The sequence below is a fragment of the Bradyrhizobium sp. 147 genome, assembly GCF_023073935.1.
GTDB lineage: Bacteria > Pseudomonadota > Alphaproteobacteria > Rhizobiales > Xanthobacteraceae > Bradyrhizobium.
In genome coordinates this window covers 1-111,171 of record NZ_JADPKL010000075.1, presented here as the reverse complement: position 1 = coordinate 111,171, position 111,171 = coordinate 1, and the positions used below count along the sequence as shown (strand labels likewise).

The 111,171-nt window shown below is 63.8% G+C and carries 110 protein-coding genes, 1 tRNA gene and 1 pseudogene (1 of these 112 only partly in view); 48 read left to right on the top strand and 64 right to left on the bottom strand.

The genetic code is table 11. The annotated features are described in order from the left end of the window. On the top strand, positions 1–2,504 hold the 3' portion of the coding sequence (locus tag IVA87_RS16585; RefSeq protein WP_247334251.1) for a CHAT domain-containing protein. Its footprint begins 928 nt before the window's first position; 2,504 of the gene's 3,432 nt are visible here — the last part of the coding sequence; its start codon lies off the left edge, out of view; the stop codon is at positions 2,502–2,504. A gap of 458 nt (positions 2,505–2,962) precedes the next feature. Here IVA87_RS16585 and IVA87_RS16580 read toward each other — a convergent pair whose 3' ends face one another. Beyond that, entirely contained in the window at positions 2,963–3,214 is a 252-nt protein-coding gene (locus IVA87_RS16580) for a hypothetical protein (protein WP_247300767.1), read from the bottom strand. A 1,320-nt stretch (positions 3,215–4,534) separates the two neighbouring features. Between IVA87_RS16580 and IVA87_RS16575 the strand changes: the two genes are divergently transcribed. From IVA87_RS16575 to IVA87_RS16555, 5 genes are all read left to right on the top strand, one after another. Continuing rightward, a complete protein-coding gene (locus IVA87_RS16575; RefSeq protein WP_247300766.1) occupies positions 4,535–6,256 on the top strand; it encodes a PQQ-binding-like beta-propeller repeat protein in 1,722 nt (573 codons plus the stop codon). Between the two features lie 79 nt (positions 6,257–6,335). After that, a complete protein-coding gene (locus IVA87_RS16570; RefSeq protein ID WP_247300765.1) occupies positions 6,336–6,704 on the top strand; it encodes a cytochrome c in 369 nt (122 codons plus the stop codon). A 32-nt stretch (positions 6,705–6,736) separates the two neighbouring features. Beyond that, entirely contained in the window at positions 6,737–7,504 is a 768-nt protein-coding gene (locus tag IVA87_RS16565; RefSeq protein WP_247300764.1) for a transporter substrate-binding domain-containing protein, read from the top strand. An 87-nt stretch (positions 7,505–7,591) separates the two neighbouring features. Continuing rightward, positions 7,592–8,467, top strand: a complete 876-nt coding sequence (locus tag IVA87_RS16560; protein ID WP_247334250.1) for a sugar phosphate isomerase/epimerase — start codon at positions 7,592–7,594, stop codon at positions 8,465–8,467. A 207-nt stretch (positions 8,468–8,674) separates the two neighbouring features. Next, positions 8,675–9,571: an alpha/beta hydrolase gene (locus IVA87_RS16555; protein ID WP_247334249.1), complete on the top strand. Its 897-nt coding sequence runs from the start codon at positions 8,675–8,677 to the stop codon at positions 9,569–9,571. A 172-nt stretch (positions 9,572–9,743) separates the two neighbouring features. Here the strand turns inward: IVA87_RS16555 and IVA87_RS16550 are convergent, their stop codons facing one another. The 4 genes from IVA87_RS16550 to IVA87_RS16535 all read right to left on the bottom strand — a co-directional run bounded on the left by IVA87_RS16550 (position 9,744) and on the right by IVA87_RS16535 (position 13,719). Beyond that, positions 9,744–10,472: a thioredoxin family protein gene (locus IVA87_RS16550; RefSeq protein ID WP_247334248.1), complete on the bottom strand. Its 729-nt coding sequence runs from the start codon at positions 10,470–10,472 to the stop codon at positions 9,744–9,746. 114 nt (positions 10,473–10,586) lie between these two features. Then, positions 10,587–11,549, bottom strand: a complete 963-nt coding sequence (locus tag IVA87_RS16545; protein WP_247334247.1) for an SDR family NAD(P)-dependent oxidoreductase — start codon at positions 11,547–11,549, stop codon at positions 10,587–10,589. Between the two features lie 6 nt (positions 11,550–11,555). Then, the gene (locus IVA87_RS16540) at positions 11,556–12,065 is read right to left on the bottom strand and encodes a DUF2231 domain-containing protein (RefSeq protein WP_247334246.1); all 510 of its coding nucleotides are present in this window, start codon (positions 12,063–12,065) and stop codon (positions 11,556–11,558) included. A 421-nt stretch (positions 12,066–12,486) separates the two neighbouring features. Continuing rightward, positions 12,487–13,719: an MFS transporter gene (locus IVA87_RS16535; RefSeq protein WP_247334245.1), complete on the bottom strand. Its 1,233-nt coding sequence runs from the start codon at positions 13,717–13,719 to the stop codon at positions 12,487–12,489. A gap of 127 nt (positions 13,720–13,846) precedes the next feature. On the opposite strand from IVA87_RS16535, the gene IVA87_RS16530 reads away from it, so the two are divergent. After that, entirely contained in the window at positions 13,847–14,455 is a 609-nt protein-coding gene (locus tag IVA87_RS16530; protein WP_249816959.1) for a TetR/AcrR family transcriptional regulator, read from the top strand. A 333-nt stretch (positions 14,456–14,788) separates the two neighbouring features. On the opposite strand, the gene IVA87_RS16525 is transcribed toward IVA87_RS16530, so the two are convergent. Further along, the gene (locus IVA87_RS16525; protein ID WP_247334243.1) at positions 14,789–16,162 is read right to left on the bottom strand and encodes a PleD family two-component system response regulator; all 1,374 of its coding nucleotides are present in this window, start codon (positions 16,160–16,162) and stop codon (positions 14,789–14,791) included. A gap of 14 nt (positions 16,163–16,176) precedes the next feature. Beyond that, positions 16,177–16,542, bottom strand: coding sequence for a response regulator (locus IVA87_RS16520; RefSeq protein WP_027547216.1), 366 nt, complete (start codon positions 16,540–16,542; stop codon positions 16,177–16,179). A gap of 241 nt (positions 16,543–16,783) precedes the next feature. Between IVA87_RS16520 and IVA87_RS16515 the strand changes: the two genes are divergently transcribed. Together IVA87_RS16515 and IVA87_RS16510 are read left to right on the top strand one after the other, a co-directional pair. Next, positions 16,784–17,095: a DUF3572 domain-containing protein gene (locus IVA87_RS16515; protein ID WP_247334242.1), complete on the top strand. Its 312-nt coding sequence runs from the start codon at positions 16,784–16,786 to the stop codon at positions 17,093–17,095. Further along, positions 17,092–18,381, top strand: coding sequence for a DNA polymerase IV (locus IVA87_RS16510; RefSeq protein WP_247300753.1), 1,290 nt, complete (start codon positions 17,092–17,094; stop codon positions 18,379–18,381). The genes IVA87_RS16515 and IVA87_RS16510 overlap by 4 nt, the downstream gene beginning before the upstream one ends. Positions 18,382–18,397: 16 nt before the next feature. Here the strand turns inward: IVA87_RS16510 and IVA87_RS16505 are convergent, their stop codons facing one another. Next, a complete protein-coding gene (locus IVA87_RS16505; RefSeq protein ID WP_247275775.1) occupies positions 18,398–18,553 on the bottom strand; it encodes a hypothetical protein in 156 nt (51 codons plus the stop codon). Between the two features lie 153 nt (positions 18,554–18,706). Between IVA87_RS16505 and IVA87_RS16500 the strand changes: the two are divergent. After that, positions 18,707–18,849: pseudogene (locus IVA87_RS16500) on the top strand (ACT domain-containing protein); the annotation flags it as partial. Positions 18,850–18,940: 91 nt separating this feature from the next. On the opposite strand, the gene IVA87_RS16495 reads toward IVA87_RS16500, so the two are convergent. Together IVA87_RS16495 and IVA87_RS16490 are read right to left on the bottom strand one after the other, a co-directional pair. Beyond that, positions 18,941–19,342 carry a RidA family protein gene (locus IVA87_RS16495; protein WP_247300752.1) on the bottom strand — a complete coding sequence of 134 codons (402 nt, stop codon included), beginning with the start codon at positions 19,340–19,342 and terminating at the stop codon, positions 18,941–18,943. A gap of 169 nt (positions 19,343–19,511) precedes the next feature. Further along, positions 19,512–20,357: a cell envelope integrity EipB family protein gene (locus IVA87_RS16490; protein ID WP_247300751.1), complete on the bottom strand. Its 846-nt coding sequence runs from the start codon at positions 20,355–20,357 to the stop codon at positions 19,512–19,514. Positions 20,358–20,606: 249 nt separating this feature from the next. Between IVA87_RS16490 and IVA87_RS16485 the strand changes: the two genes are divergently transcribed. From IVA87_RS16485 to IVA87_RS16470, 4 genes are all read left to right on the top strand, one after another. Beyond that, positions 20,607–21,074, top strand: coding sequence for a RidA family protein (locus tag IVA87_RS16485; RefSeq protein ID WP_018321130.1), 468 nt, complete (start codon positions 20,607–20,609; stop codon positions 21,072–21,074). Positions 21,075–21,079: 5 nt separating this feature from the next. After that, a complete protein-coding gene (locus tag IVA87_RS16480; protein ID WP_247334240.1) occupies positions 21,080–21,826 on the top strand; it encodes a glycerophosphodiester phosphodiesterase in 747 nt (248 codons plus the stop codon). 201 nt (positions 21,827–22,027) lie between these two features. After that, positions 22,028–23,269 carry a GNAT family N-acetyltransferase gene (locus tag IVA87_RS16475; protein WP_247334263.1) on the top strand — a complete coding sequence of 414 codons (1,242 nt, stop codon included), beginning with the start codon at positions 22,028–22,030 and terminating at the stop codon, positions 23,267–23,269. A gap of 50 nt (positions 23,270–23,319) precedes the next feature. Then, on the top strand, positions 23,320–23,748 hold the full coding sequence (locus tag IVA87_RS16470) for an HIT domain-containing protein (RefSeq protein WP_247300749.1): 429 nt from the start codon (positions 23,320–23,322) through the stop codon (positions 23,746–23,748). 122 nt (positions 23,749–23,870) lie between these two features. Here IVA87_RS16470 and tsaA read toward each other — a convergent pair whose 3' ends face one another. Both tsaA and IVA87_RS16460 read right to left on the bottom strand, forming a co-directional pair. Next, entirely contained in the window at positions 23,871–24,362 is a 492-nt protein-coding gene (tsaA, locus tag IVA87_RS16465) for a tRNA (N6-threonylcarbamoyladenosine(37)-N6)-methyltransferase TrmO (RefSeq protein WP_247334238.1), read from the bottom strand. Positions 24,363–24,537: 175 nt separating this feature from the next. Next, a complete protein-coding gene (locus IVA87_RS16460) occupies positions 24,538–25,491 on the bottom strand; it encodes a lytic transglycosylase domain-containing protein (protein ID WP_247300747.1) in 954 nt (317 codons plus the stop codon). Between the two features lie 89 nt (positions 25,492–25,580). Between IVA87_RS16460 and IVA87_RS16455 the strand changes: the two genes are divergently transcribed. Then, complete coding sequence (locus tag IVA87_RS16455; protein ID WP_247300746.1) at positions 25,581–26,219, top strand: HAD family hydrolase; 639 nt, start codon at positions 25,581–25,583, stop codon at positions 26,217–26,219. Between the two features lie 4 nt (positions 26,220–26,223). Here IVA87_RS16455 and IVA87_RS16450 read toward each other — a convergent pair whose 3' ends face one another. Together IVA87_RS16450 and IVA87_RS16445 are read right to left on the bottom strand one after the other, a co-directional pair. Next, positions 26,224–27,261: a phenylacetaldoxime dehydratase family protein gene (locus IVA87_RS16450; protein ID WP_247334236.1), complete on the bottom strand. Its 1,038-nt coding sequence runs from the start codon at positions 27,259–27,261 to the stop codon at positions 26,224–26,226. A 27-nt stretch (positions 27,262–27,288) separates the two neighbouring features. Further along, the gene (locus IVA87_RS16445; RefSeq protein WP_247300744.1) at positions 27,289–28,305 is read right to left on the bottom strand and encodes a carbon-nitrogen hydrolase family protein; all 1,017 of its coding nucleotides are present in this window, start codon (positions 28,303–28,305) and stop codon (positions 27,289–27,291) included. Between the two features lie 195 nt (positions 28,306–28,500). On the opposite strand from IVA87_RS16445, the gene IVA87_RS16440 reads away from it, so the two are divergent. The 3 genes from IVA87_RS16440 to IVA87_RS16430 all read left to right on the top strand — a co-directional run bounded on the left by IVA87_RS16440 (position 28,501) and on the right by IVA87_RS16430 (position 31,435). Continuing rightward, complete coding sequence (locus IVA87_RS16440; protein ID WP_247300743.1) at positions 28,501–29,457, top strand: helix-turn-helix domain-containing protein; 957 nt, start codon at positions 28,501–28,503, stop codon at positions 29,455–29,457. A 145-nt stretch (positions 29,458–29,602) separates the two neighbouring features. Further along, a complete protein-coding gene (locus IVA87_RS16435; protein WP_247300742.1) occupies positions 29,603–29,794 on the top strand; it encodes a hypothetical protein in 192 nt (63 codons plus the stop codon). A 219-nt stretch (positions 29,795–30,013) separates the two neighbouring features. Continuing rightward, positions 30,014–31,435, top strand: coding sequence for an MFS transporter (locus IVA87_RS16430; protein WP_247300741.1), 1,422 nt, complete (start codon positions 30,014–30,016; stop codon positions 31,433–31,435). A 71-nt stretch (positions 31,436–31,506) separates the two neighbouring features. On the opposite strand, the gene clpA is transcribed toward IVA87_RS16430, so the two are convergent. Next, complete coding sequence (gene clpA, locus IVA87_RS16425; protein WP_247275761.1) at positions 31,507–33,915, bottom strand: ATP-dependent Clp protease ATP-binding subunit ClpA; 2,409 nt, start codon at positions 33,913–33,915, stop codon at positions 31,507–31,509. Between the two features lie 293 nt (positions 33,916–34,208). After that, positions 34,209–34,541, bottom strand: coding sequence for an ATP-dependent Clp protease adapter ClpS (gene clpS, locus IVA87_RS16420; protein ID WP_164934959.1), 333 nt, complete (start codon positions 34,539–34,541; stop codon positions 34,209–34,211). A 482-nt stretch (positions 34,542–35,023) separates the two neighbouring features. Here clpS and IVA87_RS16415 point away from each other — a divergent pair, with 482 nt between their 5' ends. Beyond that, positions 35,024–36,955 carry a pilus assembly protein gene (locus IVA87_RS16415; RefSeq protein WP_247334234.1) on the top strand — a complete coding sequence of 644 codons (1,932 nt, stop codon included), beginning with the start codon at positions 35,024–35,026 and terminating at the stop codon, positions 36,953–36,955. A 74-nt stretch (positions 36,956–37,029) separates the two neighbouring features. Here IVA87_RS16415 and IVA87_RS16410 read toward each other — a convergent pair whose 3' ends face one another. Continuing rightward, a complete protein-coding gene (locus IVA87_RS16410; protein WP_247334232.1) occupies positions 37,030–37,368 on the bottom strand; it encodes a phasin family protein in 339 nt (112 codons plus the stop codon). 387 nt (positions 37,369–37,755) lie between these two features. Here IVA87_RS16410 and IVA87_RS16405 point away from each other — a divergent pair, with 387 nt between their 5' ends. After that, positions 37,756–39,588: a D-alanyl-D-alanine carboxypeptidase gene (locus IVA87_RS16405; RefSeq protein ID WP_247300739.1), complete on the top strand. Its 1,833-nt coding sequence runs from the start codon at positions 37,756–37,758 to the stop codon at positions 39,586–39,588. A 213-nt stretch (positions 39,589–39,801) separates the two neighbouring features. Here IVA87_RS16405 and IVA87_RS16400 read toward each other — a convergent pair whose 3' ends face one another. The 4 genes from IVA87_RS16400 to IVA87_RS16385 all read right to left on the bottom strand — a co-directional run bounded on the left by IVA87_RS16400 (position 39,802) and on the right by IVA87_RS16385 (position 43,592). Further along, complete coding sequence (locus IVA87_RS16400) at positions 39,802–40,527, bottom strand: DnaJ domain-containing protein (protein WP_247300738.1); 726 nt, start codon at positions 40,525–40,527, stop codon at positions 39,802–39,804. Positions 40,528–40,599: 72 nt separating this feature from the next. Further along, complete coding sequence (locus IVA87_RS16395) at positions 40,600–41,346, bottom strand: VWA domain-containing protein (protein WP_247300737.1); 747 nt, start codon at positions 41,344–41,346, stop codon at positions 40,600–40,602. Positions 41,347–41,465: 119 nt separating this feature from the next. Further along, positions 41,466–42,326, bottom strand: a complete 861-nt coding sequence (locus IVA87_RS16390; protein WP_247300736.1) for an alpha/beta fold hydrolase — start codon at positions 42,324–42,326, stop codon at positions 41,466–41,468. 342 nt (positions 42,327–42,668) lie between these two features. Beyond that, entirely contained in the window at positions 42,669–43,592 is a 924-nt protein-coding gene (locus IVA87_RS16385; RefSeq protein ID WP_247300735.1) for a division plane positioning ATPase MipZ, read from the bottom strand. A gap of 282 nt (positions 43,593–43,874) precedes the next feature. Between IVA87_RS16385 and panC the strand changes: the two genes are divergently transcribed. Continuing rightward, positions 43,875–44,726: a pantoate--beta-alanine ligase gene (gene panC / locus IVA87_RS16380; RefSeq protein ID WP_247334231.1), complete on the top strand. Its 852-nt coding sequence runs from the start codon at positions 43,875–43,877 to the stop codon at positions 44,724–44,726. Here panC and IVA87_RS16375 read toward each other — a convergent pair. From IVA87_RS16375 to IVA87_RS16360, 4 genes are all read right to left on the bottom strand, one after another. Beyond that, on the bottom strand, positions 44,723–45,163 hold the full coding sequence (locus tag IVA87_RS16375) for a DUF1489 domain-containing protein (protein ID WP_247275751.1): 441 nt from the start codon (positions 45,161–45,163) through the stop codon (positions 44,723–44,725). The genes panC and IVA87_RS16375 overlap by 4 nt on opposite strands. Before the next feature lie 42 nt (positions 45,164–45,205). Beyond that, the gene (locus IVA87_RS16370; protein ID WP_247334230.1) at positions 45,206–46,192 is read right to left on the bottom strand and encodes a hypothetical protein; all 987 of its coding nucleotides are present in this window, start codon (positions 46,190–46,192) and stop codon (positions 45,206–45,208) included. Between the two features lie 158 nt (positions 46,193–46,350). Continuing rightward, positions 46,351–46,554 (bottom strand): hypothetical protein, encoded by a 204-nt coding sequence (locus IVA87_RS16365; protein ID WP_247275749.1) that lies wholly within the window; start codon positions 46,552–46,554, stop codon positions 46,351–46,353. Between the two features lie 292 nt (positions 46,555–46,846). Next, positions 46,847–47,509 carry a glutathione S-transferase family protein gene (locus tag IVA87_RS16360; protein WP_247300732.1) on the bottom strand — a complete coding sequence of 221 codons (663 nt, stop codon included), beginning with the start codon at positions 47,507–47,509 and terminating at the stop codon, positions 46,847–46,849. Positions 47,510–47,631: 122 nt separating this feature from the next. Here IVA87_RS16360 and IVA87_RS16355 point away from each other — a divergent pair, with 122 nt between their 5' ends. Further along, the gene (locus IVA87_RS16355; protein ID WP_247334229.1) at positions 47,632–48,348 is read left to right on the top strand and encodes a DUF599 domain-containing protein; all 717 of its coding nucleotides are present in this window, start codon (positions 47,632–47,634) and stop codon (positions 48,346–48,348) included. A gap of 1,012 nt (positions 48,349–49,360) precedes the next feature. On the opposite strand, the gene IVA87_RS16350 is transcribed toward IVA87_RS16355, so the two are convergent. The 4 genes from IVA87_RS16350 to mgtE all read right to left on the bottom strand — a co-directional run bounded on the left by IVA87_RS16350 (position 49,361) and on the right by mgtE (position 53,266). Further along, a complete protein-coding gene (locus IVA87_RS16350; RefSeq protein WP_247334228.1) occupies positions 49,361–50,293 on the bottom strand; it encodes a hypothetical protein in 933 nt (310 codons plus the stop codon). A 49-nt stretch (positions 50,294–50,342) separates the two neighbouring features. Next, positions 50,343–51,161, bottom strand: coding sequence for an aldo/keto reductase (locus IVA87_RS16345; protein WP_247334227.1), 819 nt, complete (start codon positions 51,159–51,161; stop codon positions 50,343–50,345). 156 nt (positions 51,162–51,317) lie between these two features. Next, positions 51,318–51,620, bottom strand: a complete 303-nt coding sequence (locus IVA87_RS16340; RefSeq protein WP_247300728.1) for a helix-turn-helix domain-containing protein — start codon at positions 51,618–51,620, stop codon at positions 51,318–51,320. A 224-nt stretch (positions 51,621–51,844) separates the two neighbouring features. Further along, positions 51,845–53,266, bottom strand: coding sequence for a magnesium transporter (gene mgtE / locus IVA87_RS16335; protein ID WP_247300727.1), 1,422 nt, complete (start codon positions 53,264–53,266; stop codon positions 51,845–51,847). A gap of 116 nt (positions 53,267–53,382) precedes the next feature. On the opposite strand from mgtE, the gene IVA87_RS16330 reads away from it, so the two are divergent. Both IVA87_RS16330 and IVA87_RS16325 read left to right on the top strand, forming a co-directional pair. Next, positions 53,383–54,156 (top strand): polysaccharide deacetylase family protein, encoded by a 774-nt coding sequence (locus tag IVA87_RS16330; RefSeq protein ID WP_247300798.1) that lies wholly within the window; start codon positions 53,383–53,385, stop codon positions 54,154–54,156. A 157-nt stretch (positions 54,157–54,313) separates the two neighbouring features. Beyond that, positions 54,314–55,582, top strand: a complete 1,269-nt coding sequence (locus IVA87_RS16325) for a polysaccharide deacetylase family protein (protein WP_247300726.1) — start codon at positions 54,314–54,316, stop codon at positions 55,580–55,582. Positions 55,583–55,586: 4 nt separating this feature from the next. Here the strand turns inward: IVA87_RS16325 and IVA87_RS16320 are convergent, their stop codons facing one another. Further along, positions 55,587–55,961: a hypothetical protein gene (locus IVA87_RS16320; protein ID WP_247275741.1), complete on the bottom strand. Its 375-nt coding sequence runs from the start codon at positions 55,959–55,961 to the stop codon at positions 55,587–55,589. Positions 55,962–56,245: 284 nt separating this feature from the next. On the opposite strand from IVA87_RS16320, the gene IVA87_RS16315 reads away from it, so the two are divergent. Then, positions 56,246–56,503, top strand: a complete 258-nt coding sequence (locus IVA87_RS16315; protein ID WP_164940018.1) for a hypothetical protein — start codon at positions 56,246–56,248, stop codon at positions 56,501–56,503. A gap of 20 nt (positions 56,504–56,523) precedes the next feature. Here IVA87_RS16315 and IVA87_RS16310 read toward each other — a convergent pair whose 3' ends face one another. The 6 genes from IVA87_RS16310 to IVA87_RS16285 all read right to left on the bottom strand — a co-directional run bounded on the left by IVA87_RS16310 (position 56,524) and on the right by IVA87_RS16285 (position 59,606). After that, positions 56,524–56,712, bottom strand: coding sequence for a hypothetical protein (locus tag IVA87_RS16310; protein WP_247300725.1), 189 nt, complete (start codon positions 56,710–56,712; stop codon positions 56,524–56,526). A gap of 13 nt (positions 56,713–56,725) precedes the next feature. Then, positions 56,726–57,055 carry a four-helix bundle copper-binding protein gene (locus IVA87_RS16305; protein ID WP_247300724.1) on the bottom strand — a complete coding sequence of 110 codons (330 nt, stop codon included), beginning with the start codon at positions 57,053–57,055 and terminating at the stop codon, positions 56,726–56,728. A gap of 103 nt (positions 57,056–57,158) precedes the next feature. Then, positions 57,159–58,058, bottom strand: coding sequence for an NAD(P)/FAD-dependent oxidoreductase (locus IVA87_RS16300; protein ID WP_247334225.1), 900 nt, complete (start codon positions 58,056–58,058; stop codon positions 57,159–57,161). Further along, positions 58,055–59,131, bottom strand: a complete 1,077-nt coding sequence (locus tag IVA87_RS16295; protein ID WP_247300722.1) for a flavodoxin family protein — start codon at positions 59,129–59,131, stop codon at positions 58,055–58,057. The genes IVA87_RS16300 and IVA87_RS16295 overlap by 4 nt, the downstream gene beginning before the upstream one ends. 65 nt (positions 59,132–59,196) lie before the next feature. Beyond that, the gene (locus tag IVA87_RS16290) at positions 59,197–59,403 is read right to left on the bottom strand and encodes a hypothetical protein (protein WP_247300721.1); all 207 of its coding nucleotides are present in this window, start codon (positions 59,401–59,403) and stop codon (positions 59,197–59,199) included. Then, entirely contained in the window at positions 59,400–59,606 is a 207-nt protein-coding gene (locus IVA87_RS16285) for a hypothetical protein (protein WP_247334222.1), read from the bottom strand. The genes IVA87_RS16290 and IVA87_RS16285 overlap by 4 nt, the downstream gene beginning before the upstream one ends. A 269-nt stretch (positions 59,607–59,875) precedes the next feature. Here IVA87_RS16285 and IVA87_RS16280 point away from each other — a divergent pair, with 269 nt between their 5' ends. After that, complete coding sequence (locus IVA87_RS16280; protein ID WP_247300720.1) at positions 59,876–60,160, top strand: hypothetical protein; 285 nt, start codon at positions 59,876–59,878, stop codon at positions 60,158–60,160. 198 nt (positions 60,161–60,358) lie between these two features. On the opposite strand, the gene IVA87_RS16275 is transcribed toward IVA87_RS16280, so the two are convergent. After that, a complete protein-coding gene (locus IVA87_RS16275; RefSeq protein ID WP_247334220.1) occupies positions 60,359–60,559 on the bottom strand; it encodes a hypothetical protein in 201 nt (66 codons plus the stop codon). 15 nt (positions 60,560–60,574) lie between these two features. Here IVA87_RS16275 and IVA87_RS16270 point away from each other — a divergent pair, with 15 nt between their 5' ends. Next, positions 60,575–60,967, top strand: coding sequence for a hypothetical protein (locus IVA87_RS16270; protein WP_247334217.1), 393 nt, complete (start codon positions 60,575–60,577; stop codon positions 60,965–60,967). A 558-nt stretch (positions 60,968–61,525) separates the two neighbouring features. Here the strand turns inward: IVA87_RS16270 and IVA87_RS16265 are convergent. The 4 genes from IVA87_RS16265 to IVA87_RS16250 form a co-directional block, all read right to left on the bottom strand. Beyond that, the gene (locus tag IVA87_RS16265) at positions 61,526–62,272 is read right to left on the bottom strand and encodes a Crp/Fnr family transcriptional regulator (protein ID WP_247300716.1); all 747 of its coding nucleotides are present in this window, start codon (positions 62,270–62,272) and stop codon (positions 61,526–61,528) included. Beyond that, positions 62,272–65,439, bottom strand: a complete 3,168-nt coding sequence (locus IVA87_RS16260; protein ID WP_247334215.1) for a CheR family methyltransferase — start codon at positions 65,437–65,439, stop codon at positions 62,272–62,274. Before IVA87_RS16260 ends, IVA87_RS16265 begins: the two co-directional genes overlap by 1 nt. A 270-nt stretch (positions 65,440–65,709) precedes the next feature. Further along, positions 65,710–65,967 (bottom strand): hypothetical protein, encoded by a 258-nt coding sequence (locus tag IVA87_RS16255; RefSeq protein WP_247334213.1) that lies wholly within the window; start codon positions 65,965–65,967, stop codon positions 65,710–65,712. Positions 65,968–65,977: 10 nt separating this feature from the next. Next, a complete protein-coding gene (locus IVA87_RS16250; protein ID WP_247334211.1) occupies positions 65,978–66,985 on the bottom strand; it encodes a chemotaxis protein CheB in 1,008 nt (335 codons plus the stop codon). Positions 66,986–67,071: 86 nt separating this feature from the next. On the opposite strand from IVA87_RS16250, the gene IVA87_RS16245 reads away from it, so the two are divergent. Beyond that, a complete protein-coding gene (locus IVA87_RS16245) occupies positions 67,072–67,476 on the top strand; it encodes a response regulator (RefSeq protein WP_247300712.1) in 405 nt (134 codons plus the stop codon). Positions 67,477–67,784: 308 nt separating this feature from the next. Here IVA87_RS16245 and IVA87_RS16240 read toward each other — a convergent pair whose 3' ends face one another. The 8 genes from IVA87_RS16240 to IVA87_RS16205 form a co-directional block, all read right to left on the bottom strand. Further along, on the bottom strand, positions 67,785–68,393 hold the full coding sequence (locus IVA87_RS16240) for an isochorismatase family cysteine hydrolase (RefSeq protein ID WP_247300711.1): 609 nt from the start codon (positions 68,391–68,393) through the stop codon (positions 67,785–67,787). A gap of 162 nt (positions 68,394–68,555) precedes the next feature. Then, positions 68,556–68,765, bottom strand: coding sequence for a hypothetical protein (locus tag IVA87_RS16235; RefSeq protein WP_247300710.1), 210 nt, complete (start codon positions 68,763–68,765; stop codon positions 68,556–68,558). Positions 68,766–68,924: 159 nt separating this feature from the next. Then, entirely contained in the window at positions 68,925–70,805 is a 1,881-nt protein-coding gene (locus IVA87_RS16230; protein ID WP_247334209.1) for a response regulator, read from the bottom strand. A gap of 39 nt (positions 70,806–70,844) precedes the next feature. After that, positions 70,845–72,335 (bottom strand): circadian clock protein KaiC, encoded by a 1,491-nt coding sequence (gene kaiC, locus IVA87_RS16225; RefSeq protein WP_247300708.1) that lies wholly within the window; start codon positions 72,333–72,335, stop codon positions 70,845–70,847. Next, positions 72,332–72,616 carry a circadian clock KaiB family protein gene (locus IVA87_RS16220; RefSeq protein WP_247300707.1) on the bottom strand — a complete coding sequence of 95 codons (285 nt, stop codon included), beginning with the start codon at positions 72,614–72,616 and terminating at the stop codon, positions 72,332–72,334. Before IVA87_RS16220 ends, kaiC begins: the two co-directional genes overlap by 4 nt. A 164-nt stretch (positions 72,617–72,780) precedes the next feature. Then, a complete protein-coding gene (locus IVA87_RS16215) occupies positions 72,781–73,428 on the bottom strand; it encodes a response regulator transcription factor (protein WP_247334207.1) in 648 nt (215 codons plus the stop codon). A gap of 269 nt (positions 73,429–73,697) precedes the next feature. Beyond that, positions 73,698–73,782 (bottom strand) — tRNA-Leu (locus tag IVA87_RS16210). 176 nt (positions 73,783–73,958) lie between these two features. After that, entirely contained in the window at positions 73,959–74,201 is a 243-nt protein-coding gene (locus IVA87_RS16205; protein ID WP_011088012.1) for a FliM/FliN family flagellar motor switch protein, read from the bottom strand. Positions 74,202–74,298: 97 nt separating this feature from the next. Between IVA87_RS16205 and lipB the strand changes: the two genes are divergently transcribed. Both lipB and IVA87_RS16195 read left to right on the top strand, forming a co-directional pair. Then, positions 74,299–75,048 (top strand): lipoyl(octanoyl) transferase LipB, encoded by a 750-nt coding sequence (gene lipB, locus IVA87_RS16200; RefSeq protein ID WP_247334205.1) that lies wholly within the window; start codon positions 74,299–74,301, stop codon positions 75,046–75,048. A gap of 169 nt (positions 75,049–75,217) precedes the next feature. Continuing rightward, positions 75,218–75,931, top strand: a complete 714-nt coding sequence (locus IVA87_RS16195; protein ID WP_247334201.1) for a DNA helicase — start codon at positions 75,218–75,220, stop codon at positions 75,929–75,931. A gap of 57 nt (positions 75,932–75,988) precedes the next feature. Here the strand turns inward: IVA87_RS16195 and IVA87_RS16190 are convergent, their stop codons facing one another. Beyond that, on the bottom strand, positions 75,989–76,411 hold the full coding sequence (locus IVA87_RS16190; RefSeq protein WP_247300703.1) for a 4-oxalocrotonate tautomerase family protein: 423 nt from the start codon (positions 76,409–76,411) through the stop codon (positions 75,989–75,991). Positions 76,412–76,521: 110 nt separating this feature from the next. Between IVA87_RS16190 and IVA87_RS16185 the strand changes: the two genes are divergently transcribed. Next, complete coding sequence (locus IVA87_RS16185; protein WP_247300702.1) at positions 76,522–77,376, top strand: LysR substrate-binding domain-containing protein; 855 nt, start codon at positions 76,522–76,524, stop codon at positions 77,374–77,376. A 157-nt stretch (positions 77,377–77,533) separates the two neighbouring features. Then, positions 77,534–79,054: a PAS domain-containing sensor histidine kinase gene (locus IVA87_RS16180; protein ID WP_247334199.1), complete on the top strand. Its 1,521-nt coding sequence runs from the start codon at positions 77,534–77,536 to the stop codon at positions 79,052–79,054. 259 nt (positions 79,055–79,313) lie between these two features. Here IVA87_RS16180 and IVA87_RS16175 read toward each other — a convergent pair whose 3' ends face one another. From IVA87_RS16175 to IVA87_RS16160, 4 genes are all read right to left on the bottom strand, one after another. Next, positions 79,314–79,613: an acylphosphatase gene (locus tag IVA87_RS16175; protein ID WP_247300700.1), complete on the bottom strand. Its 300-nt coding sequence runs from the start codon at positions 79,611–79,613 to the stop codon at positions 79,314–79,316. Continuing rightward, positions 79,610–80,476: an isocitrate lyase/PEP mutase family protein gene (locus IVA87_RS16170; protein ID WP_247300699.1), complete on the bottom strand. Its 867-nt coding sequence runs from the start codon at positions 80,474–80,476 to the stop codon at positions 79,610–79,612. The genes IVA87_RS16175 and IVA87_RS16170 overlap by 4 nt, the downstream gene beginning before the upstream one ends. A 60-nt stretch (positions 80,477–80,536) precedes the next feature. Beyond that, complete coding sequence (locus IVA87_RS16165; RefSeq protein WP_247334197.1) at positions 80,537–82,552, bottom strand: acetyl/propionyl/methylcrotonyl-CoA carboxylase subunit alpha; 2,016 nt, start codon at positions 82,550–82,552, stop codon at positions 80,537–80,539. A gap of 187 nt (positions 82,553–82,739) precedes the next feature. Beyond that, on the bottom strand, positions 82,740–83,810 hold the full coding sequence (locus IVA87_RS16160) for a putative zinc-binding peptidase (RefSeq protein ID WP_247300697.1): 1,071 nt from the start codon (positions 83,808–83,810) through the stop codon (positions 82,740–82,742). Positions 83,811–84,018: 208 nt separating this feature from the next. On the opposite strand from IVA87_RS16160, the gene IVA87_RS16155 reads away from it, so the two are divergent. The 4 genes from IVA87_RS16155 to IVA87_RS16140 all read left to right on the top strand — a co-directional run bounded on the left by IVA87_RS16155 (position 84,019) and on the right by IVA87_RS16140 (position 89,769). Next, positions 84,019–86,496, top strand: a complete 2,478-nt coding sequence (locus tag IVA87_RS16155) for a PAS domain S-box protein (RefSeq protein WP_247334194.1) — start codon at positions 84,019–84,021, stop codon at positions 86,494–86,496. Between the two features lie 188 nt (positions 86,497–86,684). Then, a complete protein-coding gene (locus tag IVA87_RS16150; protein ID WP_247300695.1) occupies positions 86,685–87,125 on the top strand; it encodes an EamA family transporter in 441 nt (146 codons plus the stop codon). 83 nt (positions 87,126–87,208) lie between these two features. Then, positions 87,209–88,492 carry an MFS transporter gene (locus IVA87_RS16145; RefSeq protein ID WP_247300694.1) on the top strand — a complete coding sequence of 428 codons (1,284 nt, stop codon included), beginning with the start codon at positions 87,209–87,211 and terminating at the stop codon, positions 88,490–88,492. 26 nt (positions 88,493–88,518) lie between these two features. Further along, positions 88,519–89,769 carry an arsenic transporter gene (locus IVA87_RS16140; protein WP_247300693.1) on the top strand — a complete coding sequence of 417 codons (1,251 nt, stop codon included), beginning with the start codon at positions 88,519–88,521 and terminating at the stop codon, positions 89,767–89,769. A gap of 181 nt (positions 89,770–89,950) precedes the next feature. On the opposite strand, the gene IVA87_RS16135 is transcribed toward IVA87_RS16140, so the two are convergent. Next, positions 89,951–91,315: an MFS transporter gene (locus tag IVA87_RS16135; RefSeq protein WP_247300692.1), complete on the bottom strand. Its 1,365-nt coding sequence runs from the start codon at positions 91,313–91,315 to the stop codon at positions 89,951–89,953. 24 nt (positions 91,316–91,339) lie between these two features. Further along, positions 91,340–92,107 (bottom strand): GntR family transcriptional regulator, encoded by a 768-nt coding sequence (locus IVA87_RS16130; protein WP_247300797.1) that lies wholly within the window; start codon positions 92,105–92,107, stop codon positions 91,340–91,342. Between the two features lie 172 nt (positions 92,108–92,279). Here IVA87_RS16130 and IVA87_RS16125 point away from each other — a divergent pair, with 172 nt between their 5' ends. From IVA87_RS16125 to IVA87_RS16115, 3 genes are read left to right on the top strand one after another with little or no spacing between them, the layout of a single operon-like run. Further along, the gene (locus tag IVA87_RS16125; protein WP_247334192.1) at positions 92,280–93,479 is read left to right on the top strand and encodes a mandelate racemase/muconate lactonizing enzyme family protein; all 1,200 of its coding nucleotides are present in this window, start codon (positions 92,280–92,282) and stop codon (positions 93,477–93,479) included. An 11-nt stretch (positions 93,480–93,490) separates the two neighbouring features. Further along, on the top strand, positions 93,491–94,258 hold the full coding sequence (locus tag IVA87_RS16120) for an SDR family oxidoreductase (protein ID WP_247300690.1): 768 nt from the start codon (positions 93,491–93,493) through the stop codon (positions 94,256–94,258). Between the two features lie 26 nt (positions 94,259–94,284). Then, entirely contained in the window at positions 94,285–95,316 is a 1,032-nt protein-coding gene (locus IVA87_RS16115; RefSeq protein ID WP_247334191.1) for an L-idonate 5-dehydrogenase, read from the top strand. Here IVA87_RS16115 and IVA87_RS16110 read toward each other — a convergent pair. Further along, complete coding sequence (locus IVA87_RS16110; RefSeq protein ID WP_247300688.1) at positions 95,306–96,190, bottom strand: DUF3280 domain-containing protein; 885 nt, start codon at positions 96,188–96,190, stop codon at positions 95,306–95,308. The genes IVA87_RS16115 and IVA87_RS16110 overlap by 11 nt on opposite strands. 195 nt (positions 96,191–96,385) lie before the next feature. Here IVA87_RS16110 and IVA87_RS16105 point away from each other — a divergent pair, with 195 nt between their 5' ends. After that, entirely contained in the window at positions 96,386–97,768 is a 1,383-nt protein-coding gene (locus IVA87_RS16105; protein WP_247300687.1) for a histidine kinase, read from the top strand. After that, a complete protein-coding gene (locus tag IVA87_RS16100; protein ID WP_247300686.1) occupies positions 97,765–98,427 on the top strand; it encodes a response regulator transcription factor in 663 nt (220 codons plus the stop codon). Before IVA87_RS16105 ends, IVA87_RS16100 begins: the two co-directional genes overlap by 4 nt. 4 nt (positions 98,428–98,431) lie before the next feature. Here IVA87_RS16100 and IVA87_RS16095 read toward each other — a convergent pair whose 3' ends face one another. After that, complete coding sequence (locus IVA87_RS16095) at positions 98,432–99,274, bottom strand: hypothetical protein (RefSeq protein WP_247334189.1); 843 nt, start codon at positions 99,272–99,274, stop codon at positions 98,432–98,434. A 210-nt stretch (positions 99,275–99,484) separates the two neighbouring features. On the opposite strand from IVA87_RS16095, the gene IVA87_RS16090 reads away from it, so the two are divergent. Beyond that, the gene (locus IVA87_RS16090) at positions 99,485–100,366 is read left to right on the top strand and encodes an IclR family transcriptional regulator (RefSeq protein WP_247300684.1); all 882 of its coding nucleotides are present in this window, start codon (positions 99,485–99,487) and stop codon (positions 100,364–100,366) included. Between the two features lie 37 nt (positions 100,367–100,403). Beyond that, on the top strand, positions 100,404–101,378 hold the full coding sequence (locus IVA87_RS16085) for a tripartite tricarboxylate transporter substrate binding protein (RefSeq protein WP_247334187.1): 975 nt from the start codon (positions 100,404–100,406) through the stop codon (positions 101,376–101,378). A gap of 3 nt (positions 101,379–101,381) precedes the next feature. Here IVA87_RS16085 and IVA87_RS16080 read toward each other — a convergent pair whose 3' ends face one another. Both IVA87_RS16080 and IVA87_RS16075 read right to left on the bottom strand, forming a co-directional pair. Further along, on the bottom strand, positions 101,382–101,651 hold the full coding sequence (locus tag IVA87_RS16080; RefSeq protein WP_247300682.1) for a hypothetical protein: 270 nt from the start codon (positions 101,649–101,651) through the stop codon (positions 101,382–101,384). A 123-nt stretch (positions 101,652–101,774) separates the two neighbouring features. Continuing rightward, positions 101,775–102,272 carry a ferritin-like domain-containing protein gene (locus IVA87_RS16075; RefSeq protein ID WP_247300681.1) on the bottom strand — a complete coding sequence of 166 codons (498 nt, stop codon included), beginning with the start codon at positions 102,270–102,272 and terminating at the stop codon, positions 101,775–101,777. Positions 102,273–102,480: 208 nt separating this feature from the next. Here IVA87_RS16075 and IVA87_RS16070 point away from each other — a divergent pair, with 208 nt between their 5' ends. Then, complete coding sequence (locus IVA87_RS16070) at positions 102,481–102,816, top strand: hypothetical protein (RefSeq protein WP_247300680.1); 336 nt, start codon at positions 102,481–102,483, stop codon at positions 102,814–102,816. Between the two features lie 195 nt (positions 102,817–103,011). On the opposite strand, the gene IVA87_RS16065 is transcribed toward IVA87_RS16070, so the two are convergent. Further along, positions 103,012–103,503: an SRPBCC family protein gene (locus tag IVA87_RS16065; RefSeq protein ID WP_247300679.1), complete on the bottom strand. Its 492-nt coding sequence runs from the start codon at positions 103,501–103,503 to the stop codon at positions 103,012–103,014. Continuing rightward, on the bottom strand, positions 103,503–103,892 hold the full coding sequence (locus IVA87_RS16060) for a metalloregulator ArsR/SmtB family transcription factor (RefSeq protein ID WP_247300678.1): 390 nt from the start codon (positions 103,890–103,892) through the stop codon (positions 103,503–103,505). The genes IVA87_RS16065 and IVA87_RS16060 overlap by 1 nt, the downstream gene beginning before the upstream one ends. 284 nt (positions 103,893–104,176) lie before the next feature. Here IVA87_RS16060 and IVA87_RS16055 point away from each other — a divergent pair, with 284 nt between their 5' ends. Further along, positions 104,177–105,232 carry a serine hydrolase gene (locus IVA87_RS16055; protein ID WP_247334185.1) on the top strand — a complete coding sequence of 352 codons (1,056 nt, stop codon included), beginning with the start codon at positions 104,177–104,179 and terminating at the stop codon, positions 105,230–105,232. An 8-nt stretch (positions 105,233–105,240) separates the two neighbouring features. On the opposite strand, the gene IVA87_RS16050 is transcribed toward IVA87_RS16055, so the two are convergent. Beyond that, positions 105,241–105,942 (bottom strand): SDR family oxidoreductase, encoded by a 702-nt coding sequence (locus IVA87_RS16050; RefSeq protein ID WP_247300675.1) that lies wholly within the window; start codon positions 105,940–105,942, stop codon positions 105,241–105,243. 108 nt (positions 105,943–106,050) lie between these two features. Between IVA87_RS16050 and IVA87_RS16045 the strand changes: the two genes are divergently transcribed. Continuing rightward, positions 106,051–106,893, top strand: coding sequence for a GNAT family N-acetyltransferase (locus tag IVA87_RS16045; RefSeq protein ID WP_247334182.1), 843 nt, complete (start codon positions 106,051–106,053; stop codon positions 106,891–106,893). Between the two features lie 554 nt (positions 106,894–107,447). Then, complete coding sequence (locus IVA87_RS16040; RefSeq protein WP_247300671.1) at positions 107,448–108,956, top strand: amidohydrolase family protein; 1,509 nt, start codon at positions 107,448–107,450, stop codon at positions 108,954–108,956. Positions 108,957–109,142: 186 nt separating this feature from the next. Here the strand turns inward: IVA87_RS16040 and IVA87_RS16035 are convergent, their stop codons facing one another. Further along, positions 109,143–109,589: a hypothetical protein gene (locus IVA87_RS16035; RefSeq protein ID WP_247300796.1), complete on the bottom strand. Its 447-nt coding sequence runs from the start codon at positions 109,587–109,589 to the stop codon at positions 109,143–109,145. 287 nt (positions 109,590–109,876) lie between these two features. Here IVA87_RS16035 and IVA87_RS16030 point away from each other — a divergent pair, with 287 nt between their 5' ends. Then, on the top strand, positions 109,877–110,161 hold the full coding sequence (locus IVA87_RS16030; RefSeq protein ID WP_247334181.1) for a hypothetical protein: 285 nt from the start codon (positions 109,877–109,879) through the stop codon (positions 110,159–110,161). Positions 110,162–111,171 lie beyond the last annotated feature (1,010 nt).

The following is a 111,171-nucleotide window of genomic DNA, read 5'->3' as shown; positions in this document are numbered from 1 at the left end:
GGCAATTCAGCGAGGCCGAAGCTTCTTATCGCACGACAGAGCAGCGCAAGCGCGCCAGCATCAAGGAGATTCTAGCCTCTCCCAACCCGCCATCGGCATCAACGCTGCTGTGGTCGATCGATACCACCGTGCTGAACCTGGCTCGAATGGAGGCGCGCCAGGGAAAGCTGGCGGAAGCGGAAATCGACGCCCGCCGCGCGCTACTTTCCCGCTTGAAGGATGTCGGCAAGTACAACCCGGCTACGCCGCGCTTCATTGTGGGTCTCGCCGGAATGCTCGTTGAGCAAGGCCGCTATCAAGAGGCTACGCAACTGGTGCGGGCCGCGTTGGAAGTCAATGAAGCCTTGGGACTTGCGGAGGACTCACAGCCAACGGTCCAGTTCCTCGCGCAACTCGCGGGAATCCTGACGCTCCAGCGCAAGGGCGTGGAGGCAAATGAGATCTATACACGGATCGACAAGGCCATCGTCAATTGGGAGCCGCAGCGCCGCCAGGTGTTCGAGCTCAATCCTTCGCGTATCCTTTCGCTTTATGCGTCCGGCCAGGTCGACGCGGGCATCAGCGCCGCCGAGCAGTTGCTGAAGAAGCAGATCAGCCGTGTCGGCGAAAGCCATTTTGACGTGGCGTCAGCGCGTGGCACGCTGGCGGTCGGACTGATGCGCGCCCATCGCGATGCGGAGGCGATCCGCGAATTCAGGGCCGCGATCCCCGTCATGATGGCGAACACACGCGAGAACGCCGATGAGGAAAACACGACTGTGACGGCTGCTCGCATCCAGAGGCTGCAAATGACCGTCGAGAGCTATTTTGCTCTGCTCGCTCGCGCGCCGCGAACGGCGGACGAAGTTGGCGAGGAGACATTCAGCCTTGCCGATGCGATCAGGGCTCGCTCGGTCCAGCAGGCCCTGGCGGCGTCCAGCGCCCGCGCGGCCGCAAAAGACTCAGTCCTCGCTGAGCTTGTGCGCAGGGAGCAGGACCTCACCAAGCAGGTCAATGCCCAGCTCGGGCTCCTGAACAATGTGCTCGCAATCCCGACGTCGGAGCGCGATGAAAAAGGCATGCAGCAGATCCAGGCGGCGATTGCGACGTTGCGCGTCGAGCGCGACAAGGCGCGGCTGGAGATCAAGCAGAAGTTCCCGGCCTATGCTGATCTCGTCTCACCCAGGCCACCGACCGTGGCGGAGATTCGGTCGACGCTTGCTGAAGGTGAAGCCGTACTGTCCTTCTACTTCGGTCAAAATGGCAGTTTTGTCTGGGCCGTTCCGAAATCGGGCCCCCTCGCCTTTGCCGCGGTGAAAGCCGGCATTGGCGATATTGAAAGGAAGATCCGCAAGCTGCGCGAGGCGCTTGAGCCGCAGGCAGCGATGATTTCCGACATCCCGCCGTTCGACCTGAAGCTTGCTTATGAACTCTACGAGCTTCTGCTCAAGCCTGTGGAGAGCGGCTGGAAGCCCGCCAAGAATCTGATTGTCATCACCAACGGTGCGCTCGGCCTGCTGCCGTTGTCACTGTTGCCGACCGCGCCAGCCGAAATTGCACCTGATGACGATCCTTTGTTTGTGGGATACCGACACGTGGCGTGGCTGGCCCGCACTCACGCCGTCTCGGCTGTTCCGTCTGCAGCAGCCTTGCGCACGCTGCGCCAATTGCCACCCGGCAAGGCAGGTCGGAGCGAGTTTGTGGCGTTCGGCGACCCATATTTCAACAGGGATCAGCTTGCGGAGGCAGCAGCCGGGCAGGACAAAGTTCAGGTGGCTGATGCTGCTACAGCGGGTCTCACCCGCGGCGTGCCGCTGAAGCGACGCAACAGCCCGGACCTCGATGGCGTCGACAGTGCAGAGTTGGCTCTGCTCCCTCGCCTGCCAGATACCGCTGAGGAGCTGAAGTCGATCGCGCTGGCGCTGCAGGCTGATCCATCGAAGGCGCTGTTTCTGGGCAAGGATGCGGCCGAAAGCGTGGTCAAGAAGTTGAATCTGTCCGGATTCAAGATCCTGGCCTTCGCGACACACGGACTTGTTCCGGGGGAGCTCAATGGTCTGACTCAGCCCGCACTCGCGCTCTCGTCCCCGGCGGTTACCGGCGAGGCCGGTGATGGGCTGCTGACTATGGAAGAGATCCTGGGTCTCAAGCTCGATGCAGATTGGGTTATCTTGTCCGCCTGCAATACCGGTGCCGGCGCAGGAGCCGGCGCAGAAGCCGCCTCGGGGCTCGGTCGCGCCTTCTTCTATGCTGGGACCCGTGCTCTGCTCGTCACGAACTGGTCGGTACATTCGCAATCCGCACGGCAGCTGATCACCGACCTGTTCAAGCGCCAGGCTGACGATCCAACGCTCGGGCGTAGCGAAGCTCTGCGCCAGGCCATGATGGCTCTGGTGGATGGGCCCGGTTATCTCGGCAGCGAAGGCAAAGCGGAATTCGCCTATGCGCATCCGCTGTTTTGGGCCCCGTACACGATCATTGGCGACGGTGGCGTGCGGCAATCGGGTACTGAAGGGAAGGACTGAGCGGCCAGGCAACACAAGGCAGGTCATGAGCAAGATGTGGGTAGGCGCTTTCGCGGTCGGCCTTCTGATCCCGGTGACCCACGCGATGCAACTCATCGTACCCCGAATGTCGATCTCACTCCGCGGGCCAAGCCCTTCATCCGACGTGACGGCATCAATATCCTAGATGCCGAACTGCCGGCGGGCGAATACACACTGAGAGTGGACGTGAAGGACACCGACGGTCGGTCGGCCAGCAAGATCTTCACCCTAAAGGTGGAGCCGTAGTATGCCAATGAGCTGTTTCTATTGCCGATCTGAAAATGCTGAGGGAGCGCTTCTTTGCGCAGCCTGTGCGCGCGACATCGGCGCACAGTCTCGTCACGATCGTCTTCAACATCTCGCCACTCCCACTGCGGCTCGCTTCCGTTGCGATCCCGCTGCTGTTTGGCTTTGCCGCCTATCGCGTCCACAAGGTGTCAGCGAATGGCGCCTTTGTATTGGCGTTCTGCACGACCGCTTTGAGCGTGCAAGCGATGCTCACCGTGACAGGTATTCACGACAAAGTTCCGATCCTTCGAGGGCCTTGGATCGAGTGGCGCGAGGTGATCGAGTATGGCGCAAGTATCCTGCTCGCCTTCGTGTCGGGCAACATTCTCGCGGTCCTGATCTTCCAGGTATTGCCGCGGGTGCTGGCGCAAGGAGGCAAGCCCAACGCGTTTGCGTTTCATGTTGCACGGCTTCTCGGTCAACACGTCGGTGAGGAGCAGCTACGGCTTCGGGCGCGCCTCATCCAGGACCTGATGCACACGGCAGGCCCGCTGGCCGGTGTCGCGATTACTGCCATTGGATCCATCTATGCGGGGCTGAAGGGGATCTTACATAAGGACTTGTTGCTCTGGACTACGCCGCCCTCAACACCGGCGGCTGCGACGGCCGGATCAGCGCGAACGCGACCTGCACCATGCCGCCGGCGAGGCCGAGCGCGACGCCGATGCGTCAAGCCATGGTGTAGGAGCCGAGCGCGTCGCAAGCGACCGGGGTTCTGTGGCGGTGCAATACGATGCGAAGGGCCAGGTGTGGACGGCTCCGGGTCGGCAAGAAGAAGCTGCACTTTGCAGCGGTGGTCGGAGCAGCCATGTGTTCGGCCGCCCTGTGAGGAACGTTGGTGGCGCGTCAGCATTGAGAGGCGTCGGCATTCCAGCCGACTCTCAAGGAGGAGATTCGTCCATGAGGAAGATTCTTATGTCAACGGCGATCAGCGCCGCATTGTTAGCTGTCGGTACATTCGCAAACGCACAAGGAACTTCGACGGCTGGGTCGAGCGGTCATGATACCAAGCAATGCTGGGACGTAGCCAATAAGGTCGTTCGCGACATGAGTGGCACCACTGCAACTGGACCATCTGGAAACACCACGGTCGGTTCAACAACCTCGCCCGGCGCAAGCACTGGCTCTCCTTCCACACCTTCTTCCGCGACCAGCGCCAACGCCAATGCCTCAGCGCGCCCACCTGGAATACCGGACTGCTAGCCTTCCGCTCACGGCGAGTAGACCGTCGCTCGGGTTGTGGCGAGCCCGCCGCCCGCTTTACGGGGGTCTTGCCCATATCGAAAATTGACGCCACCGAGCCGCGCCGCTCATGAACATGTGGCGGCCGGCTTGGATCCGGAATCTTGGCTCCTGCAGAGCGGCGGATCGCTCTTCGCGGGATGCCGCTTTCTGCGTAGCTCTAGGCGACATCCAGACGACGCAGCTATTCGAACGAAAACGTTTATCAAAAGGTAAGCCGGTCTGTCATTTTGCGGCAGGCGCATTTCCGACATTGCACTCCGCGTGATCCGGCGTACTCTATGATCGCAAGCAGAAGTGCAACGACAACCCAACGACGTAGACTTGTAGCTTCTTTGGCGATTTCCGCCGGAGAGACCGAAGCTTGCTGGGAACGCGCGATTAGGGACGAAATCGATAAGGCACTGAGCTGCAAATGCAACCTCACGGTCAGCTCTTGAAAAATGCAGGTCAATAAACAAAAGCGGGAGGACGTATACATGAAGAGGCGGTGGCGCAAATCTGGTTTACCTCTTGTTGCCATTGGCGCGACACTGATTGTGTCGTCAGCATTGGCTCAATCCGTGGATACAGCTCGGATCGAGGCCGCTGGTCAGAATGATTGGCTGACCTATCACGGCTCGTACAAATCCTATCACTACAGCCCGCTGGCGCAGATCAACGCAAGCAACGTCGGCAATCTGGGTGTTGCCTGGATCCATATTCCCGGACGCTCGACGCGCGGCCTGCAATCAATGCCGCTCGCGGCCGACGGCGTGCTTTATTACACGGGCTCCTACAGCCGGGTTTTTGCGCTTAACGGCGCGACCGGCGAGGTGATCTGGTCCTATTTCCCTGAGCTCGACGAGGCGCTGATCGCGCGCCAGACCCATTCCCCCTACAATCGCGGCTTGGCGCTCGGCGAAGGCAAGGCCTTTGTCGGCACGATGGACGGCCGTCTGATCGCACTCGATATGAAGTCAGGGAAGGTTCTCTGGGATACCAAGCTGATCGATTCGCAAAAACTTACAGTCGGTTTCACCGGTGCGCCGCTTTACGCCAAGGGTACCGTGATCATCGGCTCGCAAGGCGGAGAGTGGCCGGGCCGCGGTCCGATATTTGCTGTCGATGCCGCCACCGGCAAAAAGAAGTGGGAGTTCCTGACGGTCGCCGGCACCGATGAAGCGATGAAGTCCTGGGGAAACGATTCCTGGCGCACGGGTGGAGGTGGCGGCTGGATGCCGGGCACCTACGATTCCGAGACCAACACGATTCTGTGGGGCACCGCCAACCCGGCGCCGCTCTACGATTGGTCGGGCGCCGACTACAAGACGCAAGGCGCGCGGCCCGGCGACAATCTCTACACGACGTCGGTGATCGGTCTCGATCTCGATACCGGCAAGCTGAAGTTCTACCATCAGGAGCTGCCGCATGATGCCTGGGATTTCGACAGCGCCGTCGGCGAGTTCTTGATGCTCGATCGTGACGGTCAGAAGCTCGTCGTCCATCCGAACAAGAGCGGTTTCATCTTCGTCTATGACCGCAATCTCGCCGTGAAGAACGTTTGGCGGCTCGTAGAGAACATCAATTTCGTCAAGGATATCGACCCCAAGACCGGCGCGCTGATCGGCCGGCGCGACTTCTCCGCCGGGAAAGTGACCGAACCGCCGCTGTGTCCATTTATCGGAGGTGGCATCAGCTGGAATTCCGGCTCGTACAGTCCCAAGACCGGGCTCTATTATAAAATCGGCCAGGAATGGTGCATGACGCTCGATATCCAGAAGACGACGCCTGTCACCACGCCACAGGTCCAGCTCAACATCGGCGCCGATTTCAAGATGGCGCCTCCTCCGGGCGGTGAGATCTATGGTCACCTCGATGCGCGCGATCCCGTCACCGGGGCGAAGAAATGGGAGGTTCGCTATCCCGAGCCGCCGCTTGGGAGTGTGCTCTCGACCGCGGGCAATCTCGTGTTCGTGCCTGACTCCCGCGGCACACTTCATGCTTACGATGCCGAAACCGGGGGTGAACTGTGGACTCACTCCGACGGCACCGGCCATCAAGGCGGCATCATCAGCTACTCCGCCGGAGGCAAGCAATATATCGCCGTGGTCGCCGGCTTTGGCGGCATGTTGTCCGACGAATATGCGCCAAATTTCGGCGGCGTTTACAAGAGCATGCCGCGCGACGACGGTGCGCTCATCGTCTACAGCCTGAAATAGGCTATCGCAAATTGATCTGCCGGGGAGCGGGCGCAAGCTTGCTCCCCGGACGTTGAACTCGCCGGACGTGTTTCAGGACATGGAGCTGGATGCCTTGAAATCGCAATCGAACAAGATCACCGCGCTGCGATCGGCGGCGTTGGGCGCTTCGTTGTTGTGTGTCGCCGGGTTGGTTCAAGCGCAGCCCGCTACCCCCGCGCCAGAGAACGGAACGTTCGATGTCGAGCAATTGTTCGCGGGGACCTGCGGCTTTTGCCACTCCGATGGCGGACGGGCTGCTGGCAAGGGCCCGCAACTGATGAATTCGCCGCGCGACGACGAATTTCTGCACAACCGCATCAAGCACGGCAAGCCGGGCGCGATGCCAGCATTTGACGGCGCCCTCACCGACGCGCAGATCGACCAGATCGTCAAATATATCCGCGCCCTGAAGCCGCGCGAGGGCTGAGCCGCTGGGGCCCCATCTACGCGGGGACGCGAATGAAGACGATTCTTCTGCTCATCATCGGCGCCGTCATCGGAATATCGGGGCCGGCACAAGCGCGGACCCTGGATGCGATCCGTTCGTCCGGCGTGCTCGGGCTCTGCGCCCATCCCAACTCGCTTCCCTTCGCGAGCAAAACCGGTGATCCTCCCGGTTTTCAGATCGAATTGGGTCAGGCGCTCGCGCGCGAACTCGGCGTCTCGCTGAGGCTAGATTGGATCATCACCCAGTACCAGATGCGTAGCGCCGGCTGCGACATTCTCCTGGATGTCATCGCTGACCGCGACGCGCAAGGCGAAACCCGCTTGAGGATTTCAAAGCCTTACTATCGCACTGGCGTCGCGCTGGTCGTGCCGTCATCCAGCCCACTCACCTCGTTCAAGAGCCTCAACGAGCATACCAAGGTGGGGGTGCAGGTCGGATCCGTCGCAGCCATGATCATCGGTCAACGGCACGTACCCACGTCGACCTTTGGCTTCGAGAGCGACAGCCTCGACGCCCTGTCAAACCATGAGATTGACGCCGCTGCGGTCACGCCCACCTCGGCGAGCTATTTCAATCTGACGCACCCGGACAAAGCATTTCGCATCCTGGATCGCGACGAGACCGTGGCCGATCTCAACTGGAATGTCGCCGTTGGCATGGTTCGGCCGGATGATGCACTGCGCGAAGCCATCAACGGAGCGCTTGAACGGCTGCGAAACGACGGCACGATTGGTCGGATATACGGTCGTTACGGGGTCGTACTGCAAATGCCGAAGTAGCTGCGCGACAGTCTCGGCAACCTGGCAATCAATGGTGGGGCATCGAGAGGCAGTGGGATTGTGGTCCGCCCGTCGACAACTTTCTCCGTGGGTTCCTCGCGCGCGGTCCTCAGCAGACGCGATATTCTCGCCGGTATCGCGGGAGGTGCCGCGATAGGGATCGCGCCGGTATCCGGTCGAGAGTTGTCGAAAATTGGTCTCCAGCTCTATACGGTCCGCGACCTGCTGAAAGCCGACTTTGAGGGCACCCTGCGGAAGGTTGCCCGTCTCGGCTATCGCGAGGTGGAGTTTGCCGGCATTCTCGGCCCCAATGTGCGGCGCACCCGGAAACTTTTGCTGGGCCTGGGTCTCACTGCGCCGTCGCTGCATATCGACTACGGCAGCCTGCGAGACAATACCGGATCATCGTTCGACATCGCTCATTTGCTTGGCAGCCGGTTTGTCGTGTGTCCATGGCTGGACCAGTTGGAACGGCAGACAATCGATGATTGGAAGCGGATTTGTGACAGATTGAATAGGATCGGTGAATTGGCGGCGCGTTCCGGGCTGACACTTGCCTATCATAATCACGATTTTGAGTTCGCGAACCTCGCAGGTGACATCCAGCCTTACGACCTTCTGCTCAGCCGTACGGATGAGCGCTTTGTCAAGTTCGAGCTCGATGTTTACTGGGCAACAAAAGGAAACCTCGATTCCGTGAGAGTCTTGAAGACACATCCATCTCGATTTCGCTTGGTGCATCTCAAGGATATAGCGAGGGACGGATCGACCACCGAATTAGGCAACGGCACGATCGAATTCGCAAAAATACTCGACGTGTCGTTTCGGTGCGGCGTGCAGCATTTTTTCGTCGAGCAAGACGTTTCGGCCGATCCGTTGCAAAGTATAAAGACGAGCATCGCCTTCCTTCGGCACACGCGTATTTCGCCGCGAACGCCCCGATCGTTTCGTGACGCCAATTGAGGAACCGCAATGAGCGAACGCACTTCCCAGTTGCCACATGCGCCAACAGCTCCGGCACAGCGCCTGGCCCGGCAGGCAACAGGTAAAGGCGGGCGATACCAGTCGCAGACAATGCACCCTGAGATTGACTCGAATTACCCTGCTGATATGTCCAATCAAATTAGAAGCCTCACTGCCGTGGGGCTATAAGCCATAAGGGAGACTGCAATGCTCCGCCTCGTCGCTAAGTTCGCCGCAGCGTCGTGTCTTTTGCTCGAGGTTTCCAGCGCCCACGCAGAAGACGTAAAGCGCGTCACTGCCAATGGGACTGAACTTGCCTACGTGGAAGTTGGTCAAGGCGAACCGGTTATATTTGTTCACGGCGGCCTTCAAGATTACCGAATGTGGCTGCAGCATCTTCCAAAGTTCGCCGATCGCTATCGCGCCATTGCCTACAGCCGCCGTAACCACTTCCCAAATGAGGCAAGTCCTGAGGGCATGCCGGATGGCGCTGCGGATGCGCACGGCGAGGATCTTGCCGCGTTTGTGCGGGCTCTAGGCTTGTCGAAGGTCAGGGTCGTTGCGCATTCGTCTGGCGCGCATGCGGCGCTTTTCTTTGCCGCCGTGCATCCGGAAAAGGTGGTCAGCCTGACGCTCAACGAACCGCCCGCGACGGGCATCCTGGCCGGCGTTCCCGGGGTCGGCGACATGTTGAAAGAGTGGGGCAATGCCCAGGCACCGGCGAGGGAGGCAGTCAAGGCAGGCGACGTGAAAACCGGCATACCGCTGTTCGTGAATGCCGTCGGCGGACCGGGCGCCTATGAACGTCGATCCATTGCCGACCAGAAGATGAACTTCGATAACGTGGCGTCCTTTCAAGCCGACGCCACAACAAAACACCCGAGGCCGGCGTTCACGTGCGAAATGGCCAAGTCGATCAGTGCGCCAACGCTTCTGTCCAATGGCGAGCGAAGTCCCAAATTCTTCTATCGAATTGTCGACCAGCTAGAGACCTGCCTACCAAACCGCGAGAGGATCATCATTGCCGGAAGTTCGCACACCGTGCCTGCAGAAGCGCCTGACGCATACGACCAGGCTGTCCTTACGTTTATCGGCAAACATTAACGCCGTAAGTCCGGTTCGGGTCAAAAGCGGTGGTGGACGCGCGCGAGCACCAGCGCGCCGCTCTGCTCCTGATTGCGGGACTTTCGGTTTCCCCGACTGCGGACTTGAAGCGCTCCTAATCCAGTGATGTCGCCAGTGACCGTCAATGACAGCCAGTCCTCGCGCCGCAGGGTCACCCGATCGTTCGGACGTCCCGGCCGTCGTCACTAAGCCGGCTGTGGCCGTCATCGAATTGATGGCGGCCTTTGGGCGTGAGATCGAGCCACATGAAGGCACCCATCAAATTTTCAATGCCACGGGAATATGCCGAGTACGTGTGGAAGATCTCGCCAGCCTCGTTTTTGGCAAATATGCTGGCGCCCATCATGTCTTCGCTGCTCTTGAGCGGGATCGTGTCGTAATTGAACTTGGCTGTGCCAGCGGCCAGGTCCTCCTTTTTGAATGACACCCCGAAATCAAAGTTGAAGTCGCTGCCATAGGATGACACCCACGGAAAGGTCCAGCCCAAAGCGCGTTTCACTTGCTCGATTCGCTCGATTGGCGCGCGTGAAATCACAGCAAATGACAGGTCGGCATCATGGAAGTGCTTGCGCGCGGCGTCGAAATGATCGGCGACGAACGAGCATCCTTTGCAAACGTGATCGGAGCCCGGGGTCAGCATGAAGTGATAGACGGCGAGTTGGCCGCGACCATTGAACAGATCGGCAAGCGTGTACTTGCCATCCGGTCCCTGGAAGACGTAGGGCTTCTCGATTTTTACCCACGGCAAATGGCGTCGCTTTTCTCTAAGTTCGTCGAGCTTGTGCGTCATCTCCTTCTCTTCGACGAACAATGCCCTACGTGCGGAAAGCCATTCCTCACGCGAGACGACCTTGGGTGGAGAGAGGGTGCCTGCTGCCATAGTCAAGACTCCTCTGATTGTGGGTTCTAAAACGTAGGTCCTCGCCGATCGGTTCCTTGCTTGCCTCGCCATTGCGCCGCGGGAATTATAAAGAGGCCACCAACTGAGGCGAGCTCAATTCAAGTGACGGCGATACTTCTTGATGATCTCGCGAAGGTCAGGACGGAAGAAGCGCGATGCGCGGTCGGTCCAATACCTTTTCCACCCACCCGCCACGCTATATGGCCCGGTCGGAGCAAAGAGATTTCCCGTCGTCGGTGACTCATGATCACCCTCGAATTGGAGCGCGGGTGCGGCGCGCGCAACGATGCGTTCGACCAGCATGGGTGCGAGCTTAAGCGCGACGCTCACCATATAAGCTGACGCTCCAACGATGACCTCGCGGCGTGGCCGCTCAGAGAGGCTCACGATAGTTCGCGCGACGCGCTCGGCCGCTATCACCGGCAAGATCGAACGCGCTCGCCGTCCGAAAACGTTCCCGAGTTTGTTGTAGATGGGCGTGTCCACCGCCCACGGCATGACCAAGCAGATGTGGATGCCGGGCACGCGCTCGAACTCCTGCCGTAGGCAGGCGGTGAAGCCCCGAACGGCGAACTTGGTGGCGACGTAAGGACTGGCTAGAGGTTCGCCCATCATGCCCAAGAGCGAACTGGTGTTGATGAGAATACCGCGATCACCTTGCGTCCGGAACTGTAACAGTGCCACGCGGGAGCCGTTGACACATCCCAGGAAATTCGTCTCAACGACGCGTTTAAAGGCGTCGGGCGGCATATCTTCGAATCGGCCGACCAGAAGAACGGCCGCGCAGCTCACCCAGATATCGATCCTGCCGTAAGCCGCAATCGCCGTGTCGCGGATGCGCTCAACGGCGGCGTGATCTGTCAGATCCGCTGGGCATGCAACCGCTTCCGCACCGCGCTCCTGGCACGCGCGAACCACCACCTCTAATGCCGTGGCCTCTCGACTCACAAGCACGACGCGCGCCTTTCGTGCGGCGAAGGCAAGCGCTGTCGCGCGGCCGATGCCGCTGGATGCCCCTGTGATAACCACCGCGGGTGCATTGGGCCAACCGATCATGGCCCGCTACGCGCGGATAATTGGCCGTGAAGCTGCCGATGCTTGTGCTGGCGCTTCGGGATGCATCCCGATCCGGTGGTGGTAGACCAGATCACCGCCCTTCCAGCCCGTAAACAGCAGCATTCCGACCACGACAGCGGATAGCAAAATGCCCCACGGCAGCACTGCGTCCGCGGTGCCGTAACGATACCGCATCCACAGACTAACAACTGCCAGTAGCACAGCGATGAGGTTGCCGATCATATGCTGCCATGCGTCACTGAGCGCTCGAATCTGCGCGTTTCCAAGAAAGTCGGCCAGGCCGGCGATGGCCGCTAAGAGTGCGGTGACGATTGCGGCTGTAAGCGTCCAGAACCCTGCCTCCGCCCAAAAGGCGTTGCTGGTTGCCCAGAAGACGAGGTCGCATGCAAAGGTAGCCACCAGCAAAGCGATTGGAAATGGAATCAGCATTGGATGGATCGGATGACTACCGAGCTTGGCGGTCGTCGCGATTCCAGTGAAATCGGTTTGAGCCATGGTCAGTCTCGCGCTTGTTGAACGTGTCGAGGTAACGCGACACGCAATATGCTCGTTCCTGTAGGTATGGAACCGCAAGGAAGCGCGCCCATGTGTGCGCGGTCCAACGCCAGTCCGGCGCTTGAGGCCCCAAGAACGGACAACACCCTTACCCGCCGAGGTCTGCGAGAGGATGAGACGACGATGGAAATCAGTCTTTCCGGGCGCATGCGAACCCCGGGTGACCAAGGCCATGATGGCCCGGAGCACTGGAGTCCAAGCAGAGGCCGGATACATTGATGCAAGACCGCATCTACCGGATGGTCGAAATCGTCTTGCACCGCACGGCCGGACCGTACAGGGGTCACAACCGGTCGATCACGACCAAGCAACGTGACATCCGGTTCATCCTGCGAAGCTGACGCTCACGGCTACACACCCCCTACGCCGCCTTCAACACCGGCGGCTGCGACGGCCGGATTAGCGCGAACGCGACCTGCACGATGCCGCCGGCGAGGCCGAGCGCGACGCCGATGCGCCAGGCCATGGTGTATGAGCCGAGCGCGTCGTAGAGCACCCCTCCTCCGTAGGCGCCGAGGAAGCTGCCGATCTGGTGGCTCATGAAGGCGAGGCCCTGGATCATGGCCTGCCAGCGCAGGCCGAACATCTCGGCGACGGCACCCGCAACCAGCGGACCGACGCCCATCCAGAGAAAGCCCATGATCGCGCCGAACAGCAGCGTCGAGAACGGCGTTGCCGGCAGCATGAAATACCAGGCGAGCGCCAGCGAGCGCAGAATGTAGATCGCGCCCAGCAGCGCCAGCTTGTTCCAGCGTTGGCCGGCCCAGCCGAAGAACAGCGAGCCCAGCACGTTGAAGCCGCCGATCATACCGAGCGTCTGTGCGCTCAGCATCGGATCGAGACCGCAGATCGCCAGATACGACGGCAGATGCGTGGTGAGGAACACCAGCTGCATGCCGCAGACGAGATAGGCGCAGGTCATCACCACGAAAGACGCGTTACCGAACGCGGTCCTCGCCGCAGCCATGGCATTGGCATCGCTGATGTCATCGGCCGCGGGCTTCGGCAGCGGGATCTGGTCGACGCGTCCGGCATACCAAGCTGCCGGTATCATCAGTACCGACATGATGACGAAGCCGGCAAGGCCAATGCGCCAGCCAAAGCTCTCGTTGAGCATCTGCCCGATCGGCGCCGACAACAGCGCGCCGAGCGAGCCCGCACCGGAGACGATGCCGAGCACCGTCGAGCGCACGGTTTCGGGCACAGCACGCGCCGCTACAGACATCGCGATCGCCGCCGCGGTGCAGGCCAGCGAAGTCCCGATCAGGACGCCGCCGCCAATCATCACGCTGACGAGCCCATTGGCCGTCGCCATCAGAGCGAGGCCCACGATGTACATCAGCGCGCCCACGATCATGATGGGACGGAAGCCGTACCGCACCGTCATCGCGCCGGCCAGCGGCTGGAGAAAGCCCCAGGCGAGGTTTTGCACAGCCAGCGCCAACGTGAAATCCGACACCGAGATGTGGATGTCATGCGTCAGCGGTTGCAGGAAGATGCCGAGCGACTGCCGCAGCCCCATGCTCAGGGTCAGCATGATCGAGGCGCCGATCAGGATGGGCAAGGCCGGACGCAGGATCTGCAACAGGGGCATTTTCTTCTCCCTTTTGGGCTCGGCACAAACGCCCTCGCCTGCCTTTGCCGTTGATTTGATACACAGACCTGTGTACTTAGGCTATGAAAGGCTGGTGCTGTCAAGCGAACAGGACGCGCGCTACCGCATGGCTCCCCCGCCCACCCCACAGACGATGAAAGAGCGGATCCTCGAGACCGCCGACAAGCTGTTCTACCTGCAAGGCATTCGCGCCATCGGCGTCGATACCATCGCGGCCGAGATCGGCATCTCCAAGCGCACGCTCTACAACCACTTCCCCTCCAAGGACGCGCTGATCGCGGCTTACCTCGAGCGCCGCTTCGTGCAGGCGCGCCCGTCCGAGAAGCCGCCGGCCGAGCAGATCCTTGCCACCTTCGATTCGCTGGAGCGGCGGTTTGCCGCCAAAGATTTTCGCGGCTGCCCGTTCGTGAATGCGGTGGCCGAGCTCGGGCCACAGGATCGCGCCGTGAAGAAGATCGCGATCGCCTTCAAGGAGAGCCGCCGCGTCTGGTTTCGCGATCGCCTGAACGAGCTCGGCGTTGCGGACGCGGAGGCGCTGGCAACCCAGCTCGTGCTGCTGGTCGACGGCTCCATCGCACAGGACCTCGTGCGCGACGATCCCGCGATGGCGAGGGCGGCGAAGGAAGCGGCAAAAGTGCTGCTGCGGAATGCAGGGGTGCATGTCGGTGGCGATGCGGAGAAACCATTGAAGGGGAGCAAGCGCGCGCCAGACTAGCTGCTGTCGCCTATCGCTCGCTGTCATCACCCGCGAAAGCGGGTGATCCGTATTCCAGAGACAGTGAGGCTAGGACCGAAAAGCCGCGGGCGTACTGGATTGCCCGCTGGAGCCTGTCATCGGGCTCGCCGAAGGCAAGACCCGTTGGCGGGGAATGACAGCGGACTTTGTAGGATGTTCGGGATGATAGCAGAATGCGCCTGTTTTGCCCGACGTGTCAAACGGACTTGCTGTCGGCGTCAGCCGCTTTGCTACCCGCGTAAGCCATTGATCCGACTAGCGCCGGCTACTGTGCATGGGGTTGTTTTCGCAATTATTGTGTCGCAGTAGCCTTTACGCCGCCTGCGACACCACGCGGTTGCGGCCGTCGTGCTTGGCGCGGTAGAGCGCGGTATCGGCGCGCTTGAGGACGTCGCCGACCGCCTCGCCCTTCTGCTCCAGCGTGGTCAGGCCAATCGAGATCGTGACCTCGATGCGCTTGCTGCCCTTGTGGATCGCGAAGGGCTCGCCCGCGATCGAGCGGCGCAGGCGCTCGGCGACCATGCCGGCGACGTGGAGATCGGTCTCCGGCATTACGATGACGAATTCCTCCCCACCATAGCGGCAGGCAAGGTCGATGCCGCGGATCGACTTGCGCACCCGCACTGCGAATTCGCGCAGCACGTCGTCGCCGGCGTCGTGGCCGTAATTGTCGTTGATCGACTTGAAATAGTCGATGTCGAGGATCATCAGCGCCAGCGGCTTGCCACGGGTCGCGGCCTGCTCGGCGAGCGTGGCGAGATGGCTCTCCATGTAGCGGCGGTTGTGCAGGCCGGTGAGCGCGTCGGTGATCGCCATCTCGATCGAGTTCTGCACGTTGTCGCGCAAGTGATCGGTGTAGCGGCGGCGGCGGATCTGGGTGCGGGCCCGCGCCAAAAGTTCGGTCTTGTCGATCGGACGCAGCAGATAGTCGTTGACGCCGATCTCGAGGCCGCGGAGCAGCCGCGTCGAGTTCTCGGGGTCGGCGATCGCCAGGATCGGAACGTGGCGCGTGCGCTCCAGCGAGCGCGCCTGGCTGCAGAGCCGCAGGCCATCGAAATTGTTGAGATCGAGCGAGACGATCAAGAGGTCGTAATTGCCCTCCGCTGCGTGGAACAGCGCCTCCGTCGGGTTCGACTCGACGTCGATGGTGTGCTCGGCGGCGAGGATCGTCGCCAGCCGCTCGTAGGAGGATTCGCGGTCGTCGACCAGGAGGATGCGGCCGCCCCTGCCGGTGTCGGCCACGGCGCTGCGCTCCGGCGCCTGCATGCCGATCTCGAGCGAGGTGATGGCGCGCATGCGCAGCTCGTCCGTCATCATCTTCAGCCGCGTCAGCGAGCGCACGCGCGCGATCAGCACGACGTCGGAGACGGGCTTGGTGAGGAAATCATCGGCGCCGGCTTCGAGCCCCCGGTTACGGTCGGAGGGGCTGTCGAGCGCGGTGACCATCACGACAGGAATGTGGTGGGTGGCCGGATCGGTCTTCAGACGGCGGCAAACCTCGAAACCGTCCATATCGGGCATCATCACGTCGAGCAGGATGATATCGCATTCGGCGCGCCGGCTGATCGCCAATGCCTCGGCGCCATTCGCCGCGGTCATCACGTCGAAATATTCGGCGGACAGACGCGCTTCGAGGAGCTTCACGTTGGCAGGAACGTCATCGACAACCAGGATACGCGCGGACACTTTGAACTCACTTCCTATCCGATAAAACGCCGGACCGTCTCAATGAACTTGCCGACCGAGATCGGCTTGGACAAATAGGCCTCGCAGCCGCCCTCGCGGATACGCTCTTCGTCGCCCTTCATCGCGAACGCGGTGACCGCAACGACGGGAATCGCGCGCAACTCCGGATCGTCCTTGATCCACCGGGTCACCTCGAGTCCCGAGACCTGCGGCAATTGGATATCCATCAGCACGAGGTCCGGCCGCATCTTGCGAACGAGGTCAAGCGCCTCGTAGCCATTGCTGGTGCCAGTGGTCTGGTAGCCGTGTGCCTCCAACAGGTCGCGGAAGAGCTTCATGTTAAGCTCGTTGTCTTCCACGATCAGGACGGTCTTAGCCATCCCGCCCTCCTGTTTGGTCCGCAGACCCATACATGTGACGCCTCAGGCGCCGCTCCCCGGCGCTTCGAAAACTGGATTCAAACTAGCCTCAGATTCGCTCTAGTTTCGTTAAACCCGAGGGCCGACTTTCTGCGATTTGGTTTCCAGTTGCTTGTCGGGGGTCGCAAGACTCGAGGCGAAGACTCGGGCATGATGATTCCAAAGTAGAGACTGAAAGTTAACGGAAAGGCAAACCGGCCGCGTGAAAAAGCCTGTTCACAACCCCAGCGAAGTCGCTGAAATCGTTGCGATTCAGGCGCTGTCCTTCGTCGCCGGCGAGCCCGAGCGGCTGGGCCTGTTCCTGGCTGAGACAGGGGTCGGTCCGGAGACCCTGCGCAATGCTGCCTCGGACCCCAATTTTCTCCTCAGCGTGCTCGATTTCGTGCTGCGCGATGACGAGACCGTGAAGGCCTTCGCGAAGGCCGCGGAACTAGATCCGACCAACGTTGCCGCAGCGCGGCAGGTGCTGGGCGACGCGCTCGGCGACCCCTCCTGGGAGCGCGACGTGCCGTGACCGAACCCGATCCGGCAGGGCCCCGCTGCTTCTGTCGGGATTGTCTGGCCGATCTGGACACCGGCGTGCGGCGCTGTTCCGCTTGCGGGTCCCCTCGCCTGGTCCGCCATCGCGCGCTGTCGAGCCTGACCATCGCCCATATCGACTGCGATGCCTTCTATGCGACGGTCGAGAAGCGCGACAATCCTGATATCGCCGACAAGCCCGTCATCATCGGCGGGGGCAAGCGCGGCGTGGTGTCGGCCGCCTGCTACATCGCCCGCACCTATGGCGTCCGCTCGGCCATGCCGATGTTCAAGGCCCTGGAGGCCTGCCCGCATGCGACCGTAATCCGGCCGGACATGGCGAAATATGTCCGGGTCGGCCGCGAGGTGCGCCAGGCCATGCAGGCGCTGACCCCGCTGGTCGAGCCGCTGTCGATCGACGAGGCCTTCCTTGATCTGTCCGGCACCGAGCGGGTTCACGGCACGATCCCGGCAAAGGTGCTGGCGCGCTTCGCCCGCGACGTCGAGCGCGACATCGGCATCACCGTCTCCGTCGGCCTGTCCTGCAACAAGTTTTTGGCCAAGATCGCCTCCGACCTCGACAAGCCGCGCGGCTTTGCCGCGCTCGATCAGGACGAAGCCCGCTTGATGCTGTCGGAGAAGCCCGTCGGCTTCATCTTTGGCGTCGGACCGGCCACGCAGGAGCGCCTCGCGCAGCGTGGCTTCCGCATCATCGCCGACCTGCAGAAGGCCGACGAGATCGAGATGATGCGGCAGTTTCCGAGCGACGGCCGCCGGCTATGGCGGCTCGCGCGCGGCATCGACGAACGGCGCGTGGAGCCCGATCGCGGCGCCAAGACGATTTCCAGCGAAACCACGTTCGAGACCGACATCCGCGATTTCGCGACGCTGGAGAAGATCTTGTGGCGGCTGTGCGAGAAGACGTCGTCGCGTCTCAAGAGCGGCGAGCTCGCCGGCTCGACCGTCACGTTGAAACTGAAGACGGCCGATTTCCGCCAGCGCACGCGCTCGCGGTCGATCGCCGCCCCGACGCAGCTCGCCGCCAAGATCTTCTCGATCTGCCGCGAGATGCTGGCAAAAGAGATCGACGGCACCGCCTTCCGCCTGATGGGCGCCGGCGTCAGCGCGCTGCGTGACGGCTCGGTCTTGGACGACACCGACATGCTCGACCGCCGCGCCGCGCACGCCGAGCGCGCGGTGGACAGTCTGCGCAAGAAGTTCGGCAGCGCTGCGGTGATCCGCGGCATTGCGTATGAGGGGCCGGAGAAGGCGCAGGAGTGATCAAGTCCTGCTCAACTCAGTCGCGTTCAAATATCCGTGCACCCGGATAGGCGCGCCGGGCATACTGAACGACCAATTGCCGATCCTGAGTTTCCACGAACGGCGTTCGGATCTGGCAAGACCCGACGATGAGGTGCCACAGGCCGTTGAGCTTTCGAATGACAACGTTCATTTGAGCCTCTCCTCGCAGTGACCCGAGTGGACTCAAATTGTAAGAATCTCCCGCCGTCGCTCAATTCTACCAGCGTAAGGTCAGCGCATGAGAAGGAATAGAGGAGATATACAAAGGTATGTTGACCATGGCTCCAACAGCCTCTCGCCGATTCTGGCGGCAATCGCGGCGCGTCTGGCCGAAGCCCGCATCAGCGTGAATGCGGTTTCGCCTTGCATCACGATCACCTCTTCGTGCCGGCGGACCGAGCCAACGAGGCGATGGCTGTTTTGCAAGAGATGGCCAAAGGCAAGTAGGATAGGTAGAGCGAAGCGACACCATCAAGCTCCATCCGCACAACAAGGGCGCGATGGGTTTCGCTTCGCTCTACCCATCCTCCCGGTCACCTCAATCGGCGACCGCCACCGCTTCGATCTCGATCAGCCACTCCGGCGCGGCCAGCGCGGAGACGCCAACGAGCGTAGAGGCCGGCGGCTCCATGCCTTCGAAAAAAGCGGAGCGGGCCTTGCCGATGATGGGGCGCAGCTCCGGCTTGTAGTTCACGACGAAGGTCGTGATCTTGACGATGTTGGCGTAGCTCGCCCCCGCCGCTTTCAGCGCGTGGCCGAGATTCTGCATCACCTGCGTCGTCTGCGCGGCAATATCGCCCTCGCCGACGATCCGCCCCTCCTCGTCCACCGACACCTGGCCGGAGATGTAGATGGTGCGTGCACCGGAAGCGGTAACGACGTGCGAGTAGGCGGGATTGTGATGCAGGCCGCTGGGGCGGAGATGATCGAGCTTGGGCATGGTGCTGGCCTCCCGAAGTTTATGGTTGGGAGGAGCCTAGCCGGAGAGGACGCCGAGGACCAGCCCAGTCGTTGCGAGGAGCTGTTGCGACGAAGCAACGCAGACTGCCAACGTGGAAATAGTCTGGTTGCTTCGCTGCGCTCGCGATGACACGGAGGAGACCACGCCCTCAATTGCAGGGCTTGCTGTCCTTCACGTCGAACTTGCCCATCGCGCCCGAAATCACGAAATCGTTGTAGTCGAGCACGAGCTGGCGCGAGACGCCGTTTTCGTAGAGCTCGAACGCCATCGCGTAGACCGGCGTCTGCTCGCCTTCCTTCTGCTGGGCGTCGCGGTCGAAATAACTGACGGTGACGGGCCAGCGCTTCAGCGATTTCATATGCTCGTCGGTGGTCGACGGATCGGACGAGGTGGCACGGTCGGCGGGGATCGGCTGGCCAATCACGGTCAGCGTGTTGTAGACCTTCTGGCCGTCGTCGGAGCCGTCATAGACGGAGAGCTCGAGCAGCGACTTGCCCTCTTTGGCGGCGGCGATGATGCGCTGGATCTGCTCGGTCGGGAATACGATCTTGCCGTCGAGGGTGAATGTCTTCGGCGCCGGCAGCTTCAGCTTGACGTTGATGTGGTCGCCGTCGCGCTCGGCCGAGCCGTCGACGCGGCCGGCATCCGCCTCGTTCATGCGCGTCTCGATCTTGAAGTGGTAGCTTTTTCCGGCGGCGTCCTCCCAGGAATTGGAGCGGAGGTCGCTCAGCGTGACCTTGCCCTCGCCGCTGTCGAGCTCGGAGACCTGGCGGAATTCGGAGGTGTAGCCCTCGCAAGCGTTGCCCGTGAAATTGTAGAGGATGCGGCCGCGCGCGCTGTTGACCGAATTGGAGCGCGATTTCACGAGGCTGAGGTCATAAAGCGCCTGGTGCGCGAGGAACGGACCGTTGGCGGCCTGGGCGCCACCGCCAAAGCCGACAATGGTCGCCGCGAGCGCCATTATACCGAGCGAAGTCCGGAAAAGGTGCACCATCTCTGTTCCTTGAGGACGCGTCCTTGGGGAAGCGCAGATTCGACATTTTAATGACCGTTCCATTGCGTCGCAACTGAGGCCGTTTCACGTAAAGTTGCCCCGCCCGCGTTGAACCTCCTCCCCCTGCCTCAACAAAATACATCCCCTCCGGTTGCTTGCATGTGGCGGCACGATGGGCGAAACAGGGCGCGCCCGGCCTCCCACAGACGTGCCGGGGACGAATGGAATCCTGGACATCGAGGTCGAGACATGGCGGGCACGGTCGAGCAGAAACTGGCGGAACAGGGCATCAAGCTGCACGAGGCCCCGACCCCCGTTGCCAATTACGTGCCGTTCGTGCGCACCGGCAATTTGCTGTTCGTCTCCGGCCAGGTCTGCTTCGACCCGGCCGGCAAGCTGATCGCCAAGGGCAAGCTGGGTGCCGGCGTCTCGATCGAAGACGGCGCTGCGGCCGCTCGCGGCTGCGCGGTGAACCTGCTAGCCCAGGTCAAGGCGGCCCTCGGCGATCTCGACAAGGTCGTGCGCGTGGTTCGCCTCGGCGGCTTCATCAACTCGGCCCCTGACTTCCTGGACGGGCCCAAGGTGCTGAACGGCGCCTCCGACCTGATGGTCGCGGCCTTCGGTGACAAGGGCCGCCATGCCCGCACCACCGTCGGGGTCGCCTCGCTGCCCGCGGACGCCGCGGTCGAGGTCGATGGCGTGTTCGAGGTCGCCTGACGCGAATGCGCGCTCCGGATTGGCTGATAGCCCGGCCGGTCGCCCATCGCGGCCTGCATGACATTTCACGTGGCATCGTGGAAAACATGCCGGGCGCGGTGCAGGCCGCCATCGCAGGCAATTTTTCGATCGAGGTCGATATTCAGCTCTCCGCCGACGGCGAGGCCATGGTGCATCACGACCATGCGCTCGGCCGCCTCACCGAAGCGACCGGAGAGGTGATCGGCAAGACCGCGGCCGAGCTGAAAGCCGTCAAGTTCAAGGACACGCCGGAGCAGATGATGTCGCTCGGCGACCTCTGCGCCTTGGTCGCCGGCAGGGTACCGCTGGTGATCGAGGTGAAGAGCCATTTTGGCGGCGACCGCAAGCTGGTGAAGCGGATGGCCGAAGTGCTGGCGTCCTATGACGGTCCCGCCGTCGGTATGTCCTTCGATCCTGACCAGGTGCTGGCGCTGCGCGAGCTGCTGCCTTCCCGTCCGCGCGGCATCGTCGCGCAGCGGACCTATGAGGACGAGTACTGGGCCAGGCTCACGCAGGAGCAGCGCGACAGCATGCTGTACCTGCGCCACGGCTTCCAGACCCAGCCCCACTTCGTCGCGTTCAGAGTCGACGATCTCCCCGCCCCCGCCCCTTGGCTTGCTCGCAACCTGTTCGGCTGCGCCCTCCTCGGCTGGACCGTGCGCACGCCGGAGCAGCGGACGCGGGTCGGGCGGTATGCGGACCAGATGATCTTTGAAGGGTTTGTGCCGTAGGGGCACGGCACCTCTCGTGTCCCGGACAAGCCGCGACGCCATTAGCGTTGCGGCGCAGAGCCGGGACCTTCTTGCCGCGAACGCGCTGCCCGTGGGCCTGCTCTGCAAGCGCACCGCTGGAAGAGCGCTGCGCTGCGTCGGGCACGTGAGCGCGTTCCCGACCTCTTGAAGTCGCTGCTGCAATGCACGATCTTGGGCATGATGGCATCATCGGAAATCACGCTCGAGGCCCTGCCTTCGATTGGCGAAGTGACACCGGAGGATTGGGACGCCTGCGCCAATCCCGGCAAAGCTTGTAATGGGCATGGCAAGGGAACCTCGTCCGGTTTTCCAGGCGATTCCGCCGGCCCCTTAAGCTCGGCTTATAACCCGTTCGTCTCACACGCATTTCTCTCCGCCGTTGAGAAATCGGGTTCGGCGACGATCCGCACCGGCTGGGGACCGCGGCATCTCGTGGCCAAGCTCGACGGCCGCGTCGCGGGAATCGTGCCCTGTTATCTGAAATCGCACTCGCAGGGCGAATACGTCTTCGACCGCGGCTGGGCGGATGCCTATGAGCGTGCCGGCGGGCGGTACTATCCGAAGCTCCAGGTTTCGGTTCCCTTCACCCCGGCAACGGGGCCGCGCCTGCTGGTCCGCGACGGTGTCGACCGCGAGCGAACCACCGAGGCCTTGGCGAGCGGGCTGGTGGCGCTGTGCGGGGTCAGCAAGGCCTCTTCGGTGCACGTCACCTTCGCGCGCGAGGCCGAGTGGAAGCTGCTCGCCAGGCACGGCTTCCTTCAGCGTACCGATCAGCAGTTCCACTGGCACAATGAGGGGTTTGCGAGTTTCGACGACTTCCTGGCGACGCTGAACTCGCGCCACCGCAAGTCGATCAAGCGCGAGCGACGCGATGCGCTCGCCGCCGGCATCACCATCCACTGGCTGACGGGCAAGGACATCACCGAGGATGCCTGGGACGCATTTTTCGAATTCTACATGGAGACCGGGTCGCGCAAATGGGGTCGGCCATATCTGACGCGCGAGTTCTTCTCGCTGATCGGCGAGACCATGAGCGAGGACGTGCTGCTGGTGATGGCCCGCCGCAACAATCGCTGGATCGCGGGCGCGATCAACTTCATCGGCTCGGACACGCTGTTCGGCCGCAACTGGGGCGCGGTCGAGCATCACCCGTTCCTGCATTTCGAGGTCTGCTACTATCAGGCGATTGATTTCGCCATCAAGCGCGGCCTCCGGCACGTCGAGGCGGGCGCGCAGGGCGAGCACAAGATCGCACGCGGCTACCTGCCGACGACGACCTATTCCGCGCACTTCATTGCCGACCCGGGCCTGCGGCGCGCCATCGACGACTACCTCAAGCGCGAGCGCGCTTACGTTGCGGAAGCCGGACGTGAGCTCGCCGATCTCGGCCCGTTCCGCAAAGGGGCCGACGAGGCGTCTTGACGGTTTGCCGTGGCTGGTGACAGTAAGCGCAAAATCTCGAGGACCCGCCTATGACCGCCTACGACACCAACAACATCTTCGCAAAGATCCTGCGCGGCGAGCTGCCCAGCTACAAGGTGTACGAGGACGAGCACGTTTTCGCCTTCCTCGACATCATGCCGCGCGTGCCAGGCCATACGCTGGTGATCCCGAAGGCCCCTGCCCGCAACATCCTCGACATCAATCCTGACGACTTCGCCCATGTCGCCCGCGGCGCGCACAAGATCGCGGCGGCTGCGATGAAGGCATTCAAGGCCGACGGCATCACCGTGCAGCAGTTCAACGAGCCCGCCGGCGGACAGGTGGTGTTTCACTTGCACATGCACGTGATGCCGCGCCACGACGGCGTCGCGATGCTGCCGCCCGCGAGCCGCAAGGAAGATGCCAAGGTGCTGGAAGAGCACGCAGCCAAGCTGATCGCGGCGCTGCAGGCGGGATAGGTCTTTCTGTCATTCCGGGGCGCGCGCAGCGCGAGCCCGGAATCCATTTCACCACCGTCTCTGCCGCCTGATGGATTCCGGGTTCGCGCCAAGAGGCGCGCCGGAATGACGGAGGAGAGACTTCACTCCGTTTCGAAATCGCCCTTCTGCGGCGCGGCCAACGGCGTGAACTCGCAGCGGTCCGGCTTGATGTCGATCAGTGGCGTGTTGTCGAGGCAGTCGAGCCCGCGCACCAGGATCGCATTGCCCTCGATGCCGACCAGCTTGACGACCGAGGTGCCGATCGGATTGGGCCTCACCGGCGAGCGCAGCGAAAACGTGCCGCGGGTCTTCTCGTTGTTCTTCGGGCTTTGCAGGATGATGTCGCGGCGCGACTTGTCGAGCCAGTACAGCACTTCGAGATTGCTGTAGAAGTCGACGCCCTTGATCGCCGGCACGAACGGCTCGAAGATCTCAAGCCGGCAGACCGGGCCATCATGCCGCCCTTGCCGCGGCGTCTCCAGCCGCGACGTCCAGGGGGTGCGGATGCGCCCGATGAAGACGAGACCGGCATCTTGCGTCGGTGGCAGCTCGATGGCGACCTCGCCCTCGCGGAGCTCCTGTTCGCGAACCATATGTCCTGTTCCTTGCTGTTCGCCCGCGGTTTTAGCCCAAGCCCCGCTTGCCGGCCAGCAAGAAGACTTCGCCCCCGAGGGGGCGACCTGCATAACGTGCGATGCGACGATTGCGAGCAAGGAATCACGCGCGCGGGGCTGCTCGCGGCTTTGTCGCGCGCCGGCATCACGAGTCCTACCCGCTCACGCCGCGATTCTTCAGCACGAAGCAGGCCCCGCCCGCCTTACGGATGCGGTTGCACAGATCATCCGCCTCGCTGCGCGTGTCGGCGCCGATGCGCACTTGATAGAAGGCGCGCGTGCCGCGGCTGCGCATCACGGAAGACAGCAAGCTCGGATCGCGATCACCGATCACGGTGCTCAGTCGCGTGACCGCACGGGAATACATCGCCAGCGCCCTATTGCGGTCGAAGCCAGCGGCGAGCTGTACGCCCCAGACCTTTGCGGCGGCAAGCTCGACATGCTGCTCGAGTTCGGCCACGAACGGATTAGGAGCGCGCTTGAGCAACGCCATGAGATCGCGGCAGCTCGTCGGCGGCGCGCTCGGCGGGCCGTTTCCGGTCGCGCCGGCCTTGGCCCACGTCTCCACCGTCGCACCCGTAATGGCGAGAACGTAATTGCGGGTCTGCTCCGGCATTGAACCGGTGCCGGCGAGCCATTCCTGCACCCGCCGCGGGCCGGCGTTGTAGGCGGCAGCCGCGAGGCCGAGATTGCCGAACTGGTTGCGCAGCTCGTTGAGGAATTCGGCCGACTTGGGCAGCGCCTGCACCGGATTGAAAGGATCAAGCAGCCCGCGCTCGCCGGCGGTGCCTGGCATGAACTGTGCGATGCCCTGCGCGCGTTCGCCGTTGCGGGTCACCGGTCCCACGGCGTCGGACTGGAAGCGGCTCTCCTGCCAGATCACGCGGGCGAAGAACTCCAGCGGCAGATTGGCCTCGCGGGCGGCCGCCTCGATGATCAGGCAGAGCGACTCCCGCGTGTCGCTCTCGCGGGCATCTTTCGGTTTCTCCGGCGGTTTCGCGGGTTCCTGCGCATTCGGTGACACGACGGGCGCAGGCGCCTCCTCCGCCAGCGCCGGCGACAGCACGAGGATCTGACACAGGACAGCGATGATCCGAGCTATTCGCATGGCATTGACGCTATGGGACAATTCAGACCTTGACTTGGAACCCCCGCCCTCTAGCAACCAGCAGCAATATCAATGCAGGTCGCACCCTGATGGTGACAATCTTTTTCGATCTCGACGGCACGCTGACCAACCCGAAGCCCGGGATCACCCGCTCGATCCAATACGCACTGGAGCGGCTCGGCGTTCCGGCACCGAGCGAGGACGAACTGACCTGGTGCATCGGCCCACCGCTGCATGCCAGCCTCAAGAAGCTCACCGGGACCGACGAACTCGCTGACCGCGCGCTCCTGCTCTATCGCGAGCGCTTCAGCGACATCGGCCTGTTCGAGAATGAGGCTTACAGCGGAATTACGGACACATTGTCGAGGCTCGCAGCGACACGTCAGCGCATGTTCGTGGCAACCAGCAAGCCTGCCGTCTACGCCACGCGCATCGTCGATCATTTCGGCCTGAAACCCTATTTCGAGCGCGTGTTCGGCTCCGAGCTCGACGGCACGCGCGTCGACAAGCGCGACCTGCTCCGCTACGCGCTCGACGAAGTCAGGGTTGATCCGCAGCACGCGGTCATGATCGGCGATCGCAGCCATGACGTGGTCGGCGCCCGCGCCAACGGCATGACCGCCATCGGCGTGCTCTACGGCTACGGCAGCGAGGCCGAGCTGCGCGACGCCGGCGCGCATCACATCTGCGCCGCGCATCCCGAGCTGCTCCGCCACTGCGTGACCTAGCCGATCAGGCGCGGACGGTCTCCACCGCCGCCAGCATGCCCGTCTTCGGATGACAGTTCAGATATTCGAAGAACTGCTCGTCGGCGGCGGCCACCGTGACCTCGTGATAGAGGCGCAGCTCGGCTGACGGCCCGAGCGTCGACAGATATTTCATCGCCGCACCGAAAATCTTGACGTGGGTCGGATGCGACTCCGCCCAGCGTTCGAGCGCAGCGAGACTCTTCCACCAGCTCTGGCCATAGGACTTTTCGCTGACGCTGCCATCAGCCGCGAGCATCCGCATGTAGCGATTGGCGTAACAGCCGATGCCAAGGCCGTCGTCACGCAGGAAATCCATGCCCTGGCGCAGCACCGGCTCGACGTCGTCGAGATAGAGCTTGCGCTCGAACGTCTCGGTATCGCTCCAGTCCTGCCCAGAGCGGATCAGGCAGAGATTGTCGTGCGCCACGACGCGCAGGCGCGCGCCAGCGCGGATCAGCTCCGGTGCGCCGCCTGGCGTCATCGCATCCGTTTGGGACAGCGGAATGCGATCACGCATGCCGCCCCAATAAGCGTGCTCCTGCACCTCGCCGCTCATGCCACCGGCGATTGCGGCGACACCTTCGGGCCGGTCAGGCGAGGAGAACAGCGTCTCGTGCCGCGCCACAATGGGTCGCAGCACCTCGATGAAGGTGCCGATATTGTCTCGCTGACTTCCGGTCCAGGCCTCTCGCGCAGGTGCGAACCAGGCATCGAAGCGTGCGACGTCGTCCCAATAAGCGACGGAGACAACGTTCTCATGGCCGAACTGGTCGACATATTGCGCGCGGTCCCAATGTGACGGACCGTTCTCCGCAGCGAAGAGCCCCGCGATTTCTTTCAATGCGTCCGTCGCCGCCGGTGCCACACCGCGATACTGGACACCGAGATAGGCCATCACGACGCGGTTCACGGCTGGCTTGTAGCGCGCCACGAACGACGGATATGGCGGCTGATAGTCGTCCGGCACGCGCTTGTGGCGCGTGCGCTGGGTTTCGAGATGCAGAGGAATTGCGGATTCCATGATCATGCTTTCCCGTGGTCCCGGCGATCAGCTCGCCGCGGCGGCGATGTCCGTGGGCTCGACCATATCGACCGGCAGCGCAAACTGCTCGACCCGCTTGTACGGCTTGTTGTTGAGCAGGAGCCGCGTCACGTCGGGCCGTGAATAATGCCCGGCGGGATCGGCGGCGTTCTTCGCAACACCGATGGCGCCGAGGTCGATCTCGGCAATCAGGAGACCCTCCTGGTCCGGCGCCAGCTTCTCGCCGATCTGGCTGCCGTCGGGGCCATAGATCGCGGCAAAGCCGCCGCCGGCGTGCAGTAGAGCATGCTTGTCGGGCCGGTCGCAAAGCTCGTCGATCATTCCTTGCGACACCGTGGCGCAAGGCGCGAGCACGAAGCAGGAGCCTTCCACCGCGTAAACGCGCGAAGCCGCATTGTTGACCTCGGCGCCGAGCGCCGGCGCGAAGGGATCGTAGAGCGAGAAGCTCGGCCAGGCCGCGACATGCACCTGCTCGTTCTGGGCATACATCGCGTATTTCGACAGCGGCTGGAGATGCTCCCAGCAGCACAGTGCGCCGAGGCGGCCGATGTCGGCTCTCGCATGCACGGCAAGGTCGCTGCCGTCGCCCTCGCCATAGACGGTTCGCTCTGCATGGGTCGGCCGCAGCTTGCGGCGCTTTGCGATGGTCTCGCCGTCGGGCCCGATCAGCCATTGCGCCAGATAGAGGCTGCCGCCGTCGCGCTCGGACAGGCCGATCACGGCGGTGAGCTTTGCCTTGCGCACGGCCTCGCGCAACTTTTCAGCCTGCGGGCTGTCATAGGACAGGGAATTGTCGAAATAGCGCTGCACGAAGCCGCGGCCGATCGCCCAGGCCGGCGAGTCCATCCAGATGTGCCAGGGGTAACCGGGGATGAACGCCTCAGGAAAGGCGATCAGCTTGGCGCCCTTTTCCGCGGCCTCCCTGATCAACGCGATCGACTTATCGATCGCGGCCTCGAGGTCGAGCCAGGCTGGCGCCGCCTGCACCACTGCTACCTTGTATTTCGGATGTTCGATGCCCATTCCCGCCTCCATCGCCGGTTGATCGGAAGCCACGTCCGATGCAGTCTATTTGGCCAAGCCGGACGGCCGGGCGCTCGACCAGGGCGGAACAAAAACTCGACTGCACGCGCCCGCCAACCGGTACGGGATTTGCCTCCGGGCAGGCTGGATCCGCCAACAGGCGATTTTTGCAGGTGTGAAAGGGAGGCTCCTCAGATGCCAATCCAGTTCACGACGGACGGCAGCCCCGGCTACCGGCGGCTGGCCCTCTGGCAGGATATTGTCTGCGACGTCTTCGTCGGGCTCGATTGCAAGTCGGACCTCGGTAGCGCCTTTCACGGCTCGGTCACGCAGGCTTCGCTCGGCAAAGCCGCATGCTCGGAGGTCTGCTCGGACCGCCAGCACGTCTTCCGCACGCCCTCGCGCATCGCGCGCTCCGATCAGGATTTCGTCCTGGTCGCGCTCGGCAATCGCGGGGACGGCGGCGTGGTGCAGGATGGCCGCGAGACCGTGATCCATCCCGGCGAGTTCGCGCTGTATGACACCACGCGGCCCTATGAGCTGAAGTTCAACGACAGCTTCACGCAGACTATCTTCAAGGTGCCGCGTGAGATGCTGCAGCGCCGGCTCGGCGGCACCGAGGCACTGACCGCGATTGCGTTCGGCGCCGATGTGCCGCTCGAACGGCTCGCCTATGATTTCATTGTCAGGCTCTGCCAGAGCGCGGACCGACTGGCTCCGAACAACGCGGTCGCGCTGTCGGAGCAGGCGGTCGATCTCCTTGCGATGGCGCTCGGCGAACGGCTCGGCAAGACGTCGCTGCCGTCCTCGACCCATCGCTCCGCCCTGCTCTACCGGCTAAAGGCGCACATCCGCGCGCATCTTGCTGATCCCGACCTCTCGCTCGCGGAGGTCGCGGCCGCGCTCGGCATCTCACCGCGCTATGTCAACGATCTCCTAGGCGACGAGGACACCTCGTTCCAGCGCCATGTCCTCGCCGAACGCCTCGCCCAATGCAGGCGCGACCTCGCCTCGCCCGTGCTCGCCCATCGCCACATTAGCGAGATCGCCTTCGCCTGGGGCTTCAACGACCTCTCGCATTTCGGCCGCGTCTTCCGCGACCATTTCGGCATGTCGCCGCGCGACTTCCGGCAGAGCCAGTCGCGACACTGACAGTCCAGTCAGCGATCACCTCGAGCCTTCGCTTCGAGCGAAGGCAGCGCTCGCCAATTCCAAATTGTCTTGCCTGCTGACCTGCCTCAAGCTGGCATGCATGAGGACTGACGCCACCATAAGCGCAACGGAGCTGTTGCTTCGTGTGATCGCCATCCGGCTCGCGCTGCTCGTCCTGGTAGGCTGGGGCTTGACGCTCCTGCCGCGGCAGGCGGATGATTACCAGCCCACCTGCTTCTCCTCATCCGCAACGACGATCGAAATCCAGCCCCAGGCGAAAGCGATCGATCCGCGCGTTGCCGACGCGGCATTCGCTGACATGCTGCGGCACGACTAGGCATTGCCAAGCAATGCCGGTATGTGAGCATGTCGTAGGAGACGGCGTCTGCTTGGATTGCGCGCTGTCGGGCTCTCGTGAAAGCGCTCCCGACTCCTTTCTTTTCATGGTGGAAGCCCGGCTCCCGGCAGGGGAACTGTCCGTGTCCTGACGGGTTGCTGTCGATCCGGCAACTTCCTTCGGAGATAAATCACGGCTCGAATCAACCGCGCCTCCATCATGTCGTCCGCCCCGATCGAGCATGCCGACGGCCTGCCGCAGCCGCAGCGCAACCAGGCGGTGCTGACCATTGCGCTTGGCATCATCATGGCGGTGGTCGACAGCGCCATCGCCAATGTGGCGCTGCCGACGATCGCGGCCGACCTCGATGCGAGCCCGGCCTTCTCGATCTGGATCGTCAACGGTTACCAGCTCGCGATCACGATCTCGCTGCTGCCGCTGGCTTCGCTCGGCGAGATCGTCGGCTATCGCCGCGTCTATCTGGTCGGGCTCGCACTGTTCACGCTCGCATCCGCGTTGTGCGCGCTGGCACACACGCTGCCGCTCCTGACAATCGCGCGCATCATCCAGGGCTTTGGCGCGGCCGGAATCATGAGCGTCAACGCGGCGCTGGTGCGCTTCACCTATCCGCGCAGCCAGCTCGGCCGCGGCATCGGGCTCAACGCGCTCGTGGTCGCCTTCTCGGCCGCGGTTGGCCCGACGCTCGCCGCCGGGATTCTCGCGATCGGAAGCTGGCCCTGGCTGTTCGCCATCAACGTCCCGCTCGGTGCGGTGACATTGCTGATCGGCTTGCGCAGCCTGCCGCACACCAAGCCCGCAAGCCGTTCCTTCGATTGGCAGAGCGCAGGGCTCTCCGCGATCACGTTCGGCGTCGGCATCGCCGCCGTCGACAGCGTCGGTCATGGCGAGGCGGCGGTCACCTGCCTCGTGCAGTTCGCCATCGCCATCGTCGCCGGCGCGCTGCTGATCTATCGCGAAACCCACATGGCCTCGCCGCTCTTGCCGATCGATCTGTTGCGCATTCCGGTGTTCGCGCTGTCGATTGCGACCTCGATTGCATCGTTCTGCGGACAGATGCTGGCCTTCGTCGCGATCCCGTTTTATCTGCAGAGCCGCTTCGGCTATTCCGCCGTGCACATGGGCCTCTTGATCACGCCCTGGCCGATCGCGGTGGCTTTCGCCGCGCCCCTCGCTGGCCGCCTTGTCGAGCATTATCCGGCCGGCCTGCTCGGTGGTATCGGGCTCACGCTGTTCGCCTGCGGCCTCGGCGCGCTCGCCTTGCTGCCTGCAACGCCCGCGCCATTCGACGTGATCTGGCGCATGGCGCTGGCCGGCGCCGGCTTCGGCCTGTTCCAGACCCCCAACAACCGCACTATGATCGCGGCCGCCCCGCGCGAGCGCGCCGGCGGCGCCAGCGGCATGCTGGGAACGGCCCGCCTGCTCGGCCAGACCACCGGCGCGGCACTGGTGGCGCTGTTGCTCGGCCGCTATCCGGTCGAAGGAACCCGGCTGGCGCTGCTCGCCGGTGTCGGCTTTGCACTCTGCGGCGCGGTGCTGAGCATGCTGCGGCTGTCGCCCGCGGGCGCGCGCGGCGCCGAGCACGTTCGCGTGCAGGACGACCAGCGCCTGCGGGGTGAATGACGCCGCTACGATGGTGCGAGCAACAAAAAGGCCGGCTTTTCAGCCGGCCTTTTCAACTCATCGCGTGCAAATCAGACTTTGACCAGTGGCCCTTTCGAGGTCGGCCCCTTGGAGCCGCCGGGACCGCCCGGCTTGGACTTGCCTGGCGGACGCTTGCGGGCGCCGGGCAGCTTCTCCTGCTTCGGCGTGACCGGGCCCTCGACGAACTCGAAGCCGATCTTCTCCTTGGTCTCGTCGGCCTCGTCCTTGACGAGAACGACACGAACATGGCCGCCGCCCTTGAGCTTGCCGAACAGCACCTCGTCCGCCAGCGGCTTCTTGATGTGCTCCTGGATCACGCGGGCCATGGGACGTGCACCCATCTGCTCGTCGTAACCGTGCTGGACCAGCCAGGTCTTGGCCGGCTCGGACAGCTCGATGGTGACGTCGCGATCGCCAAGCTGCGCCTCGAGCTGAAGCACGAACTTCTCGACGACGGTGCCGATCACCTCGACGCTGAGATGGCTGAACGAGACGATGGCATCGAGGCGGTTGCGGAATTCCGGCGCGAACTGCCGATTGATCGCCTCGTGGTCGTCGCCTTCCCGCTTCGAACGGGTGAAGCCGAACGCCTGCTTGGCGAGATCCGCCGCGCCCGCATTCGTGGTCATGATCAGGATCACGTTGCGGAAGTTGACCTGCTTGCCGTTGTGGTCGGTGAGCCGGCCGTGATCCATGATCTGGAGCAGCACGTTGTAGAGATCCGGATGCGCCTTCTCGATCTCGTCCAGCAGCACCACACAATGCGGATGCTGGTCGACGCCGTCGGTGAGCAGGCCGCCCTGGTCAAAGCCGACATAGCCGGGAGGCGCGCCGATCAGGCGCGACACGGTGTGCCGCTCCATGTACTCCGACATGTCGAAGCGCAGCAGCTCGACGCCGAGCGTCGCCGCGAGCTGCTTTGCGACCTCGGTCTTGCCGACGCCGGTCGGACCCGAGAACAGGTAGCAGCCGATCGGCTTCTCCGGCTCGCGCAGGCCGGCGCGCGCCAGCTTGATCGAAGCGGCGAGCGACTCGATTGCCCTGTCCTGGCCGAACACGGTGCGCTTCAAGGTCTGCTCGAGATGCTTGAGCACCTCGGCATCGTCCTTCGACACGCTCTTCGGAGGAATCCGCGCCATCGAGGCGATCGTGGTCTCGATCTCCTTGATGCCGATGGTCTTCTTGCGCTTGTTCTCGGAGACCAGCATCTGCGCCGCACCGGATTCGTCGATCACGTCGATCGCCTTGTCCGGCAGCTTGCGGTCGTGGATGTAGCGCGAGGAGAGCTGGACGGCAGCCTCGATCGCCTCGTTGGTGTATTTCAGCCGGTGGTAGTCCTCGAAGTACGGCTTGAGGCCCTTGAGGATCGCGATCGCATCCTCGACCGTCGGCTCGTTGATGTCGATCTTCTGGAAGCGCCGCACCAGCGCACGGTCCTTCTCGAAGTGCTGACGGTATTCCTTGTAGGTGGTCGAGCCCATGCAGCGGATGGTGCCTGAGGCCAGCGCCGGCTTGAGCAGGTTCGATGCGTCCATCGCCCCGCCCGACGTCGCACCCGCACCGATCACGGTGTGGATCTCGTCGATGAACAGGATCGCGTTGGGGTGCGCCTCGAGCTCCTTCAGCACCTGCTTCAGGCGCTCTTCGAAGTCGCCGCGATAGCGGGTGCCGGCGAGCAGCGTGCCCATATCGAGCGAGAACACCGTCGCGGCCGCCAGCACCTCCGGCACCTCGCTGTCGACGATGCGCTTGGCGAGGCCTTCCGCGATCGCGGTCTTGCCGACGCCGGCTTCGCCGACGAACAGCGGGTTGTTCTTCTGCCGGCGGCACAGCACCTGGATCGCGCGGTTGATCTCGGAATTGCGTCCGATCACCGGGTCGATCTTGCCGTCGCGCGCCTTCTTGTTGAGGTTGACGCAATAGGTCTCGAGCGCCTCGCCCTTCTTCTTGGCGTCCTCGTTGCCCTTGGCCTCGGTCTCCTCGTCGACGCCGCGCACGGGCCGTGCTTCGGAGACGCCCGGCCGCTTGGCGATGCCGTGGCTGATGTAGTTGACCGCGTCATAGCGCGTCATGTCCTGCTCCTGCAGGAAATACGCGGCATGGCTCTCGCGCTCGGCGAAGATTGCGATCAGCACGTTGGCGCCGGTCACCTCTTCGCGACCGGACGACTGCACGTGGATCACCGCGCGCTGGATCACGCGCTGGAAGCCGGCGGTCGGCTTGGCGTCGTCGGCGCCATCCGTCACCAGGTTCTCGAATTCGGTCTCAAGATAGTTGACGAGACTCGTGCGGAGCTTGTCGAGATCGACGCTACAGGCGCGCATGACCGCAGCTGCATCGGAGTCGTCGATCAAAGAGAGCAAGAGATGCTCGAGCGTCGCGTATTGGTGATGACGCTCATTGGCGATCGCCAGCGCACGATGCAGGGATTGTTCAAGGCTTTGGGAAAAAGTCGGCATTCGCGTCCTCTATGGCCCCCACCATCATGATCGTCATCGCCCGGTCAGGCAACAACAACCTTTCTCACATATAGTTATACAAGATCGCGGCGAAAGACCGGTTCCGCGACTCAGGCGGCTGCACACAAGACCGGCCTTTTTTGATGCAAGACCCGTTCCGATTTGGGCGGGATCGGCGCCGGCAACAGAATTCCGTAGTTTTGCCGGCTGCAACGGAAGTCGCGCGCGGACCTCGCGCGACGATCACACCGCCACTACGCAAGAGCCGGCTTTCAAACGCGCCGTGAGGCGTCTTACTTCTTTTCCATCACGCATTGCAGCGGATGCTGGTGCTTGCGGGCGAAATCCATCACCTGCGTCACCTTGGTCTCGGCTATCTCGTAGGTGAACACGCCGCACTCGCCGATGCCGTGATGATGGACGTGCAGCATGATCTTGGTCGCAGCCTCGACGTCCTTCTGGAAGAATTTCTCCAGTACATGGACGACGAATTCCATCGGCGTGTAGTCGTCGTTGAGGATCAACACACGATACAGGTTCGGCCGTTTGGTTTTCGGCTTGACCTTGGTAATGACCGATGTGTTCGGCCCGGAAGGGCCGCCCGAACGGTTTTCGTCGTTGCTCATCCGGGGAGCGGAAGCGGCGGTGACCGCTGGCAGGTCGAGTCTGGAAGTCAATTGCGGCATGGCACAGGCGTTCAAATTCCCCAGGGAAGCGAATGACGGTCTGCGGCGCAGCTCAGTACCTCGGAGCCTCGCACAAGCGCGCCGCCTTTCCGGATCGCCGCTTCCGAGCGGTCCGGTCCGAACCGGATCGTTCGCTAGCAATATGGCCCTGCCCCCGGCTCGCCGCAAGCGTGCAAAGGTTCGGCCGATGCGGCCGCGGCGGTCCCGATTCCCGGCCCGGCGATCCAAACCAAGGTTAATCAATCCGGATCGATTTGACAAAAATTTCCACTGTGACTGTTTGGACCTGTTGACCAGGAACCCGGCTGTTAGCGCAATTGCGACGGTTTCGACCGGATATCTCCGGCTTTTTACGGTCCCATTTACCTACCCTTCAAGGGCGTGGCGCGAAATCGGGCAAACCACAGATTTCGGGGGTCGTCATGCTTCACCTGCCCGTTGTCCGCCGCATTGGTCGACAGCTCGCCAGCTTCAAGAAGGCCGAGCAAGGCAATATCGCGGTGATCTTCGCCATCGCGCTCGTCCCAGTGCTGACCTTCGTCGGTGCCGCGATCGATTATAGCCGGGCCACCCGCGCGCGATCGTCAATGCAGGCCGCCCTGGATTCGACCGCGCTGATGCTGTCGAGGGACCTGACAGCCGGTACCATCTCCCAGTCCCAGATCAGCCAGAAGGCGGCAGACTATTTCAAGGGCCTGTTCGCCGGCAGCGAAGCCGCGGACACGGCAGCAAAGACAAGGGTTCAGCTAACGGCAACCTACACTGCGGCGACCACAAGCGCGGCAGCGAAGATCCTTCTGGAAGGCTCCAGTTACATCGATTCCATATTCATGCAGATCGCCGGCTATCCGACGCTCGGCTTCAATACCACGTCGACCGCAACCTGGGGCAACGCGAAGATGCGCGTGGCGCTCGCGCTCGACAACACGGGGTCGATGGCTCAGAACGGAAAAATGACGGCATTGAGGAATGCAGTGGCCGGAAGCGGCGGCCTAATCGACCAGCTCAGCGCGCTCAGCAAGAGCGATGGCGACGTCTACATTTCACTCGTTCCCTTTGCCAAAACCGTCAATGTCGGAGCAAGCAATTACGGCCAGAGCTGGATTGACTGGACGGACTGGCTCAATCCGCCCACCGCACAGCCTGCGAACGTGCCCGGGAATTACCAGGCGAGTCTTCCGATCAATTGGCATGCAGTGGGACCGGGCGCGCGCTGCCCCTGGTCAAACAACAGCGGCGGCTTCTACTGCACGAGTGGATCGGCGAACAACAGCTCGAAATACACGGTCAGTGGCGTCAACGTTGTTCCCCCGAGCGGCTACATCTGCCCGGGCGTCGACGCCAATTCCCACACCATGTACAACGGCTGCTGGGAGAGCAAGTCTGCGGGCAATGGAACGTTCTGCTCCGGCAGCTCAAGCTGCAGCTGCCCGCTTGATGCCTACGGCAACAGCGTCTCCGGTTGCAGTTGCAGCGGCAGCGGCAACGGCAAGTCGTGCACCGGCCAGCTCTATACCCACGACTGGACACAGCCCGGGCCGAACGACCTCACCCACAATTTGAACCAGCCGCGGGTGAGCGCCGTCGTCGGCTTCGCCAACAACAAATGGACTGCCAGCAACCCGACCCCCACCGTTCAGAACAATTGGCAGCAGGCATCCACCAACCCAATCAACACATGGACGGGCTGTATCGCTGATCGCACGCAGCCCAACGACGCAACCGGTACGTCCCCTTCGTCGTCCAACACCGCAACGCTGTTCCCGGCCAACCAATATTTCGAAAACAGCACCGCCTATTGCAGCGACAGCTCCTCGCCCCAGCTCAAGCCGATCATACCGCTCACCTACAATTGGAGCGCATTGAAGACGGCGGTCAACGCCATGCAACCCACCGGCGGCACAAATCAGGCTGTCGGCCTGGCTTGGGCCTGGCAATCTCTGCTGCAGGGCAATCCCCTGAACGCGCCCGCAGAGACTGGAACCGTCAACACCACTTACAATCGGGTGATCATCCTGTTGTCTGACGGTCTCAATACCGAGGACCGCTGGCCGGCATATGGCAACGGCAGCAATCAGACCACCACCTACGGCAACAGCACCTTCCCGGGCTCGATTGACGCCCGACAGCAAGTCCTGTGCGACAACCTGCACAACGCCAAGGATTCCAATGGCGCATCGATGTACACGATTTACGCGATCCAGGTGAACACCAGCGGCGACCCGACCTCGGCGATCCTGAAATATTGCGCGAGCAGCCCGGACAAGTTCTATGAGATCAAGAGCTCGACCGAGATCGCGACCATTTTCAATACGATCGGAACCGCGCTGAGCAAGCTGCGCCTGGCGAGGTGATCAACGTTTCCCACCGGCAAAAAAAAGCCCGGCTGATCAGCCGGGCTTTTCGATTCCAAGACGTCCCGGAAAGCTCAGTTCGCAGCCGGGGTGAACTTCGACACGATGGTCTCGACCGGCTTGAACGCCTGCTTGGCGAGGTCGCTGTAGAGGCCGGCGATCTTCTGCGTTTCCGCAACGAAGGTCTCGTAGGCGGAACGGGCGAAATCGGTCTGCGCTTCCATCGCCTTGTCCAGCGACTTCACGCCGGAGAGCTTTTCGACGAAGGACTTGGTGTCTTCGAACGACTTCTTGGTGTAGTCGCCATAAGCGCTCGCGATCGCCTGAAGGCCGTGCTGCACCGAGGTCGCGGAGGCGACGCACTGCTCGAACTGCTCTTTCCCGTAGTTCTGAAAGTCTTCAACCTTGAACATGTCGGAATCCTTTTCCCTGGCTCTCGTCGGGAAGCCCCGGCTCCCTGACTTTGCCTACAATTAGTGCAGCGCACAAAAAAGTCAAGAATATTGTGCGCCGCACAAAAGCAGATTCAAATCGCGGAGATTCCCGGGGTTTTCCGCAAGGGTTCCTTAAGCTTTTGGAAACCGCGGCCCCCTACCCTGATTCCCTGGACGTGTTCACTTTCGCAGGCGGCCAAAGCCGTTTGAGAACATCACCTTAGCCAGAACAGCGGCTCAGGTCCAAACGTCCCCCGCGGTGAACATCAGCGGAGGGACAGCCTGAGCAGGTAATGATCCCGGGTCGATTCGGCACAATTTCGCCTCACGAGCCGGTGATCAAGTCAGAAACGGGGACGGGGTTCCATGCTTCGTAACAACTTGTCTGCCTCGCGCTTGGCGCGGGTTGGCGTTTTCGGGCTTCTTACGGTCACCACCGTAATCATCGTCACCACCGACGCTGCCGAGGCACGGCGCCACCGGCGCCACTACGCGCACCATCGGGTGCAGCGCGATGTATCCGAGAGCTCCAGCTCAAAATTTGCCTCCATCATTGTCGACGGCAATTCTGGCGCGGTGCTCCAGTCGACCAGCCCCGACGCACTGCGTCACCCCGCCTCGCTCACCAAGATCATGACGCTCTACTTGCTGTTCGAGCGCCTCGAATCCGGCAAGCTGAAGCTCGACAGCGAGATGCCGGTGTCGCAGCATGCCGCCGACCAGGATCCGACCAAGCTCAACCTCCGCCCCGGCCAGACCATCCGCGTCGAGGACGCGATCAAGGGCCTCGTGACGCGTTCCGCCAATGACGCCGCCGTGGTGATCGCAGAGACGATCGGCGGCGACGAGAGCGATTTCGCGCAGATGATGACGCGCAAGGCGCGCGCGCTCGGCATGTCCAAGACCGTCTATCGCAACGCTTCGGGCCTGCCGAACGACGAGCAGGTGACGACCGCACGCGACCAGGCTACGCTCGGCCGCGCCATCCAGGAGCGCTTCCCGCGCTACTATCGCTACTTCGCGACCGCCTCGTTCAACTGGCGCGGACAGTCGATCCGCAACCACAATCACCTGCTCGGCAATGTCGAGGGCGTCGACGGCATCAAGACCGGCTACACCCGCGCCTCAGGTTTCAACCTCGTCACCTCGATGCGCCGCGGCAATCGCCATCTGATCGGCGTTGTGCTCGGCGGCCGCAGCGGCGGCTCGCGCGACGCGATCATGCGCAATCTGCTCGCGGAGAATCTCGAGAAGGGCGCGACCACCCACACCGTCGCCGCCGTCACCGAGCGCAACGGCGCCGACGCCAGTGCCGAGGTCGCCGACGCCTCGGATGCCCCCCGCTCTGCCCCGCAGGTCCAGGCCGCGGCGGCCCCCGCTCCCGAGGCCGCCTCGTCCCGCCTTGCCGCGCGTCTGTCGACGCTGGCGGCTGCGACTGCCGCGATGCCGCCAGCTCAGGCCAAGCCTGAAGTTCGCCCGGCTGAAGCCAAGATCGAGCCGGCGCCGCTCACCAATGGCGTGATCTCAAGCCAGCCGCTGTCCATCATCCCCGGCTCGTCCGAACCGATGAAGCCGGTCCGGGTCAAGACCGTTCAGGTCAAGGCCGGCGCCGTGAAGGTCGCCTCCGCTGCCCCGGCGCAGGTGTCGCCACCGGTCACGAACACCATTCCGTCCCGGTCCGATGTCGCGGAAACGTCCGGCGCGGTCGTCGCCCGGGCCGATCTCATCAACAGGCCTGAAATCCCGAGCCAGCCGGAAGCGCCGAAGTCCGAGATCGCCCGCACCGAGCTGCCACGGCAGCCGGCGGGCTTCGGCACCGGCAACGGCATCCTCGGCGTGCTGCCAGCCGCACCCGCCGCCGCTCCCGCCTCGATCGCTCCGAAGCTTGCTTCCGCCGACCCGGCGCCGCGGCCGATTCAGATGAGCGCCACGACCAAGCCGGTCGTCACCCACAGCGGCTGGATCGTCCAGGTCGGCGCGCTCGAGAGCGAGAGCGAAGCCCAGCAGCGCATCGACGCTGCCCGCAGCTCGGCCCGCGGCCTGCTCAGCAAGGCCGACCCGTTCACCGAGCCGGTCGTCGCCAAGGACAATCGCAAGCTCTACCGTGCCCGCTTCGCCGGGCTCGAGCGCGACCAGGCCGAAGCGGTCTGCCGCACCCTGAAGCGCGCCGAAATTTCCTGCATCACCGTGCGCAACTGATCTCTCGAGCCTCTCAAAGCAAATGCCCGCCTTGCGCGGGCATTTTCGTTTTGGGGTGATACCGAGGCTGTTCCGCGACAACCTCTCGTCAACAATTTACGGTTAAAACTTTCCTCAAGGGATCGACCACGCCGACAATGGCGGGCATCGGGGCGACGCAGACAGAGCAAACGGAGTTCACGCGGTACGGGCGTTTGTAGCGTGGTGCCGGAGTTAGCTGTTATGCGCACGAAGCAGAGTATCCTTGGCCTCGTTTACACGGGCAGCGAGATACGTCGAGCCCCCCTGGTCGGGATGGAGTTTCTTCATCAGGGACTTGTGGGCCCTGCTGATGTCGTCGCGCCCCGCGCCCGGCTGCAAGCCAAGGATCTGATAGGCCTCCTCCGCCGTCATTTTGCCGCTCGCCGCCGTGCGACGCTGCCGCCCTGCCGCATCGCCCTGCGCGTTCTGACGCCAAGCGGGAAACCGGCGGTCCAGATAGCTTTCAAGTAAGGCCACACTCTCGGCATCGAATGCCGGAACCATCGCCAGCAGGCCGGCAAGATCGAACTCGCCGAGATCGCGCCCGGCATGAGGTCCGGCAACGATCCGGCCTGTCAGCTGACCGGTGTCGTGGTCGAGCCGCATGTCGAGGAATTGCGAGCGCACGCGCGAGGCCTGTCCGGAGGCGCGCGCCGCGCCGCCGCCGAACAGCCCTCCGACATTGCCGAAGCCGGCGTTGGCCAAGGGTGTCCAGCCGAGCAGCCCCGCGCCGAAGATGCCGAGCGGAATCGCGACCGCCAGTTCGCCCCGCAGACCCGTGAACGCTGCGACCGCCAGCGCCACCACGCCGCCACCGAGCTTGATGGTGCGGGCCAGCACCGCCGGATTGGCGGAGCGGAACATCTGGAGCAGCAGATAAAGCGTGATAACGGCGACAGCGCCGGCGAGCAGGGTCATGCCCGGAATATAGTCGCGCTCTCGGCAAAATGCATCGCGTTCAGCTTCCGCAGCCGGTCGCCAGCCTGATCGCTACCTCATCTGGCCGATCAGCTTCGCCGCAGCGCTCGCGCTCTTCGCCAATTCCAGCAGCGCTTCGGGGCCGCCGGCGGCGTAAGCCGCGGCCGCCCGCAACAGCTCGCGCAATTGCGCCGCCGCGCCAGGATCGAACCGGCACCAGGCACCGCCGGTCAGGCGCGCGATCTCGCGAAAGGTCCGCTCGGCCACGGCGTCATGGCCTTCCTGAAACACAAACACCGGCACCTTGAGCATGCCAAGCTCGCCGGCCCTGGCGCAGAGTTCGTCGGCGTTCTCCTCCATGGCATCGCCAACGAAGACGACGGCCCGCACGCCGGACGCGACGGCCTCGCGCCGGGCCTCGCTCAGCACCTTGCCGATCTGGGTGTCGCCGCCGCGGCAATCGATCTTGCTCATCAATGTCGCAAGCCTGGCACTGTCGGAGATCCACGCCGTCGCCCGGCACTCGTTGAAACCGCGATAGTAGACGAGCCGGACGTCGAGACTGCCGAGCGCCGCAGTCTCGCGAAACATGTCGGCCTGGAGCGCGCAGGCCATGTCCCAGGTCGGCTGCCGGCTCATTGTCGCATCCAGCGCGAAGATCAGCCGCCCCCTCGCGCCGGGCGCATGCGGTGACAACGCACGCGCCTTGGCGACAAAGGCGGCAATGTCATCCGAGGTGGACGTTCCGGCCTGTGGCACTGCGCCGCCGGCTTTCGTCGAGACGGCATCGCCGCGCGGTTTGATGGGGTCGCCCGACATCGCTGCTCAACCATGCGTGGGCAATTAATGTGGTGGGCGCGTAGAGCCCGGTCAATGTGCAAAGCCTCCGCGGAGGTAAGCCGGCGGAGGCTTCGAGATCGGTGTCGATGAGGGAGGCGTCAGCTCTTGGCAGGCGCCATCAATGCAACCGGACCCGGCTCGAGAATCTTGGGCGGAGACGATTGCGTGTCGACCGGTCTGATCTCGCTGTCGGTGGCGCTCAGGAACCTGTCGAGCATGCTCTGAATCGAGTTCTTGGCCGCGTCCGGACCGGTGTCGCGCATGTCATTATGCTGGAACTCGGTCTTCACGACCTGAATGCCCGCCTTCTCGCACTCCTCGTCCGTGGGGATGACGCCCGCATCGGCCTTGAACTGGGGATCGGTGGAACGGAACGACAGGATCTTGAATTTGCCGGCCGTGACGAAGGGAACGCGCAGATTGTCGAGCGTGACGACCTTCTTGACCTCATCCGGATACTGCTTGGCGAAATACATCGTGATGTCGCCGCCCATGGAGTGACCGACCATGGTCACCTTTTCGTAGTCGGCATTCGGCTGGACCTTCTTCATCTCCTGCATGGCTAGATGAATGTTGGCGACGCCGCGCAGGATCTGCGGCAGCCGGCCGACATAGAGCTCGCCCGGCTTGGTCACCATCGGAGGATCGGTCGGCAAATCATGCTGCGGGCTCAGGACCATGTAGCCGCGCGCAGCGAAGATGTTGGCGAGGAAGCCGTACTCGGTGTTCTTGACAGTGTTGCCATGATTGATCACGGCGACAGGCAACTTGATCAGGCCAGCGTTGGCTTGCATTTCCTTGTCGCGGCGCACCGCGATGTGGACGGGCACCGGGCGGTTGTCGCGCGAAGCGTCGTAGAAGGTGATGGTCTCGTGCTTGATGGCCCACTTGCTCGCCGTGAAATAGGCGATGCCGCAGAGAGCACTGACCGAAACCAGAACGGCAATTCCACGCTTCATCTTCGTCCTCAGCCGCAGGCTCTTGCGGCCTGATCCCTGTTGAAAATCGTGTTCTTCGGGGCTCTTTGTCCCCTTGTCGCCTATTCCCTAATATATGTCACAGCAGCGTGACAGGAAGGCTAAATATTGTGAACCGGCAGCCCTTTCATTGTGCGTCGCACACGTTTGTTGGGCACCCTTTGTCATAAGGCTAACGTCAGGGTGCAGGTCGCCATCCGACGCAACCGGGCCCGATCGGGTTCAATTCGTAGTCAACGTGAGATGAAAACGCGCCGAGCGCGGACTGAGTTCCCGCGGCAACTGGCGCTCGGATTTGACGGGAAGTAGCAATATACCGCGGCCTCAGGCGCCGAGGATGTCGTGGACCTCGAGCGGCTTGTCGACCTGACTGAACCATTCGGCACGGTTGGCGGCGCGGCGGCGGCCGCGCTCATCGAGCGGCAGCTTGAGCTGGCGGAGCAGGCTGGTCACCTCCTCCCGCGCGGTGAGATGGCCGAGATTGGGCCGCATGCCGAGCGTGGCCTCGTCGATCTCGTCGAGGGCGGTCAGGCCGCGCGGGAAAAATTCGCGATAGACGACACGTTCGGCGAAGCCGTCGACGTAGCGGAAGCCGAGCCGCAGCGACAAATCCTTCAACCCCTCGGCGACGAGCTGCTTGTTGCGGGAGCCGAGCATCGACAGGCGGTTGCGCACCACGATCCAGTCGGTGGTCGCGCCGTCGAGCTGGCGGCGCTTGCGCCTGACGTCGCGCACCATCTCGGCGTAATGGCTCTCTCCCGTGACCACGTAGTTGGCGGGATCGACGGTGCCGAGCACGTCGAAGTCGAGAAAGCTGTCGTTGATCGGCGTCACCAGCGTGTCGGCCATCGAATGCGCCAGCCGCATCAGGTAGCTGTCGGTGCCGGGCGTATCGATGACGATGAAGTCGAAGCTGCTTTCGACCGCCGAGACCGCCTCCATGAATTGCTGGAACTCGGCATTCTCGTTCTCGGCGATCTGCATGGTCTCGCCGAGCTTGATGCAGCGATGCACCGGCAGCTCGAGGTCGAGCTTGGTGCGGCGCGCCCAGGCGGAACGGTTGCTGATGTAGCGGGTAAAGCTCTGCTGGCGGCAGTCGAGATCGATGGTGGCGACGCGCTGGCCGGCCTTCAGGAGCGCAACCGCGATGTGCAGGGCGGTCGTCGATTTTCCGGAGCCGCCCTTTTCATTGCCGAGCACGACCACATGCGCCGAGCCGGATTGGCCTTGGCTAGCCTGCACAAGCATAGCGATCCTCAATACCCCTAACGAATATCTTCGAGTTGACCGCATCAGCGGTCAAGTGAAATGCGTGACAGGTAATGCAAATTGCAATGCGTCGTTCTTGTCATGAATTGCGGCGTCATCTTTTCGTCTGTGATCCAGCCCACAATGTCGCGACATTCTGCGCGGCCTTAGCCGGGATGCTGTGCCGCATCCGGATGTATGGCGTCCACGATCGCCGCTTGTTAAGGTTAGCCGGTCGCGCGCCGGCCGCCCCCGCACTGATTCCAACCCTATCGAGTCCTGATGTCATCGAGTCCCTTGATCGCCCGCACGGTCCCTGCCCTGCGGCGCGCCGTCGACACTCTCCGCAAGCGAAAGGCCACGATCGCACTGGTCCCGACCATGGGGGCACTCCATGATGGGCATGTGTCGCTGGTTCGCCTCGCCAAGCGACGCGCGAGCCGCGTCGTGGTGTCGATCTTCGTCAACCCCACTCAGTTCGCCCCGACCGAGGACTTTGGCGCCTATCCGCGCACCTGGAAGGCCGACATCGCCAAGCTCGCGGCCGAGGACGTCGATGTGGTCTGGCACCCCGACGTCGAGGCCATGTATCCGGAGGGCTTTGCCACCCGCATTGTGCCGGAGGGGCCAGCGCTGGCCGGGCTCGAGGACCGCTTCCGGCCGCATTTCTTCGGCGGCGTCGCCACCGTCGTCGGCAAGCTGTTCACGCAATGCCGGCCCGACTTTGCGATCTTCGGCGAGAAGGATTTTCAGCAGCTGCGGGTGGTGGCGCAGATGGCGCGGGATCTCGACCTCGGCGTCAAGGTCATCGGCTCCCGCACCGTGCGCGAGCGCGACGGGCTCGCGATGTCCTCGCGCAACGTCTATTTGTCACCGCAGGAGCGGCAGACCGCAATCACGCTTTACCGCGCCATGAGGGAGAGCGCCGGGCGCATCCGTGCAGGCGACGCGATCGCACCCGCCATGGCCGGCGGCGCCGAGATGATCAAGGCGGCCGGTTTCGCCCTCGACTATTTCGAAGCCCGCCATGCCGCGACGCTGGCACCGGTCACCTCGCACAAGGACGGACCCTTGCGGATCCTGGTCGCGGCCAAGCTCGGCACCACCCGGCTGATCGACAATATCGCGGTCTAGAGCAATCCGAGATCACGCAGCTCGCGCCGCATCGGCTCCGGCATCGCCGCGATCGAGCCGGCGGCGGACTTGCCGAGATCCGCGGGCACTGAATCATCGGTCAGATAGCGCCAGCCCTGGAACGGGCGCATCGGCCGCGGCGACACCGAGATCACCTTCGGCTGCATCACGATCCGGCAGCGTCCGATGCCGTCCTTGTCACGGAACGGCTCGATCCCGATGATCTTCTCCCGCGCGGCGATCTCGCCCTTGATGACCCAATAGAGCGAGCCGCCCGAGAGGATCTCGGCGTCGCGCTTGGGCACCATGCGGGTGATGTGGATGTGACGTTGGGGCAGACCCTTCTTTTTGGCGGTCTGCATCCGTTCGGCGATCCACTCCTTCAATTCCTTGACGGAGTCGCAGCCGACGGCGAGCTTGATCAGGTGTAGCGGCATGCCCCAGCATTAGCCGGACAGCCGCGCATTTGGAATGCCGATCTACTCGTTATCCGCAGCCGCTGGAGCAGCCGCCGAGGCTGGCGGCGGCGCGAGCGGAACCGGCGCTGCGGGAGAACGTGCTGCCTTTGGAGCAGGCGGCTTCTTCGCGGCCGACGCAGTTGGTGCCGCAGGCGCTGCGGCCTGTGCCGAGGCCGCTGCCGGCGCGCGCGCTGCCGGCGCTGCGTTTGCGGCCGGTGCCGCCTGGCGCGTGGCCGCAGTCGGCGGCTCGGGATTCATGATGCTGACCGGCGGCGTCGACGAGGCGCTCGGGAACTCGGCATTGGTCGGCTTGCCGGTCGGCATCGACGGCGGCAATCCGGCAAGCGCAGCGGCGGCCGGCATCGCCAGCGCCGTTGCGGGCGCGTTCCAGGTCGGCGCATAGCGCGCAACCAGCGTGTCGTAGCGATGGGAATCCATGTTGGCGGCAACCTGCTGCTGGTCGGTCAGCGAGCGGAACGCAGCGCAATCGAACTGCGTGCAGCCCTCGCGCGCGACCAGCACATGGGCGACGAGGCCGTAGCGATCGCGCTCCAGCGATTTGCGCAGCACCTTCAGGTCCAGTGTCAGGCTCTTCTCGGCCGTGGCGACGTCGCCGAGCGCGGTCAGCCGGTCGATCCTGGCGGCGGTATAGGAGACGGCGGCAGCCGCTGCCTCAGGCGCGCCGAACAGCGCCTTCTCGCAGCCAACGGCCACGGCATCGCCGGCGAGATCGTCGAGGCAGGACAGCGCCGGCAGGCTCGCCGTCACCGACTGCGCGCGCGCTTCGGCCGGGGTCGGCTGCCCCTCCGAACCATAGACGCGCACCGTGGCCGCCCCGGCGATCGCAATGGACAGCAGCGTGATCACGGTCAGCGCGCCGTTCGCGACCGACCTGTCGGCGCGCAGCAGCGTGATCAGGAGGATCAGCCCGAAGAATCCGGCAGCCAGCAGCGTCATCCACATCGGGAAGGCCGGCCAGCGCCAAATTTGGTCGAGCGACCAGGTCATGCGCGACGTCCTCTCACACGAGCAAAGAGCGAATGGTCAAGCGAGCACCGCGAGTCGGCAAACTGCCCCCGCCCCACCTTGCGAAGCCGAAGCGGGCCTTTTGACGGCGAGAGGATACAATTTCCGGAAGGCGCCAATGCGCAGGGTAGCGTCCGTCTTCAGGAGAGCGCGAGCTGGCTTTCCTTGGCGACGCGCTCGAACGCTTCGGTCGAGCTCTTGATCCGGTACTGGCAGTCGTCGCCATCGGTCGGCAGCAGACGGATGATCTCATACGCGCCGCTGGCAGCCGGACGCGCGACATTGCTAGCCGTGAACAAGACGCGCGTTCCCACGGGGAATTTGTGCTTCAACACCCTCTCCATCACTCAAACAGCGCCTGCCTCGCCCAGTGTCCCACTGCGATGGCCGGCCGGAAACCCGGGCCGTCGTATAGCACGAGCCCCGCCCGTTTGGCCAGCGCCATGCCGGCATGACAACCGCCCCAATTTGGCAGTCTTTTCAGAATGATAGAGATGGACCGGCGGGCCGATGATACCGCCGGAGCAGCCCCGTCCGGCGGCATGTCGCAGCTGGATGTCGCAGCGTAGGGAATCATGGCGGCGGCAGGAGCGCCGCCAGCCGGCGCGCGGGCCGCCTTCCCGGCCGGACCAGCGGTCAGGCGTCCTCGAACTTCTCGATGCGAAGCGTTTCGGCGAGCCCGTCCCGGGTCCATTCTTGGAACGCCGGCAGCGCCTGCATCGTGTCCATGTAGGCCTTGGTCTCGGGCGTGACCTCGATCGCATAGGTGCGGAAGCGGTGCACGACCGGCGCGTACATCGCATCCGCCGCGCCGAAGCGGCCGAACAGGAACGGTCCCTTGGCGCCATAACGGGTCCGGCACTCGCGCCAGATCTCCTGCACGCGCGCGATATTGGCCTTGGCGTCCGCCGATAGCGTCACCGGGCGCACGGGGCGGTGCAGGTTCATGCCGCATTCGTTACGTAAGGCCATGAAGCCGGAATGCATCTCGGCGCACACCGACCGGGCATAAGCGCGCGCGGCGACATCGTCGGGCCACAGCTTTTTCTCCGGGTAGCGCTCGGCGATGTATTCGATGATGCTGAGCGAATCCCACACCGTGATGTCGCCATCGACCAACACCGGCACCTTGCCGGCGCGGCTGAAGGACAGGATCTGCTCCTTGTCGGCGGGATTGTCGGTGTAGAGCGGGATGACGGTCTCCACGAACGGGATGTCGTTGGCGCGCAGTGCGAGCCAAGGCCGCATCGACCATGACGAGTAGTTCTTGTTGCCGATCGCGAGTTTCAGCGCAGCCATGTCGTCAATCCTTCCCGAGACGTCCTGAAGCGAGCTGCTTTTAACGCCATAGCCTGCCCCCAATCAATCGTTGCCGCGCCTTGCCATGCGTGGCAATCGTTGCCGCCCGCGAGGAGACGGACATGAGCAGGCACTGGGTCGACATCACCGCCGTCGGCTTCTTCATCATCGAATGGCTGGTCTACGCGCTGACGCTGGAGCATTCGGCCTATGGCCGCGACAGCCTGTCGGCGCGCATGAATCGCTACCGCGAGGTCTGGGTGCGCCAGCTGCTCGAGCGCGACACGCGCATGGTCGACATGCAGATCATGGCCTCGCTCCAGAACGGCACCGCCTTCTTCGCCTCCACCAGCCTGTTCGCGCTCGGCGGCGCGCTGGCGCTGCTGCACGCCACCAACGACGCCATCACGATCCTGAGCAAGCTGCCGATCGACCTCAGCCCCTCGCCCGCACTGTGGGAGCTGAAATGCGTCGGCCTCGTGCTGATCTGCGTCTACGCCTTCTTCAAGTTCGCCTGGGCCTATCGCCTGTTCAACTATGTCGCGATCCTGTTCGGCGGCATGCCGCCGGCGTCCCAGCGCGACACGGTGGAGGCGGAAGCCTATGTCATCCGCACCACGCGCCTGTTCGAATCCGCCGGCCGCCATTTCAATCGCGGCCAGCGCGCCTTCTTCTTCGCGCTCGGCTATCTCGGCTGGTTCGTCAGCCCATGGCTGCTGTTCGTGACCACGGCGGCCGTGGTGGTCGTGACCTGGCGACGGCAATTCGCGTCCAGTGCCTGGGCAGCGATGGCGCCGGGGGTGGTGACGGCTGACGAGGAGAAGAAGCGCGGTCATTGATGCACTGCCGTGCCGGACACGGCGCGGCACGAAGTGACGCGACGCAGAGCCGGGACCCGGCCCACACGGGAAGGCGCTGCGATATAGGCCCCGGCTCTGCAGCGCATCGAAGGGCGCTGCAGAGCCGGGGCACGAGAGGAGAGTGAGGCATGCTCTCTCAACGTCACTGCGAGCCAACGGGTCCGCGCGAAGCGCGGCCCCGTTGGCTCGCAATGACGGAGCAAGGTGAACCAACGTCATTCTCCAACACACATTCAACGCACAGACACGCCTTCGCATTCTCGCGGCGCGTTTCGCCCGAGCTTTGCTTCGTCGCTCCACCCTCAAAGCCGGGAGGGCGCAGGGAAGGCCGGGTGCTGACCTGGCACCCACGGTTCGCTGTGCGAAAGGCACACGCAGGAAAAACTGCACAGCGGCATTAAGCCCAACACACGGCCTTCCCTGCGCAGTGGTTTGACGGCTTATGCCGCGCTCTCCCGGGAGCCGAGTTCGTTCTGGCCTCCCTCGCCCTCGTGGAAGTCACGGACACCGCGCCGGTTGGCGCCAATGCCGCATCCGCAAGAGCTTGACCGTAGCAACGACGGCCAGGACCACACGGTTTTGCCGTACGCGCGGCTCGCCTGCGCCACAGGGTTCGACGGCGTTGTGCACCTTGCCATCGACATGCTGGCGCGACGAACCTGACAGCGCCGTCCGTCTGCGCGAAGCTTAAGGGCTCACGGAGAGCAATCCGCCCTGCCCTTGGCCTTTCGCGCCCGACGCTGCCGCGTCCACCGCAAGCCCAGCTCCGCGATCATCACGACACATGATCGCCCCTCTCGGATGAGCCGGGATGGGCGACACATACGTCATTTCCGAATTTCGGTAAAGCGGAATATTTTCGCAAGAGAGGATTGACAGAGCCGCGACACAGGCGCGGCGACGGATCGAGCGCGGCGCGATCGGGGAAAGTGTCAATGGCGAGCAATCACCCGGATTACGCTGCGCTCCATTCGGGCTACACGACTACGTCCTAGCCCCCGCCAAAATCCCGCGGGCTGAACGGCAAATCCAACACCTTCCATTCCCCGTATTTGTCGGCCGGCAGCATCTTGTAGGGCTGGCAGTTCTGGAGCGCGCTCATTGCGGACTTGACGATGGCGACGCCCTTCGCGGACGGCGGGGCTTCCATCAGGATCGGCTCGCGTGCCAGCGTGCCGTCGGTGGCGAACACCGTGCGCAGCTTGACATGGACGTTGTCGGTTGGCGCGACCCCGGACGGCAGCTTGGCGCACTTTTTCAAGTGACGGCGCAGTTCGACGATGACCTCGGGCGGCAGCTTGGCGGCGATCGAATCCTTGGTGTCGCCGCCGTCGTTCTTGGGGGCGTCTTTCGGCAGCTCCGTCGGCAATTCAGGCGGCAGGCCCAGCATGACGCCGTATTTGACGGTGACGTCGGGCTCCGGAGCCTGATAGGCCGGCGACGGTGCGGCCTGGGGCTGCTGCATCGCCTGTGATGGCGGCGTCGGCGGCTGCGGCGGCTGGGCTTGCTGCGGAGGCTGTTGCGGCTGTGCATTGGCCTCGCGCGGGTCCGGCGGCGAAGGCTGTTTCTGCATTTGTTGCTGCTGCGCAGAACGTTGCAGCTCGGGCGAAGCCTGCGGTGACGGCGATGGCGCGGGCTGCTGCTTGGCCGTCGCATCCGACTTGTCGGCCAATTCCAGCTTCGGCAGCTTCAGGTCGGGTTTCGGCTCCGGCGGCTTCTCCCTCGCCTCTTCCTGGGCCTTCTCCTCGGCTTTGGCCTCCTCCTCCTTCACCTGCTCCGGCGTGACGATGTCGACCGTAACAGCCTCGGGTGGCGCGGCGTGGAACGGATGGACTTCGCTGATCAGGATGATCAGCGCCACCAGCGTCAGATGCGCGATCGCCGACGCCGCAACGTCCGTCCGTATGATCTTCCGCAGTTCCATCGACTGACTTCGGGTTGCCGCGCTGGTCCTAGCATAATGGAAGCCCCCCTCAATCCCATTTCGGCGCGAAGCCGAAGTCGGTCAGGCGTCCCCTGGGATTGGCGAGCGCGGCGATCCGGCCCATCTCGTCGTCCGACAGCTCGAAATCGAAGATCTCGATGTTTTCCGACAGACGCTCGACGCGCGAGGTGCGCGGGATCGCGGCGACATTCTGCTGCATCAGCCAGCGCAGGCACACCTGCGCCGGGCTCTTGCGATGGGCGCGGCCGATCTCCGCGAGCGTCTGGTCGGACTTGATGCGGCCCTTGGCGATGGGACTGTAGGCGACGAGAGCAAGACCATGCTGGTCGCAGGCCGCCCTCACCTTCGCCTGATCCAGATAAGGGTGATATTCGACTTGATTGCAGACAAGCGGCTCGGGCGATAACGCCACCGCCTGCTCGATCAGCGCCACTGTGAAGTTGGAGACGCCGATGTGGCGGGTCAGGCCCATGCGCTTCGCATGCGATAGCGCTCCAAGCGTCTCCGCGAGCGGCACATGCGAATTCGGCCAGTGCAGCAGCAACAGATCGACGGAGGGAAGCCGCAGGCGGGCGAGGCTCTCCTTGACCGAGCGTTCGAGATCGTGGGGCGCGAAATGGTTGGTCCAGACTTTCGTCGTGAGGAAGATGTCGTCGCGGCGCACGCCCGAGGACCGCAAGCCGTCGCCGACCTCGCGCTCGTTGTCATAGGCCTGCGCGGTATCGATGTGGCGATAGCCGAGCCGCAGCGCCTGCTCGACAATGCGAGCGCATGGCCGGCCGCCCAATTCCCAGGTCCCGAGCCCGATCGCCGGGATCCTTGCACCATTGGCCTCGACGAACAGCATGAGGAATCCTCTCTGTTGCGGCAGCCCCAAATCATCCGGCCGTCATTATGGACCCGGCCCATGACGCTGCCAACGGACGCCGCGACAGTTCGGCCGGATATTCAGCGCAATACTACCGGAGGGTTCGCGCGAGCTCTTGGCGTTCCGTCCTTAGCGTCAGACTTTGGCGAGCGCCTGGAACACCGTATCCGGCGCATGCGCGATCACGGCGAGCAGCGCGCGGGCCGGTCCGCGGGGGGCGCGCTTGCCCTGCTCCCAGTTGCGAATGGTCTCGACTGGGACGCCGAGTTTTGCGGCGAACTCCATCTGCGTGAGGCAGGCGCGGCGGCGCAAATCGCGCACCGCGAGCGGGCCGGCGTCGCCCGACGCGGCATTGGCCGCCGGCTGGACCGGAAATTCCTGTCCGTCCCGCAATTCGACGATCCGTCCGTCCGCCTTCAGCCGCAACCGCATGCTCATTCCCCCAAGCGGGGCGATGATGCGGCAGGTCGCTTAAGTTCGGATTAAGAGAGCGGTCTCGTGCCCCGGACGCAGCGCAGCGCTTCTTCAGCGTTGCGCTGCAGAGTCGGGGCCCATCTCGTGGGTCTCGTCCCTATCGCTTTTTGGGTCCCGGTTCTGCGCAGCAACGCTAAGGCCGTTGCTGCGCGCCCGGGACACGAGAGTGAGATTGCCGCACGTCCGTCCTACTTCAACCCGAACCAGAGCGTCGCGATGCCGAGGAAGGAGAAGAAGCCGACGACGTCGGTCACGGTGGTGACGAAGGTGCCGGACGCCACCGCAGGATCGGCCCTGACACGGTCGAGCGCCATCGGGATCAGGATGCCGCCGAGCGCGCCGGCAATGAGGTTGCAGATCATCGCCAGCCCGATGACGATGCCGAGGCCGGGGATCTTGAACCAGGCCACGGCCGCGATGCCGGTGATCACGGCGAAGGCGAGACCGTTGACGAGGCCGACCAGGCTCTCGCGCATCACCACGCGCCAGGCGTTGGAGGAGCCGAGCTCGCGCGTCGCCAGCGCCCGCACCGCGACCGTCATGGTCTGGGTCGCGGCATTGCCGCCCTGGCTCGCCACGATTGGCGCCAGCACGGCGAGCGCCACCATCTTCTCGAGCTGGCCTTCGAACAGGCCGAGCACGGAGGACGCCAGAAAGGCGGTCGCGAGATTGACCAGCAGCCAGTTGAAGCGGCCGCGCGCAATGGTGAGAAAAGTGTCCGACAGCTCCTCGTCGCTGGTGACGCCGCCGAGCGCCTTGAGGTCCTCGTCCGCCTCCTCCTCGATGACGTCGACGACGTCGTCGACGGTGATGACGCCAACCAAGCGGTCCTGGGTATCGAGCACGGGCGCTGCGACGAGATTGTACTTGCCGAACATGCGCGCCACCTCCTCCTGGTCCTCCAGGACGGAGACGCGGCGGCGATCCTCGTCGGTCAGCTCGGTGAGCGGCACCGGACGGCGCGCCCGCAGCAGCACGTCGAGCGGCACCGCACCCTGCCAGTGCTGGTCCTTGTCGACGACGTAGATCTCATAAAAGCGGTCGGGCAGGTCCGGCGTCTCGCGCATGTAGTCGATCGCCTGGCCCACGGTGAAGTCCTGGGGCACCGCGATGAATTCGGTCTGCATCCGGCGGCCGGCGGAATTCTCCGGATAGAGCAGGCTGCGCTCGAGCGCCACGCGCTCCTTCAGCGGCAGCTTCTCGAGGATCTCCTCCTGTTCCTCGGCATCGAGCGTTTCCAGGAGCTCGACCGCGTCGTCGGATTCGAGCTCGCGGACACCTTCAGCGACGGTCTCCGGCGGCAGTTCCTCGAGGATCTCCTCGCGCACGGCCTCGTCGACCTCGTTCAGCGCGGAGAAGTCGAAGTCGCGCCCGGTCAGCTCGACCAGGCGGACGCGGTCGTCGGGCTCCAACGCGCCGATCAGGTCGCCCAGGTCGGCCTCGTGCAGCTCGGCGACGATCGCGCGCAGCTGTGCCGAGTCTGCGGCCTCGATCGCATGCGCGATCTCCTCGACGAATTCGTGACGAATTTCGCCGTCTTCATTGCGCATCGGTACGTGGTCGAGTACCGAATCCGCGGCGGGAGCGGCAACGTCCAGATGTTCATCCATGGCGCGCCTCGCCGTTTGACAGGTTGGATCAGATGGTCTGGGCTGACGGTTCAGGCAATACCCACAAGCGAACAGCGAGCGCAATGACAAAGATGCAATGCCCGGAATGGACGCCGATGGCGCTGGGCGCGGTGCTGGCCGGCCTCGTCGGCGCGACCTCGCTTGAAGCCGCCGAGTGCCCGCGCAAGGACGCGCTCGGCACTGCGCGCGTTCTGAGTGTCGACGTCAAGGCCACCCCGCGCGTGGGCCTGAAGAGCTTTCCGCAGACGCTGCCACTCGCCGATCGCGAGGTCGTGCTGACCTTCGATGACGGCCCACATCCACCGACCACGTCGAAGGTGCTGGCGGCGCTGGCGCAGGAATGCGTACGTGCGACCTTTTTCCTGATCGGCCTGCACGCCTCCGAACATCCGGACATGGTCAAGCGCATCGCCAGCGAGGGCCACACCATCGGCCACCACACTTTCTCGCACCCGTTCATGGCGCGGATCCCGTTCGACAAGGCCAAGAGCGAGATCGACCGCGGCATCGCGGCCGACGAGATGGCGCTGCACGGGGTTTCGACCACGACGCCCTCGACGCCGTTCTTCCGCTTCCCCTATTTCGAGTCCACGCCCGCACAGCTCGACCTGCTCCAGGCGCGCGGCATCGTGGTGTTCGGGGCTGACCTCTGGGCCAGCGACTGGAACGAGATCACGCCGGAGCAGGAATTGAAGCTCGTCACCGAGCGCCTCGCCGCGAGCGGCAAGGGCATCATCCTGTTCCACGACCCCAAGGCGCGCACGGCCGCGATCATGCCGGCCTTCCTGCGGTATCTGAGGGAGAACGGGTATCGGGTTGTTCACATCGTTCCGGCAGGCCCAGCGCAGAAGAATGCCGATGCGCATTGATGCCGGAATGTCACGCCGGCGCAAAATGGGGTGATTTGGGGCCAATTAATATTCTGTTCATGCTACCCCATGCAAAGTTCAGCGCGGCTCCGGCTGAACCGTTTTGGGGCATCTCCGACCTATTAAGGCGGCAATCTCATGGGGGCAGACGAGGTTCATGATCGGAAGTAGCGTTGGTTTGCGGACGCGATCGTGGACGGCCCTTGGCCTGTTGCTGGGATTGCTGACGACCGCTTCGCCGGCGGCGCTCGCGGCCGACTGTCCCGGCCATCCCGACGCGCTCGGGACGTCCCGTACCCTCGTGGTCGATCCGCGCGAGCATCCGCTGATCGGCACCATGCAATATCGCGAGACGCTGCCGCTGAAGGACCATGAAGTGGTCCTGACCTTCGACGACGGTCCGCTGCCGAAATATTCCAACCAGGTGCTCCAGATCTTAGCCGACGAGTGCATCAAGGCGACCTTCTTCATCATCGGCAACCAGGCCAAAGCCAATCCGGAAGGGGTGCGCAAGCTGGTGGCGGCGGGCCACACCGTCGGCACGCACAGCATGGACCATCCGCTGACGTTCGATCGCATGCCGATCGAGAAGGCCGAGGCCGAGATCAACGGCGGCATCGAATGGACCGCGGCTGCGATGACCGATCCGACCAAGCTTGCGCCGTTCTTCCGCATTCCCGGCCTGATGCGCGCCGAAGGCGTCGAGAACCATCTGATCTCGCGCGGCATCCAGGTCTGGAGCGCCGATTTTCCGGCCGACGATTGGCGCCATGTGTCCTCGGATCGCGTCTATCAGCTCGCGATCCAGCGCCTCGAGGCCAAGGGCAAGGGCATCCTGCTGCTGCACGACATCCAGGCCCGCACGGTGGCGGCGCTGCCGAAGATCATCCGCGACCTCAAGGCGCGCGGCTATCGCATCGTCCATGTGGTGCCCGCGACCGCCGATCGGCCGGCGACGCCGACCACGCCGGTGGAATGGCTGCTGCATTCGCCGACCGAGACGACGCCGATCGCGCGCTGGCCGCGCGTGCCGAATTTCGTGTTCGCGCAGACCCGGATGCTGCCGGCGCCCGCCCTTGCCGATCTCAATGCGCAGACCGAGCATCAGCCGCTGCTGCCGCGCCGGACCATGGCGCAGGCGAATGTCGAGGCCACCCTGCCCGTGCCGGGCCGCGACCTGTTTGCGATCCCCGAGGGCTCGGTCGAGGTGCTGCTGTCGACGACCCTGTCGCGACGCGCGACGCGGCTGGCCATGGCAGCCCAGACGCCGCATGCGGCCAAGGACAAGGCAGCCAGGGGCAAGGCAGCGAGATCGCAAGGACGGCGCAGCGCGCAGGCAGCGCCAGCCGCGCCGAAGCCCGCCGCGCAGACCAAGAGCGCTGCCCCGCACCCGACCCGCGTCGCCAGCCTGAAGAAGCGCGCTTAAGGTTCTACTGCCGCATGATCGCGGCGACGCAGAGCAGCACGATCAGCGCCAGGAAGAACAGGTCCATATAGGACTTGAGCTCGCCGTCGCGTCGCAGCCGCGCAACGTCGGCGACGACCTGCTTGCGTGCCGAGCTTCCGCCCGAGCCATCATTGATGGGAGCCTGAAGGCGCCGCGTCTCGGCTTCCAGCTTCTCGATCTTCTGGAAGAAGTAGAACGCGCGCAGCGTCGAGGCCGCGCGCATGGCGGCATAGACCAGCACCAGGATCGCCAGGATGGCCCGGTTCGGATACTTCTCCATGAAGTTCAGGCTGAAATAGACCACCGCCAGGAAAGCGAAATTGGTGATGAAGCGGTAGACGAAGCTAAGAAAGACCATGCTGGCTCAAGCCTTGAGGGATGCGCAACCGGATCGTCGCGCATACGGAATCAGGGGCCAGATGGAGCAGCCGGCCTGGATGCCGTGCAGTCCCGTCTACGCCAAATTTGTTTCAACAAAGATACTATCGCCTCGCAACTCGCCGCCATTTAGCCACACGCGCCTATAATGCAAGCCGGAGCATGCCGTCGGCCCATTGCACGACGGTAGCCCGCAACGGTTCAATGGCGATTTGGCGGAAGTCGCGATAGACTATCGACCGCCACCAGATGTGGGGTCTGCCGATGTCGAAGAAGGGAATCACGGGCCACGACGACTGGGTTCTGACCGAGGCCCTCGCGACCGCGCTGGTCGCACTGGAGCAGCTCGAGCCCAAGCACCGGCCGAACGCACATATGGACGACATCCGCAAGATGCTCTCGAATGGCAAGGAGCCGGCGGCGGTGAGCCTGCACCTCGCCCAAGCCAAGTGCCGCCTATTCCCCGACCTCGATCCGCTGGAGATCTACCGGGAATACGGCATCGGGGAGGAATACGGCTAAGGGGGCGGTCGACGATCGAGCTAAGGGCCGCCGGCAACCGATCCCGCGATCACCATGACCAGCGCGCCAAGGTCGACCTTGCCGTTGACGCTCAGCTCCTCTGAGCGTTCGGCATCGTCCGGGCCTTGAACCCTAAGCGCTTGCGGCCGGTCGGCGGCCTGTCTTTGCAGCTCGCCGATGATGGCTTCCTTGAGTTTCTCTTCCAGCATGGGGCTTCGTCCTTCAGGCCGCCATCGCGCGGCAGGATTGGGCGCAGGAGCGGCACATCGCGACGCATTCGTCCATGCCGCCGATCCGCTCGCAATCCTCGGCGCATTCGGCGCAGATTTCAGCGCATTCGCTGCAGGTGTGCCTGTGATGCGGCGTGTTGATCAGCATGAAATGCGCCGCCGTCCGGCACATCTCGGCACAAGCCATCATCAGGCGGAAGTGCTTTGGCTCCACGTGCTTGCCGCCGGTCTCGAGGCAGTGGTTCATCGCCGTGCCGAGGCATGTCTGATAGCAGCTCATGCAGAGCCCGATGCAGCGGGTCATGTCTTCGGATTGGGCCATCCGTTCTCTCCCATCGCGCCCCTCACTCCGCTCGACCAAAGCGGGGCAACGCGCTTCGTTCCAGGTTCCGCTCGATTGTGTGGCTCAGCCACGCGCGGCCGCCTCAAGCCAGGAGCCGCGGCAGGCTGTTATGGATCGTGCAAGCGGCAATTGCGGCGTGGCCGAAGGCGACCGAGATCTGGTGCAGGTCGATGACGATGTCGCCGATGCCGTAGAGCCCATCGATCGACGTGCGCTGATGGTCGTCGACCTTCAAATAGCCTTCGGCGGTATGTTCGGCGCCCAGCACCATCGCGAGCTGCGAGCGGACCTCCGCGCCCATCGCGGGATAGACGATGTCGAATTGCGCCGTCCGGCCGTCCGCGAAGGCGGCTTCGACGCCATTGTCGCGTCGCCGCAAGTGCAGGTCGGGCGCGAACACGAACTTCACACCCGCTTCACACAGCTCTGACGTTGCTGCCTTGCCGTCGTTCGGCCCGGTTGCGAGCAGCGTCACGTCGCGCGAGTAGCCGCGCAGGAACAACGCCTTGCCGGCAGCGCGGTGAAGCGGGCCGACGACGCCGGTGCGGCGGCCGGCGGCCTCGAAGGCGTCGCAGACGGGACAATAGCGCAACAGCCCGTCCGCGACCGCCGCGCGCCATTCCACGAACGGCGGATGGGTGTCGACGATGCCGCAGGCGAGAACGACGGTGCCGGCCTGATGTGCGCGACCGTTCCAGCTCGCCTCAAAGCCATGCGCGTGCCGCTGCAATGCGGTGACCTCGGCGTCGACCCGCGTCACGGCGAGCTCGTCCAGTTGCGCCGACATGCGCGCGATCAATTCGCTGCCGGACAGACCGTGGACGAAGCCGGGGACGTTGTGACTGCGCGGGATCAGCGCCGCCCGGCTTGCGCCGGCGTCCACGACGCAGACGCTGCGGCGAAATCGCGCCAGATAGATCGCGGCCATCAGTCCGGCCGGGCCGCCGCCGACGATCAGGCAATCGAGTGGCGCGCTGGTCATTTGGGGTTTGGGTCCTGAACACCAGCACCGGGGTCCTGGAGCCGGCCGCTCCGCGCCAGCCGAACGGCGTTGCCAAGCGCGCGCGCCGCATTCCGCACCTGCTGCTGGAATTCGTCGTCTTCGTCGAGCTCGCGATGCGAATTGGCGTATGGCTCCATATAGCCGACATAACCATCGAGCTCGGCGTAACGGCCCGCCGAGATCAGCTGCATGTCGGTCAGCCAGTCCGACAAGGCGCGGCGCACGCCCTCGGCGCCGACCGCATCGCCGTGAACGACGATGCCGAAATGACGGCCGGCGAGGTGACGCGGGTACGGCCAGCCCTTCAGCTCGATCGCCTTGGCTTCAGCGGCCTTCTTGCCATGGGTCGAGCTCGGATCGGGATTGCCGCCGTCAGCGCAGACCATCCGATCCATCATCGCTTTCAGTCCGGCGGGCACGTGATACCAGTTCACCGGCGCCACGATCAGGATGCCGTGGGCGGCGACCCAGAGCGGATAGATCTCGTTCATCCAGTCGCCCACCTGCCCCAGCGAATAATTCGGATAGCAGCTGCATGGCCAGTGGCAGAGCGGCATCGCGGTTGCGACGCAGGATTTGCAAGGATGGATATTCTTGCCAAATTCCGAAGCGAGGCGCGAGAGATCGAGGATATCGACGGCAAATCCCATCTCGATGAAGACCGGCTCGGCCAACTTGACCAGGCGCCAGGTCTTGGACATCTCGCCGGGACAGGTGTGCTCGCTGCGGGCCGAGCCGTTGATGATCAGGATCCGCGGCGTCTCACTGGCATCGTCATGCCGGCGCTGCGCCGCAAGCACGGCGGCACGCGCCTCCAGCCAATCGACGGCGATGTCGTAATCGGGATCGGCGAAGCCTGCTCCCGCCTTGCGCGTCAGCGGCGCCTTGCGCGAATGACTGTAAGCGTCCCAGGCGGCGCCGACGATGGCATCAAGCTCGCGTTGCAGGGGGGCAAAGGCAGGATCGACGAACCGGCTCCTGTAACGGCTCTCGAATTCTTCGCGCGACAGCCTGACGGGCGGCATCCCCTTGCGAATGTCGGCTTCCGTCATGCTGGCTCCTGGCAAAGTCGGACGCGTTCGACCAACCCAGGGCGCAGCGGGTGGTTCCCGAATGCCTATTGCCGAACGACTTCCTCAGGCAAATCGAATTGCGCGATCCGCTGGTCCAGCCGCCATAGCTCGATGCGGTGGACCAGCACGAGCGCGGCGGCCTCGCGTTTGGCCTGCTCGTCATCGCCGCAGACGAGATTGATACATCCGAACACATGACCGTCGCGATCGATCTGGAAAGCGCGATAGTGCTTCATGCCCGGCACCGTCATCGATCTCGCCTGGGATGGGCGGGCGCGCTCAGCCAGTCCGTCAGGTTCGAGGTCACCTCGTTCTGCTTGGCGCGTTGCAGCAGCATCTCGCGCTCCCTGCCGGCCGGCAGGCTGCGCGCACGCGCGCGGGCGTTTTCGGCGAATGCAGCCAGCCTCTCCTGGAGCGATTGGGTCTGTTTCCTGCGATTGCGTTTGGCGGTCATTGTCGTTTCACAAATCATTTGGTTGGAAGGAATTGGCCCCGGCGGGAGGTCGGGCACCGGGGCCGAGGTTTCGTGCCGGCTGGGGCGGCCCAGCCCGGCACTGTTTGTAGCTTCCGCCGCATCAGCCGGTTCCGGCATTTCAATAAGTTAACACTGCGTGATTTTGCGCGCCGCCGGATGCCGGCAGGTCTGCGTGCCGGCAGAGTTGATTGCGCCGGAACCGAAATGCTGATTCGCATGTTCATGGGGGGACTTGAAGGAGGATCATCATGGCGAAAGCAGCATGGAAGCGGCCGGGCTCACCGATCGGCCGCAAAGGACCACGCAAGGCGAATCCCGCCTACAAGCGCCGCGCGCGCGAGCCGTGGACGCCTGCGGACGTGAGCAAGCTGAAGCAGCTCGCGAAAGGCAACACGCCGACCGGCGTCATGAGCATTAAGCTTCAGCGTCCGGTCGCGGCCATCCGCAGCAAGGCGCAACGTGAAGGGATTTCGCTGAGGCCAACGAATCGCTCGCCGTACAACAGGCGAACCAAAGCCGCGAAGCGGCGTTGACGGAAGGCACCGCCGGGTGACAACCGGACACAACGGGGACGATGGACGTGGTGCTCATTTTTCCGGTTTCTGCCCACGACACCAGCGCATCGGTACGCGCCGACATCTAACCCGTTCCTGGCGCGTGCAGCCCGGACGCGCGTCGCATCATTTGCGCCGCGGCCTTGCGCGCCAGTCTGCGCATGCCTCTGCGTGGTTCTAGTCGGGCGGCTGCAAGCCTGGTGATCGAAGCCATTCGCTCATCTGAGAGCCGGTCTCCGCCTGCCTCGCCTTGCGCAACATCTCATCCCGTGCCGCTCCCGGCGGCAGCGCGTTGGCTTCTTCGCGCAGCCGCTGCGCTTCAGCGGCGAGGCGTATCTCCAGCGGATCCGCTTGCTTCGATCGATGCCGCATTAACATGAAGCGTTCTCCCTGATGATCGGGCAGAGCGCGCCGTTGCGTTCCCCAGGGTCAAGCCTTGGCCACACCCAAACGGCGTGGGCGAACCATCAACGCTCCAGGAGCGGAGCGGTTGCCGGGTTCCGCAAAAAACTGGCAGCAGATCGCCTAACCGGCACTCGATGTGAACTCATCTTCGCGATTGTCACGATGAGCCTTCACTTCGATGAGGACCATGGCGCTCTCCATGACTGCAAGGCGCAATTCAACCGCGGCCTGGCGGTGCTGGGTCGCAAGCAGTCGATGCTGCTCCCGCAGAGCGCGGCTGATGTCTATCGTGCCGGCTGCGCGGCAAAGGAGGGCATCCCGCATCGGTCCATGATAGGACGCCAGCGTGAAAGTGCCTTTTACGCAAGTTACTCAAAATGAGCCGCCGGCTCAAAATTCATGCAGGCACTAACTTGGATTAAGATCTTAACGGCGTTGCCGTGCCTGTCGAAATGAGCCGCTCGGAAGCGGGACGATCGGCCGCTTGGTTCGTGGAAGTTTGCGAAAGCCCGCGCGCTCACCAGTCGCAGAGAGGCGGACGGCGCCCTACTTCTTGAGGACCGCCCCGGCGAGCTGCCATTCCAATTGATCACGGGATAGATGTAGCTGCTTCCTGATCTCAGCGTTCAGAGCCCGCAGTCGGACACTCTCCTCAATTACTCGATCAGCGCGCTCCAGCAGGTCTTGCGTTTCAAAGCCGAGAGGATCGTCGTCCATAGCATGCTCCCGATCTATGCAGGCGGGAGCACGCGATCTCTCAGCCACCGGCGCCTACGGGCAGAGCCTCGGCCGGTGATGCAGGGACAATACTCCAGATTACTCCCACTTCATAGTGAGATAGATCGCAGCGAATCCAACGGTACCACACGGACCAAGCTGACCCTCGGCAGAGAAACGACTCTGGAACTGGCTCAGCGGCTCGCCGGCCTCGTCCGAATTTCAGCCGCGCCGATAGAGCTGCAGATAGCTCGGCGAGAATAGCGCTGCGTTCTTGAGCGCCCCGAGATCGTTGATGGTCAGCGTGCGCTCGCGCAGCACGATGAGGCCGGAGGCGCGCAGCTCCTGGAGCGTACGATTGAGATGCACCACCGAGAGCCCGGTGGCGTCCGCAAGGTCCGTCTGCGTGATCGGCATGACACAAGAATTGCCGTCGACCATCCCGACGGGGCGAAGCCGCTCGATGATCTCGCAGAACAGATGCGCGACGCGCTCGAGGGCGACGCGACGGCCGAGATTGATGGCCCATTCGCGCTGAATCGCGGCGTTGACGAGGGTCTCGCACAGGAACGCTTCGGCGAGCGAGCGGTCGTTGGCCACCAGGCTCTCGAAGCGTGTGCGCTTGATCTCGGCGTAAACGACGGGCGTCATCGTCGCGATGGAATGGTCGATGACCGGCATCAGGAATGCGTGCGCGTCGCAGCTCTCGCCCGGAAAAATGAAGTTGACGATCTGGCGCCGGCCATCCTCGAGGGTCTTGTAGCGGCAGAGCCAGCCCGACAGCACGAGACGGACGCTATCGACGACATCGCCCTCGGAGATCAGGTCCTCGCCCGATCCGGTGCGCTGCAATGCCTCTAGCAGAGCGTATTCGAGTGATTGTCGCGCCTCAGCCGATATCGGCCTCAGCACGTTCAATCGGCGAATGACCGGTTCAGCGAGGCTGCGGTCGGATGTTGAAAGCGGCATCAGTCAGCCACCGCCGGCGTATGGAAAGTGCGTTTGCTCAGGGGGATCGTGATCGTGCATTGCAGGCCGGCAGGATCGAATGCCATCGTAGTCTGCCCCTTGAAGTCAAACGCAAGTGTGCGCTCCAGGAGCTCGGTGCCAAAACCTTTGCGCGGCGGCGGTGCGACCCGCGGCCCGCCCCGTTCCCGCCATTGGAACATCAGCACCGCCGGCTCGGTGCTCTCCTCGATTCGCCATGAGATCTCGATGCGCCCGGTCGGCTGGCTCAGGGCGCCGTATTTCAGCGCGTTAGTCGCGAGTTCGTGAAGAGCCAGCGCAAAGGTTTCCGCGGCCTTCGACTGAAAACGCACCTTCGGACCGGTCAAACGCACCTGCTCGCCTTCCCTGGCATTATAGGCCAGCAGCTCCTCGACGGCGAGGTATTCGAGATCGACGCCGCTTTCGGGATCGCGGGTCACCATTGCCTGGGTGCGGGCGAATGCGCTCAGCCGGCCATCGAGATGGGAAGCAAAATCCTCGACGCTCTGGCTTGTGTCGGCCGTGCGGCGAGCGATCGAGCGCACGACGCCCAGCGTGTTGCGGACGCGGTGCTGGAGCTCGGCCAGCAGCAGCCGCTGCCGCTCCTCCGCGCGGGTGATGGCGGTGACGTCGATGAAGGTGATGACGACACCGGCGATGAAATTGTCGATGCTGCGGTAGGGCAGGACGCGCGCAATGTAGCGCGTACCGTTGTCGGGCGCGCTCAGCTCGCGCTCCGCGCTGGCCAGCGTGCGCAGCACGCGGCGGACGTCGTCATAGAGCTCCTCGATCGGGACGCGCGCCTTGATATGACTGATGGGACGACCCGTGTCGGTTTCGACCAGATGCAGAACCTGCGTAATCGCGGGCGTGAAGGTCATCACCCGCAAGTCATTGTCGAGAAATACGGTTGCGATCTGCGTGCTTTCGAGGAAATTCTTGAGGTCGCTAGTGGCGCGGGTCAATTCCTGAACGCGATGAGCCAGCTCGCCGTTGACGGTGGTCAGCTCCTCGTTGACCGACTGCAATTCCTCACGCGAGGTTTCGAGCTCCTCGTTGGCCGATTGCAGCTCTTCGTTGAGCGACTGGTACTCCTCATTGGAGGACTTCAGCTCCTCGTTCGTACTTTCGAGCTCCTCGATGGTAGCCTGGAGGCGCTCCCGCGTGGCACGCAGCTCGTTTTCGAGCCGCTCGACGTGCTCGGTCCTGACCAGCGCATTTGGATTGGCCTGGCCGGCCTCGATCGTGCGGAGTGGACCATCCTTGAACAGGACGACGAAGCTGCGATGGCCGCCGGCGCCGTCCTGGATCGGCTCGACCGTGACGTCAACGAGGATACGATGGCCATGCACCCCGAGTTGCACTTGCTCGGCATGGGCCGGCTCGTTAGTCTCTGCCGCGCGGCCCAGCGCTGTGCGTACTTCCAGGCGGAGATCGCGGTGTACGAGCTGGAGCAGGTCGAGCGTGGCGGCGCCCGCCGTCGGCTCGATGTAGCGGCCGGTGCGCCCAGAGAAGTGCAGGACCTGAAAATTGTCGTCGGTGATAACGTAAGCGGGCGCATAGCGCTCCGCGATGCGCTGTGCGCGGCGCTCGAGGCCGACGTCGGGGCCGAACGAACGCACCGGCGGCAGCTCGACGGGGACCCTTCCCGCCGCGGTCGTGATCGGAAACTCCGGCGGCAGCCGCGTTCCTGTCTCGAGCCTCTTGAAGATGCGGGCGCGGCGGTCCACCGGCGCGAACAATTTTGGATGCCGTGTCACGTTCTCGGAATTGCCAAGAAAAAGGAAGCGATCGGGGAGCAGCGCGAAGTGGAACAGCGGGATCACCCGGCTCTGCAACTCGGCATTGAGATAGATGAGCAGGTTGCGGCAGGAGACGAGGTCGAGCTTGGAGAACGGCGCATCCTTGATGACGTTATGCTGGGAGAAGATGCACATCTCGCGCAGTTCCTTCACCACGCAATAAGTGTCGCCTTCCCGGACGAACCAGCGCGCCAGGCGCTCGCTGGTCATATCGGCCTCGATATTGGTGCGATAGCGGCCGACGCGCGCCGTTGCGAGCGCCCGGCCATCGATGTCGGTGGCGAAGATCTGCACCTGCGGCGGGGACTCCATCCGCGCCATCTGCTCGCGGAGGAGGATGCCGATGGAATAAGCTTCTTCGCCAGTTGCGCAACCCAGCACCCAGACGCGCACCTGCTGGCCCGCGCCCTTGCCTTCGAATATTTTCGGGATGATTTGGGTCTCCAGGACCTCGAATTCGCGCTTGTCCCGGAAAAATTCGGTGACGCCGATCAGAAGGTCGTTGAAGAGGTGCTGGACTTCGTCCTTGTCGTTGCGCAGGAAATCGACATAGGCGGCGATCTCGTCGATCTGGACCACCTGCATGCGCCGCTGCACACGGCGCAAGAAGGTATTCTGCTTGTAACCGTGGAAATCGTTTCCGGTCTTGTTGCGCAGAATGTCGGCGATGCGCGACAGCGAGGTCGCGGCCGCGGCCAGCACCTCATCAAACCCCTGCTTCTCGTCCAACCGTCGCAGATGGCGGGCATAAACCCGGATGTGCTCCGGAATGTCTTGCGGCGGCAGCACGTAGTCCGCGATGGCCGCCGGCGTGTTGGCGTCCTCGAGATGATCCGGCTCCTCGCTCGCGACCTTTTCGGCGATGGCAAGACCACCATGATCCTTCAGCGTCGCTGCGCCGAGCGTGCCGTTGCCGCCGGTGCCGGCCAATATCACACCGATCGATTGTTCGGCGCGTTCTTCCGCCAGCGACACCAGGAAGCTGTCGATCGTCGCCCGCTCACCGGGCGCCTGCTCGGCCTCGCGCATCGCAAAACGGCCGCCATGGATCGTGGTGATCATCGCCGGTGGACAAAGATAGATCGTGCCGCCCTCGATGGTTTGGCCGTCGCCAATGCCGGAGACCACGGCAGCGCTCGCATTTTGCAGGATTTCGCGCAGTCGCGGCTCGTCCAACGCCTCATGATGCTGAAGCGCCAGCACGACAGCCTGATCAGGCTCAACGGTGAGCTTGGCAAAGAAGCGCTCGATACTGTCCAGGGCGGTCGGCGAGGCACCCACACCGACGATCAGCGGGGACTTGATCTGGCGCTCTCTTTCGACCGGCTGGTCGCCGACTTCGTGCATGTTCTTGCTAGCTTTCATTGGCTGGCGGGGCGAACCGCTCCCCGCCAAGCACATAGCAGAAATGGATGTTATCCCAATAGATGAAGGGCAGAAATGGTTAGAACCAATACTGGCACCGACGGCGGGTCGGCCCGGATGCCGACCTTGTCCCCATTTTGAACCCGCCGAAAAACAGAGGCTGCGCCGCAACTCGCACCGGCAGCGCGACGGTCCGGGCCGCGATCGTGTGGAATTGAGCGTACATCGTCAGCCTTATCTCGCAGCGCAGGATCAATCTCCGTGCTGGAGATAAGCGACACGCTGCTCGATCAGGACGCGGTGGCGCTCCCACTCGATCAGCGTCCGTTTGAGAAGGGCGACGAGCCGCTCGGCCTCACCCGTGTCATGGCCACCAGCCATGAGCTCTCGAACCCGATCCTCCTGGTCACGGATACGTTTCGAGCCCTCTTCGATGTCCTGATTGGCCCTGGTTAGATGGCGGCGCTCGGAATCGAGCTGCTCGGACCGTTCGATAACGGAGATGACCATGACGGCGCCCTCAACCTTCCCGCTTGCGCAACGGAGGATCCAGCGACCTTAGCACCACGCGGCGGATCATGTCGGCATATTCGCGATATTCGGCCGCCCTCGCCTCATACATCTCGGCAACGGCGGACCGGCCGCTCCGACGCCCGTCCGCGGCCATGCGCTGCACCAGTTCCGCGCGTTCCTCGATGATGCGCAAGGCAACCCGCAGGGCTTCGTCGACCCGCCCTTCCTGCTCCTTGGCAAGGATATCGGCACCGAAAGCATGGCCGACCTGACAGCGGAAACGCATCGGGCGCGATTCCTTGACCTCGGACAGCACGCCGCCGCAGGCCGGACAGGTCAACGCGACAGGATCGGCCATCGAGACGAGATTGTCACTGCCGATCCGGTCGCCGGCTGCGATCTCCACCTCAAGCCTGATCTCGGGCGGGATCGGCAGAATGGCTCCGGCCTGCTCTCTTACGAGTTCAGAGAGAACGTCGCCCATACCCGCGCTCGGAACACAGAGATCGACAGTGGTCGCCTCCATCGCGCGTAGCGGCATCTCGTCGGCAATGGCATCCGAGGGGTCCTGGACCACGGTCATCCCGCCGCAGCGCTTGATGGCATTGAGGCCAGCTGCCCCGTCCGACAACAGGCCGCTCAAGAGCACTCCGATCACGCGCGGCCCGTGATAGAGGGCTGCGGAGCGGAACAAGGCATCGATCGCCGGCCGGACCATGTTCTCCCGCGGGCCGCACCCGAGGAACACGTGATCTTCCGCCAGCAGCAGATGGCGGTCAGGTGCAGCCAGATAGATCCGGCCGGGCTCGATCTTCATGCCGTTTTCCGCCTGCCGGACTGGCATGTCGGCCACGCTGCTGGCGACGGTCGAGAGAATTCCGATCCCTTGCGCCGGGATGTGCAGGACGATGAAGACGGCTGCCGGCAGATCGGGCGGCAAGCGGCCGAGGATCTGCTTCAGGGGCTGGGTCGCTCCCGCCGAGCCCCCGATGACGATGATGTCGCGGTTAGCCATGGAACTCGCCTCGGCTTGCTTCGTTTTTACCAAGGCGGGTCCCCCCTGTATGTTCCAAGGGGCTGGAAGCGGAGGCTGGAGGCACCATGGCAACATCGCCCAACCCGTCGCATCAGCGCGGGCCTCTCACCGGGCGTCGCATCTTCATTGTTGAGGACGAGTATTTTCTTGCTGACGATATCGGCAAGATGTTTCGCGCGCTGGGCGCGGAGATTGCGGGTCCGGCCGGTCATTTCGAGGATGCCGTCAAAATCCTGCACGACGGCAGCATCCTGCATGGCGCGGTGCTGGACGTGAACATCCGCAGCCAGATGATTTTTCCGATCGCGCGCGAACTGAAGGCGCGCAACATCCCGTTCGTGTTCACCACAGGGTATGACAAGATCACCATCGGTCCGGAATTCGAGGACGTGCCGCTTCTGGAAAAGCCAATCGATCTCGCCGCGATGGCGCGGAAGCTGGCCGCACTCATCACCGATCCGCGCAGTTGATGACGGGCGGGCGATCAGAACAGGCGTGCGAAAGCGAGCCAGACGGTTACCGCTAGGCAAAGCAGAACCGCGACATAGGGCAGCGCGACGCGCAAGACAGGAAGCCTCCCGCAGTCACTCCATCATCATCCAAACGATTGCCGCCATCATCACGAGAAGCCCCGTGATTGCGGTGGCGATAAAAGCCTGTTCGATGCGGTCCATCGCCATCGCAGCCCCCTTTTCCAGCCCGCACAATGTGACCACCTTCGGGGCGCCGCGCATTAGGCTATGTGAATCGGGCGCCGCGCTTCATCGGCCCGACGCATCTACTCCCGCCAGAACTCCTCCAGTTCCTCCGCGGTCACGAGGTCGACCTGGCCATGAAAACGGGTGCGGTACATCGTCATGAGCGCATCATGCCCGACATCGGACGAACTGCACAGCGCGTCCTCGACGATGACGACCCTGAAGCCGAGGTCGACGGCGCTCAAGACCGTCGACAGCACGCAGACATCGGTCTCTGCGCCGGTGACCACGACCGCACCGACATTCTTTTCGATCAGCAGCCTCGCGAGTCCGGGATTGCTGAACGCGGAATAGGCCGGCTTATCGATGACGACCGCCGGAGGAACGAACTCGCTGAGGGCCGGCACCAGTTCGAGACCGGATGGCGGAAGATACCTGCGGGTCGCCTGGCGCCAGCGATGGAAATAGCTCTGCCATTGGCCGGGACGGTCTTCCGGATCCTGCGGCGTGATGAAGCGCGTGAAGATCGTTCTGGCCGGATGGCGGGAAACGATTGAGGCGATCCTCGGCAGCACCCGCTCCATCCAGGGCGTCGCCCAGAGCCCGCTCGGCGCAAAGATGTTCTGCATGTCGATGCAGAGGTGAACGGCTTCCCTGATCTCGGCAATCTCCGAGCTACTATCCCTCATCGTTCTCCACCGTCAGGCGCTCGGCCGCACGCCGTCAGCTGGCATCCCGGCGGCGAGTTCAGCGAGGGCAATACGAACGCAAAGGCTTTGGTTCCGCAACCATGCCGCCGTCCAAGCGGGTGCTGACGAAGCGCGGCCGGGGCGCTGCGCTCGCGGTCCCGATCAACGCCATGCCTTCTCGTTCTTTTGTTGGTAGTCCTTGAAAGCCTTCTCGAGGCCGCCCAAAACCTCGGCGGACGTTTCGAACATCGCCTTCAACTGCGGTTCGTCGACTTTCTCGATGTCCTCGCGCAGATGGCTCCGGATATCGTGGAGAGCCTTCTGCATCTTCTGCGTATGGTGTCGGGGATCACGATCTGCCGCACTTGCCATCGCCACTCTCCTCGTTGCGAATATTGCCGGCCGAAGTGCAGGAGCGTCCGGCAAGTCGGCCCGTTAACGGCCCGAGGGAAGCCTGGTTCCAATTACGAAATCCGATAAGCCGGCATGAAATACAGGGATTTGCTCACGGAGTCGCTGCACATTCTGCATCTACAAGTGAACCCCCATTCCCTCAAGCGCGGCGATCAGCTGATCCACATCGAAGGGCTTGGTGAGAATTTCGAGTCGCGCGGCAGGCGCGAAGCGTTGCCGCATCTCATCATCGGCGTAGCCCGTTGTCAGGACGATGGGCAGGTCTGACCGCAGGGCCCGAAGCTCCTCAACCAGTCCATCTCCGGGTCGGTCGGGAAGCCCGAGATCCACCACGGCGGCCGCCAGCTCGTGGTGCGTGCTTCTCGCTTTCAGGACTGCCTCCTCGAAGCTTGTCGCGGCCTCGGTGACGAAGCCCCTCTCCGAGAGCATGTCCGTGAGCAGCAGGCTCAGGAGGAATTCGTCTTCGACGACGAGGACGCGCCGCGTGGGGGCGTTTCCCTGGTTCAAGAGGTCGCGCACCCTGCCACCAAGCTCCGCTGAGGAGAACGGCTTGCTGAGCAGTCTGGTGCCGGCCTCGAGGCGGCCTTCGCGAATGAGGACGTCACCGGCGTAGCCGGTGGTGATGAGAACCTTCAACCCGGGGCGATGCGCACGAGCACACTCGGCGAGGTCCTTGCCGGTGAGCTGGCCGGGAAGGCCAAGATCCGTGAACAGAAGGTCGAGCCTTGCGCCGCGCTCGAGTATCTTCAGCGCCGAATGCGCGTCGCTCGCTTCGATCACCACATATCCGAACTCGCGGAGGCTGTTGCTCGTGAAAGCCCGCACATCCTCGTTGTCTTCAACGACAAGGATGGTTTCGCCCTCTCGGGAGTGGAGGACAAACGGACTGTCTTGCTTTGAGGCTTGCGGCGGCGGCAGAGCGTCCGATTGCGCCGCCGCCTTCGGAAGCAGGATCTCGATCCTTGTTCCACCATTTGGCTTGCTCGACAGCGTGATGTGGCCCCCACTCTGCCTCACAAAGCCGTAGACCTGACTGAGGCCCAGCCCCGTTCCTCTTCCATCCGGCTTTGTCGTGAAGAAAGGCTCGAACACGCGACTGAGCACGTCAGGAGTCATTCCACAGCCTGAATCGGTCACGGCGATGAGGACGTGAGGGCCTGGCCGTCCTTCATCCTCGCGGGTTTCATCGGCGAGCTTTCGATCGATATTCGCCACTTCAATTGCGATACTTCCGCCCTCCGGCATCGCGTCTCGCGCGTTCACGGCCAAGTTCAGGATCGCCGATTCCAGCTCCGTCGGATCCACCTCGACCGGCCAAAGATCCTCTGCGACCGTCGTTCTGACGACGATCGTCTCTCCGAGCGTCCGTTGCAGCAGATCGGACAAGCTCGAGATCAGCTCCTTGAGATCGACGATCCGGGCCTCCAGCGGCTTCTGGCGGGCAAAACTCAGCAGCTTCGCCGTCAGCTGCGCAGCCTGCCGGGCACCCCGCGCGGCATTTTCGAGCGCATTGGCAATCCGGCTGTCGGTTGCTGCCGTCACGCGCATGGCGCTTTCCAGATTTCCGAGCACGACCGTTAGCAGATTGTTGAAGTCATGTGCGATGCCGGCGGTCAGCCGACCCACTGCCTCCATCTTGGCGGCATGGCGCAGACGCTCCTCGGTGGCCCTGCGGCTCGAAATGTCGCGAATGCTCGCAAGGCGCGCAGGCCGGCCATCCCAAGTCGTCTCGACCGTGCGGATTTCCGCATCGATGACGCGAGCGCCCGGCTGATGAACCGAGATCTCGGTCATATCGTCCACGACAAAGGGAATGCCGATGGGTGATCCGATCAACGATCCGATCGGGCGGCCGAAGATCGTTTCCGAGGCCGGGTTGGCAAACAGCACGACGCCAGATTCGTCGACGACAATGATGCCGTCGGCATTCTTCTCGATCAGAAACCGGACCTCGGACTGATCGATCGCCGGCTTTGTGGACGGACCCGCAATGCTCATGATTCACCTGAAGCGGCCATGTGGAATGCGTCGGCGAGCTCATTCCCTGAAAACGTTCGGAGCACGACTGAACGGCTCACCCAAATGCATGCCGGCGCCGTCTATCGTGAAACGCCGGATTTCCTTGGCATGCTCGCTGCCGCGCATCTTCAATACCATCAGCCCGCGATGCATGATCTCCTGCTCCTGGATGTATCGCAGCAGAATGATGGAATCGGTCATGGTGGAAATGTGCTGCTCGCTTGCGCTTTCGCCGCCCACCAGAGACTTGCTGGTCGCCGTGCACAAACCGGCGATCTCCCGCTTCTTGATGAAGGATGTCAGACTGATCAGGAACTCGCGGAAGCCGGTCTCGGGGGCAATTCGCTCAAGGGCCGAAAGGCTGTCGACCGCAATTCGGTTGGGCTTGAATTCGTCAACCAACGCCTGGATCGTCAACAGGTGATCGGGCAGCCCCTGGGCTTCGGGGTACAGGCAAACGATCTTCAATTTTCCTTCCGCCTCCATCCGCGCGAAATCGGCGCCCCAGCCCGTGGCATTTCGGAAGAGCTGGCCCTTGCTCTCTTCGTATCCGAACAGAATCGCTCTTTCCCCGGCCTCGACGCCGCCCGCGAGAAAATTCGTGACCAGCAGCGTCTTTCCGGTGCCTGTGGCTCCGCTCACGAGCGTCACGCTGTCTCGGAAGAAGCCTCCGCCGCACATCTCGTCGATTGCCGAATTTCCGCTGGTGACCCGCACGGTGCTGGACTGTTGCTCGAGCCGGAGAGACGACAGCGGAATCGCGACGACCCCGCGGCCTGCCAACAGCGTGAATGGCGCCTCGCCCTCCGCGTGATGGCTGCCTCGCATCTTGAGCACCTCGATGGTCCGCCGGCGCTTCTCTCGGTAGAGGAGATTACGCAGGATGACGACATTGTCGGCGACGAATTCCTCGAGCCGATGCCGCGTGATCTCTCCATATTCGCTGTTTCGCTCCGCCGTCATCAGCACGGTCAGGCCTGCCTTCTTCAAGGCCGTGCTGATGCGAAACAGCTCGCGCCTGAGTATCTTGGGGTCGCTGATGAAATGATCGAAAAGCTGGGTCAGCGAGTCCAGCACCACGCGCTTGGCGTTGACGCTCCTGACTGCATGCATGATTCGGGACAGCAGACCCTCCAGGTCGAAGTCGCCGATGACCAGTTCGTCCGTGATCGGCGGGCTCGCGTCGACGAACGCGAGCCGACCGGCCTTCCGCCACTTGGCCAGTTCCCAGCCGAACCCGCTCATATTGGCCTCGATATCGGCGGGCGGCTCCTCGAACGTGACCAGCACGCCATTCTCGTTGAACGTCTCGATGCCGTGAGCGAGAAATTGGGTGGCGAACACCGTCTTGCCGCTTCCAGGCGTGCCGCCGACGACCGTCGTTCGGGCGCGCGGGAGCCCACCCATCACCAATTCATCGAACGCATCGACGCCGGTCCTGACCCGCTCCAGTACGCCGGAGATCTCGGTCTCCTGGTCGCCGTCTTGGCCGCTATCCTGGGCGGTCATGCGTGATCTCCTTCGATTCCCATGAATTCAAGGATGCGTTTGGTGTCGCTGAGGTCTCCGACGATGCGACGGGAGCGATGGCCGTCCTCGTACGAAAGAGTCGGCGTGGCAATGATGCCGGCGCGGTCGGCGAGATCAGGACGCGTGAGCACGTCGATGATCTCGATGTCCCAGCCTTTGCTGCTCACCGAGGCGCGAAGGCGCTCAAGATTCTGCTGGGCGCGGCGGGAGCTCGCCGAGTTACCCGCGATGTAGAGTCGTAACACGAGCGGAGCAGCCACCGGACATCGCCTTACTTTTTTGATCGTCGGGCCAATGCCGAACCAAAGCTGCCACTGCTCGCCCCTACGGCGGTCTTCGGTCGCTCAACAAGCCTACGCTCCGAAGGAACAACATGGTTCCCCGGAGCGCAAGAGAGAGAGAAATACTAGGCGACTAGTAGCGGCTAACGTTCGGCTCGATCCGCACGCGGTCGCCGCCGTCTTGTCTCCGCCAATGCCTCGTTGGTGATCCCGCGCTCGCGCGCCCAAAGGATTGCAGCGCTTCGCCTGTTGACGCCGATCTTGCGATAGAGCGATGCAACGTGGTTGCGGATCGTGTTCTGGGACAGGCGCAGCTGCTCGCTCATGTGCAGGTCGCTCTTGCCCTGACAGATCAGTCCAAGAATCTCCCGCTCGCGATCAGTGAGCAGTTCGATATCCGCCACAGAAGGATTCGGTTGGGCGGTACGGACACCTTTCAGCTTCTCGATAATGGTTCGGGCAAAGGACGTTGTATCTGCCAGGACTGACTCGATCGCCGACACGGTGTCCTGGTTTGCCTCTTCCGTTTCCTGAATGATGCAGATGGCGGTCGGCGCATCCGACAGCATCAGGGTTCGAATCGAAACGAAGCAATCGATGCTTTGACCTGCCGGCCTACGAAGGGGCAGCTCAAGGTTTTTGAGGCTTCCATCCAGCCGACTCCGGGTCTTCTCATCGACCCAAACGACGTTTCCATTCCTGTCGACCACGATGGCGCCGTTCTCGAGAGCAGACAAAATCGCGGTCCAAGGTTCGTTTTCGCGCGCATCATCGCTCGCCATTCGGCCCATGGCCTGGCTCCTCTGGGTTGCGGAATTCGATTTGCCTGGATTTGCCTGGATAACGCCCGCCCCCGGAACTAGTTCCTTCGTACCAAATGACTGGTAATTCTGCGCTAAGGCGACTTGATGCGAGCGGGTTCGATCGCGGACCCGCGTCAATGGCGCTTTTGGTGGGGGCATCCGGCCTAAATTCAGTGGGGCCGGACAAAGGGGATGGAATATTCGAGCAGCCATCCGCAGGCGAAGCGATCGCTCCGGACGCTCCGAATATGCGAGTGTGGTGCGCTCGGAGGGACTCGAACCCCCACGGTGTTACCCACTGCCACCTCAAGGCAGCGCGTCTACCAGTTCCGCCACGAGCGCTAGGAGATGCCGGCCTGAGGTCTTAGGCTGGCCGGATCAGCGGCCGCCGATCTAACAAATCCATCAGGGGGATACAAGCCTGCAAAGGCCCCGAATTCCACAAGGCAGGAAAGTTCATGCCCCCCTGGGATCTGGCTTCAGCCCGTGCCCAGGCCTTTACCGCGTCCCCCGGGGCGCTACCGCGTCCCCGGCGTGCGCGGCAGCATCTGCTTGACCTCGACCGCGATCCGGTTGCGATCGACCAGCACGACGCCGGAGGCGACCGGCAAATTATTGGCCAAAACCTTGACCTCGTCGGCCTCGGTTGCGTCCAGTTCGATGATGGCGCCGCGGGAAAGACGTAATACCTGATGGATCGGCATGGTGGTCGTCCCGAGGACGACCATGAGATCCACGGTGACTTTATCGAGAGTGGGCACTGTCAGGACCGCCGCAACTTGGGACTGTGAACCAAGGACTTTGAACCAAAAGACTTGGCATTTGCTCCCGTCATGATCACCACGTTATGGTTAGCCAATGGTTAATTCGCCCGAAAACCCCGGCCAAAGCCCGCGTCACGAGCTCGATTTGACGTCGTTTTCCGCCGCCGGCGGCGAGCCCGTCACGTGGCTTATCTCGGACGCTCCGGTGCCCTATCCGGACGCGGTAGCCGCCATGGAGGCCCGAGTCGCGGCGATCGCCGCGGGCGAGGCTGCCGAGTTGGTCTGGCTGCTCGAACATCCCCCGCTCTACACCTCCGGCACTTCAGGCAGAGAATCCGACCTGCTCGATCCACGATTCCCGACTTTTGCGACCGGACGCGGCGGCCAGCTCACCTACCACGGCCCCGGCCAGCGGGTGGCCTATGTCATGCTCGACCTCAAGCGCCGCCGGCCCGACGTCCGGGCCTATGTCGCGAGCCTGGAGGAGTTGATTCTGCGCACGCTGGCCGCCTTCAACGTGCGCGGCGAGCGGCGCGAGGACCGGGTCGGGGTCTGGGTGAGGCGACCAGACAAGGGGCCGGAGCAGGAGGACAAGATCGCGGCGATCGGCGTCCGGCTGAAACGCTGGGTGTCATTCCATGGCATTGCGATCAACGTCGAGCCGGAGCTGTCGCATTTCGCCGGCATCGTCCCCTGCGGCGTCGCCGATCCCCGCTATGGCGTCACCTCGCTGGTCGATCTCGGCCAGCTCGTGACGATGGCCGACGTCGACATCGCGCTGCGCCAGGCGTTCGAGCAATTGTTCGGGCCGACCCGCGCGCTGGTGCCGGAAGCGGCGGTCTGACGCTTCCGTGGTCTTCGCGGAATCAGCTATGCTGGTTTTGGTGTCGCCCACGCCTCCCCCCTCCGCCGGGAAAGTAGACTTCATACTGGGCGAATTGATCATCGACCGACTGTTCGAGCGCTAGGCATAAGGAGGGGTTGCGATCATGCTCGCAATGGGAGGTCTCGCGATGAAACTATCTGCGCCGGTCTATCATCTGAAGCGCAAGGCGAAACGCATGTCCCGCGAGCGAGGCATTCCGCTTCACGAGGCGCTTGACCGCATCGCTGCGACGGAGGGGTTTTCGGCCTGGAGCATGCTCGCTGCGAAGGCGGCGGCGGTGACGCCAGCCAACAGGCTATTTGCGCAACTACGGCCGGGCGACCTGGTGCTGGTCGGCGCCCGTCCTGGTCACGGCAAAACCCTGATGAGCCTCGAGCTTGCGGTGGAGGCAATGCGGTCCGGCCATCGCGCTGCGTTCTTCTCGCTCGAATATACCGAGCAAGAGGTTCTGGACCGCCTCCGCGCGATCGGCGTGGACCCCGCACAGTTCGACAGGCTGTTCGAGATCGATTGCTCCGACGCCATCAGCGCCGACCACGTCGTCAAGCAAATGGCCGCAGCTCCCTGCGGCACGGTCGTGGTGATAGACTATCTGCAATTGCTCGATCAGAGGCGGGACAACCCGGACCTCTCCGTTCAGGTGCGCGCACTGAAATCGTTCGCACGCGACAGGGGATTGGCCGTCATCTTCATTTCGCAGATCAATCGATCCTATGGCCCCTCAGCCAAGCCATGCCCCGATCTTGGCGATGTCAGGCTGCCGAATCCGCTGGACCTGAATCTGTTCGACAAGTTGTGCTTTCTGAACAATTCCGAAGTTCAGCTCCGGCTCGCGAACTGATCATCCTCCATGTCCGATCCGGGCCGCGGGTGAGATCGTCACCCGCGGCCTCCGGCATCACGCCGCCTTGAGCGGGACCTCGAGCTTGCCGGCGATGTAGCGGCGCTCCTGAGTGAGGCCGCCGAAGCCGTAGGCATCGCCCTTCACCTCGTCGACGTGCAGATAGGTCTCGGGATGCAGCGGGCCCAAAAGCTCGACCATGCACTTGAACATGGCAGCGAGATAGGCCGCCTTCTCGTCCTTGGTGTTGGTGCCTTCGCTGACGTGGATGTCGATCCAGTAACTCGCAAGCTTCTGCTCGGCCAGCGACTTGCCGCCGGCGAACCAGTCGCTTGCATCGACCGATTTCACGATGATGGCAGTCACCTTGGGATCCTTGTGCAGGATCTTTGCGGTGAGCTCGGATACGGCGTTCGCAATGTCGGCCTTCAGCGAGGGCGACTGGCGGGACGTGGTGTAGGACACGGTGATCAGGGGCATGGATGTTCTCCTTCGGAGCCGCGCAGGTCGCGCGGCGTTAAGGAGAAGCTAGACCTCCCCTCGTCATGTTGGTAGCTTATCCGTGATGATATCAATGATAATGAATTGTGATGACAACCGTCCTCGACATCGCCACCGTCCGGGCCTTCCTGCTGGTCGCCGAGCTCCAGAGCTTCACCCGCGCCGCGGAGGCGCTCGGCACGACACAGGCGGCCGTCAGCCTGAAGCTGCAGCGGCTGGAGACGCTGCTCGGAAAGCGCCTCGTCGAACGCTCGCCGCGCGCGGTCCGGCTCACCGCCGACGGCGCCGCGTTCCGCGATCGTGCCCGCGCGCTGATGGAGGCGCATGACCGGGCGCTGTCAGGTGAGGCTTCAGTCGCACAGACGCTCTCGCTCGGCATCTCCGACCATGCGGCGGGGCCCGAACTCGTCCCGCTGCTCGAACGCCTGCACGCGATGTCTGCGAATCTCACCCTCGCCGTCACCATCGGCTTCTCGCGCGAGATGCAGGATGCCTATGACGCGGGGCGCCTCGATGCGGTGATCGTGCGCCAGGAGGGCAGCCGTCGCGGCGGCGAAAAATTGACCGAGGACGAGTTCGGCTGGTTCGCCGCAAGACGCTTCACGCTGCCGAAGGGTGAGCCGTTGCCGCTTGCGACGCTCGCCCCGCCCTGCGGCGTCCGCGCCGTTGCCGTGCGCGCACTCGACAAGGCCGGCATCGCTTGGCGCGAGCGCTTCGTCGGCGGTGGCGTCACGGCGGCCGTCGCGGCCGCCCTTGCCGGCCTTGCGGTCGCGCCATTGGCGCGGCGGATTGCGCCTCCCGGGCTGGTCGACATCGGGCCGGCACACAAATTGCCGAAACTCGGCAGCTCGAAGGTGATGCTGCATTCGAAGGTCAGCGATCCCGCCAAGCTTACGGCGCTGCGTGCAGTGGCGGCGACGTTCCGGAGCGGCACAACGGCTTGAGGCCGAACGCTCACAAGATCGCCTCGAACGCGCTGCGCCGCGTCTCGTAAGCGGCTGCCGATCTGCATACGGCCCGCGATGTTTGCCTAAAAATGTCCCAGATTGGGGGAACCATCCGGCGGCTGCGGCGTTTGCCCCCGTCGAGGCGGGGTCCGGAATGGTTAAAAAGTCTAGTCAGCAGAGAGACTTGTTCGAGAGCGAACGCAGTTTCCGGCTGTTGGTTGAAGGCGTTGCCGACTACGCCCTTTACATGCTCGACCCCAGCGGGATCATCACGAGCTGGAATATCGGCGGCGAGCGCATCAAGGGCTACTCGCCCGGGGAGATCCTCGGCCAGCATTTTTCGCGCTTCTACACCGAGACCGACCGCGCCAACGGCAAACCGGCGCGGGCACTGGGCATCGCGCGGGAAAAGGGCCGCTACGAGGAGGAAGGCTGGCGTGTCCGCAAAGACGGCACGTTCTTCTGGGCGAGCGTCGTGATCGATCCGATCTATGAGGACGGCGAGCTGGTCGGCTTCGCCAAGATCACGCGCGACATCACCGAACGCCGCAATACGCAGCTCAAGCTCGAGGTGATGCAGAAGCAGCTCGCCGAATCCCAGAAGTTCGATGCGCTCGGCCAGCTCACCGGAGGGGTGGCTCACGATTTCAACAATCTCCTGATGATCATCAGCGGCAGCCTCCACATGTTGAAGAGGGGCACTGACGACAAGGCCAAGGTTCAGCGCGCGATCTCGGCCATCGAGACCGCCACCAAGCGCGGCGCGGCGCTGACCAACCAGCTTCTCACCTTCGCACGGCGACAGAGCGTCAATCCGCAGGCGGTCGACTTCGCCGAGCGTATCGCGGCGATCCGCGAGGTGCTCGATGCCGGCGTCGGCAGCTCCGTGCGTCTGGTCTTCGACATCAGCGGCGAAGTGTGGCCGATCAAGACCGACGTCTCCGAACTCGAGACCGCGCTGCTCAACCTCGTCATCAATGCCCGCGACGCGATGCCGGACGGGGGCACGGTGACGATCGGTGCGCACAATGTCGTACTCCATGAGCCCCCGCTCGCCGGCAACTTTGTTGCGATCGACGTCAGCGATACCGGGTTCGGCATTCCCGATGACGTCCTCGACAAGATCTTCGAGCCGTTCTTCACGACCAAGCCGATCGGAAAAGGCACCGGGCTCGGCCTATCCCAGGTGCACGGCTTTGCCCACCAGGCGGGCGGCACGATCAAGGTCGCCAGCGAGCTTGGCAAGGGGACCACTTTCACCATCCTGCTGCCGCGCGCGGACGACGCGCCATCGCGCGAGCCGGCGGGAGCATCATCGTTCCGCGGCAGCGGCACGGTGCTGCTGGTCGAGGACAATCCGGACGTCGCTTCCGTCAGCGTTGGCCTGCTGGAACAGCTCGGCTACAGCGTGCGCAGGGTCGCCGATGCCGAAGCTGCGCTGCTCGAGATCGAGAAGAACGGCGTCGACTTCGTCTTCTCGGACATCGTCATGCCCGGCAAGATGGACGGGCTCGGCCTCGCCCAGCACCTGCGCCAGATCCGGCCCGGCCTGCCGATCCTGCTCGCCACCGGCTATAGCGAGGTCGCCGCCGGCGTGCGCGGCGATTTCCCGATCCTGCGCAAGCCCTACGAGATCCACGAGCTCAGCGAGGCGATCGCCAAGCTGCCGCGGTGATTGCTCACCTCTCCCGCTTGCGGCAGGGCAATCGCATTCACGCTTGGCGGCGTTCTGAGCGCGCGCCTCGTCCTTCGAGAGGACCGCTGCGCAGTCTCCTCCCAGGATGAGGCTAATCGGCTTCGGTACTCGTTGAAACTGCTGCCGCGCACTCCGTCCTCATCCTGAAGGAGCCCGCCTAAGCGGGCGTCTCGAAGGATGCCGGAGGGAAACGCTCTCCAATGCGAAAGCCTGCCGCAACCGGGGAGCCGGAGCACACCTACACCGTCGGCAACACCGAAAACGCCTCCCCTGCGCGGCGCAGGTTCAGCTCATCGGCACCGGCGGTCTCGCTGGTGACGCTGTCGACGCGCGAGGACGGCGGGCCGTGGCGGCACAGCGCGACCATGTCGGCGACGTGCTTGGGCGTGCCCGCGAACAGCGCTTCGACGCTGCCGTCACGGCGGTTGCGCACCCAGCCTTCGAGACCGCATGCAGCCGCCTGGGATTCGATCCAGGCGCGGTAGCCGACGCCCTGGACGCGGCCACGGACCACCACCTGGAGGATCGCCCGGTTCATTTTCTCAGTCCAAGAAAGTCGGCGCTGCGTGCCTTCACATCGGCCTCGCGCATGACGCGGCTGGTCAGTTCCGATGTGGGCAATCCCTTCAGCGCTTTCGGTGCCGTGCCCTCACGCAACGCCTTCTGAGTCTCGTACACTGCCTGCGTTGCAGCCGCGATCGGCGCATGGCCCTGCAGCGCGATGCGCACGCGTTGGCTCTCGAGATAGTGGGTTGCGTTCAATTCCTCCGGCGCGCCGCCGAGCACGAGCGGCAGGTGCGTGGCGGATGCGATGGCCGCAAGTTCCGCGCGCGACCTGATGCCGGTGAAGAACAGCGCGTCAACGCCGGCGGCTTCATAGGCCATTGCGCGCCGGATCGCATCTTCGATGGACGTGATCGAGGCAGCTCCCGTGCGACCCATGATGACGAGCGAGGGATCGCTGCGGCCGTCGAGCGCCGCCTTCATCTTGCCGACGCCTTCCTCGAGCGGGATCAGTTGCGTCTTCGCCTCGCCGAACGCCGCCGGCAGCAGCGTGTCCTCGATGGTGAGGCCGGCAGCCCCCGCCGTCTCCAACTCCTGCACCGTGCGGCGCACGTTCAGCGCGTTGCCATAGCCGTGATCGGCATCGACGAGAACGGGGAGCGCGGAGGCGCGCGAAATCCGCCGCGTCTGTTCGGCAAGCTCGGTCAGCGTGATCAGCGTGACGTCGGGATCGCCGAGCACGGCGAGCGAGGCCACCGAACCGCCGAACATGCCGAGCGGAAAGCCGAGGTCCTCGGCAATGCGGATCGAGATGGCGTCGTAGACCGAGCCGGGATGGACGCAAGCCGAGCCCGACAGGATCGATCGCAGTTTCTCGCGGCGGGAACGAAAGGCCATGGTTGCCTCACTCTCAATTCCTCATCTTGAAGAGCGTCTGGCGTTGCGCTCCGGCGCGCTTCACGCAAACTCCAAAATCAGCGCGTCCACCGCGAGTGTCGCGCCGGCGCTGGCGTGGATCTTCTTCACGGTGCCGTCCTGCTCGGCGCGCAGCACGTTCTGCATCTTCATGGCTTCGACGACGGCGAGCGTCTCGCCGGCCTTGACCTCCTGTCCTTCGTTCACGGCGATCGAGACCACGAGGCCCGGCATCGGACAGAGCAGCTTCTTGCCGCTGTCGGAAGCAGTCGTCACCGGCATCAGCCGGGCGGAAGCGGCTTCCGCTTCGGTCCAGACATAGACCGGCACCTCGACGCCTTGATGCGCGAGGCGGATGCCGTTCGCAATCGGCCTCGCCTGCACCGCAACGACCTGTCCATCGATGGTGCCCTGCCAGACCGGATCGCCGGGCTTCCACGGCGATTGCAGCAGATGCGCATTGCCGGCCTTGCCGTCGGCATCGACAAAACGCACCGCGATTGCTTCGCCCTCGCGCGCGACCTCCAGCAGGATCTCCTGGCGATCGAGCCAGACTGCGCGACGCCGCTCGCGCTGCACGATGCGGCCGCCCATCTGGCCCGAGATCTGCCGCTTGCGCTCCCCTAACACGTGATCGATGGCGGCGCCGACCGCAGCGATCCGCCGCGCGACCTCGCCTTCGGGCACGCGCACCGCAAAGCCCTTGGGAAACTCCTCGGCGATGAAGCCGGTGGAGAGCCGTCCTTCGCGCCAGCGCGGATGGTGCATCAGCGCGGACAGGAACGGGATGTTGTGCCTGATACCGTCGACATAGAAGGAATCCAGCGCTGTCGCCTGCGCCTCGATCGCGGCCGCGCGCGAGGGCGCATGGGTGACCAGCTTGGCGATCATCGGATCGTAATGGATCGATATCTCGCCGCCCTCCTGGACGCCGGTGTCGTTGCGCACGGTGATACCATCTTTGCTGGCTTCCGCCGGCGGGCGATATTTCACCAGGCGCCCGATCGAAGGCAGGAAGTTGCGGAACGGATCTTCGGCATAGAGGCGCGATTCAACCGCCCAGCCGGTCAGCGTGACGTCCTTCTGCGCAATGGCGAGCTTCTCGCCGGCGGCAACGCGGATCATCTGCTCGACGAGATCGATTCCGGTCACGAGTTCGGTAACGGGATGCTCGACCTGGAGGCGCGTGTTCATCTCCAGGAAGTAGAAGCTCTTGTCCTGCCCTGCGACGAACTCGACGGTGCCGGCGGAATCGTAGTTCACGGCTTTCGCCAGCGCGACGGCCTGCTCGCCCATCTTGCGGCGGGTTTCCTCGTCCAGCAGCGGCGACGGTGCTTCCTCGATGACCTTCTGGTTGCGGCGCTGGATCGAGCATTCACGCTCGCCGAGATAGATCACGTTGCCGTGCTTGTCGCCCAGCACCTGGATCTCGATGTGGCGGGGATCAACGATGAATTTTTCGACGAAGACGCGGTCGTCGCCGAACGAGGCCTTGGCCTCGGCCTTGGCGAGATTGAAGCCCTCGGCGACCTCGCTCCTGGAGTGCGCGATGCGCATGCCCTTGCCGCCGCCGCCGGCGGAGGCCTTGATCATGACGGGATAGCCGATCTCGTCGGCAATGCGGACCGCGTGCTTGTCGTCCTCGATGACGCCGAGATAGCCCGGCACGGTCGATACCTTGGCCTTGGCCGCCGCCTTCTTGGATTCGATCTTGTCACCCATCGCCGCGATCGCGCCGGGGTTCGGGCCGATGAAGACGATGCCGGCCGCCTCCAGTGCGCGCGGAAACGCCTCGCGCTCGGACAGGAAGCCGTAGCCGGGATGCACCGCCTCCGCGCCGGTCTTGCGGCAGGCGTCCACGATCTTCTCGATCACCAAATAGCTCTCGGCCGCAGCGGGTGGGCCGATCAGCACGGCCTCGTCGGCCATCTCAACATGGAGGGCATCGCGGTCGGCCTCCGAATAGACCGCAACCGTCTGAATTCCCATCCGGCGGGCAGTCTTGATGACCCGGCAGGCGATTTCGCCGCGATTGGCGATCAGAATGCGTTTGAACATGCTTTTCTTGAGTCTCGACCTTGGGCGGGGACCCCTTTCCTGGCCGTTGGCCTATGGGAAACGGGCCGTGTGGCTCCCGTGGTACATCAAAATGGGCCGGAGGCAACGGTCTAAATCCCTCCCCTCTGGCGTACCAGCGCAAGACCGCAATGGGCTTGCGCAACGAGCCGGCTGGCCCTGGCACCACCTACGGCTTCCCGGCCTTGGCCGCGTCCCGCACGAGGCTGTGAACCAAGCCAAGCTTGGCGACCACCGCGGGCGACAGGATGAAGGGATAGAGGTCGCGCAGGCCCATGGCGCGGTTGACGCTGTTCATGGCGAAGGTGAAGGGCAGCCATGCGTTGACCAGCGCTTCCACATCCCGGGCCTCGTAGGGGTCGAAACGGATGCGCGCCGTCAGCTCCCCGTCGCGGTCGACCTTGGGGCGTACCTCCATGCCGAACTCGGCGGCCATCTCCAGCGTGTCGACGATGTGGAGATAGTGCGCCCAGGTCTCCGCGAAGTCCTCCCACGGATGCATCGTCGCATAAGCCGAGACGTAGTTCTGCTGCCAATTCGGCGGCGCGCCTTCGGCATAATGACGTTGCAGGGCCTGACCGTAATCGGCCGAATCGTCGCCGAACATGGCGCGGAATTGGTCTAGCTTGCCGCCGTCGCGCACCAGCACGTCCCAGAAATAATGCCCGACCTCGTGGCGGAAATGCCCGAGCAGCGTCCGGTAGGGCTCGCCCATCTCGAGCCTGCGCCGCTCGCGCGCGAGGTCGTCGGCCTCGGTGAGCGCGATCGTGATCAGCCCGTTGTCATGGCCGGTCATGATCTTCTCTCCGCTGTGCGGATCGTCGGCGAGGAAATTGAAGATCAGCCCATGCGCGGGATTGTCCTGCCGGGTCTGAAGTGGCAGCTTCCAGCGGATCAGGGAATAAAACAGCCGGTGCTTCGCCACCTCCAGCTCGCGCCAGCCGGCGAGCTGTGCCGGATCCGCCAGATCCGGCACGATGCCGTTGTGACGGCAGGCGCGGCAATAGCCCGTGCCGTCACCCGTATCCGTCAGCCAGTTGCAGGAATCGTATTCGGCATTACGGCACAGCATGCGGCTTTCGCCCTTATCGGCCAGCGTCCTCCAGGCCTCCCCGTCGGGCTCCATCGCCGACATCGTCTCCTTCTCCGGCAGGAAGGCGACGCGGTGGCCGCAGCGCTCGCAAGCGCGGTTCTCGAAATACAGGACGTTGCCGCAGGCCTGGCAGACAAAGAGCTTCAAGATTTAGCCTCTTCGGAAAGGAAGGCTTGTGAATGAGTTGTGGCGCCTCGCAGATAGGCGCGCAGAGGACCCATCGTTCCAACCTCAGGAACAAATAGCCGGCGGAGGCGTTCGTTGATATCCTCCGTCATCCTGCGCCCGCCTTACCTGCATATTCCGTCTAGGCGATGGCCATCACGCTCCGTCTGTGTGAATATCGGTCCGGCACGTGCGCACCCGCATGACAACGGCCGACGCCTTGACCGATCCTTTGCCCGAGACCCTCGCTGCCGAGAGGCTGCGCCAGCACCTCGAGGACGTCGCGCGCGAGCGCGACAACGCCTATCGCGCGCTTCAGGAGCGCGAGGCCGAGCTCGCACGCATCCAGCGCATCGGCAAGGTCGGAGGCGTCGAGGTCGACTTCCGCGAAGGGTTCAAGAACCGCCGTTCGCCCGAATATCTGATGATCCACGGGCTGCCTCCGGAAGCCACGGACGAAACGCACGAGGACTGGGTCAACCGCATCCATCCCGAGGACCGCGACCCGACCGTCAGCCATTTCTTCGAGGCTCTCGCCGGAACGAGCCAAGACTACACCGCCGAATACCGCATCATCCGTCCCAGCGACGGCGAGACCCGCTGGATCCGGGTCGTCGCCAAGATCGAGCGCGACAGGGACGGCCGCGCCATTCGGCTCGTCGGCGCCCATATCGACATCACCGACCAGATACTCGCGCGCGAGACGCTGCGCGAGAGCGAGGAGCGCTTTCGGCTGATTGCCGACAGCGCGCCAGTGCCGATCTGGGTGACCAAGCTCGACCGCAAGCGGTCCTTCGCCAACCAGGCCTATGTCGATTTCGTCGGCCTGCCCTACGATCAGGCCATTGATTTCGACTGGCGCAAGGTGCTGCATCCGGACGACCTGCCGCACGTGCTGCAGCAATCCGTCCAGGGCGAAGCTTCGCTAATACCGTTCGTGCTGGAAGCGCGCTACAAGAACGCCAAGGGCGAATGGCGCTGGCTGCGCTCGGAATCGCAGCCGCGCTGGGATCCGACCGGCAAGCATATCGGCTTCATCGGCGTCGCCCACGACATCACCGCGGCCAAGCAGGCCGAGATCGAGCTCCGGCAGCTCAACGAGACGCTGGAAGAGCGCATCGCCCAGCGCACCGCGGAGCTCGAAGCCAACGAGGCGCGGCTGCGTGCGATCCTGGAGACCAGCAACCAATATCAGGGCCTCGTCAATCTCAGGGGCGAATTGCTTTACGCCAACAAGACCGCGCTCGCCGGCATCAAGGCGAATTCATCGGACGTGATCGGAAAGCCGTTGTGGGAGACGCCCTGGTTCACCGGCACGAGCGGCATGAGTGCTGCGGTGCGAGAGGCCTTCGACAGGGTACTCAAGGGCGAAGCCGTGCGGCTAGAGATGCGCCTGCATCTTCCCATCGGCGAGCGCGATTTCGACTTCGGCATGCGTCCGGTGCTCGATCGCCATGGCAACATCACCGGTGCCGTGCCAGAGGCCGTCGACATCACCGAGCGCCGGCGCGGCGAGGAAGCGCTAAGGCAGTCGCAGAAGATGGAGGCGATCGGCCAGCTTACCGGCGGCGTCGCGCACGACTTCAACAATCTCCTCACCATCATCCGTTCGGCGACCGACTTCCTGCGACGCCGCGAGCTGCCGGAGGAGCGCCGCCGCCGCTATGTCGACGCCATTTCCGAGACGGTCGAGCGCGCCTCCAAACTGACCGCGCAGCTGCTGGCATTCGCGCGGCGGCAGCCGCTCAAGCCGCAGATCTTCGATGTCGGCAGCCAGGTCGAGAGCATCGCGCAACTGATCCGGCCGCTGGTCGGGGGCCGCATCGACATCGCGGTCGAGATTGAGGATGCCGGCTGCTTCACCCTGGCCGACATCGCCCAGTTCGAGACCGCGCTGATCAATCTCGCCGTCAACGCCCGCGACGCCATGGATGGCGAAGGCCGCCTCATCATCGCGGTGCGCAAGGTCGAGGGCATTCCAAGCCTGCGCGCACAATCGCCGCGCGGCGGCGACTACATCGCCATCTCGGTCAGCGACACCGGCCGCGGCATCGCGCCGGAACATCTCGACTCGATCTTTGAGCCCTTCTTCACCACCAAGGAGGTCGGCAAGGGCACGGGACTCGGCCTCAGCCAAGCCTTCGGCTTCGCAAAACAATCCGGGGGCGACATCGCGGTGACGAGCGCGCAAGGCAAAGGCGCGACCTTCACCATCTATCTGCCGCGGGCGCAAAGCCCTGTAACGGACAAGGAAGCAGCCGCACTGATCTATGAGGCGGCGGCCACCGGGCGCGGCTATCGCGTCCTCGTGGTCGAGGACGACGACGAAGTCGGCCGCTTCTCCACCGAGTTGCTGGAGGATCTCGGCTATGTCGTCCGCCGCGTCGCCAACGCCAATGCGGCGCTGACCATCCTCGGCGAGAACGAATTCGCCGTGGACCTCGTCTTCTCCGACGTCATCATGCCCGGCATGAACGGCGTCGAGCTTGCCGGCATCATCCGCGAGCACTATCCGGGTCTGCCCGTCGTGCTCACTTCTGGCTACAGCAACGTACTCGCCGAGAACGCCCATCGCGGCTTCGAGCTGATCCAGAAGCCGTATTCGGTGGAATCGCTCTCGCGCATCCTGCGCAAGGCGATCACGGAGAAGCTGTCGATGGCAAGGTGAGTCTCTCTCGTCGTCCAACGAAAGCCGGCATCCATACCGCGCAATTTCCCTTGTGGCGCACGCAATTTCGCTCTTCGCCCAAACACCTTTTCGTGCTTATGGGTCGCGGCCTTCGCCGAGACGACATTTGGGTGTTAGGCTGCAATTGCCCGCACACCGATGATCAGCCGCCACACGTAAAGACCCTCATGAAACCCGCGCTCCTCTCCGCCTGGCAGACCTGGGCGATCCTCTCCGCCTGCTTTGCCGCGCTGACCGCGATCTTTGCCAAGGTCGGCGTCGAGAACATCAATCCGGACCTCGCCACTCTCATCCGCACCATCGTGGTCCTGCTCGCTTTATCGGTGCTGCTGCTCTGCACCGGCCAGTTCGCCACGCCCTCAGCGGTCTCGTCGAGAACCTGGTTATTCCTGGTGCTCTCCGGGCTTGCGACCGGCGCGTCCTGGCTGTGCTATTTCCGTGCGTTGAAGCTCGGGCCCGCAACGCTGGTCGCGCCGATCGACAAGCTCAGCGTCGTCTTGGTCGCGCTGTTCGCCTTCGCTTTTCTCGGCGAGCGCCCGACGGCGCAGGGCTGGCTTGGCATTGCCATGATCGGCGGCGGCGCGGTGCTGCTCGCGGTCAAGTTTTGAGGAGCCCGGCGTGATCCGCGGAACCCGGCCGACAACACGAAGGTTGCTGCCGGGGCCACTTTGAGCTTCGGCCGAGAGATCCGATGTCGAGCGCAAACTCCGATCAAACGAGGCGAGCTGGCCGCGCGCTCGATGCGGCCAATTTCTTCCTCGCCGACGTCCGCGACGGGCTCGGGCCCTATCTCGCCATCTATCTCCTCACCGAGCAGCGCTGGGACGAGGCGCGCATCGGGCTCGTGATGTCGATTGCAACGATGGCCGGCATCGTAGCGCAGACGCCGGCAGGTGCGCTGGTCGATGCAACGCGGAAGAAGCGGCTCGCGATGGTGATAGCCGCCATTATGGTGACCCTTGCCTCGCTATCGCTGCCGTTGTTTCCGGACTTCGGGCCGGTCGCGATCTCGCAGGGGATTGCCCAGGCCGCCGCTGTCATCTTTCCGCCCGCAATCGCCGCCGTCTCGCTCGGCATCTTCGGCCATGCCGCTTTTACTCGGCGGATCGGCCGTAACGAGACCTTCAACCATGCCGGCAACGCTGTCGCTGCGGGTCTGGCAGGCGTACTCGCCTACTGGTTCGGCCCGACCGTCGTGTTCTACCTGCTCGGCGCCATGGCGATTGCGAGCCTCGCCAGCATTGTCGCAATCCCCGAACGAGCCATCGACCACGATCTTGCTCGCGGGCTGCACGACGCTCACGCGAACGATCAGCCCGACCACCCCTCGGGCCTCGGCGTGCTCCTGACTTGCCGCCCCCTGCTCGTCTTCGCGCTCTGCGTCGCGCTGTTTCACCTCTCGAACGCGGCCATGCTGCCTCTGGTCGGGCAGAAGCTCGCACTGCAGGACAAGAAGATGGGCACCAGCCTGATGTCAGCCTGCATCGTCGCCGCGCAACTCGTGATGGTGCCGTTCGCAATGCTGGTGGGCGCCAAGGCTGATAGCTGGGGCCACAAGCGCTTCTTCCTTGCCGCATTAATGATCCTGCCGATCCGCGGCGTCCTCTATGCGCTCTCGGATAATCCGTTCTGGCTGCTCGGCGTGCAGCTTCTGGACGGCGTGGGCGCCGGCATCTTCGGCGCAATCTTTCCAGTTATCGTCGCCGACCTCATGCGCAACACCGGCCGCTTCAACGTCGCGCAGGGCGCGGTCATCACCGCCCAGAGCATTGGAGCTGCACTGTCGACGACACTGGCAGGCCTGGTCGTGGTCGGCGCGGGGTACCACGCAGCGTTCATCTCTCTTGGCGCTGTGGCGGCGATCGGCGCCGTGATCTGCTTCTTCGCTCTACCGCAGACGCGGCAAGGCGCAGACGGCGATCTGTGCCCGCGGGGGAAGACAGCTGCGTCCGCATCGGCTATCGCTGCCGAATAGATCTGGTTCACCTTGAGGACTGAAACGTGCCGTCTGACGCCATCTGGGCCTGGAGCATCATCGTCGCTGCGATCGCTGGCGTCATCATCCGCCCTTTTCGCCTGCCGGAGGCGATCTGGGCAGCGATCGGTGCCGCCGCGCTCGTGCTGCTCGGCTTCCTGCCGTGGCGCGATGCGCTCACCGGCATCGAGAAGGGTGTCGACGTCTATCTGTTCCTGATCGGCATGATGCTGATCGCCGAGCTGGCACGGCTCGAAGGCCTGTTCGACTATCTGGCCGCCTTTGCGGTCGAGCATGCACGCGGCTCTCCGCAGCGGCTGTTCCTGCTGATCTATCTCGTCGGCACGCTGGTGACGGTGCTGCTCTCGAACGACGCGACCGCGATCGTGCTGACGCCGGCCGTTTACGCCGCCACCCGCGCGGCCGGCGCCAAGCCGCTGCCCTATCTGTTCGTCTGCGCCTTCATTGCCAATGCCGCGAGCTTCGTGCTGCCGATTTCCAATCCGGCCAATCTCGTGGTCTTCGGCAAGCACATGCCGCATCTTGGAGCATGGCTGCATCAGTTCGCGCTGCCATCACTCGCCTCGATCGGCTTCACCTATGTCGCATTGCGCCTTGCGCTGCACCGCGAGTTGAAGGAGGAAACGATCGAAACCAGGGTCCCTCACCCGAAACTCGGACGCGGCGGCCGATTGACCGCCTATGGCATCGGCGCCATCGGCATCGTGCTGATCTGGGCTTCTGCGCTCGATCTGCAATTGGGCTTGCCGACGTTCGTCTGCGGGACGGCGACGGCGGCCGCCGTGCTGTTGATCAACCGTCAATCGCCTATGCCGGTGCTGCGCGGCGTCTCCTGGAGCGTGCTGCCGCTGGTCGGCGGGCTCTTTGTCATGGTGGAGGCGCTGGTGAAGACCGGCGTGATCGCGCAGCTCAGCGCGCTGCTGCACCAAGCGGTGGCGCAATCCGTCCCGCAGGCCGCCTGGAGCGTCGGTGTTGCCACCGCGCTCGCCGACAACATCGCCAACAATCTTCCGGTCGGCCTTGTCGCCGGCTCCGTCGCGGCCAGTGATCATCTGCCCGCGCCCGTCGTCAGCGCCATCCTGATCGGCGTCGACCTCGGCCCCAATCTGTCGGTGACCGGCTCGCTCGCCACCATCCTCTGGCTGGTTGCGCTCCGGCGCGAGAAGATCGAGGTCGGCGCCTGGCCATTCCTCAAGCTCGGTCTGCTGGTGACACCGCCCGCACTGATCGCAGCATTGGCGGCGGCAATCTGGTAAGCAAGGTCAGACGCAGCTTTCGAAATAAGGCGCGAGCTATTTGCGGTAGATCAATGCCGCCGGCGACGCTGCGGCAGACGATCGGCCCGCTCGGCCACAAGGTGGGATCGATCCCGTCTTCTTGAGCCCGTGACCGTCCGGCCCGATCGCGGCGATGACGCCGCGACCGGGTCGCGCTTCGTCAGTCGTTCTCGTAGCCGTAGACTTCCGGCAGGATGAAGATCGCAGCCAGCAATCCGATCACCGGGAAGATTGCGACGAACAGGGTGGCATTGGCTTGCCCGATCGCCGCGAACAGCGATGGGAATAGGAAGATCGCCAGGAACGACGGCAGCTTCACGAACATATAGGCGAAGCCGCTGGCGGTGCCGCGGTATCGCGGCCGGGCGACCATGGTCGGGATGGTCATGCAGTTCGACGCGTCCCAATAATGGCCCCAGAGCATGCCGGCCGCGGCGAACGGCAGCAGCATCTTGTTGTCCGTGTAGAGCGCAAACGCAGCGACCAGCAGTGACACCAGCACGATGGAGAAGCCCGCGATCGCGATGCCGCGATGGCCGATCTTCGGCGTCAGCAGCGGCCCGACCCACCCCGACAGAGCGGCGAAGCTGAATAGCCCCATCGTCACCAGATTGTTGCCGAGCACGCTCGACACGCCGACCATGACGAACAGCACCGGCAGGTAGAACGCGAAGGTCGAGAACTCGCTCGCCTGCGCGAAACAGGCGATCCAGCCATACAGCGTGGCACGCCAGCGGATCGGATCCTTCTTGAGATCGGCTAGGAACGCGCGGGTCGAGACCTTCGGCACCTCGACGTCCCGGTCGGGCAGCATGTCGAGATTGTCGTTGAACATTTCGCGCGCGACCTGCTTGGCCTCGCGGTAGCGTCCCTTCTGCACCAGCCACACCGCCGTCTCCGGCACGTCGTGGCGCATGATCAGGATGATCAGCGCCGGCACCGCGCCGAGGCCGAGCGTGACGCGCCACAGCATCTCGTGGTTCATGTCGATCAGCAGGAAGATCACGATGACGCCGATGGTCAGGACCTCGCCGACCGCGAACATGAACTGCCAGCGGTTGCCCATCACCTCGCGCTCACCCTTGGCCATGGATTCCATGATGTAGGTGTAGCCGGTCGAGATGTCTGAGCCGAGCGGGATGCCGAGCAGGAAGCGGATCACCACGAGCCAGGCAACGTTGGGCACGAAGGCCTGCGCCAGCGCCAGCACGATGAACATCACCATCGTGACCAGGAACATGACACGGCGGCCGATCTTGTCAGACAGCCAGCCGCCGAGCAGCGCACCGATCAGGGCGCCACCTTGCGTGCCGGCCGCGGCGAGGCCCAGCATCAGCGGATCGGGATTGTACTGCTCCTTGATGAAGATCAGCACGAAGGCGATCGAATAGAGATCCCAGGCTTCGACCAGGATCGAGGCCATCATCAGCCAGCCGACCTTGTTGCCTTTGGGACTGTAGTTCGTGATGAGGTAGCGGACCGCGGCCTCGCTCGCGCTCGGTTGTGGCATCGCCATCGTCGACATGTGTGGTCCTTTCTTCAAACTTTCTCACGCGCCGAGCAGCGGCTCGATGCTGCAATCGAGCAGACGCGGATCGATCCCCGCCTCCATGCCGGTGAATATCGCATCCATGTAATCGATCAGGGCATCGCTCGCTTTCACCGCATCCTCGACGCGGCGATTGGCGACCGCAGCGAGAACGGCGAGATGGCAATCGATCGTGCCCGACAGCTCGGTCTGCCCCGGCATGAAGCGGTGGTGGATGTAGCCGATGCGCCGGTACAGCGTGTGCAGCGGCCGCAGCGTGTGCACCAGGAACGGCTCGCCCGCGGCCTCCAGCACCAGTGCGTCGATCCGACGGTCGATGCTGTTGAATTCGTCGAGGCTCAGGCTGGCGCGGCGCTCGCGCAGCAGGCGCTCGATGTGCAGCGCCTGATTGCGATGCGACAGGCTGGCGCGATCGGCCGCAAGACGGATCACGAAGCGCTCCATGTCGCGGCGTAAGCCCAGCAGCATGCGCTCACGCGCCAGATCGATCGGGGCGATGTGCAGCCCGTGCCGCGGACGAATGATGATGAGCGTGTCGGCTGAGAGACGATTGACGGCGTGATGCACCGGCGTGCGGCCGAAACCAGTGATCTGCTGCAATTCCAGCATGGTCATGAACTGGCCCGGCTTGAGCTCGCAGTGGACGAGGAGCTCCTCGATCCGCTGATAGGCCAGCTCGAAGAAGTTGAGGCGGTTGCGCCGGGAGGGCCTGCCCTCGCCGCCATCGTCGCTTCTCACCACCTCGAGCGCGCGCTTGCGCCGTGCCATGTCGTCCTCCGTCAACCTGCGCTCTCGTTGCGAGCTGGCGCCTTGTTTGTGACTTAAAACATATTGTGAAATATTACAAGCAGGCGTAGGACTGCCCATCGGCCCGCCGGCAAACGGCGGCGCAGAGATGACAAACAAAGCGGCGCTATGGCCCGATGGGAGGATTATTGCCGTGAAGATCACGTCGATCGAGACCCTGCGCACCGAAGAATTCTCCAACGTCATCTGGGTGCGCGTCCACACCGATGCGGGCATGATCGGGCTCGGCGAGACCTTCTACGGCGCGGGCGCGGTCGAGGCGCAGATTCACGACACCTTTGCCGGCCGGCTGCTCGGCCGCAATCCCCTGCACATCGAAGCCATCCACCGCGACATGCTGAACCTGCCGATGGCGCAGTCATCGACCGGCGTCGAATACCGCGCGGCCTCGGCGATCGACATCGCGCTGTGGGACCTGTTCGGCAAGGTCTGCGGCCAGCCGGTGCACCAGATGCTCGGCGGCCTCTGCCGTGACAAGCAGCGCATCTACAACACCTGCGCCGGCACCCAATATGTCCGCTCGACCAATATCGGCCCGGTCGCGAACTGGAATCTCGGCGCCTCCAAGGGACCTTACGAAGATCTCGACGGCTTCATGCATCGCGCCGACGCGCTCGCCGAAAATCTCCTGGAAAGCGGCATCTCCGCGATGAAGATCTGGCCGTTCGATCCCGCCGCCCAGGAAAACAAAGGTCTCTACATCACCGCCGCTCAGATGAAGCAGGCGATCGAGCCGTTCGAGAAGATCCGCAAAGCTGTCGGCGACAAGATGGAGATCATGGTCGAACTGCACTCGCTATGGAATCTGCCGACTGCCAAGCAGATCGCGCGCGCGCTCGAGCCCTACAAGCCGACGTGGTACGAGGACCCGATCCGGATGAACTCGCCGCAGGCGCTGGCCGAATATGCGCGCTCGACCGATGTCTGGGTCTGCGCCAGCGAGACGCTGGGCTCGCGCTTCCCCTACAAGGACATGCTCGACCGCGACGCCATGCACGTGGTGATGGCCGATCTGTGCTGGACCGGCGGCCTTACCGAGGGGCGCAAGATCGCAGCGATGGCCGAAACCTATCACCGGCCTTTCGCACCGCATGACTGCATTGGCCCGATCGGCTTCATCGCCGCCATCCACATGTCGTTCAGCCAGCCCAATACGCTGATTCAGGAATCGGTGCGCGCCTTCTACAAGGGCTGGTACAATGAGCTCGTCACCACCATGCCCATGATCAAGGACGGTTTTGTCTATCCGATGGAAGGCCCCGGCCTCGGCGTCGACCTCCTGCCCGCCGTCTTCGACCGCTCCGATCTGACCGTGCGCCGCTCCAACGTCTAAGGATTCCTGAGATGAGCACCGCCCTCTTCGACCTTTCCGGCCGTACCGCGCTCGTGACCGGCTCCTCTCGCGGCCTCGGCCGCGCCATTGCCGAAGGCATGGCCGGGGCCGGCGCCAAGCTGATCATCAACGGCGTCGATCCCAAGCGCGTTGAGCAGGCCGTCGCCGAGTTTCGCAGCGCCGGACATCAGGCCGAAGGCGCCGCATTCAACGTCACCGACGAGCCCGCGATCGTCGCTGCCTTCAACGACTTCGACAGACAAGGCCTCGCCGTCGACATCGTCGTCAACAATGCCGGTATCCAGCACCGCAAGCCGCTGGTCGAGTTCACTACCGACGAATGGCGCAAGGTGATCGAGACCAATCTCACCAGCGCCTTCGTGATCGGCCGCGAGGCGGCCAAGCGCATGATCCCACGCAAGCGCGGCAAGATCATCAACATCGGCTCGCTCGGGAGCGAGCTCGCGCGCCCGACCATCGCGCCCTACACCGCGGCCAAGGGCGGTATCAAAAATCTGACCCGCTCGATGGCGGTGGAATGGGCCCAGCACGGTATCCAGGCCAATGCAATCGGCCCCGGCTACATGCTGACCGACATGAATGAGGCGCTGGTCAACAACAGCGATTTCAACACCTGGCTGATGGGCCGCATCCCGTCGAAACGTTGGGGCAAGCCGGACGAGCTGGTCGGCGCGGCGATCTTCCTGGCCTCCGACGCCTCCACTTACGTCAACGGCCAGATCATCTATGTCGACGGCGGCATGATTGCCGCGATGTGACCCGCGAACCGCTGAAGGAACAAGCCATGCGCGCCGTCGTCATTCACGCCCCGAAAGACCTGCGGATCGACCTCTATCCGGATGTGGAGCCCGGACCGGGCGAAGTCCGCGTCAAGATTGCCAATGGCGGCATCTGCGGCTCCGATCTGCACTACTACCATCACGGCGGCTTCGGCGTGGTCCGCATCCAGCAGCCGATGGCGCTAGGGCATGAGATCGCCGGCGTGGTCGCTTCCGTCGGTGACGGCGTCACCCAGGTGAGGCCGGGCACGCGCGTTGCGGTCAATCCGAGCAACCCGTGCGGCCAGTGCCTGCATTGCCGGGAAGGCATGCGCAACCAGTGCCTTGACATGCGCTTCCTCGGCAGCGCGATGCGCGTCCCCCATGTGCAAGGCGGCTTTCGTGAATTCATTACGGTCGACGCCACGCAGGCCGTACCGATCGCTGACAGACTGTCGCTCGCCGAAGCTGCGGTCGCCGAACCGCTGGCCGTATGTCTGCATGCCGGCAAGCAGGCCGGTCCTCTCCTCGGCAAACGCGTGCTGATCACCGGCTGCGGCCCGATCGGCGCGCTGATGATCTTGGTTTCGCGCTTCGGCGGCGCCGCCGAGATCGTCGTGACCGATGTCGCGGACGCTCCGCTCGCGGTCGCGAAGAAGCTCGGCGCCACGCACGCGATCAATGTCGTCACCAATGCCACTGCGCTCGATTCCTGGCGCGCGGGCAAGGGGGTGTTCGACACGCTGTTCGAAGCCTCGGGCAACCAGGCTGCACTTCGTACCGCGCTGGACATATTGCGGCCCGGAGCCACGCTCGTTCAGCTCGGCCTCGGCAGCGAGATGACGCTGCCGATCAACTCCATCGTCGCCAAGGAATTGCAGCTCCGCGGGACCTTCCGCTTCGATTCCGAGTTCGAGCTCGCGGTGCGGCTGATGGGCGAAGGCCTGATCGACGTCAAGCCGCTGATCAAGGCCACCATGCCATTCGAGAGCGCGGTCGCCGCCTTCGAGCTCGCCAGCGACCGCTCACAATCGATGAAGGTGCAGCTTACTTTCTAGCGGCGTCGGTGGCCTGCTGACTCTCGATCAGCCGGTCGCTGACCAGCCGCACAGCGCCGCGCTTCCAGGAATAGTCCGCGCCGAGGCGCAGGCCGCTGTCGCCGCGCGCCACCACGGCGCCGGTCCTGGCATCGCGAAGCTGGAAGCCGAGCGTGTATTCGGTGCGGCTGACACGCCGCACCACACCGATCAGCGACTGGTCCGCCCCGAGCTTCTGCGCGATCGCAGCCTCGCAGCCGCCGCAATCCCGCAAGGCGCCCGCCCTCGCCGCCCCTCCGCCGACATCGATGATCCGGTAACGGCCGGACTGGCCGAGCGCCTCGCGCACGGCGGCGCTGACCTCGGCCAGATGCGAGGCGTCCGAAGCGGCCGAGACGGTCGCGGAAGCGGCTGTCATGTCCTCGAGCTCGAAGTCGAACACGGCAAGCGCGACCGGCGCTGGCATGGCGAGCGCAGCCATGACCTCGCGGGACACGAAGATCTCGGCGCGCTCCCACGATTCATCATTGTCGCCGCGGAAGGTGTAGAGCTTGTCCATCACGAGCCTTTTGGCGCCGACGTCTATCACGGCGACCTTGGCCCATTGCACCAGCGTGCTGGTCTTCTGGATGCCGCCGACGACCTTGAACGCCGCACCGTCCTCGGCAGACCGCAGCAGCCGATAGCGCCGGTCCGTGCCGATATCCCGCCTCAGCGCGGCCATGAACGCCGATAGCCGCCGCTCGTGGGCGGCGGTCTGGTTGGCTGGCTCGCCCGAGGTATCGGTATAGCTGAAATCGTCCATGGCAACGCCAATGGCAGCCTCGGCATCGGCCCGCGACGAAGAGAGCCCAAAGAGGAAGAAAGCAGAGAGAATCAGCCGGAAGCAGTGCATGAAGGAGCCTCGTGGGATGGAGCGGCCCCGCAAATCTGGACGGGTCGCCTGAGGCCACGCAGCCGTAATTGTCCCGACGAGCGCCGGGAAAATTTCACGACGTTGCACTGCGGAAGGTCGCGAACGCTTCCCGCGGGTTGCGTTCTGCCGTTTAATGGACGAGCGACAAAACCCGTTCGCACCAGGTGCCCGCCGATGTGGAATCGCCCGAGGTTCGATCTCAAGGTCCGTCTGACGCTCCACGTGGCCGCAATATCGGCCGCCTGCTTCGCCGCGATCTCCGCCTATTTCCTTGTTGCGGCCGAACGCGCAGCGCATGCCCGCATCGACGGTATCGCCGCCATCGTGGCGAAGACACTGGAGTTGCAACAGGGCAAGGTCCAGTGGGTGGCTAGCCCCCGCTCCGACTTTCCGAACCTTGATCCGGTTTCGGCCCATGTGATGACTCCCGGTCTGTGTCTTGGATTCCGGAGCGCCAGCGGCGAGATGCTTCAGCGCTTCTGCAGTGGCGCGCCTGCCCCGGCGAGCCCGCCGCCGCAAGCCTTCGCCGCCTTCTATCGCAGCCTGTTCGACCCCGGCCGCGAGGCGGCACGGCCAGTGATCGTGCGCGGAACGACGCTCGGCGAGACCGTGGTCTCGGTCGATCCCACCGTGCAGACGGCGGAGGCCTGGCACGAGGCTGGTCGCCTGATGATCGCGCTGGCGATCGCGTTGCCGCTGCTTTGTGCGCTGGTCTATGCCACACTCGCTCGCGCCCTGCGTCCTACCCGGATGATCGGCAGCGGCCTCGAGCGGATCGCCGCTGGCGATCTCACGACCCGGCTGCCGCCGTTCGATCTCGCCGAGCTCTCCGCCATCCGCGACGTCTTCAACCACCTCGCCGAGAGCCTCGATATCGCGCTTGCGGAACGCAACGAGCTGACGCGGAAGCTGATCGCGCTGCAGGACGAGGAGCGCCGCCATCTCGCGCGCGAGCTGCATGACGAGTTCGGCCAGTCGCTCGCCGCAATCCGCGCGCTTGCCGCGTCCGCCCGCCAGACGGCAGCGCAGGACTGCCCCGGGCTGCTGGGAGAGTGCGACTGCATTGCCCGGACCGCGACCGGCATGATGGAGACGCTGCGCGGCGCGCTGTTCCGGTTGCGGCCACCCGATGTCGACGAGCTCGGCCTCGTCGCGAGCCTCGAAGGCCTGGTGTCGGGGTGGAACGGCCGCAGCCGCGGCCAGACCCGCATCGATATCCGGTTCGACGGCGCCTTCGAGAGCGTGCCCGCCTCCGTCAGCGCCAATCTCTACCGCATCGTGCAGGAAGCGCTCACCAACGCGGCCAAGCACGCCGGGGCCAGGAAGGTCAGTCTGCATCTGACCATGGCGGAAAATGAGATCGCGCTCGCGATCGAGGACGACGGCCGGCCGAACGAGGCGGCCGTCAAATCCGGCATGGGCCTGCTCGGCATGCGCGAGCGCGTCGCCGCGCTTCGCGGCCGGCTGAGCTTCGAGACCGGCCCCAATGGCTCCGCGCTGCGCGTGTTCATTCCGCTCGCGGCCGGCGATCGGCAGGCGCTGGAGCACGCGGCATGAGCGCGACTGAAGCGACCATCTTGCTGGTCGACGACCATTCCGTCGTCCGTGAGGGGTATCGCTCCGTGCTCCAGAAACAGCCGGGTTTGCGCGTCGTCGCCGAGGCGGCCGACGGCGCGGAAGCCTACCGGCTGTACAAATCCGAGGCACCCGACCTCGTCATCATGGATCTCAGCATGCCCGGCATCGGCGGCATCGAGGCCGTCAGGCGGATCCGGCAATGGGACAAGGCCGCAAGGATCCTGGTCTTCACCATGCACGAGAATGCCGGCTTTGCCGTGCAGGCGATCCGCGCCGGTGCCAGGGGTTACGTCACCAAGACCAGTCCGCCCGAGACCTTGGTGCGCGCGGTGAAGGACGTGCTCGCCGGCAAGATCGCCATCAGCCCCGACATCGACCATGAGCTTGCGCTCAGCCGCATCGGCGGCGAGAGCTCGGCCGCCGACGTGCTCACGCCGCGCGAATTCGAGGTGCTCCGCCTGCTGCTCGCCGAGAACACGACTGAGCAGATCGCCGCAACGCTGCATGTCAGCCCGAAGACGGTGGCGAACCTGCACTCGCTGATCAAGGACAAGCTCGGCGTCGGCTCCGACATCGAGCTGGTCCGGCTGGCGCTGCGCCAGGGAATCTTGACCGAGGTCGATCTCGGCGAGGCCTGAGCGCTCAGGCGAGGTAGCGCGTGAGATAGCCTTCCATGGCGTAGAGTGCGCAGAGCGCGAGGCTCGACCACACCGCGGCGCTGAAATACAGGAACATCCAGGTCAGCTCGCCCTTCCAATGCGCGATGTCGTGAGTCACGACCCAGCGCGTCGCGACATCGTGCAGGCCTTCGAGGAAGCCCAGGAACCTGCCGCCCTCGGCGTGCCCTGCCCGCCAGCGGCTGAGATACATCGGCACGTCGACGGTGACGAGGAAGGCGAGGAAGCAGGCGATGCCGACGATTCCCGCGATCAGCGCCCAGCGCACCACGCCCTGGAATTCCGGCATCAGTCGGCACAGTGCGATGCCGGCGAGGAAGAAGGTCACCGCCCACAGCGAATTCTCGATCGCGTTGTAGAGGAAGTTGGTGGTCACCACCGCGTACCAGGAGAAGCACTCCGCGATGATGATGATCGGCACGATCACGAGCGCGATGTTCACCGCGGTCTGCGCGCCGGTCATGGTCCCGAGCTGATGCAGAATGATCGCCCATTGCGCCGCGAAGCAGACTTCGGCGACGGTTGCGACCGTACGGCCGACGAACACGCTCGACAGCCAGGTGTCGAAAAGGCAGATACGCTGCACATCGGCGCGTGGCAGCACTGAGCGAAACGCGCAGCCGAACACATAGGCCGCGCACAGCAGGAACATCAGGCCGATATCCGAGCCGCCACTGAGGCTGCCCGCAACGGTCGGGTAGAACTCGCGGTACAGCATGAACCAGACGAGGATATTGGCAGCGCTGACCAGCGTCAGGGATCCCCACCACCACGCAAGGGGATTTGACCGTGCCTGCCAGTGCAACATGAATCGCTCCGCTGTAATCGACGTGACATGTGTTCGTAATAATCCTGTCACAAGACGCCGTGGAATCACGACAAAAATCTGTGTGTAGCGGCGCCTTCCGCGCGTTCCCTGAGCAGGCGGGGGAATTTAGCTTTGTCCGCATATTGGACAGAAACGGCGCATTCCTGAATTTATTGGACAACCATCCTCCTGCGGTTCATTAAAGCCCGCATGGCCCGCTCCCCATCCAAACCGCTCCTCGCCTCTTCGTCGGCCGCCGCGGTGCTCGCCGACAGCGCAGACGACGCTGCGTTTGCGACGACATTGGCAAAGGGCTTGGTGGTGCTCGAAGCCTTCAGGGCCGGAGCAACGGAGCTCGGCAACATGGAGCTGTCGACGCTGACCGGGATTCCGCGACCGACGGTGGCGCGACTTACGCACACGCTCGCCGAGCTCGGCTATCTCCGCTACGCCCCCGGGCGCGCCAAATATCGCGTTGGCGCACGGGCCTTGCGCATGGCGCATCCGCTGCTCGCCGACATGCAATTCCGCCAGCTTGCACGGCCCATGATGCAGGAGCTGGCGCAGAGTGTCCGCGGCACCGTCTCGATCGGCCTGCTGGATGCGACCTCCATGATCTATGTCGAGACTGCGCGCGCCGGCGACGTCGGCCCGCACGTCCCTGACATCGGCATGCCGATTCCGGTTGTGATGACCGCCATGGGCCGCGCCGCGGCAGCGATCTTGCCGCCGGCCGAAGCGGCCCAACTGGAGCGGCGCATCGTTGCCGAAGATTCCGAGTTGTGGGCCGCCTTCCAGGGCAAATACCGAGCGGGCCTCGCTCAATGCGTCAGCCGCGGCTTCTGCACCTGCTGGGGCGAGTATATGGCTTCGATCCACGCCGTCGCCGCGCCGCTGTTTCACGCGAGCGAAGCGAAGCAGTCGTTCTCGATCAATTGCGGCATCCCGGCATTCCGACTCCAGCCGGGGCAGCTGGAGGGCGAGATCGGCCCGCGCATCGCGGCGCTCGCCGACAGCATCCGCGCGATCGTCAAGGCGGCGGAGCCGGCAGCCGAGACAGGCAAGCAAAATAAGAAGGGCGCCAGGACATGAACAAACAAAGCTGGCGCCCCACGTCCGGGAGGCCATCATGATCATCACACGCCGAACATTGCTGGGCGCCCTCGCCGTCTGCCTGGCGAACCCGTCATTTTCCGCTCGCGCTGAGGACGCCTGGCCGTCACGTCTGGTGCGGCTGATCTCACCCTACGGGCCCGGCGGCTCCAACGATATCTCGCTGCGTCTGCTGGCGGAGGAGCTCGGCCGCAGCCTGCGCCAGCAATTCATCGTCGAGAACAAGCCGGGCGCCGGCACGCGCATCGCCAACGATTTGGTCGCGCATGCGCGGGGCGACGGTTACACCATTCTCTATGGCGCAGCCCCCTATGCCACCGCCGAAGCGCTGTTCGGCAAGCTGACCTACGAGCGAAAGGATCTGCAACCGGTGGCAATGGCGGTCATCGCGCCGCTATTCTTGATCATCAGCGCGGACGCGCCGTTCAAGACGCTGCCGGAGATGATCGCCTACGGCAAATCGAAGCCCGACGGCCTCACCTTCGCTTCGCCCGGCGCGGGCTCGCAACCGCACCTTGCCGGCGAGCTCCTGTTCCGGGACGCCGGCGTCAAGGGCCTCAACATCCCGTTCCGCGGCGACGCCGCCTCCTACACCGAGCTGCTCGCCGGCCGTGTCGACGCCACGCTGACGGCGCTGCCGACCGCGCTGCCCTACATCCAGAGCGGCAAGTTCATCGTGCTCGGCGTTGCTTCGCCCGAGCGCAGCGCGCTCTACCCGCAGGCGCCGACCTTGCGCGAACAGGGCTTTCCCAACGTGGCCGCCGCCGGTTGGTACGGCTTCATGGCGCCATCGACGACACCACGCACGATCGTCGACAAGCTCCAGGCTGAGGTGCTGCGCGCGCTCGCCGAACCCGCAATCAAGGACAAGCTGACCGCCCAGGGCCTCGAAGTGCGCCCCGGCACCGCGGCCGAGTTCGGCCAATTCATCGACAACGAGACGCAGAAATGGAGCAAGCTGATCCGCGACGCCGGCCTCAAAGGCGAATGACGGTCAGGAACGTCCCTCGGCACGGCGGCCGCCGCTGCGGATGAGGCTATCGGCTACGTCCACATGATGCTGGTATTCGGAGATCGCGCGATTGGCCATGCGGATCCGGTTCGTCTGCCCCTCGTCCAACATCACGGCGATACGTTGCGCCAGGAACACGCAGGCCTCGAATTCGTCGTGAATGGCGCCGGTCCGCGCGAGAAAATCCCAGGCGATCTCGAAGGCCTGCTCGGCGGCGGGGTTGCGATAGTCACTGAAGATGATGTGCGTCATCACTGCCAAAGCCGGAGTGCAGCGATCGTTCCTCGGCGCCGAACGCACGCCCCCATTGCAAGCGTGAGAAACCACCGGCCGCCCTGGCGCGCCGGTGGTTCGATATCCTGGGAACGCGGAGAGCTACGCGGCCTGGCGCTGATGCGTCAGGTACTCCATGGTCACCTTCTCGACATTTGAATCGATCCAGGCGGCCATACGCTGCTCTTCCTTCAACGAGGCTTCGAGCAGCGGCTTGGCTTCGGGCGCACCGGCGGCGCCGCAGAGCGTCAGGAGCGACTTGTAGGCGGCGATCTCGAAATTCTCGAACGCGTTGTTGGCGAAGGTGTTCTTGAGGATCTCGTCGCCGGCGACCGAATGCGCCATAGCCATCATATTGGCCATGACCGACTGCGCCGTGTCCTTCAGGCCGGACGTGCTCTCGCCGCAGGCCTCAAGGCACTTCTCCAGCCGATTCAGTTGCTCATTGGTTTCTTGAAGGTGCGCGGTGACCTTTGCCTTGACTTCGGGATATTCGTCCAGCCGCTCCGACTGGCGCTCCATCAGTTCTCTCGCTTGAATTTCCATCGCGTGCGCATTGCGTAGTCCGACCACGAACGTATCGCGGGCTGCGTCAGCCATTTTCCTGTCCTCCGTTTGAGTGGCTTCGTGCCGCAACCGGGAAGAAGGGGCGATTGTTCCTAAGGGTACCGGGCTGATTGCCGCAGGCGACCTGCATCGGAGCCGGGCGTTTCGGTCCACCGCCGGAAGGTCCTCCAACATCAATGAACGTAGGAACGGTTGGCGACGCGCGTGATTGGTCCGTGGTAAAACCTCAAGGAGCAAGATCATGCGTAAGACACTTCTGACGATCTTCACGGCCGCGATGCTGGCCGGCGCTTCAGTCGGCGCAGCGTTCGCACAAGCGGGCGGCGGCGGCGCCGGTGGTGGTGCTGGGGGCGCCGGCGGCGGAGCTGGTGCCGGCGCCGGTGCGGGCGCGGGAGCCGGCGCAGGTTCGGGCGATGGAGGCGGGGCGGGCGCAGGCGGTGCGGGCGCAGGCGGTTCCGGAGCCGGCGGCGGTGGCGACATCACGCATGTGGAGCGCGGCGGACAAGGTGCCTCCAGTCCCAAAGGCATGCGCAACGAGACTACCCCACCGTCAGACGGCACCACACCGCGACGTTAGCGGGACAATCGGTCAGGTCCTCCGAAAGCCGAGCACGACCGAGCCACGCGTTAATGCGACCCCGGCGAATTCCCTCCGCTGGGGCCGCACCGACTGTGCCGAGCTGCCGAACTTAGAACCTTCCGAGCTGCTGAACCTAAAACGCGTGCAGCCACCTCAATGCGAAGCATCGATCTCGGAATGACTGCGCCCTTCTCAGCCTTTCATCCCGGCCACATACACCGCCAGCTTGTCCAGCGTCTGGTAGCCGTATTCGACGGCGCCGAATCCGATCATGGCGTCGCGCTGCGCGGTGCTCGAGGCCAATTGGCGCAGCGTCAGCACGGTCTTGCCGTTGCTTTGCTCGGCAAAGGTGACGGTGAAGCGGAACAGGCCGGGATCGTCGTCCTGGTCGGCGCCGTGATCCATCTCCATCAGAGACGGCCGCTCGATGCGGCGGAAGCGCATGCGGTTCGGATAGACGGTGCCGTCGGGGCCGACCATGTTGAAGCGCCAAACGCCGCCGACGCGCACGTCGATTTCGAAGGTCTCGACCTTAAACCCCTTCGGTCCGAACCATTGCGGCAGGTGTTTCGGATCGGACCAGGCCTCGAACACGAGATCGCGCGGCGCGTCGATGACGCGCGACATCACGATCTCGCGGTCGAGCGACCATTGCGAAAGGGCGGCATTGGCAGAACTCGTCATCACTCAGAACCTTTCCGTTTGGTTGTCCGGGACGGACGCTTGGCGGCCGCCCTCTCCTTCTCTTTTTTGAGCTTCATCACATAGGCTTCGAACCGGTCGAGCCGCATCTCCCAGACCGCACGCTGCTGCTGGAACCAGTCTTCCGCGCTGATGAGCGCATCCGGGCTGAGGCGGCAGGTACGGACGCGGCCGGATTTCTCCGACAGCACCAGCCCGCTCGTCTCCAGCACATGGATGTGTTTCATGAAACTCGGCAGCGCCATGTCGAAGGGATCGGCGAGCTCGCCGACGGAGGCCTCGCCCGCGCAGAGCCGCATCACGATCGCCCGCCGCGTGGGGTCGGCGAGCGCGGCAAAGATCTGGTCGAGCCGGGACAATTGGTTAGCCATGAAGCTAACTATAGCGCCAGCACCGCCTCGCGTCAATCATTGTTAGCCCACAGGCTAAGTGATTTGGGGTGCAGGCCCCGCCAGGCGGAACCCGCAACGCGCAATCGTGAATTGGGCCGTGCCCGCGGTCACGTTAAGACGGGCCCGGCGGGGGCATCACATCATGCGTCAGAGCCGTGCCGTCAGTTGCCACCTCATCGCACCTCACCCGGCGGTCGCTCTCCCGGGCAGCGCTTGTTCCACTCGCACTGGCCTTGCCCGGCCGCGCCTCGGCGGATTCCGACATGATTGCGCAGATGCGCGACATCGTCGCAAACGGGCTTGCGGCGACCGCGACGCCGGATCATGCGGGCGGACTTGCCGCCGCCCTCTATGCCGGCCGCCATGTCGAGTTCTTCACCTACGGCTTTGCCGATGATGCGGCAAAACGGCCGGTGACGCCGGACACGCTGTTCAATGTCGCCTCCTTGCGAAAACCCTTCGAGGCGACTCTCGTGGCGCTCGGTGCGCTGCGCGGCGAGCTGCGGCTCGACGACCGCTTGCCGAAATACCTTCCCGAGCTGAACGGCGACTACGTCCGCCGCGTCACCATCGGCGAGCTGGTCACGCACAGCTCGGGGCTGTTGCTGCCGACCGATCATCCGCCCTGGCCGGACGAGCAGTTTACGCGCGACCAGTTCATCGCCATGCTGAACGCCTTCGCACCGCCGCCCGGCGTCGCACCCGGACGGCAGCGCATCTACACCCATGCCGGCTACGTCCTGCTTCAGCTCGTGCTCGAGCGCCGCTACGGCGCTCCGATCGCGGCCCTGTTCGAACAGCGCATCCTTGGACCACTCGGCATGACCGCGACCTGTGTCCCCGAGCGCGGCGAAGACAACCGCGCTGTCATGGACGAGGCCTGGATACGGCGCGTGGTCCAGGGCTATTCGGACCAGGGCATGGCAATCGGCCCGATTGGCAACCAGCAGAGCTATTTTGACTTTTCCGGCACGGGCCAGATGTTCTCTTCGGCGCGGGATCTCGCGCGCTTCGTTGCCGCCTGCATCGATGGCCGCTCGCTCGATCCTCATCTGCGCGAGGCGTTGCGGATGACCCAGCATGAGGCCCACCGCATCGACGAGAAATTCGGACAGGGCATGGCCTGGGAGAGCGTGCATCTGCCCGGCGTCACCGTCGTGGACAAGCCGGGCGGTCTCAACAACGCCTCCGGCTATATCGGTCTCGTGCCGGCGCGACGGCTCGGCCTGATCCTGCTCGCCAATCGCGGCGAATATCCGCACGAGATTGCGCGCTACAAGATCCTGCCGGAACTGGCGCGGCTCCTCGCCTCACATTGAGGCGCCGCTCAAACCGAGCGCGTCAGTCCGCCGTCGACGCGGATATTCTGACCGGTGATGTAGGCCGCGCCGTCGGAGGCCAGAAACGAGACCGTCGCCGCGATCTCCTCGACCTTGCCGTAGCGCTTCATCGGCACGCTGTCGCGCCGCGCCTCGGTCTGCGGCAGGCTGTCGATCCAGCCCGGCAGCACGTTGTTCATGCGGATGTTGTCGGCCGCATGCGCGTCGGTGAAGATTTTCGTGAAGGCAGCAAGCCCTGCCCGGAATACGGCCGAAGTCGGAAACATCGCGCTCGGCTCGAACGCCCAGGCGGTCGAGATGTTGATGATGGCGCCGCTCCTCTGCGACTGCATCACTGGCGTGACCAGCCGGGTGGGACGGATCACGTTGAGAAGGTACGTATCGAGCCCGGCATGCCATTGCTCGTCGGTGATCTCCGTGATTGGCGCGCGCGGTCCGTGGCCGGCGCTGTTGACGAGCACGTCGATCCGCCCCCATCTGGTCATCGCGCCCTCAACGAGGTGCTTCAGATCGTCATTGGACTTGTTCGAACCGGTGACGCCGAAGCCGCCGAGCTCGGCGGCGAGGGCCTCGCCTTTGCCGGAGGACGACAGGATCGCGACGCGAAACCCATCTGTTGCCAGCCGCCGTGCCGCCCCAGCCCCCATGCCGCTGCCGCCCGCGGTGACGAGTGCAACCTTCTCCGCCATGACCGATCATCCCTTGTGAATATCGTTGAGGCGAGCCGCATGCCCGACCTATCATGAGGCCTTCTACCTCCAGACCCGCCGGCAGGTCCATCGTCGAGAGCATTCGTCATGAGCGATTTGCAGATCCGCAATTTGGGTCCGGAGGAGATCGCCGTCCCCATCGACTGGGCCGCGGCCGAGGGCTGGAATCCGGGCCTTGCCGACGCCGCCTGCTTCGCGATCCCCGATGCGCAAGGCTTCTTTCTCGGCGAGATCAACGGCGAGCCGGTCGCGACCGTCTCCTGCGTCAATTACAATGACCGCTTCGCCTTCCTCGGCTTCTATATCGTGCGCGAGAGTTTTCGCGGCAAAGGCCATGGCCTGCGCATCTGGAACGCGGCGATCGCGCATGCGGGCACTCGCGTGATCGGGCTCGATGGCGTGGTCGCGCAGCAGGACAATTACAGAAAATCGGGCTTCCAGCTCGCCTACGCCAATATCCGCTATGGCGGCACCGTGGCCGCGCCACCGAAACCGCCTGCCGATGTCGTCGCCCTCGATAACATCCCGTTTGCACGTGTTGAAGCCGATGACGCCACCGTCTTCCCTGCCGCGCGTAGCGCGTTCCTGCACGCCTGGATCAACACATCAGGCCATGTCGGCCGCGCGCTGCTGCGCGACGGCAAGCTGTCCGCATGGGGCGTGATCCGGCCGTGCCAAACGGGTCACAAGATCGCTCCGCTCGTTGCCGACGATCGCGCGGCGGCGGAAGCGATCGTTCAGGCCCTGCTTGCAGGTGTGGCCGGCGGCGAGGTCTTCCTCGATGTCCCCGCCGTCAATCGCGAGGCCATCGCGCTCGCGGGCGAGCTCGGGCTCAAACCAGTGTTCGAGACGGCGCGGATGTACACGGGACCGATCCGGCCGCTGCGGATCGACCGCGTCTTCGGCGTGACCAGCTTCGAGCTGGGCTAGGCGTGTACTCATAGATCACGCGCTTAGTTTGGGTGCTCCAGATGTCCGCTCATCCCTCAAAAGCGGCACAAACAGCACGGCCAGCCAGCTGAGCCACCGCACGCTTTTGCGAATCGAGCAGCACCTTAGTAGCCGCTGTGAACTCCCGCCGCTTCATTCGATCCTCATCGCACCTTGAGGAGGATGGAAACAGCTTATCACGTTCGATGGTTGCACGAACTGCGATGGCTGGGCCGAAAATCAGATGAAAGAATAAAGAATGATGCGGCGTTGGGACAGCGTGACTGCCGAATCACATCGCTTGCGCGAGTAGAAGTTTGAGCATTGAATCAGCGATGATACCCATAACCGCAAGTGGTTTCTCGGGTATGCCTGCCGCTCTCGCAGGATGAAGCGATGCAGAGATTCGCCTAGGCTTTGGGCGCGTGATGGCTTCATGCGTAGCTGAACCGGAGAGGTACGACTACTCGGTCCTGCCAACTGATTGGGAGTAGCCACACGCGCCTCATGCGCGCACCTAGCGCGGTCGACGGCCAACAAACGGGAGGACAACAATGAGCACCTGGCTTAGTGAGCGAGAACAGCGTCTCGTCGCGGGCGCGGAGGCGGCATCGGCGGCAACGCCTATCCCTACCCAGATTGTCTCCAATGGCGAGTATCTCCCGCCCCCGCAGAGCGATACGCAAAAGAAAGTCGAGGCACGGATCAACGAGCTCGCTGATGTCAACGGCAGGCACCTCGGCTTGAGCCGCAGGCAGTTCTTGCACACGAGCTGCGGCATGGCGGCAGCGTTCCTCGCCATGAACGACATCTACGGCAATGTTTTCCAGGTCGCGCCCGCTGAAGCCCGCGAGCCTGAGCTGATGCTGGCCCGCGCGCAGAGCCTTGCAGGCCAATTCATCTTCGATGTCCAGACTCATTTCGTGCGGGACGACTTCGACCACAAGGAGCTGTTGGGGCTGGCGGACTTTGCGAGCCAGCACTGGAATCCGAAGATGAAGGAGGAAGGCGTCTCCTCGCTCGCCCGCTACAAGTTCCAGAACTATGTGAAAGAGATCTACTACGACAGCGACACAAACATGGCGCTCCTGAGCGGCGCGCCCTTCGACGACCCGAGTTGGTGGCTGCTGTCCAATGAGCAGATCGTCAAGGCGCGAGAACTGATCAACGACTTCGCCGGTTCGCGCCGCCTGCTGGCGCATAGCGTCATCACCCCCAAGCAACCCGGCTGGATGGACGAGGTGGACAAGGCGATCGAGATCTACAAACCGGATTCCTGGAAGTCCTATACGATTGGTGATCCGCTGGCGCCCTCGAAGTTCCCATGGCGGCTCGACGACGAGCAGGTGATGTATCCGTTCTACGAGAAAGCAGTGAAAGCCGGCATCAACACGCTGTGTATCCACAAGGGGTTGCTGCCGCCCGATTACGAGAAGTCGTTCGCCGGCGTCTGGGAATATGCAACGGCGTGGGACATCGGAAAAGCCGCGAAAGATTGGCCGCAGATGAACTTCGTGATCTATCATTCGGCGCTGCGGCCGTTCCTCGAGCTGCCCGATCGTGCGTGGGCGGATTTCGAGCAGACCGGCCGTATCCAGTGGGCAACCGATCTCGCGGAAATCCCTCAGAAGTTCGGCGTCACCAACGTCTATGCCGAGCTCGGCACGTCCTTTGCCAACTCGGCGGTGGCGCATCCGAAGTTCTGCGCCGCGCTCATTGGCACGCTGATAAAGGGGATGGGTGTTGACCACGTCATGTGGGGCACCGACTCGGTCTGGTACGGTTCACCACAGTGGCAGATCGAGGCGCTGCGCCGGCTCGAAATCCCGGAGGATATGCAGAAGAAGTACGGCTTTGCACCGCTTGGCGACGCCAACAGCGCTACCAAGCAGCTGATCTTCGCGGGCAACGCAACCAGATTCTACAAGATCAAGCTAAAGGCGGCCGAGAATACCAGGATGCCAGCCTTTTCCGAGGACCGCCTCGCGGCGCTCAAGAACGAGTACACGCAAGCTTCCAAGCAACCATCGAACCTGCGCTACGGCTACGTTCGCGCCGCATAGGAACGGTCCAAGAGCGTGGGCAAGCTCCGCTGGCAATGGACGCGCGGCTGCCGCAAATCCGACCCCGGCTCGGGGTCAAGAAGCGGAGAACTCGGGGTGAGCGAATCTAGTCCGCTATGTCTCACCGAGCGGACCTTCCGCTCGGCCCTCGGGAGCCCACATTGCTTTATGAGTACACGGTCTCGCTCAGTAGCAGCGCATGATGTTGACGGTGTGCTCGCCGCCGCCGCGGCCGGGCACCGTCACCTGCTCCGTCGGGCAGCTCGGCACATAGGGCCGGTCGGACGGCACGACATTCGGCGGGAATCGGTGCGCCCAATCCCAGGGAACGTCATACGTATAGGTATAGCGCACATCGCTGGAGAACGACTGAGCCGCCTCGCCGAAAGGCTGGCTATACGTCGCACCGTCGTAGAAGAACCCGCCACCGCCGGGCCAATAGACCCAGGGATTGCTGCGCCGGTGGAATCGGGCGCCAGGCCCGATCGGCGCACGCGCCATTGCATTCGGAGGCGCGGCGGCCAGCCCGTGGGGCGCGGCGCCACCAGGTCTGGCAAAACTATCGCTGGGGCTAAGGAGCAGCGCGGCTGCGCTGAGCGAGGCGAATAGCGCCCCTTGTGATCTCGATATCATCATACGCACCAACTCGTTTGGCTTCGCGGGTGGCGGCTCCCCCACCACACGCTAGGCCGGGCTGTCGCCCGCCCGCAAACGTATAATTAATTTTTGGTTAAGGCACGGGATTAACGGGGAACATGGTGCGGCAGAACGCCCGGAATTTCCGTCCCCCTTGCAGCCATTTCGTTCCGCGGCACGCGATTCATAACCAGTTGATCGGAGTTGATCGCACCCCGGCCAATACGTCCGGAACGCTCCCGCATTGCAACCGTTGGCCCCCACACAAGCAAGGAGCATCTTCAATGCAGAACAAGTCAAAACTCCTCTGCCTGGTCACGGCATCGCTCGTCGCAGGCGCAACAGCCGCATCGGCGCAGGGCTACGACTGGAACGGGCCGCGCGTGGGTTGGGACCGCACGGCACCCGCCTACGAACCGATTCAGCCGCGCGCGTACTATCCGGATGTCGCCGGACCGTATGGCGCGTACAACGGCACCCGCCATCCGACCCCGAGCTCAACGCAGGGCGATGTCGGTCCTGACGGCAACAACAACGGCACGCTGACCGGCAGCTATCGCAACTGGTAGCGAGCCGGGCTTCGTTGCAAGGACCCGCCGCTTCATCGAGCGGCGGGTCGTTCTTTTGCGGCATACATTGTGAGCTGAAGATCGCCGTTGTCGCCGCCTGCGCCATTGCAAGCGCAAGGACGATGTTGAAGCAGTCACGCGCGATAACGGGCGCAGCCCGGACGGAGCAAACCGTAATCCGGGAGCGCTGTCTCCGCACGGATGGGATTACGCTGCACTCCGTCCAGGCTACATGATATCGCGTTTCCGGCGGGGCGAAACACCAAGCCGTGGGTCAACCCGCGCCATCCAAAATATTCCGCTTTACCGAAATTCGGAAATAGCGTATGCGTCCGACAACCCGACCCAAGCAAGAAGGGCGTATCGCGATCGTCACGACACGCGGGCCGGGCGGCGGTGGACGCTAGGTCACATCGGCGCGAAGAGCTTCGCAGGGCGGACAGCCGTGAGCGAAGAGCCTCGCGCGCTCGACCGGTGTGATCGGCGTACGGCAAAATCGTGTGGTCCTGGCGCCCGGGGTCTGTGCGCCAAGTCTTGCGGTGATGTGAGCGGCCCAACCGGACCGCGGCATCAGCCATCGGCAAGGCGACGGGGGCAATAGTGCATCGCTCCCCGGGGAGAGCGCGACATAAGCCGTTCCAACCATCCGCGCAGGGAAGGTCGGGATGTCTCCGGTTGCCCTGTTGTCCGCTATGCATGAAGCACACGCAACCTGCTCTTGGCATGGCGGTCCATGGGAGCCAACCGGCTCCCGGTCTTCCCTGCGCCCTCTTTCAATTATGAGGGCAAGGCATCGAAGCAGAGCTCGGGCGAACAAGCCGCGAGGATGCGAAGGTGTGCCTGCCATTGAAATGCGAATTGAAAGCGCGATGCCGTCACTCCACATTCCGTCATCGCGAGGAGCGAAGCGACGAAGATTCCATGGGGGTGGATAGCGACCAAGTCTGAGGCCAGACTGAGGTTGCATCCATTCAACCTGGAGACGACGATGTTGCTCGATCATCCTATCG

What these genes read in the sequence shown, in the direction of transcription:
- IVA87_RS16055 (WP_247334185.1), top strand. Translation starts at nt 104,177, where the DNA reads ATGATTGCGCAGATGCGCGACATCGTCGCAAACGGGCTTGCGGCGACC.
- IVA87_RS16280 (WP_247300720.1), top strand. Translation starts at nt 59,876, where the DNA reads ATGGCGAAAGCAGCATGGAAGCGGCCGGGCTCACCGATCGGCCGCAAA.
- IVA87_RS16505 (WP_247275775.1), bottom strand. Translation starts at nt 18,553, where the DNA reads ATGAACGTTGTCATTCGAAAGCTCAACGGCCTGTGGCACCTCATCGTC.
- IVA87_RS16540 (WP_247334246.1), bottom strand. Translation starts at nt 12,065, where the DNA reads ATGGCTCAAACCGATTTCACTGGAATCGCGACGACCGCCAAGCTCGGT.
- IVA87_RS16475 (WP_247334263.1), top strand. Translation starts at nt 22,028, where the DNA reads ATGGCATCATCGGAAATCACGCTCGAGGCCCTGCCTTCGATTGGCGAA.
- IVA87_RS16185 (WP_247300702.1), top strand. Translation starts at nt 76,522, where the DNA reads ATGACAACCGTCCTCGACATCGCCACCGTCCGGGCCTTCCTGCTGGTC.
- IVA87_RS16065 (WP_247300679.1), bottom strand. Translation starts at nt 103,503, where the DNA reads ATGACGAGTTCTGCCAATGCCGCCCTTTCGCAATGGTCGCTCGACCGC.
- IVA87_RS16045 (WP_247334182.1), top strand. Translation starts at nt 106,051, where the DNA reads ATGAGCGATTTGCAGATCCGCAATTTGGGTCCGGAGGAGATCGCCGTC.
- IVA87_RS16440 (WP_247300743.1), top strand. Translation starts at nt 28,501, where the DNA reads ATGCCAATCCAGTTCACGACGGACGGCAGCCCCGGCTACCGGCGGCTG.
- IVA87_RS16405 (WP_247300739.1), top strand. Translation starts at nt 37,756, where the DNA reads ATGCTTCGTAACAACTTGTCTGCCTCGCGCTTGGCGCGGGTTGGCGTT.
- IVA87_RS16545 (WP_247334247.1), bottom strand. Translation starts at nt 11,549, where the DNA reads ATGATCGGTTGGCCCAATGCACCCGCGGTGGTTATCACAGGGGCATCC.
- IVA87_RS16430 (WP_247300741.1), top strand. Translation starts at nt 30,014, where the DNA reads ATGTCGTCCGCCCCGATCGAGCATGCCGACGGCCTGCCGCAGCCGCAG.
- IVA87_RS16550 (WP_247334248.1), bottom strand. Translation starts at nt 10,472, where the DNA reads ATGGCAGCAGGCACCCTCTCTCCACCCAAGGTCGTCTCGCGTGAGGAA.
- IVA87_RS16070 (WP_247300680.1), top strand. Translation starts at nt 102,481, where the DNA reads ATGCGTAAGACACTTCTGACGATCTTCACGGCCGCGATGCTGGCCGGC.
- IVA87_RS16410 (WP_247334232.1), bottom strand. Translation starts at nt 37,368, where the DNA reads ATGTTCAAGGTTGAAGACTTTCAGAACTACGGGAAAGAGCAGTTCGAG.
- IVA87_RS16035 (WP_247300796.1), bottom strand. Translation starts at nt 109,589, where the DNA reads ATGATATCGAGATCACAAGGGGCGCTATTCGCCTCGCTCAGCGCAGCC.
- IVA87_RS16115 (WP_247334191.1), top strand. Translation starts at nt 94,285, where the DNA reads ATGCGCGCCGTCGTCATTCACGCCCCGAAAGACCTGCGGATCGACCTC.
- IVA87_RS16235 (WP_247300710.1), bottom strand. Translation starts at nt 68,765, where the DNA reads ATGGCAAGTGCGGCAGATCGTGATCCCCGACACCATACGCAGAAGATG.
- IVA87_RS16455 (WP_247300746.1), top strand. Translation starts at nt 25,581, where the DNA reads ATGGTGACAATCTTTTTCGATCTCGACGGCACGCTGACCAACCCGAAG.
- IVA87_RS16295 (WP_247300722.1), bottom strand. Translation starts at nt 59,131, where the DNA reads ATGACGGAAGCCGACATTCGCAAGGGGATGCCGCCCGTCAGGCTGTCG.
- IVA87_RS16130 (WP_247300797.1), bottom strand. Translation starts at nt 92,107, where the DNA reads ATGGCACGGCGCAAGCGCGCGCTCGAGGTGGTGAGAAGCGACGATGGC.
- IVA87_RS16355 (WP_247334229.1), top strand. Translation starts at nt 47,632, where the DNA reads ATGAGCAGGCACTGGGTCGACATCACCGCCGTCGGCTTCTTCATCATC.
- IVA87_RS16290 (WP_247300721.1), bottom strand. Translation starts at nt 59,403, where the DNA reads ATGACGGTGCCGGGCATGAAGCACTATCGCGCTTTCCAGATCGATCGC.
- IVA87_RS16565 (WP_247300764.1), top strand. Translation starts at nt 6,737, where the DNA reads ATGAAGACGATTCTTCTGCTCATCATCGGCGCCGTCATCGGAATATCG.
- IVA87_RS16325 (WP_247300726.1), top strand. Translation starts at nt 54,314, where the DNA reads ATGATCGGAAGTAGCGTTGGTTTGCGGACGCGATCGTGGACGGCCCTT.
- IVA87_RS16240 (WP_247300711.1), bottom strand. Translation starts at nt 68,393, where the DNA reads ATGAGGGATAGTAGCTCGGAGATTGCCGAGATCAGGGAAGCCGTTCAC.
- mgtE (WP_247300727.1), bottom strand. Translation starts at nt 53,266, where the DNA reads ATGGATGAACATCTGGACGTTGCCGCTCCCGCCGCGGATTCGGTACTC.
- IVA87_RS16075 (WP_247300681.1), bottom strand. Translation starts at nt 102,272, where the DNA reads ATGGCTGACGCAGCCCGCGATACGTTCGTGGTCGGACTACGCAATGCG.
- IVA87_RS16180 (WP_247334199.1), top strand. Translation starts at nt 77,534, where the DNA reads ATGGTTAAAAAGTCTAGTCAGCAGAGAGACTTGTTCGAGAGCGAACGC.
- IVA87_RS16305 (WP_247300724.1), bottom strand. Translation starts at nt 57,055, where the DNA reads ATGGCCCAATCCGAAGACATGACCCGCTGCATCGGGCTCTGCATGAGC.
- IVA87_RS16580 (WP_247300767.1), bottom strand. Translation starts at nt 3,214, where the DNA reads ATGAAACGCAAACGCGTTGGGCTTGCCTCCTTGCGCCAGCACCCGCGG.
- IVA87_RS16255 (WP_247334213.1), bottom strand. Translation starts at nt 65,967, where the DNA reads ATGGTCATCTCCGTTATCGAACGGTCCGAGCAGCTCGATTCCGAGCGC.
- IVA87_RS16085 (WP_247334187.1), top strand. Translation starts at nt 100,404, where the DNA reads ATGATCATCACACGCCGAACATTGCTGGGCGCCCTCGCCGTCTGCCTG.
- IVA87_RS16170 (WP_247300699.1), bottom strand. Translation starts at nt 80,476, where the DNA reads ATGGCCTTTCGTTCCCGCCGCGAGAAACTGCGATCGATCCTGTCGGGC.
- IVA87_RS16270 (WP_247334217.1), top strand. Translation starts at nt 60,575, where the DNA reads ATGATCGGGCAGAGCGCGCCGTTGCGTTCCCCAGGGTCAAGCCTTGGC.
- IVA87_RS16165 (WP_247334197.1), bottom strand. Translation starts at nt 82,552, where the DNA reads ATGTTCAAACGCATTCTGATCGCCAATCGCGGCGAAATCGCCTGCCGG.
- IVA87_RS16090 (WP_247300684.1), top strand. Translation starts at nt 99,485, where the DNA reads ATGGCCCGCTCCCCATCCAAACCGCTCCTCGCCTCTTCGTCGGCCGCC.
- IVA87_RS16190 (WP_247300703.1), bottom strand. Translation starts at nt 76,411, where the DNA reads ATGCCCCTGATCACCGTGTCCTACACCACGTCCCGCCAGTCGCCCTCG.
- IVA87_RS16110 (WP_247300688.1), bottom strand. Translation starts at nt 96,190, where the DNA reads ATGCACTGCTTCCGGCTGATTCTCTCTGCTTTCTTCCTCTTTGGGCTC.
- IVA87_RS16385 (WP_247300735.1), bottom strand. Translation starts at nt 43,592, where the DNA reads ATGCTTGTGCAGGCTAGCCAAGGCCAATCCGGCTCGGCGCATGTGGTC.
- IVA87_RS16310 (WP_247300725.1), bottom strand. Translation starts at nt 56,712, where the DNA reads ATGCTGGAAGAGAAACTCAAGGAAGCCATCATCGGCGAGCTGCAAAGA.
- IVA87_RS16175 (WP_247300700.1), bottom strand. Translation starts at nt 79,613, where the DNA reads ATGAACCGGGCGATCCTCCAGGTGGTGGTCCGTGGCCGCGTCCAGGGC.
- IVA87_RS16195 (WP_247334201.1), top strand. Translation starts at nt 75,218, where the DNA reads ATGAAACTATCTGCGCCGGTCTATCATCTGAAGCGCAAGGCGAAACGC.
- IVA87_RS16300 (WP_247334225.1), bottom strand. Translation starts at nt 58,058, where the DNA reads ATGACCAGCGCGCCACTCGATTGCCTGATCGTCGGCGGCGGCCCGGCC.
- clpS (WP_164934959.1), bottom strand. Translation starts at nt 34,541, where the DNA reads ATGAGCAACGACGAAAACCGTTCGGGCGGCCCTTCCGGGCCGAACACA.
- IVA87_RS16060 (WP_247300678.1), bottom strand. Translation starts at nt 103,892, where the DNA reads ATGGCTAACCAATTGTCCCGGCTCGACCAGATCTTTGCCGCGCTCGCC.
- IVA87_RS16315 (WP_164940018.1), top strand. Translation starts at nt 56,246, where the DNA reads ATGTCGAAGAAGGGAATCACGGGCCACGACGACTGGGTTCTGACCGAG.
- IVA87_RS16345 (WP_247334227.1), bottom strand. Translation starts at nt 51,161, where the DNA reads ATGCTGTTCGTCGAGGCCAATGGTGCAAGGATCCCGGCGATCGGGCTC.
- IVA87_RS16285 (WP_247334222.1), bottom strand. Translation starts at nt 59,606, where the DNA reads ATGACCGCCAAACGCAATCGCAGGAAACAGACCCAATCGCTCCAGGAG.
- IVA87_RS16265 (WP_247300716.1), bottom strand. Translation starts at nt 62,272, where the DNA reads ATGCCGCTTTCAACATCCGACCGCAGCCTCGCTGAACCGGTCATTCGC.
- IVA87_RS16470 (WP_247300749.1), top strand. Translation starts at nt 23,320, where the DNA reads ATGACCGCCTACGACACCAACAACATCTTCGCAAAGATCCTGCGCGGC.
- IVA87_RS16040 (WP_247300671.1), top strand. Translation starts at nt 107,448, where the DNA reads ATGAGCACCTGGCTTAGTGAGCGAGAACAGCGTCTCGTCGCGGGCGCG.
- IVA87_RS16575 (WP_247300766.1), top strand. Translation starts at nt 4,535, where the DNA reads ATGAAGAGGCGGTGGCGCAAATCTGGTTTACCTCTTGTTGCCATTGGC.
- IVA87_RS16490 (WP_247300751.1), bottom strand. Translation starts at nt 20,357, where the DNA reads ATGGTGCACCTTTTCCGGACTTCGCTCGGTATAATGGCGCTCGCGGCG.
- IVA87_RS16230 (WP_247334209.1), bottom strand. Translation starts at nt 70,805, where the DNA reads ATGAGCATTGCGGGTCCGTCCACAAAGCCGGCGATCGATCAGTCCGAG.
- IVA87_RS16245 (WP_247300712.1), top strand. Translation starts at nt 67,072, where the DNA reads ATGGCAACATCGCCCAACCCGTCGCATCAGCGCGGGCCTCTCACCGGG.
- IVA87_RS16520 (WP_027547216.1), bottom strand. Translation starts at nt 16,542, where the DNA reads ATGGCTAAGACCGTCCTGATCGTGGAAGACAACGAGCTTAACATGAAG.
- IVA87_RS16030 (WP_247334181.1), top strand. Translation starts at nt 109,877, where the DNA reads ATGCAGAACAAGTCAAAACTCCTCTGCCTGGTCACGGCATCGCTCGTC.
- IVA87_RS16480 (WP_247334240.1), top strand. Translation starts at nt 21,080, where the DNA reads ATGCGCGCTCCGGATTGGCTGATAGCCCGGCCGGTCGCCCATCGCGGC.
- IVA87_RS16365 (WP_247275749.1), bottom strand. Translation starts at nt 46,554, where the DNA reads ATGGAGAGGGTGTTGAAGCACAAATTCCCCGTGGGAACGCGCGTCTTG.
- IVA87_RS16485 (WP_018321130.1), top strand. Translation starts at nt 20,607, where the DNA reads ATGGCGGGCACGGTCGAGCAGAAACTGGCGGAACAGGGCATCAAGCTG.
- IVA87_RS16445 (WP_247300744.1), bottom strand. Translation starts at nt 28,305, where the DNA reads ATGGGCATCGAACATCCGAAATACAAGGTAGCAGTGGTGCAGGCGGCG.
- IVA87_RS16360 (WP_247300732.1), bottom strand. Translation starts at nt 47,509, where the DNA reads ATGGCTGCGCTGAAACTCGCGATCGGCAACAAGAACTACTCGTCATGG.
- IVA87_RS16320 (WP_247275741.1), bottom strand. Translation starts at nt 55,961, where the DNA reads ATGGTCTTTCTTAGCTTCGTCTACCGCTTCATCACCAATTTCGCTTTC.
- IVA87_RS16050 (WP_247300675.1), bottom strand. Translation starts at nt 105,942, where the DNA reads ATGGCGGAGAAGGTTGCACTCGTCACCGCGGGCGGCAGCGGCATGGGG.
- IVA87_RS16260 (WP_247334215.1), bottom strand. Translation starts at nt 65,439, where the DNA reads ATGCACGAAGTCGGCGACCAGCCGGTCGAAAGAGAGCGCCAGATCAAG.
- IVA87_RS16415 (WP_247334234.1), top strand. Translation starts at nt 35,024, where the DNA reads ATGCTTCACCTGCCCGTTGTCCGCCGCATTGGTCGACAGCTCGCCAGC.
- IVA87_RS16340 (WP_247300728.1), bottom strand. Translation starts at nt 51,620, where the DNA reads ATGAGCATGCGGTTGCGGCTGAAGGCGGACGGACGGATCGTCGAATTG.
- IVA87_RS16495 (WP_247300752.1), bottom strand. Translation starts at nt 19,342, where the DNA reads ATGCCCAAGCTCGATCATCTCCGCCCCAGCGGCCTGCATCACAATCCC.
- IVA87_RS16350 (WP_247334228.1), bottom strand. Translation starts at nt 50,293, where the DNA reads ATGGAACTGCGGAAGATCATACGGACGGACGTTGCGGCGTCGGCGATC.
- IVA87_RS16100 (WP_247300686.1), top strand. Translation starts at nt 97,765, where the DNA reads ATGAGCGCGACTGAAGCGACCATCTTGCTGGTCGACGACCATTCCGTC.
- kaiC (WP_247300708.1), bottom strand. Translation starts at nt 72,335, where the DNA reads ATGACCGCCCAGGATAGCGGCCAAGACGGCGACCAGGAGACCGAGATC.
- IVA87_RS16275 (WP_247334220.1), bottom strand. Translation starts at nt 60,559, where the DNA reads ATGTTAATGCGGCATCGATCGAAGCAAGCGGATCCGCTGGAGATACGC.
- IVA87_RS16105 (WP_247300687.1), top strand. Translation starts at nt 96,386, where the DNA reads ATGTGGAATCGCCCGAGGTTCGATCTCAAGGTCCGTCTGACGCTCCAC.
- IVA87_RS16530 (WP_249816959.1), top strand. Translation starts at nt 13,847, where the DNA reads ATGGCTCCCCCGCCCACCCCACAGACGATGAAAGAGCGGATCCTCGAG.
- IVA87_RS16535 (WP_247334245.1), bottom strand. Translation starts at nt 13,719, where the DNA reads ATGCCCCTGTTGCAGATCCTGCGTCCGGCCTTGCCCATCCTGATCGGC.
- IVA87_RS16145 (WP_247300694.1), top strand. Translation starts at nt 87,209, where the DNA reads ATGTCGAGCGCAAACTCCGATCAAACGAGGCGAGCTGGCCGCGCGCTC.
- IVA87_RS16370 (WP_247334230.1), bottom strand. Translation starts at nt 46,192, where the DNA reads ATGACCTGGTCGCTCGACCAAATTTGGCGCTGGCCGGCCTTCCCGATG.
- IVA87_RS16215 (WP_247334207.1), bottom strand. Translation starts at nt 73,428, where the DNA reads ATGGGCCGAATGGCGAGCGATGATGCGCGCGAAAACGAACCTTGGACC.
- IVA87_RS16460 (WP_247300747.1), bottom strand. Translation starts at nt 25,491, where the DNA reads ATGCGAATAGCTCGGATCATCGCTGTCCTGTGTCAGATCCTCGTGCTG.
- IVA87_RS16570 (WP_247300765.1), top strand. Translation starts at nt 6,336, where the DNA reads ATGGAGCTGGATGCCTTGAAATCGCAATCGAACAAGATCACCGCGCTG.
- IVA87_RS16450 (WP_247334236.1), bottom strand. Translation starts at nt 27,261, where the DNA reads ATGGAATCCGCAATTCCTCTGCATCTCGAAACCCAGCGCACGCGCCAC.
- IVA87_RS16080 (WP_247300682.1), bottom strand. Translation starts at nt 101,651, where the DNA reads ATGACGCACATCATCTTCAGTGACTATCGCAACCCCGCCGCCGAGCAG.
- IVA87_RS16395 (WP_247300737.1), bottom strand. Translation starts at nt 41,346, where the DNA reads ATGTCGGGCGACCCCATCAAACCGCGCGGCGATGCCGTCTCGACGAAA.
- lipB (WP_247334205.1), top strand. Translation starts at nt 74,299, where the DNA reads ATGGTTAATTCGCCCGAAAACCCCGGCCAAAGCCCGCGTCACGAGCTC.
- IVA87_RS16330 (WP_247300798.1), top strand. Translation starts at nt 53,383, where the DNA reads ATGGCGCTGGGCGCGGTGCTGGCCGGCCTCGTCGGCGCGACCTCGCTT.
- IVA87_RS16375 (WP_247275751.1), bottom strand. Translation starts at nt 45,163, where the DNA reads ATGCCGCTACACCTGATCAAGCTCGCCGTCGGCTGCGACTCCGTCAAG.
- clpA (WP_247275761.1), bottom strand. Translation starts at nt 33,915, where the DNA reads ATGCCGACTTTTTCCCAAAGCCTTGAACAATCCCTGCATCGTGCGCTG.
- IVA87_RS16400 (WP_247300738.1), bottom strand. Translation starts at nt 40,527, where the DNA reads ATGACCCTGCTCGCCGGCGCTGTCGCCGTTATCACGCTTTATCTGCTG.
- IVA87_RS16150 (WP_247300695.1), top strand. Translation starts at nt 86,685, where the DNA reads ATGAAACCCGCGCTCCTCTCCGCCTGGCAGACCTGGGCGATCCTCTCC.
- IVA87_RS16390 (WP_247300736.1), bottom strand. Translation starts at nt 42,326, where the DNA reads ATGAAGCGTGGAATTGCCGTTCTGGTTTCGGTCAGTGCTCTCTGCGGC.
- panC (WP_247334231.1), top strand. Translation starts at nt 43,875, where the DNA reads ATGTCATCGAGTCCCTTGATCGCCCGCACGGTCCCTGCCCTGCGGCGC.
- tsaA (WP_247334238.1), bottom strand. Translation starts at nt 24,362, where the DNA reads ATGGTTCGCGAACAGGAGCTCCGCGAGGGCGAGGTCGCCATCGAGCTG.
- IVA87_RS16095 (WP_247334189.1), bottom strand. Translation starts at nt 99,274, where the DNA reads ATGTTGCACTGGCAGGCACGGTCAAATCCCCTTGCGTGGTGGTGGGGA.
- IVA87_RS16120 (WP_247300690.1), top strand. Translation starts at nt 93,491, where the DNA reads ATGAGCACCGCCCTCTTCGACCTTTCCGGCCGTACCGCGCTCGTGACC.
- IVA87_RS16250 (WP_247334211.1), bottom strand. Translation starts at nt 66,985, where the DNA reads ATGGCTAACCGCGACATCATCGTCATCGGGGGCTCGGCGGGAGCGACC.
- IVA87_RS16135 (WP_247300692.1), bottom strand. Translation starts at nt 91,315, where the DNA reads ATGTCGACGATGGCGATGCCACAACCGAGCGCGAGCGAGGCCGCGGTC.
- IVA87_RS16555 (WP_247334249.1), top strand. Translation starts at nt 8,675, where the DNA reads ATGCTCCGCCTCGTCGCTAAGTTCGCCGCAGCGTCGTGTCTTTTGCTC.